Annotated in this window: 108 protein-coding genes, 2 other RNA genes and 1 pseudogene (2 of these 111 cut by a window edge); 46 read left to right on the top strand and 65 right to left on the bottom strand. The window is 56.7% G+C overall.

The window, feature by feature from the left end; translation table 11 throughout:
- Positions 1-547 carry the end of an SUMF1/EgtB/PvdO family nonheme iron enzyme gene (locus C7H09_RS09015; RefSeq protein ID WP_106762245.1) on the top strand. It extends 788 nt beyond the left edge of the window, so the window shows 547 of its 1,335 coding nt (coding positions 789-1,335); its start codon lies beyond the left edge, outside the window; the stop codon is at positions 545-547.
- Here the strand turns inward: C7H09_RS09015 and C7H09_RS09010 are convergent.
- The 12 genes from C7H09_RS09010 to C7H09_RS08955 form a co-directional block, all read right to left on the bottom strand.
- Positions 517-2,094 (bottom strand): cation:proton antiporter family protein, encoded by a 1,578-nt coding sequence (locus tag C7H09_RS09010; RefSeq protein WP_106762221.1) that lies wholly within the window; start codon positions 2,092-2,094, stop codon positions 517-519. The two genes, C7H09_RS09015 and C7H09_RS09010, sit on opposite strands and share 31 nt — an antisense overlap.
- 82 nt (positions 2,095-2,176) lie before the next feature.
- A complete protein-coding gene (locus tag C7H09_RS09005; RefSeq protein WP_106762220.1) occupies positions 2,177-3,106 on the bottom strand; it encodes an alpha/beta fold hydrolase in 930 nt (309 codons plus the stop codon).
- Positions 3,107-3,209: 103 nt separating this feature from the next.
- Positions 3,210-4,499 carry a phosphoribosylamine--glycine ligase gene (gene purD, locus C7H09_RS09000; protein ID WP_106762219.1) on the bottom strand — a complete coding sequence of 430 codons (1,290 nt, stop codon included), beginning with the start codon at positions 4,497-4,499 and terminating at the stop codon, positions 3,210-3,212.
- A 23-nt stretch (positions 4,500-4,522) separates the two neighbouring features.
- On the bottom strand, positions 4,523-6,103 hold the full coding sequence (gene purH, locus C7H09_RS08995; RefSeq protein ID WP_106762218.1) for a bifunctional phosphoribosylaminoimidazolecarboxamide formyltransferase/IMP cyclohydrolase: 1,581 nt from the start codon (positions 6,101-6,103) through the stop codon (positions 4,523-4,525).
- A 100-nt stretch (positions 6,104-6,203) separates the two neighbouring features.
- Positions 6,204-6,521 (bottom strand): DNA-binding transcriptional regulator Fis, encoded by a 318-nt coding sequence (fis, locus tag C7H09_RS08990; RefSeq protein WP_106762217.1) that lies wholly within the window; start codon positions 6,519-6,521, stop codon positions 6,204-6,206.
- Positions 6,518-7,516: a tRNA dihydrouridine synthase DusB gene (dusB, locus tag C7H09_RS08985; RefSeq protein ID WP_106762216.1), complete on the bottom strand. Its 999-nt coding sequence runs from the start codon at positions 7,514-7,516 to the stop codon at positions 6,518-6,520. Before dusB ends, fis begins: the two co-directional genes overlap by 4 nt.
- A gap of 193 nt (positions 7,517-7,709) precedes the next feature.
- Positions 7,710-8,927 (bottom strand): DUF3426 domain-containing protein, encoded by a 1,218-nt coding sequence (locus C7H09_RS08980; RefSeq protein ID WP_106762215.1) that lies wholly within the window; start codon positions 8,925-8,927, stop codon positions 7,710-7,712.
- Positions 8,928-8,999: 72 nt separating this feature from the next.
- A complete protein-coding gene (gene prmA, locus C7H09_RS08975) occupies positions 9,000-9,896 on the bottom strand; it encodes a 50S ribosomal protein L11 methyltransferase (protein ID WP_106762214.1) in 897 nt (298 codons plus the stop codon).
- A 2-nt stretch (positions 9,897-9,898) separates the two neighbouring features.
- Positions 9,899-11,245 (bottom strand): acetyl-CoA carboxylase biotin carboxylase subunit, encoded by a 1,347-nt coding sequence (accC, locus tag C7H09_RS08970; protein WP_106762213.1) that lies wholly within the window; start codon positions 11,243-11,245, stop codon positions 9,899-9,901.
- An 18-nt stretch (positions 11,246-11,263) separates the two neighbouring features.
- Positions 11,264-11,728 (bottom strand): acetyl-CoA carboxylase biotin carboxyl carrier protein, encoded by a 465-nt coding sequence (gene accB / locus C7H09_RS08965; RefSeq protein WP_106762212.1) that lies wholly within the window; start codon positions 11,726-11,728, stop codon positions 11,264-11,266.
- 29 nt (positions 11,729-11,757) lie between these two features.
- Positions 11,758-12,195 (bottom strand): type II 3-dehydroquinate dehydratase, encoded by a 438-nt coding sequence (gene aroQ / locus C7H09_RS08960; RefSeq protein WP_106762211.1) that lies wholly within the window; start codon positions 12,193-12,195, stop codon positions 11,758-11,760.
- A 275-nt stretch (positions 12,196-12,470) separates the two neighbouring features.
- Positions 12,471-14,075, bottom strand: a complete 1,605-nt coding sequence (locus tag C7H09_RS08955) for a diguanylate cyclase (RefSeq protein ID WP_106762210.1) — start codon at positions 14,073-14,075, stop codon at positions 12,471-12,473.
- A 171-nt stretch (positions 14,076-14,246) separates the two neighbouring features.
- Between C7H09_RS08955 and C7H09_RS08950 the strand changes: the two genes are divergently transcribed.
- Both C7H09_RS08950 and C7H09_RS08945 read left to right on the top strand, forming a co-directional pair.
- Positions 14,247-16,220, top strand: coding sequence for a bifunctional diguanylate cyclase/phosphodiesterase (locus tag C7H09_RS08950; RefSeq protein WP_106762209.1), 1,974 nt, complete (start codon positions 14,247-14,249; stop codon positions 16,218-16,220).
- A 22-nt stretch (positions 16,221-16,242) separates the two neighbouring features.
- Entirely contained in the window at positions 16,243-17,295 is a 1,053-nt protein-coding gene (locus tag C7H09_RS08945; RefSeq protein ID WP_106762208.1) for a DUF2333 family protein, read from the top strand.
- 80 nt (positions 17,296-17,375) lie between these two features.
- Here C7H09_RS08945 and ppa read toward each other — a convergent pair whose 3' ends face one another.
- Positions 17,376-17,903, bottom strand: a complete 528-nt coding sequence (gene ppa, locus C7H09_RS08940) for an inorganic diphosphatase (protein ID WP_106762207.1) — start codon at positions 17,901-17,903, stop codon at positions 17,376-17,378.
- A 133-nt stretch (positions 17,904-18,036) separates the two neighbouring features.
- Positions 18,037-18,717, bottom strand: a complete 681-nt coding sequence (gene rpiA / locus C7H09_RS08935) for a ribose-5-phosphate isomerase RpiA (protein ID WP_106762206.1) — start codon at positions 18,715-18,717, stop codon at positions 18,037-18,039.
- 136 nt (positions 18,718-18,853) lie between these two features.
- Between rpiA and ilvA the strand changes: the two genes are divergently transcribed.
- Together ilvA and C7H09_RS19875 are read left to right on the top strand one after the other, a co-directional pair.
- Positions 18,854-20,389, top strand: a complete 1,536-nt coding sequence (gene ilvA, locus C7H09_RS08930; RefSeq protein WP_106762205.1) for a threonine ammonia-lyase, biosynthetic — start codon at positions 18,854-18,856, stop codon at positions 20,387-20,389.
- 209 nt (positions 20,390-20,598) lie between these two features.
- Positions 20,599-20,763 carry a hypothetical protein gene (locus C7H09_RS19875; RefSeq protein WP_165794808.1) on the top strand — a complete coding sequence of 55 codons (165 nt, stop codon included), beginning with the start codon at positions 20,599-20,601 and terminating at the stop codon, positions 20,761-20,763.
- Here C7H09_RS19875 and C7H09_RS08925 read toward each other — a convergent pair.
- Positions 20,733-21,380, bottom strand: coding sequence for a 5-formyltetrahydrofolate cyclo-ligase (locus C7H09_RS08925; RefSeq protein ID WP_106762204.1), 648 nt, complete (start codon positions 21,378-21,380; stop codon positions 20,733-20,735). The genes C7H09_RS19875 and C7H09_RS08925 overlap by 31 nt on opposite strands.
- 279 nt (positions 21,381-21,659) lie before the next feature.
- On the opposite strand from C7H09_RS08925, the gene C7H09_RS08920 reads away from it, so the two are divergent.
- Both C7H09_RS08920 and C7H09_RS08915 read left to right on the top strand, forming a co-directional pair.
- Complete coding sequence (locus tag C7H09_RS08920) at positions 21,660-22,094, top strand: hypothetical protein (RefSeq protein ID WP_106762203.1); 435 nt, start codon at positions 21,660-21,662, stop codon at positions 22,092-22,094.
- A 19-nt stretch (positions 22,095-22,113) separates the two neighbouring features.
- Complete coding sequence (locus tag C7H09_RS08915) at positions 22,114-22,488, top strand: hypothetical protein (protein WP_133166216.1); 375 nt, start codon at positions 22,114-22,116, stop codon at positions 22,486-22,488.
- Positions 22,489-22,708: 220 nt separating this feature from the next.
- On the opposite strand, the gene ssrS is transcribed toward C7H09_RS08915, so the two are convergent.
- The 5 genes from ssrS to C7H09_RS08890 form a co-directional block, all read right to left on the bottom strand.
- Positions 22,709-22,889: non-coding RNA, 6S RNA (gene ssrS, locus C7H09_RS08910), on the bottom strand.
- Between the two features lie 60 nt (positions 22,890-22,949).
- Positions 22,950-23,246: a cell division protein ZapA gene (locus tag C7H09_RS08905; RefSeq protein WP_106762201.1), complete on the bottom strand. Its 297-nt coding sequence runs from the start codon at positions 23,244-23,246 to the stop codon at positions 22,950-22,952.
- Complete coding sequence (locus C7H09_RS08900; protein ID WP_106762200.1) at positions 23,246-23,452, bottom strand: TIGR02449 family protein; 207 nt, start codon at positions 23,450-23,452, stop codon at positions 23,246-23,248. The genes C7H09_RS08905 and C7H09_RS08900 overlap by 1 nt, the downstream gene beginning before the upstream one ends.
- Before the next feature lie 121 nt (positions 23,453-23,573).
- The gene (locus C7H09_RS08895) at positions 23,574-24,848 is read right to left on the bottom strand and encodes an ABC transporter permease (RefSeq protein WP_106762199.1); all 1,275 of its coding nucleotides are present in this window, start codon (positions 24,846-24,848) and stop codon (positions 23,574-23,576) included.
- On the bottom strand, positions 24,845-25,558 hold the full coding sequence (locus tag C7H09_RS08890) for an ABC transporter ATP-binding protein (RefSeq protein WP_106762198.1): 714 nt from the start codon (positions 25,556-25,558) through the stop codon (positions 24,845-24,847). The genes C7H09_RS08895 and C7H09_RS08890 overlap by 4 nt, the downstream gene beginning before the upstream one ends.
- Before the next feature lie 68 nt (positions 25,559-25,626).
- Between C7H09_RS08890 and C7H09_RS08885 the strand changes: the two genes are divergently transcribed.
- Positions 25,627-26,148, top strand: a complete 522-nt coding sequence (locus tag C7H09_RS08885; RefSeq protein ID WP_106762197.1) for a DUF3299 domain-containing protein — start codon at positions 25,627-25,629, stop codon at positions 26,146-26,148.
- A gap of 81 nt (positions 26,149-26,229) precedes the next feature.
- Here C7H09_RS08885 and C7H09_RS08880 read toward each other — a convergent pair whose 3' ends face one another.
- Positions 26,230-26,784 carry a ZrgA family zinc uptake protein gene (locus tag C7H09_RS08880; RefSeq protein ID WP_106762196.1) on the bottom strand — a complete coding sequence of 185 codons (555 nt, stop codon included), beginning with the start codon at positions 26,782-26,784 and terminating at the stop codon, positions 26,230-26,232.
- Between the two features lie 164 nt (positions 26,785-26,948).
- Here C7H09_RS08880 and C7H09_RS08875 point away from each other — a divergent pair, with 164 nt between their 5' ends.
- The 5 genes from C7H09_RS08875 to C7H09_RS08855 all read left to right on the top strand — a co-directional run bounded on the left by C7H09_RS08875 (position 26,949) and on the right by C7H09_RS08855 (position 32,391).
- A complete protein-coding gene (locus C7H09_RS08875) occupies positions 26,949-27,545 on the top strand; it encodes a UPF0149 family protein (RefSeq protein WP_106762195.1) in 597 nt (198 codons plus the stop codon).
- A 12-nt stretch (positions 27,546-27,557) separates the two neighbouring features.
- Positions 27,558-28,877 carry a Xaa-Pro aminopeptidase gene (pepP, locus tag C7H09_RS08870; RefSeq protein ID WP_106762194.1) on the top strand — a complete coding sequence of 440 codons (1,320 nt, stop codon included), beginning with the start codon at positions 27,558-27,560 and terminating at the stop codon, positions 28,875-28,877.
- A gap of 4 nt (positions 28,878-28,881) precedes the next feature.
- On the top strand, positions 28,882-30,153 hold the full coding sequence (gene ubiH / locus C7H09_RS08865; protein ID WP_106762193.1) for a 2-octaprenyl-6-methoxyphenyl hydroxylase: 1,272 nt from the start codon (positions 28,882-28,884) through the stop codon (positions 30,151-30,153).
- A 13-nt stretch (positions 30,154-30,166) separates the two neighbouring features.
- Positions 30,167-31,393: an FAD-dependent monooxygenase gene (locus C7H09_RS08860; protein WP_106762192.1), complete on the top strand. Its 1,227-nt coding sequence runs from the start codon at positions 30,167-30,169 to the stop codon at positions 31,391-31,393.
- 83 nt (positions 31,394-31,476) lie between these two features.
- Entirely contained in the window at positions 31,477-32,391 is a 915-nt protein-coding gene (locus tag C7H09_RS08855) for a DUF808 domain-containing protein (protein ID WP_106762191.1), read from the top strand.
- A 55-nt stretch (positions 32,392-32,446) separates the two neighbouring features.
- On the opposite strand, the gene C7H09_RS08850 is transcribed toward C7H09_RS08855, so the two are convergent.
- The 18 genes from C7H09_RS08850 to ubiE all read right to left on the bottom strand — a co-directional run bounded on the left by C7H09_RS08850 (position 32,447) and on the right by ubiE (position 50,943).
- A complete protein-coding gene (locus tag C7H09_RS08850) occupies positions 32,447-34,087 on the bottom strand; it encodes an RNA-binding domain-containing protein (protein WP_106762190.1) in 1,641 nt (546 codons plus the stop codon).
- Positions 34,087-36,117, bottom strand: a complete 2,031-nt coding sequence (locus C7H09_RS08845; RefSeq protein ID WP_106762189.1) for a DUF3732 domain-containing protein — start codon at positions 36,115-36,117, stop codon at positions 34,087-34,089. Before C7H09_RS08845 ends, C7H09_RS08850 begins: the two co-directional genes overlap by 1 nt.
- Positions 36,114-36,566 carry a three component ABC system middle component gene (locus C7H09_RS08840; protein ID WP_106762188.1) on the bottom strand — a complete coding sequence of 151 codons (453 nt, stop codon included), beginning with the start codon at positions 36,564-36,566 and terminating at the stop codon, positions 36,114-36,116. Before C7H09_RS08840 ends, C7H09_RS08845 begins: the two co-directional genes overlap by 4 nt.
- Positions 36,563-37,690, bottom strand: a complete 1,128-nt coding sequence (locus C7H09_RS08835; RefSeq protein ID WP_106762187.1) for a hypothetical protein — start codon at positions 37,688-37,690, stop codon at positions 36,563-36,565. The genes C7H09_RS08840 and C7H09_RS08835 overlap by 4 nt, the downstream gene beginning before the upstream one ends.
- Before the next feature lie 9 nt (positions 37,691-37,699).
- Positions 37,700-38,941: a restriction endonuclease subunit S gene (locus tag C7H09_RS08830; RefSeq protein WP_106762186.1), complete on the bottom strand. Its 1,242-nt coding sequence runs from the start codon at positions 38,939-38,941 to the stop codon at positions 37,700-37,702.
- 2 nt (positions 38,942-38,943) lie between these two features.
- Entirely contained in the window at positions 38,944-40,422 is a 1,479-nt protein-coding gene (locus C7H09_RS08825) for a class I SAM-dependent DNA methyltransferase (RefSeq protein WP_106762185.1), read from the bottom strand.
- Between the two features lie 2 nt (positions 40,423-40,424).
- The gene (locus C7H09_RS08820) at positions 40,425-42,188 is read right to left on the bottom strand and encodes an AAA family ATPase (protein WP_106762184.1); all 1,764 of its coding nucleotides are present in this window, start codon (positions 42,186-42,188) and stop codon (positions 40,425-40,427) included.
- Positions 42,189-42,191: 3 nt separating this feature from the next.
- Positions 42,192-44,507 carry an EcoAI/FtnUII family type I restriction enzme subunit R gene (hsdR, locus tag C7H09_RS08815; protein ID WP_106762183.1) on the bottom strand — a complete coding sequence of 772 codons (2,316 nt, stop codon included), beginning with the start codon at positions 44,505-44,507 and terminating at the stop codon, positions 42,192-42,194.
- Positions 44,507-44,731, bottom strand: coding sequence for a helix-turn-helix domain-containing protein (locus C7H09_RS08810; protein ID WP_106762182.1), 225 nt, complete (start codon positions 44,729-44,731; stop codon positions 44,507-44,509). The genes hsdR and C7H09_RS08810 overlap by 1 nt, the downstream gene beginning before the upstream one ends.
- Before the next feature lie 140 nt (positions 44,732-44,871).
- A complete protein-coding gene (locus C7H09_RS08805; protein WP_106762181.1) occupies positions 44,872-45,591 on the bottom strand; it encodes a 16S rRNA (uracil(1498)-N(3))-methyltransferase in 720 nt (239 codons plus the stop codon).
- Complete coding sequence (gene tatC / locus C7H09_RS08800; protein WP_106762180.1) at positions 45,588-46,367, bottom strand: twin-arginine translocase subunit TatC; 780 nt, start codon at positions 46,365-46,367, stop codon at positions 45,588-45,590. The genes C7H09_RS08805 and tatC overlap by 4 nt, the downstream gene beginning before the upstream one ends.
- A complete protein-coding gene (tatB, locus tag C7H09_RS08795) occupies positions 46,364-46,786 on the bottom strand; it encodes a Sec-independent protein translocase protein TatB (protein ID WP_106762179.1) in 423 nt (140 codons plus the stop codon). Before tatB ends, tatC begins: the two co-directional genes overlap by 4 nt.
- A gap of 9 nt (positions 46,787-46,795) precedes the next feature.
- Positions 46,796-47,026, bottom strand: coding sequence for a Sec-independent protein translocase subunit TatA (tatA, locus tag C7H09_RS08790; RefSeq protein ID WP_106762178.1), 231 nt, complete (start codon positions 47,024-47,026; stop codon positions 46,796-46,798).
- A gap of 86 nt (positions 47,027-47,112) precedes the next feature.
- Positions 47,113-47,442: a phosphoribosyl-ATP diphosphatase gene (locus C7H09_RS08785; protein ID WP_106762177.1), complete on the bottom strand. Its 330-nt coding sequence runs from the start codon at positions 47,440-47,442 to the stop codon at positions 47,113-47,115.
- A gap of 12 nt (positions 47,443-47,454) precedes the next feature.
- Entirely contained in the window at positions 47,455-47,865 is a 411-nt protein-coding gene (gene hisI / locus C7H09_RS08780) for a phosphoribosyl-AMP cyclohydrolase (RefSeq protein WP_106762176.1), read from the bottom strand.
- A gap of 26 nt (positions 47,866-47,891) precedes the next feature.
- Positions 47,892-49,535, bottom strand: coding sequence for a ubiquinone biosynthesis regulatory protein kinase UbiB (ubiB, locus tag C7H09_RS08775; RefSeq protein WP_106762175.1), 1,644 nt, complete (start codon positions 49,533-49,535; stop codon positions 47,892-47,894).
- A complete protein-coding gene (locus C7H09_RS08770; RefSeq protein ID WP_106762174.1) occupies positions 49,532-50,170 on the bottom strand; it encodes a ubiquinone biosynthesis accessory factor UbiJ in 639 nt (212 codons plus the stop codon). The genes ubiB and C7H09_RS08770 overlap by 4 nt, the downstream gene beginning before the upstream one ends.
- Complete coding sequence (ubiE, locus tag C7H09_RS08765) at positions 50,170-50,943, bottom strand: bifunctional demethylmenaquinone methyltransferase/2-methoxy-6-polyprenyl-1,4-benzoquinol methylase UbiE (RefSeq protein ID WP_106762173.1); 774 nt, start codon at positions 50,941-50,943, stop codon at positions 50,170-50,172. Before ubiE ends, C7H09_RS08770 begins: the two co-directional genes overlap by 1 nt.
- Before the next feature lie 116 nt (positions 50,944-51,059).
- Here ubiE and C7H09_RS08760 point away from each other — a divergent pair, with 116 nt between their 5' ends.
- A complete protein-coding gene (locus C7H09_RS08760; RefSeq protein ID WP_106762172.1) occupies positions 51,060-51,338 on the top strand; it encodes a polyhydroxyalkanoic acid system family protein in 279 nt (92 codons plus the stop codon).
- A gap of 3 nt (positions 51,339-51,341) precedes the next feature.
- On the opposite strand, the gene C7H09_RS08755 is transcribed toward C7H09_RS08760, so the two are convergent.
- Together C7H09_RS08755 and C7H09_RS08750 are read right to left on the bottom strand one after the other, a co-directional pair.
- Positions 51,342-52,091, bottom strand: a complete 750-nt coding sequence (locus C7H09_RS08755; RefSeq protein WP_106762171.1) for a DUF8198 family protein — start codon at positions 52,089-52,091, stop codon at positions 51,342-51,344.
- A gap of 82 nt (positions 52,092-52,173) precedes the next feature.
- Positions 52,174-53,097 carry an alpha/beta hydrolase gene (locus C7H09_RS08750; protein WP_106762170.1) on the bottom strand — a complete coding sequence of 308 codons (924 nt, stop codon included), beginning with the start codon at positions 53,095-53,097 and terminating at the stop codon, positions 52,174-52,176.
- 341 nt (positions 53,098-53,438) lie between these two features.
- Between C7H09_RS08750 and C7H09_RS08745 the strand changes: the two genes are divergently transcribed.
- From C7H09_RS08745 to C7H09_RS08730, 4 genes are all read left to right on the top strand, one after another.
- On the top strand, positions 53,439-54,791 hold the full coding sequence (locus tag C7H09_RS08745; protein ID WP_106762169.1) for a WS/DGAT domain-containing protein: 1,353 nt from the start codon (positions 53,439-53,441) through the stop codon (positions 54,789-54,791).
- Between the two features lie 174 nt (positions 54,792-54,965).
- Positions 54,966-56,066 carry a porin gene (locus tag C7H09_RS08740; RefSeq protein ID WP_106762168.1) on the top strand — a complete coding sequence of 367 codons (1,101 nt, stop codon included), beginning with the start codon at positions 54,966-54,968 and terminating at the stop codon, positions 56,064-56,066.
- Between the two features lie 253 nt (positions 56,067-56,319).
- Positions 56,320-57,480 carry a nitric oxide-sensing protein NosP gene (gene nosP / locus C7H09_RS08735; protein WP_106762167.1) on the top strand — a complete coding sequence of 387 codons (1,161 nt, stop codon included), beginning with the start codon at positions 56,320-56,322 and terminating at the stop codon, positions 57,478-57,480.
- Positions 57,455-59,728: a hybrid sensor histidine kinase/response regulator gene (locus C7H09_RS08730; RefSeq protein ID WP_420844186.1), complete on the top strand. Its 2,274-nt coding sequence runs from the start codon at positions 57,455-57,457 to the stop codon at positions 59,726-59,728. Before nosP ends, C7H09_RS08730 begins: the two co-directional genes overlap by 26 nt.
- Before the next feature lie 16 nt (positions 59,729-59,744).
- Here the strand turns inward: C7H09_RS08730 and C7H09_RS08725 are convergent, their stop codons facing one another.
- Entirely contained in the window at positions 59,745-60,422 is a 678-nt protein-coding gene (locus C7H09_RS08725; RefSeq protein ID WP_240616545.1) for a response regulator, read from the bottom strand.
- Positions 60,423-60,648: 226 nt separating this feature from the next.
- A pseudogene (locus tag C7H09_RS08720) lies at positions 60,649-60,957 on the bottom strand (GTP-binding protein); the annotation flags it as partial.
- Between the two features lie 133 nt (positions 60,958-61,090).
- Between C7H09_RS08720 and C7H09_RS08715 the strand changes: the two are divergent.
- The 5 genes from C7H09_RS08715 (at position 61,091) to C7H09_RS08695 (ending at position 65,718) form a co-directional block, all read left to right on the top strand.
- Positions 61,091-61,474 carry a DUF1826 domain-containing protein gene (locus C7H09_RS08715; protein WP_240616541.1) on the top strand — a complete coding sequence of 128 codons (384 nt, stop codon included), beginning with the start codon at positions 61,091-61,093 and terminating at the stop codon, positions 61,472-61,474.
- Between the two features lie 41 nt (positions 61,475-61,515).
- Positions 61,516-62,841, top strand: a complete 1,326-nt coding sequence (locus C7H09_RS19870; RefSeq protein WP_240616540.1) for a hypothetical protein — start codon at positions 61,516-61,518, stop codon at positions 62,839-62,841.
- An 85-nt stretch (positions 62,842-62,926) separates the two neighbouring features.
- A complete protein-coding gene (locus C7H09_RS08705) occupies positions 62,927-64,048 on the top strand; it encodes an urease accessory protein UreE (RefSeq protein WP_106762165.1) in 1,122 nt (373 codons plus the stop codon).
- A gap of 1 nt (position 64,049) precedes the next feature.
- A complete protein-coding gene (locus C7H09_RS08700) occupies positions 64,050-64,970 on the top strand; it encodes a metal ABC transporter solute-binding protein, Zn/Mn family (protein ID WP_106762164.1) in 921 nt (306 codons plus the stop codon).
- Positions 64,957-65,718, top strand: coding sequence for an ABC transporter permease family protein (locus C7H09_RS08695; protein ID WP_106762163.1), 762 nt, complete (start codon positions 64,957-64,959; stop codon positions 65,716-65,718). Before C7H09_RS08700 ends, C7H09_RS08695 begins: the two co-directional genes overlap by 14 nt.
- Positions 65,719-65,973: 255 nt before the next feature.
- Here C7H09_RS08695 and C7H09_RS08690 read toward each other — a convergent pair whose 3' ends face one another.
- The gene (locus C7H09_RS08690) at positions 65,974-66,777 is read right to left on the bottom strand and encodes an ABC transporter permease (RefSeq protein ID WP_106762162.1); all 804 of its coding nucleotides are present in this window, start codon (positions 66,775-66,777) and stop codon (positions 65,974-65,976) included.
- Positions 66,774-67,502: an ABC transporter ATP-binding protein gene (locus tag C7H09_RS08685; RefSeq protein ID WP_106762161.1), complete on the bottom strand. Its 729-nt coding sequence runs from the start codon at positions 67,500-67,502 to the stop codon at positions 66,774-66,776. The genes C7H09_RS08690 and C7H09_RS08685 overlap by 4 nt, the downstream gene beginning before the upstream one ends.
- Before the next feature lie 173 nt (positions 67,503-67,675).
- Here C7H09_RS08685 and C7H09_RS08680 point away from each other — a divergent pair, with 173 nt between their 5' ends.
- Entirely contained in the window at positions 67,676-68,341 is a 666-nt protein-coding gene (locus tag C7H09_RS08680; protein WP_106762160.1) for a response regulator transcription factor, read from the top strand.
- A gap of 1 nt (position 68,342) precedes the next feature.
- Here C7H09_RS08680 and C7H09_RS08675 read toward each other — a convergent pair whose 3' ends face one another.
- Together C7H09_RS08675 and C7H09_RS08670 are read right to left on the bottom strand one after the other, a co-directional pair.
- Positions 68,343-68,993 (bottom strand): pentapeptide repeat-containing protein, encoded by a 651-nt coding sequence (locus tag C7H09_RS08675; RefSeq protein ID WP_106762159.1) that lies wholly within the window; start codon positions 68,991-68,993, stop codon positions 68,343-68,345.
- 60 nt (positions 68,994-69,053) lie between these two features.
- Positions 69,054-70,910 (bottom strand): methanol/ethanol family PQQ-dependent dehydrogenase, encoded by a 1,857-nt coding sequence (locus C7H09_RS08670; RefSeq protein ID WP_106762158.1) that lies wholly within the window; start codon positions 70,908-70,910, stop codon positions 69,054-69,056.
- Between the two features lie 356 nt (positions 70,911-71,266).
- Here C7H09_RS08670 and pedF point away from each other — a divergent pair, with 356 nt between their 5' ends.
- The 4 genes from pedF (at position 71,267) to acuI (ending at position 75,252) form a co-directional block, all read left to right on the top strand.
- Positions 71,267-71,692: a cytochrome c-550 PedF gene (gene pedF / locus C7H09_RS08665; protein WP_106762157.1), complete on the top strand. Its 426-nt coding sequence runs from the start codon at positions 71,267-71,269 to the stop codon at positions 71,690-71,692.
- A 158-nt stretch (positions 71,693-71,850) separates the two neighbouring features.
- On the top strand, positions 71,851-73,371 hold the full coding sequence (gene exaC / locus C7H09_RS08660; protein WP_106762156.1) for an acetaldehyde dehydrogenase ExaC: 1,521 nt from the start codon (positions 71,851-71,853) through the stop codon (positions 73,369-73,371).
- A 222-nt stretch (positions 73,372-73,593) separates the two neighbouring features.
- Positions 73,594-74,229, top strand: a complete 636-nt coding sequence (gene acuR, locus C7H09_RS08655; protein WP_106762155.1) for an acrylate utilization transcriptional regulator AcuR — start codon at positions 73,594-73,596, stop codon at positions 74,227-74,229.
- A 39-nt stretch (positions 74,230-74,268) separates the two neighbouring features.
- Positions 74,269-75,252 (top strand): acrylyl-CoA reductase (NADPH), encoded by a 984-nt coding sequence (acuI, locus tag C7H09_RS08650; protein WP_106762154.1) that lies wholly within the window; start codon positions 74,269-74,271, stop codon positions 75,250-75,252.
- On the opposite strand, the gene C7H09_RS08645 is transcribed toward acuI, so the two are convergent.
- Complete coding sequence (locus C7H09_RS08645) at positions 75,253-77,358, bottom strand: NosR/NirI family protein (protein ID WP_106762153.1); 2,106 nt, start codon at positions 77,356-77,358, stop codon at positions 75,253-75,255. It lies immediately after the preceding gene.
- A 232-nt stretch (positions 77,359-77,590) separates the two neighbouring features.
- Here C7H09_RS08645 and pqqA point away from each other — a divergent pair, with 232 nt between their 5' ends.
- The 10 genes from pqqA (at position 77,591) to C7H09_RS08595 (ending at position 87,685) form a co-directional block, all read left to right on the top strand.
- Positions 77,591-77,662 (top strand): pyrroloquinoline quinone precursor peptide PqqA, encoded by a 72-nt coding sequence (gene pqqA / locus C7H09_RS08640; RefSeq protein ID WP_106762242.1) that lies wholly within the window; start codon positions 77,591-77,593, stop codon positions 77,660-77,662.
- 56 nt (positions 77,663-77,718) lie between these two features.
- Complete coding sequence (pqqB, locus tag C7H09_RS08635; protein ID WP_106762152.1) at positions 77,719-78,636, top strand: pyrroloquinoline quinone biosynthesis protein PqqB; 918 nt, start codon at positions 77,719-77,721, stop codon at positions 78,634-78,636.
- Positions 78,637-78,643: 7 nt separating this feature from the next.
- Entirely contained in the window at positions 78,644-79,399 is a 756-nt protein-coding gene (pqqC, locus tag C7H09_RS08630) for a pyrroloquinoline-quinone synthase PqqC (protein ID WP_106762151.1), read from the top strand.
- A 12-nt stretch (positions 79,400-79,411) separates the two neighbouring features.
- Positions 79,412-79,675 (top strand): pyrroloquinoline quinone biosynthesis peptide chaperone PqqD, encoded by a 264-nt coding sequence (gene pqqD / locus C7H09_RS08625; RefSeq protein WP_106762150.1) that lies wholly within the window; start codon positions 79,412-79,414, stop codon positions 79,673-79,675.
- Complete coding sequence (gene pqqE, locus C7H09_RS08620) at positions 79,672-80,805, top strand: pyrroloquinoline quinone biosynthesis protein PqqE (protein WP_106762149.1); 1,134 nt, start codon at positions 79,672-79,674, stop codon at positions 80,803-80,805. The genes pqqD and pqqE overlap by 4 nt, the downstream gene beginning before the upstream one ends.
- The gene (locus tag C7H09_RS08615) at positions 80,786-82,609 is read left to right on the top strand and encodes a S9 family peptidase (protein WP_106762148.1); all 1,824 of its coding nucleotides are present in this window, start codon (positions 80,786-80,788) and stop codon (positions 82,607-82,609) included. Before pqqE ends, C7H09_RS08615 begins: the two co-directional genes overlap by 20 nt.
- Before the next feature lie 78 nt (positions 82,610-82,687).
- Positions 82,688-83,851: an alcohol dehydrogenase-like regulatory protein ErcA gene (gene ercA / locus C7H09_RS08610; protein ID WP_106762147.1), complete on the top strand. Its 1,164-nt coding sequence runs from the start codon at positions 82,688-82,690 to the stop codon at positions 83,849-83,851.
- Positions 83,835-85,589 (top strand): PAS domain-containing hybrid sensor histidine kinase/response regulator, encoded by a 1,755-nt coding sequence (locus tag C7H09_RS08605; RefSeq protein WP_106762146.1) that lies wholly within the window; start codon positions 83,835-83,837, stop codon positions 85,587-85,589. Before ercA ends, C7H09_RS08605 begins: the two co-directional genes overlap by 17 nt.
- Before the next feature lie 206 nt (positions 85,590-85,795).
- On the top strand, positions 85,796-87,172 hold the full coding sequence (locus C7H09_RS08600; protein ID WP_106762145.1) for a class II fumarate hydratase: 1,377 nt from the start codon (positions 85,796-85,798) through the stop codon (positions 87,170-87,172).
- Between the two features lie 30 nt (positions 87,173-87,202).
- Complete coding sequence (locus C7H09_RS08595; RefSeq protein WP_106762144.1) at positions 87,203-87,685, top strand: CDP-archaeol synthase; 483 nt, start codon at positions 87,203-87,205, stop codon at positions 87,683-87,685.
- On the opposite strand, the gene C7H09_RS08590 is transcribed toward C7H09_RS08595, so the two are convergent.
- Positions 87,679-88,665 (bottom strand): metallophosphoesterase, encoded by a 987-nt coding sequence (locus C7H09_RS08590; RefSeq protein ID WP_106762143.1) that lies wholly within the window; start codon positions 88,663-88,665, stop codon positions 87,679-87,681. The two genes, C7H09_RS08595 and C7H09_RS08590, sit on opposite strands and share 7 nt — an antisense overlap.
- A gap of 172 nt (positions 88,666-88,837) precedes the next feature.
- Between C7H09_RS08590 and msrA the strand changes: the two genes are divergently transcribed.
- Both msrA and msrB read left to right on the top strand, forming a co-directional pair.
- On the top strand, positions 88,838-89,488 hold the full coding sequence (gene msrA / locus C7H09_RS08585; protein WP_106762142.1) for a peptide-methionine (S)-S-oxide reductase MsrA: 651 nt from the start codon (positions 88,838-88,840) through the stop codon (positions 89,486-89,488).
- Positions 89,489-89,499: 11 nt separating this feature from the next.
- Complete coding sequence (gene msrB / locus C7H09_RS08580) at positions 89,500-89,925, top strand: peptide-methionine (R)-S-oxide reductase MsrB (RefSeq protein ID WP_106762141.1); 426 nt, start codon at positions 89,500-89,502, stop codon at positions 89,923-89,925.
- Here the strand turns inward: msrB and C7H09_RS08575 are convergent.
- On the bottom strand, positions 89,922-90,410 hold the full coding sequence (locus C7H09_RS08575) for a molybdopterin-dependent oxidoreductase (RefSeq protein ID WP_276309313.1): 489 nt from the start codon (positions 90,408-90,410) through the stop codon (positions 89,922-89,924). The genes msrB and C7H09_RS08575 overlap by 4 nt on opposite strands.
- A 274-nt stretch (positions 90,411-90,684) precedes the next feature.
- Here C7H09_RS08575 and C7H09_RS08570 point away from each other — a divergent pair, with 274 nt between their 5' ends.
- Positions 90,685-91,449, top strand: a complete 765-nt coding sequence (locus C7H09_RS08570) for a lysophospholipid acyltransferase family protein (RefSeq protein WP_106762140.1) — start codon at positions 90,685-90,687, stop codon at positions 91,447-91,449.
- Positions 91,450-91,458: 9 nt separating this feature from the next.
- On the opposite strand, the gene C7H09_RS08565 is transcribed toward C7H09_RS08570, so the two are convergent.
- Entirely contained in the window at positions 91,459-92,436 is a 978-nt protein-coding gene (locus C7H09_RS08565) for a calcium/sodium antiporter (protein WP_206074297.1), read from the bottom strand.
- 455 nt (positions 92,437-92,891) lie between these two features.
- Here C7H09_RS08565 and mqo point away from each other — a divergent pair, with 455 nt between their 5' ends.
- Complete coding sequence (mqo, locus tag C7H09_RS08560; protein ID WP_106762139.1) at positions 92,892-94,376, top strand: malate dehydrogenase (quinone); 1,485 nt, start codon at positions 92,892-92,894, stop codon at positions 94,374-94,376.
- Between the two features lie 62 nt (positions 94,377-94,438).
- Here mqo and C7H09_RS08555 read toward each other — a convergent pair whose 3' ends face one another.
- From C7H09_RS08555 to smpB, 13 genes are all read right to left on the bottom strand, one after another.
- Positions 94,439-95,329: a chemotaxis protein gene (locus C7H09_RS08555; protein WP_106762138.1), complete on the bottom strand. Its 891-nt coding sequence runs from the start codon at positions 95,327-95,329 to the stop codon at positions 94,439-94,441.
- A gap of 571 nt (positions 95,330-95,900) precedes the next feature.
- A complete protein-coding gene (locus C7H09_RS08545) occupies positions 95,901-96,287 on the bottom strand; it encodes a T6SS effector amidase Tae4 family protein (protein WP_106762136.1) in 387 nt (128 codons plus the stop codon).
- A gap of 3 nt (positions 96,288-96,290) precedes the next feature.
- Positions 96,291-99,446, bottom strand: a complete 3,156-nt coding sequence (locus tag C7H09_RS08540) for a type I restriction endonuclease subunit R (protein WP_106762135.1) — start codon at positions 99,444-99,446, stop codon at positions 96,291-96,293.
- A 22-nt stretch (positions 99,447-99,468) separates the two neighbouring features.
- A complete protein-coding gene (locus C7H09_RS08535) occupies positions 99,469-100,920 on the bottom strand; it encodes a putative DNA binding domain-containing protein (protein WP_133166215.1) in 1,452 nt (483 codons plus the stop codon).
- Positions 100,880-101,623: a virulence RhuM family protein gene (locus C7H09_RS08530; RefSeq protein WP_240616539.1), complete on the bottom strand. Its 744-nt coding sequence runs from the start codon at positions 101,621-101,623 to the stop codon at positions 100,880-100,882. Before C7H09_RS08530 ends, C7H09_RS08535 begins: the two co-directional genes overlap by 41 nt.
- A 47-nt stretch (positions 101,624-101,670) precedes the next feature.
- On the bottom strand, positions 101,671-102,858 hold the full coding sequence (locus tag C7H09_RS08525; protein ID WP_106762133.1) for a DUF4268 domain-containing protein: 1,188 nt from the start codon (positions 102,856-102,858) through the stop codon (positions 101,671-101,673).
- Positions 102,851-104,296, bottom strand: a complete 1,446-nt coding sequence (locus tag C7H09_RS08520; protein ID WP_106762132.1) for a restriction endonuclease subunit S — start codon at positions 104,294-104,296, stop codon at positions 102,851-102,853. Before C7H09_RS08520 ends, C7H09_RS08525 begins: the two co-directional genes overlap by 8 nt.
- Positions 104,286-104,675 carry a hypothetical protein gene (locus C7H09_RS19865; protein WP_165794807.1) on the bottom strand — a complete coding sequence of 130 codons (390 nt, stop codon included), beginning with the start codon at positions 104,673-104,675 and terminating at the stop codon, positions 104,286-104,288. Before C7H09_RS19865 ends, C7H09_RS08520 begins: the two co-directional genes overlap by 11 nt.
- A complete protein-coding gene (locus C7H09_RS08510) occupies positions 104,672-105,286 on the bottom strand; it encodes a Fic/DOC family protein (RefSeq protein ID WP_106762130.1) in 615 nt (204 codons plus the stop codon). Before C7H09_RS08510 ends, C7H09_RS19865 begins: the two co-directional genes overlap by 4 nt.
- A 27-nt stretch (positions 105,287-105,313) precedes the next feature.
- Entirely contained in the window at positions 105,314-107,062 is a 1,749-nt protein-coding gene (locus C7H09_RS08505) for a class I SAM-dependent DNA methyltransferase (protein ID WP_106762129.1), read from the bottom strand.
- A gap of 130 nt (positions 107,063-107,192) precedes the next feature.
- Positions 107,193-107,557, bottom strand: a transfer-messenger RNA (tmRNA) gene (gene ssrA, locus C7H09_RS08500).
- A 93-nt stretch (positions 107,558-107,650) separates the two neighbouring features.
- Positions 107,651-109,063, bottom strand: a complete 1,413-nt coding sequence (locus C7H09_RS08495) for a WS/DGAT/MGAT family O-acyltransferase (RefSeq protein ID WP_106762128.1) — start codon at positions 109,061-109,063, stop codon at positions 107,651-107,653.
- 136 nt (positions 109,064-109,199) lie between these two features.
- Positions 109,200-109,682 carry an SsrA-binding protein SmpB gene (gene smpB, locus C7H09_RS08490; RefSeq protein WP_106762127.1) on the bottom strand — a complete coding sequence of 161 codons (483 nt, stop codon included), beginning with the start codon at positions 109,680-109,682 and terminating at the stop codon, positions 109,200-109,202.
- A gap of 179 nt (positions 109,683-109,861) precedes the next feature.
- Between smpB and C7H09_RS08480 the strand changes: the two genes are divergently transcribed.
- From C7H09_RS08480 to C7H09_RS08470, 3 genes are read left to right on the top strand one after another with little or no spacing between them, the layout of a single operon-like run.
- Entirely contained in the window at positions 109,862-111,436 is a 1,575-nt protein-coding gene (locus C7H09_RS08480) for a sodium-dependent transporter (RefSeq protein WP_106762125.1), read from the top strand.
- A gap of 50 nt (positions 111,437-111,486) precedes the next feature.
- Entirely contained in the window at positions 111,487-111,942 is a 456-nt protein-coding gene (locus C7H09_RS08475) for a type II toxin-antitoxin system RatA family toxin (RefSeq protein ID WP_106762124.1), read from the top strand.
- On the top strand, positions 111,932-112,210 hold the full coding sequence (locus tag C7H09_RS08470; RefSeq protein WP_106762123.1) for an RnfH family protein: 279 nt from the start codon (positions 111,932-111,934) through the stop codon (positions 112,208-112,210). The genes C7H09_RS08475 and C7H09_RS08470 overlap by 11 nt, the downstream gene beginning before the upstream one ends.
- Positions 112,211-112,213: 3 nt before the next feature.
- Here the strand turns inward: C7H09_RS08470 and C7H09_RS08465 are convergent, their stop codons facing one another.
- Positions 112,214-112,546, bottom strand: coding sequence for an outer membrane protein assembly factor BamE (locus C7H09_RS08465; protein ID WP_106762122.1), 333 nt, complete (start codon positions 112,544-112,546; stop codon positions 112,214-112,216).
- A gap of 122 nt (positions 112,547-112,668) precedes the next feature.
- Between C7H09_RS08465 and fur the strand changes: the two genes are divergently transcribed.
- On the top strand, positions 112,669-112,943 hold the 5' portion of the coding sequence (fur, locus tag C7H09_RS08460) for a ferric iron uptake transcriptional regulator (RefSeq protein WP_106762121.1). Its footprint extends 142 nt past the window's final position; the window shows 275 of its 417 coding nt (coding positions 1-275); its start codon is at positions 112,669-112,671; the stop codon falls past the right edge of the window.

Genomic DNA, 112,943 nt, shown 5'->3' with positions numbered 1-112,943 from the left:
CCCTTTGTACTGGCGCTGGCATGAAGGCCGGTGGCAGGAGCGGGTGTTTGACCGCTGGCTGGCGCTGGTGCCGGAGGCGCCGGTTGCCCACGTTAGTTACTGGGAGGCTGAAGCTTACTGCACCTGGGCCGGGCGACGGCTACCGACCGAGTATGAATGGGAGGCGGCGGCATTGGGAAATCGGCCCGGTGAATCCTTCCGGCGTTACCCCTGGGGCAATGAGAGGCCTGATCGGGCGCTGGCGGATCTGGATGCCGGTGCTATGGCTAGAAACCCGGTGTGGGACTATTCCGCCGGTGAGAGCCCTTTCGGTTGTCGACAGATGATTGGCTCGGTGTGGGAGTGGACGAGTAATGAATTTCTGCCCTACGACGGTTTCAAGGTGGATATGTACCCGTTCATGTCCACCTTGCAGTTTGCCACCCACAAGGTAACGAAAGGGGGCAGTTGCGCCACCTCGTCGAATGTTATCCGGGGCACCTATCGTCAGGCGTACCTGCCGTTTCGCAACGATGTTTATACCGGGTTTCGCACCTGCGCCATTTGATGGTGTGCCTCTGAACGATCCATCAGGTGGCTGGCCAAGGCCACGCCGGTTTCGTTCATGGTGAGGTGGGCGTCGTTGGCGCCGGCTTCGCGGATCTTTACCGCTTCGTCGGCGTACATGGTGTGCGCTACGATGTAGCCCCGGAATCCGAGTTTGCGCAGCATCCGTGCGGCAATCAGTTTGCCTTCGATGTCGCTCATGGCCAGGATCACTGAATTCAGTTCCGGCATGTGCAGGCCTTCCCAGAAGGTGGTGTCTTCGGCATCAGCGAACACCACATTGCGGCCCTGCTCCCGGTGCTTTTCGGCTTTCGCCGGGTCTGAGTCCAGGCCCATTACCCGGGGTTCATTGGGCACCAGCCAGTCGTAGGCGGCGGTGCCGGTACGGCCCATGCCCATGACCAGTATCCGGGTGTCGCCGAGGGAAATTGGTTGCTCGTCCGGATGGCGTTTGTCGCTTTCAAAGCGGCTGATCTTCTTTGCCACCCGTTCGAAGATGGCGTGGGAGAAACGGTTGGCCGGTGCCGAAAACACAAACGACAGGGAAACGGTGATGGCCAGGGGAATCAGCCATTCCGGCAGGGCAACGCTGGCGACGATCAGGCCGAATTCGCTGTAATTCGCCAGTGACAGCGACGTCAGGAAGCTGCTGCGGGCCCGCAAACGGAAGGCCAGTAACAGGAAGTAAAACAGAAGGCCCTTGAGGGGCAGCACCAGGGCCGCGACAACGGCAAAAACAATGGCTTCCTGGTTGGGCATGCCACCCAGACCGATTTGTAGGAAGAAACCCACCAGAAAGACTTCTTTTACACTCCAGAGCGATTTTGACAACTCCTGGGAGCGCGGGTGGTTGGCCAGGATGGCGCCAAAGACCAGGGCACCGAGTTCAGAACTCAGGCCCAGGGATTCAAAGCCGAGACCGCCCAGCACCAGCGCCAGCAAAAGCCCCAGCAGGGTCAGCAGCTCATCGTGGCCACTGGCGTCCAGCAGTTTGTAAAGCAGAGGTCTTAGCAGCGGTAACCCGAACACAATCAGCGCCCATTCAGACGGTGTTTTCCCCGCCGCCAGGCTCATCACCACCAGTGCAATCAGATCCTGCATCACCAGAATGCCGATGGCGACCCGGCCATGGAAGGCCCGGAGCTCCCGCTTGCCTTCGAGCACTTTGGCGGCCAGTACGGTACTGGAAAAAGACAGGGCAACCGCCAGCATGAAGGCGTCAAGCCAGTCCACCTCGAGCAGCCAGAAAAGAGGCGGTGTGAAGACAACGCAGGTGATCCCGAAATGCAGCAGACTGCCGCCAATGACTTCCGGGCTGATGATGGAGCGGAGCTTCAGTTTAAGGCCAACGGTAAACAGCAGCAGGAGTACGCCCAGGTGGGCAATGTGGGCCAGTACCGCGGTCGGCTCGGCAGTGATGTCGGAGACAGACGACAGCCCGGTGAGTACGAAGCCCGCGGCCAGGTAGCCAACCAGAGGGGGCAGGCCAATGCCTTTGACCAGCAAGCCAAGAACAAAGGCAAAGGATATCCAGATTGCTTCAGGCATGATTGCGTTTCAAAGATAGACGGTAAAAGAAGCAAGCCTACCCTTTTTTATGCCCGGGATGTAGTCGCTCTTGGTCGCGCCGTCAGTTTTGTTGCAAAAAATGACGGAACAGATCGGCTGAGCGTTCCGGGGTTTCGATCATGGGGGCATGGCCAATATCCTCCAGAATCACCTTGCGGGCATTCGGGATCAGATCGACAAACAGATCGGCATTGCGATAGTTGATCACCCGGTCCTGTTTGCCCCAGATCACCAGAACCGGCGCCTGGATGCCGGTGATCGCCTGTCGGAATTCGGGCTGGAATCCGGAATCCTGGATGTCGGCAAAGATCACTTGATTGATCGCGTTGTTGGCGATGCTCTGTGCTTCCATAACATCCATGATGGGCCAGGGCACAAAGGGTTTTTGCTCCAGAGCAAAATCCATCAACCGACGGAAATCGCCTTCTTTTTCGGGAATCAGCGGGTTATCCCCGTCCATCACCAGATCCACCAGTTCACTTTCATGTTCCAGAATACCCGCCGGGTCGAACAACACGGCCGACTCGACCTGCTTCGGGTGTGCTGCTGCATAGAGCGCAGTAATGGCGCCGCCCATGGAGTTGCCCATCAGGTGAAACCGGTCCAGTTCCAGTGCCTGGAAAATGCTGTGCAGATAGCCCACCTGATCTTCCAGACGGTAGCCGATGTCCAGGGGCTTGCTGCTGTCGCCGTGACCGGGCAGGTCGATGGCGTAGACGTTGTATTCGCCCTTGAATTCCCGGGCCAGTCGCGTCCAGTTGTCTTTGTTGGCGCCGAAGCCGTGAATCATCACCAGTGTATCGGCCTTGATGGGGTGCTCTGTGTGCAGGTAGGCAATCTCGAAGTCGCCGACCGACACCTGGGCCGGGGCCAGCCCTGCACGGCTGCGTTCCCAGCCAATGGCGCTGTCGTAAAGGCCCTGTTTGGAACAGGCGGTCAGTACCAGGGCGACGGTAACAAGCAGGGTCAGGTTCAGGCTGGTGCGTAGCACAGGAAACTCCCGGGTGGATGATGGCTTGATGTCTGGTAAAGGTTACGCCATAAAAAAGCCCGGTCATTGACCGGGCTGACAGGTATTTGCGGTTGCCAGGATCTCAGTCCTGCTCGCGGGCAATGGCCCGATAGGCAATGTCATTACGGTGGAACATGCCGTCCCAGCGGATCTGTTTTGCCAGCGCATAGGCCCGTTGCTGGGCTTCGGTAACGGTGTTGCCCAATGCTGTGGCGCACAGTACCCGGCCGCCGGCGGTCACCACCTGGTTGTCGGCATCCAGCCTGGTGCCTGCATGAAACACTTTCTCGCCTTCGGTTTCGCTTTCAGGCAGGCCGGAGATCACGTCGCCCTTGCGGTAGTCAGCGGGATAGCCGCCAGCCGCTAGCACGATACCGACCGAGGCGCGCTCATCCCACTCGGAGTCGCAGCGGTCCAGGTTGCCCTCAATGCCTGCTTCGCACAGCGCAACCAGATCGGACTTCATGCGCAGCAGAATGGGTTGGGTTTCCGGGTCGCCGAAACGGCAGTTGAACTCGATCACTTTGGGGGCGCCCTGGGTGTCGATCATCAAGCCTGCGTACAGGAATCCTTTATAGGAATGGCCTTCTGCGGCCATACCGTTCACCGTGGGGTAGATGACTTCGTCCATGATGCGCTGATGCACATCGGGGGTGACCACCGGCGCCGGAGAGTAGGCGCCCATGCCGCCGGTGTTGGGCCCGGTGTCGCCGTCGCCCACCCGCTTGTGATCCTGGGAGGTGGCCATGGCCAGGACGTTCTTGCCGTCGACCATGACGATAAAGGACGCTTCTTCACCTTCCAGGAATTCTTCGACAACCACACGGCTGCCAGCATCACCGAAGGCATTGCCCGCGAGCATGTCGCGGATGGCGTCTTCGGCTTCGGGCAGGGTCATGGCAACGATCACGCCTTTGCCAGCGGCCAGGCCATCGGCCTTGATCACGATCGGCGCGCCTTTTTCCCGGACATAGGCCAGGGCTTCATCAACGTCTGTGAAGTTGGCGTAGTCGGCGGTGGGGATCTTCTGGCGGGCCAGGAAGTCTTTAGTAAAGGCTTTGGAGCCTTCCAGTTGGGCCGCGCCAGCGCTGGGGCCAAACGCTTTCAGGCCGCGGGCTTCGAACTTGTCCACCACGCCAGCCACCAGCGGCGCTTCCGGGCCGACGATGGTCAGCCCGACGTTGTTCTGTTCGGCAAAGTCCGCCAGGCCATCCAGATCCATTACGTCCAGATCGACGTTTTCCAGGCCAGGCTCGCGGGCGGTACCGGCGTTGCCGGGGGCCACGAAGACCTTGTCGGCCCGGGGGGACTGCGCGGCTTTCCAGGCCAGGGCGTGTTCCCGCCCGCCACTACCAATAACCAGAATATTCATGTTCTGCTCCAGACTCGTGTCGATCAGTGACGGAAATGGCGCATGCCGGTAAAGACCATGGCGATGCCGTGTTCGTTGGCGGCGTCGATCACTTCCTGGTCGCGCATGGAACCACCGGGCTGAATCACCGCGGTGATGCCCGCTTCGGCCGCTGCATCGATGCCGTCACGGAATGGGAAGAAGGCGTCGGAAGCCATCACTGAACCGGGCACTTCCAGGCCCTCGTCGGCGGCTTTGATGCCAGCGATCTTGGCGCTGTAAACCCGGCTCATCTGGCCTGCGCCCACGCCGATGGTACGCCCGGCTTTGGCGTAGACGATGGCGTTGGACTTGACGTATTTGGCCACTTCCCAGGCGAACAGCAAGTCGTTCAGTTCCTGCTCTGAGGGCTGGCGCTCGGTGACCACTTTAACATCGTCCATGGATACCATGCCCAGGTCACGATCCTGTACCAGCAGCCCTCCGGTCACCCGCTTGTAGTCCATGGTCTGGGCCCGTTCGCCATCAAATTCGCCACACGCCAGCAGGCGCACGTTCTTTTTCGCGGCGACAATCTCTACGGCGTCCGGGGCTACGCTCGGCGCGATGATGACTTCCACAAACTGGCGGTCAACGATGGCCTTGGCGGTGGCTGCATCCAACTCCCGGTTGAAGGCAATGATACCGCCAAACGCCGAGGTCGGGTCGGTGGCAAAGGCCAGGTCGTAGGCTTGCAGTATGTCGGCGCCAATGGCCACGCCACAGGGGTTGGCGTGCTTGACGATAACGCAGGCCGGGTCGGCGAAGGGCTTAACGCATTCCAGCGCGGCGTCGGTGTCGGCCACGTTGTTGTAGCTGAGTGCTTTGCCTTGCAGCTGGGTTGCGGTGGCCACGCAGGCTTCTTTCGGATGGCGCTCGGCATAGAAGGCGGCCCGCTGGTGCGGGTTCTCACCGTAGCGCATGTCCTGAACCTTCACGAACTGGGCGTTGAAAGTGCGCGGGAAGTCGGCGTTGTCGTTGTCCGGGGTGCGTCCGCCCAGGTAGTTGGCGATGGCACCGTCGTAACCGGCGGTGTGTTCGAAGGCTTTCACAGCGAGGTCAAAGCGCGTGTTGTAAGTCAGCTCGCCATCATTGTCCGCCAGCTCTTTCAGAACGCGGCTGTAGTCGGAAGCGTTCACCACAATGGCGACATCGTTATGGTTTTTTGCTGCCGCACGCACCATGGTCGGGCCGCCAATGTCGATGTTCTCGATGGCGGTGGCCAGGTTGCAGTCCGGTTTGGCCACGGTATCTTCGAACGGATACAGGTTAACCACCACCATATCGATCGGATCAATGCCGTGCTCAGCCATGATGGCATCGTCGGTGCCACGGCGGCCAAGGATGCCCCCGTGAATTTTCGGGTGCAGGGTTTTTACCCGGCCATCCATCATTTCCGGAAAACCGGTGTAGTCGGACACTTCGGTGACCGCTACCTTGTTTTCTTTGAGCAGGCGGAAAGTGCCGCCGGTAGACAGTAGCTCAACGCCACGTTCGCTGAGCGCGCGGCCAAATTCAACAATGCCGGTTTTATCACTCACGCTGATCAGAGCGCGACGGACGGGGGTGTTTGCCTGGTTTGCCATGAGTCACTTTCTTCGCTGGTCAGATGGGCCGGGATGGCCAGTAATACAAAGAACAAGGGCCTCGCGAAGGTTATCCGGAGGCCCTGATTGGGTCAGTCGATTATAGCAGACCGTACTGCTTGAGTTTTTTACGCAGGGTGCCGCGGTTCAGGCCTAGCATGGTGGAAGCCTTGGTCTGGTTGTTGCGGGTGTACTTCATTACCTGTTCCAGCAGCGGGGCTTCCACTTCCGACAGTACCAGTTGGTACACGTCGGACACCGGGGCGCCGTCGAGCTGTTCGAAGTAATTGGTCAGCGCTACTTCCACGCTGTCACGCAAGGTGACGCTGCCACCGTTGTTACCGATGGTGTGCAATTGATGCAAATCGTCGTTTGCCGGGGTGTTCAGCGGTTGGTTTGTCAAAGTCTCAGCGCTCATGCTGCGAATACCTCTCCATTTCGTAAGCCTGCAAAATACTGTGCGATGCTGTCTTTCTGCTCCAGCGCGTTGTCGATGGCGTTGAAGCGTTGGCGGAACTGTCTGCTGTCATCCTGGGGCTGCAGATACCAGCCCACATGTTTTCTGGCGATACGTACACCCATGGTTTCACCGTAGAAACTGTGCAACTCGGTCAGGTGACCGGTCAGAATCTCTTCCACTTCCTCCAGAGGAGGGGCGGACAGGTGTTCGCCGGTTTCCAGATAGTGCAGGATTTCCCGGAAAATCCACGGGCGCCCCTGAGCGCCCCGGCCAATCAGCAGGCCATCGGCGCCGGTGTGGGTGAGTACCTGCCGGGCTTTCTCCGGTGTGGTGATGTCGCCATTGGCAAACACCGGAATGCCGACGCTGGCTTTCACTTCGGCAATGGTGTCGTATTCCGCGTCGCCGTTGTATTTGTCTGCGCGGGTACGGCCGTGCACGGCCAGGGCTTGAATGCCCGCCTCTTCGGCCATCCTGGCGATCACAGGCGCGTTGCGGTTATCCCTGTCCCACCCGGTACGCATTTTCAGGGTGACCGGAATGTCCACGGCGTTCACCACGGCTTCCAGGATCTCCCTGACCAGGCGCTCATCTTTCATCAGGGCGGATCCGGCGGCCTTGTTACACACTTTTTTGGCCGGGCACCCCATGTTGATGTCGATGATCTGCGCGCCGAATTCGGCGTTTTGTCGGGCGGCATCCGCCAGCATGTCGGGATCACCGCCGGCGATCTGGACAGACCGGGGCTCGGGTTCTCCGTCATGATTCAGGCGGGTGCGGGATTTGCGCGTATGCCAGAGTTTGCTGTCTGCTATGACCATTTCCGACACCGCCAGCCCGGCCCCCATCTTTCGGCAAAGCAGTCGAAAGGGGCGATCGGTTACACCGGCCATGGGTGCAACAATTAACGGGTTGGGCAGAGTGTACGGCCCGATTTTTGCCGTCGGCAACATGATCTGAGTCCGTGTCACAGCAGGTTAAGCAAGGTTCGGGCAGAGCGGTTGTGCAATTAATGACCGCTCCGGTCTCCGAAGGGCGGTAATGATACCGCCGGGGGCAAGCTGATTGAAGAGGCGAAAGGGCGAAAAAGTTGACTATTTTTCGCTCTGTCTGGTTGACTTTTGCGCGGTCAACTGCCCGGCTGGGTTATTGTCTTTGCCAGGGGCGGAAGCTCAGGTTGTAGTTCACCGCATCGCGGCCGGGGTCGCGAATCCTGATGGCAATCCGCACCGGTGTTTCTACCGGCATACTGTTCAGATTGGCGCCGTCGCCAGCCAGGTATTCCTGAGGGGTAAAGGTGCTCTGGGCGACCACATCGCCGTTCAGGTTGGAGAACGTCAGGGCAATGGCGGGGAAGGGCTGTTCAAAGGCCGCCCGGTTCAGAATAACCGCATCGACAATCAGTTGGTTGCGGTTTTCCGGATCGGTACGCACCACCAGTTTGCGGCTCTCAATGGCCTCCAGGTTAATCAGGGGTTTGAGTTCGCAGCCTAGCAGTTCGCAGCCTTGCTCGTAGAATGGTCGTAACTGGGGAATAGCAGACAGCCGGTCAACCTGAAACCAGGTGACCTGGGCCACCACGACGGCCAGAAGGGCAAGGACAATCAGGCTCCAGATGAATGTCCGGAAGCGGCCATTACCGGCCCTGGCCGCAATCGGATCCCGCCTGAGGTCGTGATAGAGATTGTCGCTGACAGGGGGCCTCGAAGATTCTTTGCCGGACCCTACCGGAGGATTGCCAACCCGATCCTGCTCTATGTCGAGACTGAAGTGCTCGGGCTGCCCACGCTCTACCGCAAGGGCTGCAGGTTCAGGAGCTTTCTCTGATGTTGCCGGAGGTTCCGCCGTCGTTGCTGGTGTCGGCTCCGGTTGCCGGGGCTCTTTCGTTTCCGGCACATCTTGCGCCGTCCGAGCCCCGGAGGCCGGGGCAGGGTCGTCATCCCGAAGCATGGCCTCTGCCCAGCTTTCGTCAACGCCTTGTTTCTCCGGTTTCAGGGCCTCTTCCTGGTCGCTGTCGCCTTCGGTTTCGTCGATGCCACGAAAGCTGTCGCTGAGCTCGTCATCAGAGAATGTCAGCTTGTTACCGGCATAGCGGCCTTCGGAGGCATCTTCTTCCGGGTTATCGGCGAATATCAGCTCTTCGTCGTCATCGAACTGGCCAGCATTGGTACTGTCGTCGGGCCGGGGATGATTCGCCGGGCTGTCAGCGGGCTTTGCCGAAGCAACCTCGTGGTCAACGGCATTGAAGATCTTCATGCAGTTGCCACAGCGAACCTTGCCCTTGGCGATACTGAGCTGTTCTTCAGTGACCCTGAAGCGGGTTTCGCAACTGGGGCATTGGGTTTGCAGGCTGCTTCTGGTCATGCTTCGTTCCTGAAAGCTTGAGCTGGGTCGGTCATTGTGCAGGAGGCAGTTTAGACATAAACGATTGCCCCGTCATCTGTCCCGGCGCCGCCCTGTGAGCCGTATCCAGTCTTCTTTCTGTTCTGGCTCATCCATCACAAACCAGGGTTCGTAGGCTTCCATCACCTCTCTTGCCTGGTTGAACAGGATGCCGGAAAGCACCAGATCGCCGCCGGGGCGGGTGAGATCCGCCAGGCGTGATGCCAGCCCGATCAGAGGCTGGGCCAGAATGTTGGCCAGCATGATGTCGGCTTTGGTATCCGGATCCAGGCCTGGCAGGTACAGATCCAGGCGCGGGTCGTCAACGCCGTTACGCCGGGCGTTATCCCGGCTGGCTTCCAGTGCCTGGGGATCGGTGTCTACGCCAATCACGTGATCGGCACCCAGCAGCAGAGCAGCCAGGCCGAGAATGCCGGAGCCACAGCCATAATCGATGACCTGTTTGCCTTCGCATTCCTGGCCGTCAAGCCATTCCAGGCACAGTGCGGTGGTTGGGTGAGTGCCGGTACCGAACGCCAGGCCCGGATCCAGCATCAGGTTGGCGGCGTCCGGGTCGGGCGGTTGGTGCCAGCTGGGCACAATCCACAGGCGCTGACCAAACTGCAGAGGATGGAAGTCGTCCATCCAGGCCCGCTCCCAGTCCTTGTCTTCCACCAGGGTAACAAGAATGTCTTGCAGTTCCTGCTGGGTTTGCTGGTGCCAGGCGTCGCGGATATCGGCACAGAGTTGTTCGGTATTGCGGTCAGACTGGAATAGGCCGGTAACGGTGGTCTGGCTCCAGAGCGGAGTGGTGCCCGGGTCGGGCTCGTACAGGGGCTGGTCGGCAGCGTCTTCCATGGAAACGGCATCGGCGCCCATTTCCATAAGCAGATCCTCCAGCTGATCCGCAGTATCCGGATCAGCTGGAATCTGGAGTTGTATCCAGGGCATGGTTAATCCCGCATCAGTTTCTCAAGGTAGTGGATGGTGAAGTCTACCTGTTTAAAGCCACCATCGCGTACCAGTTTTCTGTGCAGGGGTTGGTTTGTCTTGATGCCCTCGACCAGCATTTCGTCCAGTGCGATCTTCATACGCCGGCGTGCCGTGTTCCGGTCGGCGCCCCAGGTGATCAGTTTGGCCACCAGGGAATCGTAGTAGGGCGGAACCGAATAGCCACTGTACAGGTGCGAATCGACCCGCACACCGTTGCCGCCCGGTGCGTGGAAGTGCTTGACCTTGCCGGGGCTCGGAATGAAGGTTTGCGGATCTTCAGCGTTGATCCGACACTCCATGGCATGGCCGGAGATACGGATGTCGTCCTGGGTATAGCTCAGTGGCAGGCCGCTGGCGATGCGCAGCTGTTCACGCACAATGTCCACGCCAGTCACCATTTCCGACACCGGATGCTCCACCTGAACCCGGGTGTTCATTTCGATGAAATAAAACTCGTCGTCCTGGTACAGAAATTCGAAGGTGCCAGCACCCACGTAGCCGATTTCCTTGCAGGCATCCACGCAGGCCTTGAGGGTGCGCTCCCGGGACTCCGGGTTGATGTTCGGGGCCGGGGCTTCCTCGATCACTTTCTGGTTGCGGCGCTGCAACGAGCAGTCCCGGTCGCCCAGATGGATCACATTGCCGTGCATGTCGGCCAAAACCTGGACTTCAACATGGCGTGGGGTTTCGAGGAATTTTTCCAGGTATACCGTCGGGTCGCCAAACGCATTGTTGGCTTCGGTCTGGGTAATCTGGATGGCTTTCAGCAGGGCCGCTTCCGAATGCACCACCTGCATTCCCCGGCCGCCACCGCCGGAGGCCGCCTTGATCATGACCGGATATCCGATCTTGCGGGCGATCTTCAGGGTGCGTTCGTCATCATCGGTCAGCGGGCCGTCGGAGCCTGGCACTGTGGGTACGCCAGCTTTTTTCATGGCCTCGATGGCAGAGACTTTGTTGCCCATCAGGCGAATGGTCTCGGCGCGGGGGCCAATGAAGCGGAAGCCGCTTTTCTCGACCTGTTCGGCAAAATCGGCGTTTTCCGCCAGAAAGCCGTAACCCGGGTGGATGCCTACCGAGTCGGTGACTTCCGCCGCACTGATGATGGTGGGAATGTTCAGGTAGCTCTCGGTCGGGCTGTTGGGGCCGATGCACACGGTTTCGTCGGCAAGACGAACGTGCATCAGATCCCGGTCAACCTGAGAGTGAACCGCCACCGTTTTGATGCCTAGCTCTTTGCAGGCGCGCAAGATCCGCAAGGCGATTTCGCCACGGTTTGCGATCAGAACTTTTTCTAACATGGCCATGATAAGCAATCACCGCGTTCAGGAAATGGCAACCAGAGGCTGGTCGAACTCCACCGGCTGGCCGTTTTCGACCAGAATTTCGGTGACGGTTCCGGCCTTGTCGGCCTCGATCTGGTTCATCATCTTCATGGCTTCAACAATGCAGATGACGTCGCCCACGTTGACTTTCTGGCCAACTTCCACGAACGGTGTCGCGGTCGGGGAGGGGGCGCGGTAGAAGGTGCCTACCATCGGTGATTTTACCGAGTGGCCCGCCGGAACGGCCGGTGCCGGAGCTGCCGGAGCGGCTTCTGCTGCCGGAGCCGGAGCAGGTGCGGCGGCCTGGGGAGCAGGCGCAGCGTAGTGGCTGACGTAGTGGCCTCCGGCGGCCGGTTCACGGCGGCGGGAGATGCGCACCGAATCGTCGCCCTCCTGAATTTCCAGCTCTTCGACGTCGGATTCCTCGAGCAGCTCAATCAGTTTCTTGATTTTGCGAATATCCATAACTGTTCCAGTCCCGTTTTTATGTTCGGTCATTGAATTCGTTGAAAGGCAGCTTCCAGGGCAAGATCATAGCCCTGGCTGCCCAGCCCGCAGATAACACCTTCGGCTATATCTGAAAAATACGAGTGATGACGAAAAGCCTCGCGCGCGTGAACATTGGAGAGGTGCACTTCAATAAAGGGTATCTCCGACGCCAGCATGGCATCCCGAAGGGCAACGCTGGTGTGGGTGAACGCGGCGGGATTGAACAGGATGTAATCCACGCCTTCGGCCCTGGCTTCATGAATCCGCTCAATCAGCTCGTATTCGGCATTCGACTGCAGGTGCAGCAAATGATGGCCTTGATCTGCGGCCTTGCTGCGCAAGCGGTCGTCGATATCGGCCAGTGTTTCGTGGCCGTAGACCCCGGGTTCCCGGGTTCCGAGCATATTGAGGTTAGGGCCATGAAGCACAAGAATGGTCGACACGGTTTCGCTCTGCCTTATTGAAGATTGAACAGGATCGCCGAAGATGGCGCACGTTCCTCCAATGGTGCGTGCTTGTCTTTTCCGGATCAATACTTTTTGACAATCAAGCCGTTTATGTTTGTTTCCGAAAGATTACACGCCAACCTGCATTCGTGCGATGACATTTCGTTGATGGCACTTGTGAATCATTGTCAGGCAGTATTCTGCCTGCGGCTATTCGACATTGGTTTCATGGGAGGTGTGTTGGCGACCGCAGCGTGGCCGCCCGAAGACACTCAGGCGGATGCCAGAGTGATGCAGTTCCGGCCCTGTTCCTTGGAGGTATAGAGTGCCCTGTCGGCCCTCTCGCACAAGGCCTGTGCGCTATCGCCCTGCCAGGCAGCAATGCCGCAACTGAAGGTAACGTTAAACTCGCGATCGCCCGCCTGCTGGGCAAGCTCTGCAAAGCGGCCGCGAATTTCGTTGAGCACGTTGCGGGCATCGCCGGGGCGGGTGTTCGGCAAAATGACAGCAAACTCTTCCCCGCCATACCGGCCAATATGGTCGGTTTTGCGCAGGCGCTGTTTCAGGAACATGGACAGACTGCGCAGAATCCGGTCGCCGATGGGGTGGCCGAAGGTGTCGTTCACCTTTTTGAAATAGTCGATGTCGATCATGGCGAAGCACATCGGCTGGTCTTTCTGTCGTGCCCGTACAATTTCCTGCTCCAGCAGGTGCAGAGTGTGGGTGTGATTAAACAGGCCGGTGAGGCTGTCCCGGATCATCAGTGCCAGCAAGGAACGGGCACGCCGGCCTCGGTTGTGCAGGGTGGCGATCAGGTGTTTGGGGTCGATCGGTTTGGTAAGGAAGTCGTCGCCGCCCAGGCTCATGGCATGGAGTTGTTTGCTGACGTCTTCCTCGGCTGACAAGTAAATAATGGGGACGCTGTGAAAGCGGTCTTGCTGGCGGATCACCCGGGCAATCTCCATGCCGGTGCAGCCGGGCATGTACATGTCGAGAATGATGATCTCGGGTGAGAATTCTTCCAGCGCATTAATGATCTGCATCGGGTCGGTGATGATGTGGGCGGTCATTCCCGCTTTTTTCAGCACGGTTTCCATGTACTTGGCCTGTGCCCGGGAATCATCCAGTACCAGCACCTTGTAGGGTTCTACCGTATTGCTGTGGGTATAGGTTTCAATTTTTTCAATCAATTGCCCGGGATCGACAGCGGGATAGAAGAACTCTTCTCCACCGCAGCGGGATGCACGTAACCGGGTTTCAATAGTGCCATCGTCTTCGCTGACAAAAATAATCGGAATGGGGGTTTCGTGCTGCACCTGCAACTGTTCAATGGCGGCGATACCGCCGTTGTCCTGCCCGGAGAAAGTTACATCAATCAGTATGGTTTCAGGCTTGTTCAGTGAGCAGGCTTCAATCAGTTCGGCGGGCGTATTGAATGCCGATGCACGAAAGCCAAAAAATTCGAGCTGCCGTATCAGCCGCGTGGCCAGCTCCTCGTTTGGCAGAGCAATGTAAATCGGGGTCCGGCGATATTGTTGCGGCGCGTCCGAGGCACCTTCATCGGTTCGGCGCTGAGTGGATAGCCGCAAATCTTCCAGCGCATCTTCCAGAGCCCGGAGTTGGTCTTCCGCAGATCCGGTGTTGCCCTTTAGCAGGGCCAGTAAATGCTCGCCGGCTTCGGTGTGCCGGGTCATTTCAAAGCGCCGCGCGTAGCGCACCAATTTGTCGGTTGCGCTTGTCAGCTCGCCAGCGTGTGCCGGGAATTGTTCCGGGTGTTCGCGGAGTTTCTGACCGAGGTCAAGAACCACCCGGGCCTGTGTGGTGACGCGCCGGGCAAAATGCTGCCTGAGTTTTTCCTTCTGGCTGTCGTCGCTCATGTTCCTGCCGCCTGTCTGAAATAGAATCGCACCGGCTCGATGCGAAAGTTTGCCATAAGTGAGTTATACAGAGGCATCATGCTTCTTGGGTAGAGTCTATAGTGTTTAATGTTGTGGGCGTAGGTTGCACTATGTAAATGTTTGTCAACTCTGAGGTGTTGGTCACAGGTGATGGGTATTCAAGGTCATCGGATGCGGGGTGAAGTCAGCCTGCAAACCGTTCTGCTGCTGTTTTCCGGTGGTCTGCTGGTGATCTCCCTGTTGGCCGCGCTTGCTGCCAGTTACGGGCACTTTCGCGATTATGTGTCCGACCAGCTGGCCGCCCATGCCAGGGATGGGGCAACGGCGGCGGGGCTTTCCCTTTCCAACGCCATTGACGGCTCAGACCCGGTAGCTTCGGCGTCGCTGGTGGACGCGGTATATGACAGCGGTAATTATCTGTCTGTTGAGTATCTGGGCCACGACGGCGAGCCTGTTGCTGTGCGCAGTGAACCACTCCGGCCCAGCCGCGCTCCGGAGTGGTTTGTGGCCCTGGCCGAACTGCCGCTGCCGGTAGCAGAGGCGGAAGTGGTTCGTGGTTGGAGCCGTTTGGGAAAAGTCAGGGTTGTTGGCCACCCCGGGCGTGCCTATGACGATCTCTGGCAGATCACACTGGGATTGCTGGCTGCTTCGCTGGCCACCGGCGGGGCGGGCCTGACGATTCTGTATTTGTTGCTTACCCGGGCACTCAGACCATTGCGGGAGGTAGAAGCCCAGGCCCGTGCAATTGGCCAGCGGGATTTCCGTACCCGTGTGCAGACGCGGTCGACCCGGGAACTGAACCGGGTGTCTGAAGCGATGAATCAGATGGCAGATGATCTTGGTCAGTTGTTTGAGGGACAGGGTAAGCTGATCCAGCACCTGCGGAAAGTGAACAATGAAGATCCGGTGACCGGCCTGGCAAGCCGGGCTGCGTTTGATCAGCGGGTCAAGGTGGAAGTGGAGTCGGAAGAAAAGTCCGCGGCTGGCGTATTGATTCTTGTCCAGCTGGCCAACTTTGCCAGCTTCAATGCGGAACGCAGTCGTGAAGAGGGTGACCAGTTGCTTCGGCTAATGGCGGGCCAGATTCAGCAATTTGTTACCCGGCACCCCGAGTCAATTGCCGGCCGCCGTACCGGTGCAGAATTTGCCATCTTTGTGCCGGGAGCGTCCGGTGCCGATGTCGGAATCTGGGCGGATGAGCTGGTGCAGACGCTGCACGGGCTCTACGCGGAAGTCGCGTCGCCGCTAGAGACCCGGGTGCATGCGGGCCTTGCTGTCGCTTTGCCGGGAACGGGGATCCGGGATGTGCTGGCAGCAGCGGATGAGGCCTTGCGCCAGGCGCAGCAGAAGGAGCACTCCTGTAGCCTGATGCCCGAGCAAACGCCTGGCAATCATCATAATGTTGAGGTCTGGCGCACCATCATCAGCCAAGCGATTCGTGAAGACAATTTGTCGCTCTGGGTACAGCCGATGGTGCAGGGGGAAGGCAAAGGCCTGCTGCACTATCAGGTTTTCTCCCGAATCAATACGGACGAGGGCGCTCTGAAAGCCGGGCTGTTCGTGCCTATGGCAGAGCGCCTGGGGATGATGCCCGATATTGATCGTATGCTGGTTGAGCGGGTGCTGGTACACCTTGGCGAAAACCCAGCCGAGAGCCTGGCGATTTCACTCAGTGGTGCATCTATTGCCGATGATGAGTTCCGTGGCCGGTTGCTGGGTATGCTGGCGGGTGCCGGACGGGATGTGGAACGGCTTTGGGTGGGCATCCCCGAGATTGCCATTCATCATCACCGGAAAGAAGTGGGGGGGCTGATCCGGGAGTTGTTCCGCCGCAATGTGCCGGTTGTTGTGGATCGTTTCGGTGTGGGGGGCGTAGCTTTCAGTTACCTGCGGCGATTACCCCTGAGTGCAGTGCGCATTGATCACAGCTTTGTTCGCGATGTTGACAGTCATGAAGAAAACCGGTTCTGGCTTGAGTCGGTGGTTGGCATCGCCCACAGCCGGGGCGTGAAGGTTTATGCAACGGGTGTCGAAACCGCCGCCGAATATTCGGTACTCTGCAAGTTGGGTATTGATGGCGCCATGGGATACCATCTGGGCAGGCCATTTGCCGCAGACCAGTAAATAACAGGAGATCGGGAGTCTTATGTCGGGCAGGATCAGGCAGTTTTTCAGGGACAAAAAGGACGATATACAGGATTACACCGGTGGCAGTGGTGTGATTGGTAAATTCATTCTCGGCTTGCTGTTGGTCTATCTGCTGGTGGCGATGGTTCTGGGGATTTACTGGAGCAGCGAGCCGGACACTTTTTCGGTGAGGGATCATACCCGCACCCTGGCCAGCACGATGAACCGTGAACCGGTCACCGGCTTTGCCACCACCGCGACCATGATCCGGATTGCTGAAACCCTGCTGGACAAGCCCGGCGGGTATATTTCCAACGATCTGTTACTGCCGGGCCTGTGGCTGGATAACATGCCGAACTGGGAATACGGCGCTCTGGTGCAGTTACGGGATCTCTCCCGTGCCATGCGTAAAGACATCAGTCGCTCCCAGAGCCAGTCTGCCGAAGATCGCGACCTGACCATTGCCGAGCCGCAGTTTCATTTCGACAGTGGCAGCTGGGCGATACCTTCTACGGAGAACGAATACCGGCGTGGTATCAATGCCTTGAAGCGATACCTCAACCGCTTGTCGGATCCGGCCCAGGCCGACGCCCAGTTTTTCGCCCGTGCCGATAATCTGAATAACTGGCTGGCCGATCTCGAGACCCGGTTAGGCAGTTTGTCTCGCACTCTCAGTGAAAGCGTGGGCAAGGCCTCGGTTTCTGACGCGGTGGCGAACCTCGATCCGGACGATCCACTGGCGGAAGATACCGAGGGCGAAGATGTAAAAACTCCCTGGACCAAGATCGATGATGTGTTCTACGAGGCCCGCGGCAGTGCCTGGGCGTTGTTGCACATTTTCCGGGCGGTGGAAGTGGACTTCCGCAAGGTGCTGCAGGACAAAAACGCCATGGCCAGTGTGAAGCAGATTATTATCGAACTGGAGGGTACCCAGGCGTCCATGTGGAGCCCGGTGATTCTCAATGGCAGCGGCTTTGGTGTGCTGGCCAACCACTCCCTGACCATGGCCGCTTATCTGTCCCGGGCCAATGCCGCGATCAGTGACATGCGGGATCTACTATCCCGTGGGTAACTCTTGAATGGGGGGTGCGGTTAAGCTGAATACAAAAAAGCCGGGCGATGTTGCCCGGCTTTTTGCTGTTCGAGATGAGATCAGCCCTGGTAGGCTTTGATAGAGTCTACGATGGCTTTCTTGGCAGCCGCAGCGTTGTCCCAGCCTTGAACTTTTACCCACTTGCCCGGCTCGAGGGTTTTGTAGTTCTCGAAGAAGTGCTGGATCTGGTTGCGCAGCAGTTCTGGCAGATCGCTGATTTCCTTTACATTTTGGTAGGTGGTGGTCAGCTTGTCGTGGGGCACGGCAACCAGCTTGGCGTCACCACCGGCTTCGTCTTCCATGTTTAGAACACCCACCGGGCGGCAGCGAATCACCGAGCCTGCCTGAATCGGGTAGGGGGTTACCACCAGTACGTCCAGCGGGTCGCCATCGTCGGCCAGGGTATGGGGGATGAACCCGTAGTTCGCCGGGTAGAACATCGGGGTCGCCATAAAGCGATCGACCAACAGAGCGCCCATGTCTTTATCCAGTTCGTACTTTACCGGTGAGCTGTTGGCCGGGATTTCGATGGCAACGTAAATGTCCTCTGGTGGGTTCTTGCCCGCCGGGATGTTGTCGAATTGCATGTGAGTTCCTTCCTGATACCAAGGGTTCGTTTGACTGCGGTGAAAAAGTGAGCGCAATTATACGGAAGTCTGGGCCCGATCGAAACTAAACCTTGGTCGGCTGCTTTGGATCGGGCGCCAGGCGCCCGGGTTATCAGACACCCGGGCGGGCAATGCTCTGAACACCCTCGGCGGTTCCCAGAAACAACAGGTCGGCGGGGCGGTGCGCGAACAGGCCGTTGGTGACCACGCCCACGATGTTGTTCAGCTTTTCTTCCACCAGGATCGGGCGAGAGATGTCCATATTGTGGATGTCGATGATGATATTGCCGTTGTCGGTAACAAAACCGTCCCGGTACACAGGGTCTCCACCGAGTTTGACGATTTCACGGCCAACGTGGCTGCGAGCCATGGGGATTACTTCCACAGGCAGCGGGAAGTCGCCGAGGATCTCGACCTTTTTCGAGCCATCGGCAATGCAGAGAAAGGTTTTGGCCACAGCCGCGACGATTTTTTCACGGGTCAGTGCGCCGCCGCCGCCCTTGATCAGTTCCAAGCGTTCGTTGGTCTCATCGGCGCCATCCACATAGAACTCGATTTCGTTCACCGCGTTGAGGTCGTAAACCGTAATGCCATGCTTTTTCAGTCGCTCCGCAGTGGCTTCGGAGCTGGCCACGGCGCCATCGAAGTCGTTGCGGTGTTGCGCCAGGTAATCGATAAAGAAATTGGCGGTGCTGCCGGTGCCCACGCCGACAATGCTGTCGCGATCAAGGTGCGGGGCAATGTGGTCGACGGCGGCTTTGGCAACGGCTTGTTTGAGTTCGTCCTGGGTCATGGCGGTGGCTCCAGCTCTGAAAATGGGAATTTGCCCGCTATTATACGCCTGCAGCAAGTCTGCTTATAGACGACACGCGGCCAAACTTCCTAAACTGTCGGTTTTCCCCGATCATTGACCTGTAACCGGAACCATCATGCCGCAACGCTATATCAAGAAGATACTCGATGCGCGCGTCTACGACGTGGCCCTCGAAACACCCCTGACTGAAGCCCGTAGTCTCTCCAAGCGCTTTGACAACCATATTATGCTCAAGCGCGAAGACCTTCAGCCGGTGTTTTCCTTCAAGATTCGCGGCGCCTACAACCGGCTGGCCCAGTTGTCGGAAGAGCAGAAGGCCAAAGGCGTGATCTGTGCCTCGGCGGGTAATCACGCTCAGGGTGTGGCCATGTCGGCGAAAAAACTGGGGATCAAGGCGGTGATTGTGATGCCTCAGACCACGCCGGACATTAAAGTGAAATCCGTCCGTGACCGGGGTGCCAAAGTGGTGCTGAAGGGCGATGCCTTCGACGAAGCTGCGGCCCACGCTCAGGAGCTGATCAAGAAACACGGCTACACCTACATCCCGCCTTACGACGATCCGGATGTGATTGCCGGCCAGGGCACCGTCGCCATGGAGCTGATGTGGCAGTTTTCCCAGCCTCTGCACGCAGTGTTTATCCCGGTGGGCGGCGGCGGGCTGATTGCCGGTATGGCAGCCTACATCAAGTACCTGCGCCCGGAGATCAAAGTGATTGGTGTGGAGCCTGCGGACTCCAACTGTCTGCAGGCCGCGTTAGCGGCCGGTGAACGGGTGGTGCTGGATGAAGTGGGCATTTTTGCGGACGGCGTAGCGGTTCGTCAGATTGGCGAGGAGCCCTGGGAGATCTGCAAGGATAATGTGGATGAGGTGATCACGGTCTCCACCGATGAAATCTGTGCCGCGATCAAGGATGTTTTCGAGGATACCCGTTCGATTGCCGAACCGGCAGGCGCCCTGTCGGTGGCCGGTATGAAAAAGTACATCCAGCGTGAGCAGATTGAGGGCGAGAACCTGGCGGGCGTGCTCAGTGGTGCCAATATGAACTTTGATCGGCTCAGGTACATTTCCGAGCGCACCGAAATCGGGGAGCGCCGGGAGGCCATTCTGGCGGTGACCATTCCGGAGAAGCCCGGGGCGTTCAAGAGCTTTATCAATGCTCTGCATAAACGCAGCATCACCGAATTCAACTACCGCTACGCGGACGAGCGCGAGGCGGTGATTTTTGTTGGTATCCAGATTCAGGCGGGTGGCCATGGCCGTGATGAGCTGGTTCAGGAACTGAGGGAGTCCGGGTATTCGGTGATCGATCTCACCGACAGCGACCTGGCCAAGCAGCATATCCGGCATATGGTGGGTGGGCACGCGCCTTCGGTGAGCAATGAGGTGATCTATCAGTTTGAGTTTCCGGAGCGCCCGGGGGCCTTGCTGAAGTTCTTGATGTCCCTGGGCACTCGCTGGAATATTTCTCTGTTCCATTATCGCAACCACGGTGCCGCTTATAGCCGGGTGCTGCTCGGCGCTCAGGTGGAGCCAGAGGAAACCGCCGATTTCGAGAAGATGCTCGACAAGGTGGGTTTTCGGTACGACAACATGACCGACAACGAGGCCTATCGCCTGTTCTTGGGGGCCGGAAACGGCTGTTCGAAGTAAGTTTCTGTGTTGTGCTCCGGCGGTGCTCTGCCGCCCGGGGCGCGAATTTCCTGTCAGACTCCTGCCCGCGTGAAAATCTTACGCAACGGTAACCTGTCAAAAATTGTAAAATTGAAGTTACGTGTTAGTCTTTCGTCTAATTCTTGGAGTCAAGAATAGCCGTCTGATTTTCCAGCCAAATCGTCCCGAGAAATTTAGGAATTCGCAACATGGGCAGCAAGCCTGACATTATCCGTGCCATCGTACTGATTTTTGCGGTGGGCCTGGTTATTACCGGTTTTACCTCTGCTCAGGCACCGGAAGACAAGCGAGCCAGTTTGCAGGCGCCTGCCGTGGGTTTTGTTCAGACCGCCGATCGCGGTCCGAACCGGTAGCATTGCTGGTCTGTCACCACGCCATGCAAGGGCACATCCCAGGGCTCAATGGGAAGCTTTTCGACCTTCTGTAATTGGTGCGCCAGCCCGATCAATTTTGGCGACAGCCCCGGGCGCAGCCGGCTGAAGGCAAAGGTCCGGTCGTAAAACCCTCCCCCCATTCCGAGCCTTCCCCCGGAATCATCAAAGCCGACCAATGGAAAGAGCACGGCATCCAAGGCCCAGGCGGGCCTTTGTCGCGACTTTGGGAACGACGGTTCGGGAATGCCGAACCGGTTTGCGGTCAGTTCAACCCCCTCGTAATAGGGGCTGAAAACCAGCTTGCCCGGATAGATCGGGTGCAGAATCGGTAGGTAAAAATGCAGGCCCTTACGCCGCCCCAGATCAATGTAGAGTGCCGGGTCGATTTCGCCATCGTTGGCCAGATAGATGCCGATGTGGCGGGCCCGGTGCAGACCGGGATGTTTCAGCAGATTCCGGGCAAGATTCTCTGCAGCCTGCTGCTGTTGCTCGAATGACAGCGAACGACGCTGTTGACGCAGGTGTCGCCGGAGTTTGCTGCGAGAGAGACTGTTCGGGTGTGGATCAAACGGTTTCGGTGACTGAAACTGAGTCAAAATAAAGCTTCCCGGGCTGCCGTTATTGGATGTAGCCCTTGAACCCAGAAGTTCAAGAGATTTTAGGTCTGATAATTAAAAACAGAAAGTTATTCGGGTTTCGATTATTAGCACGTTTTCATGAAGTTGTGCAGTTCAATAGCAGGGGTAAATGGTGGCTTTCACTCAGATTACCATAACCTTGATGGTGTTCGCTTATTGGCGTTCGTTATAATTCCTGATTCTTGACAACCGGAATCATTCGAGTAAGACTCCGGCAAGGATGAAAAGGAGAGATTCATGGAAGCAATCATCAAACTCGATGGATTGGGTGTCGGTATTCCCAGAACCGGCTTTGGCATCAACGCAATTTCCGCATCGTACATACAGATCAATTCTGCCCCAGGTAAGCCGCTGCGAACGTATGGTATTGCAGAATATCTTTCTGTTGGCGGAGATAACTCCACGATTGTTTATGGATCCATCAAGACGCCACCGATAAAGCTTTCACCAGAAGAGTTTCAGTCGTTTTCGTTAACCAACATGTCTGGAAAAACAATAGATATTGAGGTTAGTGGTACTTTTCTGGGTTCCGGAAAGGCGGACGTAACCATTTTACTCATTGATGGAGATGGAAGATCCCAAGAGGTTCTAAACCGGAAGGGTATCAGAATGACAGGAGGGCAACTGGCCGAAACACGGGCTCGTGGTCGTGCCAGATTGATAAGTCAATGATGGCGGAGCCTGGTGCTATATGAACGGTGCTTTTCCTCTAACCCGCCTTATTGGGCGGGTTTTACTTTTCTTGTCACGTTGCGCTGCTGCGGTTCTTTCTTTTGCATTGTTAACAGTACCGTTTGGGCGTGGTGGCTTTCAGGAAATGAGTGATGGAATATATGGTTCCGAGGCTCCGCTTATGGGGTCGAATCTCCTCGACTTTCTGGTACAACCCTGGATTTCCGTTCTATTCGCGTTTTTTATGCTGGCCTATGTTTATATCCGGTTTCGCTATATGCCGATCGCTCGACGGCGACTTGGTGATCTGTCCTATCTTGCTGTTGTTAGCGCGCTTATGATGGGCTTTCAGCTCGCTTTTTACCTTCCGGTAGTGAAGGCTCCCGCAGTCTGAAACTGATAGGCGAGATGTCATATAACGGAAATCAGGAGAGCTAAAGGTGTTCTCCTCGCACTAGGGTTGTGCCGGGGTACTCGTCCAGCCTAACTAACCGGGCTATCCTGTGCGAGCGCCTGAGGTTGCGTGTCAGACGAATGTTGAAGGGAAAACGGGTGGTGTGCGGAATGCTCGACTGTAAGTGTAAAAAGCCTCTTAGGATAGAGCGTCTGAGATAAAGCTTCCCGGGCTGCCGTTATCGGATGTAGCCCTTGAACCCAGAAGTTCAAGGTCGGTGGCCGCTGTGACATATTAGGCTTTCCCCCTTGGGGGACATGCTCACAATGCCCTGGAGTAGCCACCTGGGTATTGCGTATCGGCTCGAGGACGTACCCGACCAGCGAACAGCCCAGGAAGTTGAGCCCATTATAGGCCCATGGGCGGGGCCGATTGCAAGTGCTTCGGCCAAAGATTCCGGTTTAGTTGCCTGAGGGCTCGCCCAGTGCCTTGTCAAGCCGGTTGTCCATGGCTTTCAGGAGACTGCTGGTGGCGTCCGACATGGTGTCCCGCTCGAGTAATTCATGAGTGATGTTCAGGGCGGCCATCACCGCAATGCGCTCGGTGCCGAATACTTTGCCGGTAGAGCGGATTTCCCGCATTTTGGTATCCAGGTGCCGGGCGGCCTTGAGCAGGGCTTCCTGTTCTTCCTGCGGGCAGGCAACCAGATATTCCTTGTCGAGAATTCGGACTTCGACCGTGGTGGATGACTGTGACATCAATGGTGCTCCAGTGCCCGTAGGCGCCCGATCATGGCTTCAATCTTGTTTTTGGCAAGATCGTTCTTGTGCATCAGCTGGGCCCGTTCCCGGTTCCAGTCGTCCTGCAAATCCCTCAGCAGGGCGTTGTCTTTCTCCAGCTTTTCGCAGCGCTCAATCAGCTTGTCCAGCTTGTCCGCTAATGCCTGTACTTCGGACTGTTCCATGGCCTGCCCAACGTCAATGATTTTGTTGGGAGTTACTATAAGTGCGCGCGCCAGACCGGTCAATTTAACCCGATGTCATGGCGCGTCAGTCGTGAGGTGTGTCACCGTTTACGGCAGACCATCACAGGCCCGGTTTTTGGAAGCTTTGTTGCTTTCCGGTTCGCCAGGTGGCGAACGCCGGTAACAGCGATACTGCGAGGGCCGCCAGAGGCACTGCCCCCAGCAGCGCCCATTCATCCACGCGGAGTGGCCGGAGCCGGATTTTCAGGCTGTAATGCTCCAGAAGCCAGGGGCCGAGCGCCAGAATACCGAGCATACCCAGCAGCAAGGCCAGCAGACAGCTGGCGAGGGACAGGCCAACGCATTCCAGGCTATACAGCGAGGCGATCAGGCCAGGCGAGGCGCCGGTGGCCCGCAGTACCGCAATTTCCTGCTGGCGTTGCGCCTGCAGGGTCAGGAACACGGCGATCAGGCCAATCAGGCTGATTGCCACCACAAACGCGCTGATGCCGAGCAGCGCTTGTTCGAACTGCCCCATCATGCGCCATAACTCGCTGAGGGCAACCCCCGGCAGAATGGCAGACAGTGGTTCTTGAGTGCTTTGGTTCAGTTCCCGCTGCACGGCAAAGGTCTGTATCGGCTGGTTCAGACCAAGGAACACCGCGGTGATGGCAGTGGGTGTGTAGTCCCGGGCGCGGGCTTGTGTTGGCGAGAGCACCCGCCCGGGCAGGGCGATGCCGGATTCCCAGCCTACATGCATGGCTTCCATGGCATCCAGGCTGATGTACACCGCCTGATCGACCGGGGTGCCGGTGGGTTTGAGGATACCGGATACCCGGAACGGCAAATCCTTATGGTTGGCAAAACTGGTGCGTCCGCCGCCGTGGGACAGCACGATCTGTTCATCCAGTTGATGGCCCAGTCGGCGTGCCACATCGGCCCCCAGTACCACGTCGAACAGATCATTGAACCAGGCACCTTGGGTAAGGCTCAGGGGCTGATCGTTACCATAGCGAAAGCGCGCCAGAAACTGATCGTTGGTGCTGACTACACGGAATCCCCGATAGCTGTCGCCGAGTGAAATGGGGATCAGCCAGTCGATGCGGGCATCGTTTTGCAGCGCCTGGTAGGTCGACCAGCGGATGTTGTTGGTGGCATCGCCAATGTGGAACACCGTATACAGCAGCAGATTCAGTTGCCCACTGCGGGCGCCGACGATCAGGTCGGTACCGCTGATGGTGCTGGTGAACGATTGTCGCACCTCGGTGCGCAGATACTGGATACCCAGCATCAGGGTGATGCTCAGGGTCAGTGTCAGGCCAATCAGGGACAGCGCCCTGCGGCGATACCAAAGGCTGGCTGCGGTGAGTGACAACGCCAGTCGCAAAGTGTTCATGGTCTCGCCTCCAGGTTCAGGCGCTGGTCAAAATGCCGGGCCAGAGCCTGGTCGTGGCTGACGAACACCACGGAGCTGTTTCGTTCTCGGGCCAGATCAAGCAGTAAATCCAGAAATCGATCCCGGTTGTCGGTATCCAGGGCAGAGGTAGGCTCGTCGGCCAGGATAAGCTCTGGTGCGCCGATCAGGGCTCGGGCGGCGGCTACCCGTTGTTGCTGGCCGATGGACAGCTGGCCGACATACCGGTACCAGTGATCCCGGGTAATCCCCAGGTGGGTCAGCAGGGTTTCGGCAGCTTGTTCTGGTGCGGTGGTCGAGCGTTCCTTGCGCAGGCGGGAGAGCCGGCAGGGCAGCAGGGTGTTGGCCATGGCGCTCAGGTAGGGCACCAGATTGAATTGCTGAAAGATTACCCCGGCGTGGTCTGCCCGAAACCGATCCCGGGCGCTTGCGGAGAGCGTGTCGAGATGGCAGCCCAGTAGCTTGATGCTGCCTGAAATCGGGCGTTGCATGCCTGCCAGCAGCCCCAGCAAACTGCTCTTGCCACTGCCGCTGGGGCCATGAAGGAACAGGTGTTGGCCCTGAGGCAGTGCGATGTCTGGAAAGTGCAGAACAGCGGTCTGCCCCGGCCAGCGAAAGGCCAGGTTGCAGGTCTGGATGGCCAGTGGCTGGTCTAGCCTGGGCATTTTCAGGGCTTCTTGCTCAGTGTTCATATATCGCTTGGCTCAGTCGCGCTATGATGCCGCGGGTTATGGGTGTGATTGCGAGAGAATGATTGCCGATGTTGATCAACGTTCAAAGTTACCGGTTGTTTGCGCGTCTGGCGCTGGTAGGTCTTCTGTTGGCCTGTCAGGGGCTTGCTGCTGATGCTCGTGAGATCGACTGGCTGGAACTGATGCCTGCCGAGGATCTGGCGCTGCTGGAGAATCTGCCGGAAATTGAGCATGACGGGGACGGCCCTGCGCTATTGCCGGATGAAATCATGACTGGCCGTGTGGTGCCAGAAATGGCCAATGTTGAAGGGCGCATTCCCGGTTTTGTGGTGCCGCTGAAAACCACCAATGATATGCGCATTCTTGAGTTCTTCCTGGTGCCCTATTACGGCGCCTGTATTCACGTACCGCCCCCGCCTCCAAATCAGATTATCCATGTGAAGTATAGAGAAGGCTTCACCCTGGAAGCGCTGTACGATCCGGTCTGGATCGAGGGCGAATTGTTGATTGAGCGCACCGAGCATGAAGTCGGGAACTCTTCCTACTCCATGGTGGCAGAGTCTGTGGCGCCTTATACCGAGACCCAGTAAGTCTGGGGGCGCTTTTTTACCACGCCAAACTCTTCGAATTCTCGGAAGCTCAGTAAGTTCGCGAATTCACCGGATGGAACACTAGTGCTCTATCCGGAAGCTTGAGGCCGGGTGTTCCAGGCGAGTTCCTCCCTGGCCTTGCGGGCTTACCCACTGCACATCCAATTGTTCAATATCCGGAAATTCAGCCATCAGTGGTGTTGACCACTGATCTGAATTGCCAAGTCCCTGGCAGTCCAGCGTCTGCGATATTTCTATGTCGCCGTGGCTGTTTTCTTCATGGTCTTGATGGTGGTCGTGGTGGCCTCCCTGCGGCCAAGAAGTGTGCAGTTGGCTATCGGTGACCAGGCATCGTTGCTCCGGGGTGTTGATCAGCGGCGTGTCGCTTGCCCATCGAACCAGGTCGCTCAGTTGTTGTTTTTCAGCGTCGGTATGGGGTTGATGTTCGAAGCCTATCAGATTGGCCGCTGGGGACATGAGCATCAGTGAGATACTGTGTCCCTCGATTGCCATCTGGAGGTTGGCGTGGCCGTGTTGATGAGCTCCCGGATTGCTATTGGCGGTCGCTGTGCCGGAGGCGGCGATAATAAGCCCCGCCAGTAACGCGGTTCGGTGAACAAGTGGGTGGCATCCCATGGCAATCTCCTGGCTTTTGATATGTTATAACATTTTCTATTTGTGGCGTGAAAATGCAAGTCCGTTCTGGTGGTTCGTGTCAGGATATCTGTGGAATGGTAGGATGTGGCACTGACAACGACGCCAGTGCCAACTGGCTTTTACCACCAAGGATATTCTGCTTCATGTCTGAAACCGATAGCGCTGCGGCCCGGGCCGCCGAATTCGAACGTTGGGCCAACCTGTTTACTGCCCACCGTGCGTTCAGCCACCCCTCGGAGTTACACGGTGCGCTGTGTGGTCGGCTGGCAACCGGTGCCCGTATGGAAGACGAAGCCTGGTTGGCTACGGTGCGTGAACACATGGGATTGGCGGAAGAGACCGCCGAAGAATCGGATGAGCTGGCGCCCTTCATGGCCAATGCCTATGCAGGGACGCTGGCTCAGCTGCAAGCTACGGACATGAGTTTTCAACCTTTGCTGCCAGACGACGATTACGCCATTGAGCAGCGGCTGGAGGCTTTGATTGCCTGGGTGCGGGGCTTTCTGGAGGGCATGGCCGTAACCGCCGGAGCGTCGCTGGGCGAAGCTCCGGAGGAGATTCGGGAGCTGATCGAGGATATGGTGGCGATCAGCCAACTGTCGGAAGACGAGGAATCTGACGACGAGAGTGAGCAGCAGTTGCTGGAGATTACCGAATACGTGCGCCTGGGCGCTCTGGCGGTCTTTACCGAATTTAACGAGCCGGAGAAACCGAAAGGCCAGGCGCCCACGTTGCACTGATCAGGAGATATCATGCCTCACCGTATTCCAATGAAAGAGTTTGCCGAGCGCCGCCGTAAACTGATGGATCGTATGGCGCCGGACAGCATCGCCATTCTGCCCGCGGCTCCGGAACGGGTGCGCAACCGGGATGTATTGCATCCGTTTCGTCAGGACAGCGACTTTCATTATCTGACCGGCTTTGGTGAGCCGGAAGCTGTGCTGGTACTGATCCCCGGGCGCGAACACGGTGAAACCGTGTTGTTCTGCAAAGAGCGTAACCCGGAAAAAGAACTCTGGGACGGCTTTCTGGTGGGGCCGGAGGGGGCTATTGAGCACTACGGGGTTGATGATGCCTTCCCAATTGCCGATATCGACGACATTCTGCCCGGTATGCTGGAAGGTCGCAGCCGGGTGTATTACCCGCTGGGCAAAGATCCGGCGTTCGACAGCCGGGTTATGGATTGGCTGAAAGTGCTGCGTAGCAAGGTACGTACCGGCGCTCATCCGCCGGGTGAACTGGTGGCTCTGGAACACTTGCTGCACGACATGCGCCTGTTCAAGAGCCCCGCGGAGATCCGGGTGATGGCCAAGGCTGGCCAGATCAGTGCGGAGGCTCATTGCCGGGCGATGAAACGGGCCCGCCAGGGCGGCTTCGAGTACCATCTGGAAGCTGAACTCATCCATACGTTTATGGAGCATGGCGCCCGCTCCACCGCCTATCCGTCCATCGTTGGCGGTGGTAATAACAGTTGTATTTTGCACTACATCGAGAACCGCGCACCGCTGAATGATGGCGATCTGGTACTGATTGATGCTGGCTGTGAACTCGAGTGTTACGCCTCTGACATCACTCGCACCTTCCCGGTCAGTGGCCGGTTCAGCCCGGAACAGAAGGCGGTGTACGACGTGGTACTGGCGGCCCAGTACGCGGCCATCGAGGCGGTAAAGCCGGGTAATCACTGGAACCAGCCCCATGAGGCGGCTCTGGAAGTCCTGACCCAGGGCCTGATTGAACTGGGTATTCTCTCCGGCACTCTGGAAGAGGCGTTGGCCAGCGAAGCCTACAAACCCTTCTTCATGCACCGTACCGGGCATTGGCTGGGCCTGGATGTGCATGACGTGGGTGATTACCGGGTGGGTGATGCCTGGCGTCTGCTGGAGCCGGGTATGGTGTTGACCATAGAGCCAGGCCTGTACATCAGCCCCACCAATACCGATGTGGAAGAAAAGTGGCGGGGCATTGGCATTCGTATAGAAGATGATGTGGTGGTCACCAAAGAGGGCTGTCGCAATCTGACCGAAGGCGTCCCCAAAACAACGGACGAGATAGAAGCACTGATGGCGGATTAGGGCTGTGGCTAACAACCGGTGGGATAGCGATGTAGTGATTGCCGGCGGCGGGCTTGCCGGTGCAACTCTGGCGTTGGCGCTGGCGCGCATGGTGCCCGCCTTGCGAGTGACGGTAGTGGAAGCCTTTCCGCTGTCACCCGATGCGCTGCCAGAGGACTATCAGCCCAGTTATGATGCTCGTTCAACGGCTCTGGCATGGGGCTCACGGCTGATTTTCGAGGAGCTGGGCCTGTGGCCGCAACTGGCGGCACACGCCACCCCCATCCGCCATATTCATGTGTCTGACCGTGGCCGATTTGGGGCCACCCGGCTGCATGCCGAGGAGCATCAGCAGGATGCGCTGGGCTATGTGGCGGATAACCGCTGGATGGGGCTCTGCCTGATGCGGGCTTTGTCCAATACCGCAGTGAGCTGGCGGGCACCGGCGGCCGTTGTCCATATGGAGCCGCTGGTGAATGGCGTGCGGGTGGATCTGGAACACAACGGCGAGCCCCAGAGCCTGACGGCCCGTTGCCTGGTGGTGGCCGATGGTGGGCGATCGGGCCTGCGGGAAAAGTTGGGCTTTGTTGCCCGCACCCGGGACTATGGCCAGAACGCCTTGATTGCCAACGTCACCACCAGTGACAGCCATCAGTTTACCGCCTATGAGCGCTTTACCGATGCCGGGCCGATGGCATTGCTGCCCCACGGCTCACCCGAAAAACCCGGGCATCAGTCTGCTCTGGTGTGGACGCTGGATGACCGGGAGCTTGAACGGATGCTTGGCCTGACCGAGCAGCAGCAATGCCAGGCTTTGCAGCAGCGCTTTGGCTGGCGGCTGGGCCGCTTTACCCGGATGGGGCAATGTCATCACTACCCGCTGAAACTGACCACCATCGACCAGCCGGTTCGTTCTGGTGTGGCGCTGGTGGGTAACGCCGCTCACGCTTTGCATCCGGTGGCGGGGCAGGGGTTCAATCTGGCGCTCAGGGGGCTGATGACGCTGATGGAGCAGTTCCGCCTGGCCAGTTTGCAGCATCAGTCGCCGGGGGATATGCGGGTGCTGGCAGCGTATCATCGCCATCACCAACAGGATTGGCAGCAAACCGTACGCTTTTCCGATTCCCTGATCCGCATTTTCGGAGCGGCACCGGCACCGCTGGCGGTGGCCCGGGATGCCGGTTTGCTGGGGCTCGACCTGGTGCCGGGCGCCAAACGCTGGTTTGCCCGCAACGCCATGGGCGTGGGCGGCCGACGGCCGGTGGTGGCCGATCACAGTTCGTCCGAGAGCAGATAAGAGGCACGCAGGAATGACAGCAGAGGCCGGTGAAATGCCTGCATTTGATGTGGTGGTGGTTGGTGGCGGTATGATCGGTTCGGCTCTGGCGCTGGGCCTGGCCCGGCAGGGCTGGCACACCGCACTGGTGGAGGGCGCAGGCCGGGATGCCTTGATTGAACCGGCGGCATCGGTGCAGGGCGTGGAGGACTTCGAACCCCGGGTCAGCGCGATTTCCCTGGCCAGTCAGCAATTGCTGGCGCAGCTGGATGCCTGGCGCCATGTGCTGGCGGGCCGGCACTGCAGCTACCGGAGTATGACAGTCTGGGACGCCGAAGGTACCGGCCGCATCCAGTTTGATGCGGCCGAACTGCATGCCAAGTCTCTGGGAACGATTGTTGAGAACCGGGCGCTGGTGCGTGCCTTGATGACCGAGCTGCTGGCCAGTGATGTCACTTTGCTGGATGGCGTCCGGGTGAAGTCCTGGCAGCCCGGTTCCCCGCTGCAGCTGGAGGATGGCCGGGTGCTCGAGGCCGGGCTGGTGATTGGCGCCGATGGTGGTCAATCCCGTTTGCGCCAGTGGGCCGGGCTGGCTACCCGCGAGTGGGATTACGATCAGCAGGCCATTGTCTGCACCGTCCGCACCGCCCAACCCCATCAGTTTACCGCCTGGCAATCCTTCTCTCGCACAGGCCCACTGGCGTTTCTGCCCCTGGGAAGCGAATCTGGTGACGAGCATTACTGCTCCATTGTCTGGTCTCAGGATACCGCCGAGGCCCGGCGCCTGATGGCGCTGGATAACGACGCCTTCCGCCAGTCGCTGGAAACGGCCATTGAGCAGCAGTTGGGGGCTGTACAGCAGGTTTCCCGGCGTTTCTGTTTTCCTCTGCGCCAGCGCCACGCCAAGGATTACGTCGCCCCGGGGCTGGCCCTGGTGGGCGACGCCGCCCACACCATCCACCCCCTGGCAGGACAGGGGGCCAACCTCGGCTATGGCGATGTGATTGCTCTGCTGGATGAACTCGCCCGGGCCAGAGCGCTCGGGCTATCGCCTGCCGAGCCCAGTGTGCTTGGTCGCTATCAGCGCCGCCGCAAGGGCGAGAATCTGACTATGATGGCGGCCATGGAAGGCTTCAAGCAGCTGTTTGCCCGGGATGAGCTGCCGGTGCGCTGGCTGCGCAACACCGGCATGCGCTGGCTGAACCAGTTGTCGCCGTTAAAAAACCGGATTGCGGCTGAGGCGATGGGCATCATTCGCTGAGTTTCTGAGCACTGGAAACTGTTCTCCGGCAGCCGCTTTCCGTAAACTTTCGGCCTGTTTTCATTCGAACTAAGGAAGAGTTTATGGCCGGTTCCAGCCTGCTTGTATTGCTTGACGACATTGCTGCTGTCCTGGACGACGTGGCAGTGATGACCAAGGCTGCCACCAAAAAGACGGCCGGTGTTCTTGGGGACGATCTGGCGCTGAATGCCCAGCAAGTGACCGGTGTGCGCGCCGCCCGGGAAATTCCGGTGGTCTGGGCGGTGGCCAAGGGCTCCTTCATCAACAAGGCCATTCTGGTACCGGCGGCACTGGCCATCAGCGTCTTTGCGCCCTGGCTGATCACTCCGTTGCTGATGCTCGGCGGCGGCTTTCTGTGTTACGAGGGGTTTGAAAAGCTGGTGCACAAATTCCTGCATCGGGCCGAGGCGCAGGCGCACCGCCAGGAGCTGTGGGAAGCCCTGAAGAGCCCGGATGTCGATCTGAAGGCCATGGAAAAAGACAAGATCCGGGGCGCCATACGCACGGACTTTATCCTGTCGGCGGAGATTATTGCGATTTCACTGGGCACCGTGGCCCAGAGCGACTTCAAGGTTCAGGTCGGGGTGCTGACGGTGGTAGCGTTGATGGTGACTGTGGGCGTGTATGGCCTGGTGGCCGGGATCGTCAAACTGGACGACGCAGGCCTGTATTTGGCCAAAAAGACCAGTGCGCTGGCGCAAAACACCGGCCAGGCGCTGCTCTGGCTGGCTCCGCGAATGATGAAAACCCTCGCCATCGTTGGCACCATCGCTATGTTTCTGGTGGGCGGCGGCATCCTTACCCACGGTATCCCCGCGGTTTATCAGGCCATTCATCAGCTGGCGGATACCCTGTCTGGTGTACCTGCGGTGATCGTAACCACCCTCGGCGACGGCGTGTTCGGTTTGCTGGCGGGCGCGGTGTTGGTGGCGGTGATTACGCCGATCGTCAAGCTTTGGGAAAAGCGCGCTAGTTAATGCTGAGAGCATGTTCTCTGAATCGGGGCTCATAAAATGTCTAGAAATGTCTAATCTAGACGTCTTTAGACATTTGCCATAGTTTGCCCTTTGTCTGGATCAAACCCTCGTGCTTCAAGGCTTGTAGCAGGTTTTTGATCTTGTGTTCCTTTTGGCTGGGGCTCAAAACACCGGGAAGTTTGTCTAATAGAAGCGTGTTAATGTCTACCCGTTTGGCCGTGCCAAACTTGTCCAGATACTCGAGAATGAGTTGTTTGTGGTGTTGGTCGTCAAAGGCTTTATTGCGAATGTACTGAGCGCGCTCGCCACTATGGTCGGCCAGTTGGGCTGAAATATGGAAGTTTGGCTTGCGCCCCTCGATGAGTCTTAATGATTTTAGATGCTTGGCCTGGTCATCGGTCAGTGGCTTTCGTTTTTGTACCCGGTCAAGCAGCATGATGTCCTCAAGGGTAAGATCTGGATACTCAGCCAGTTTTCTGGCGTAGGCCATGTCCACCACTCGCCCGGTAATCGTTACCTCTACCCGGTTATTCTTCAATTGATACTCGGGTAAAGGGAAAAAACGGTTTTTCTGGATAACAAACATCTTTCGAATCCCGCTACCAATGGTATCGATCATGTTCAGGTTAACCATGGCATCGGTGAGGAATCGATTACGATAGCGACTTTCTGGCGCGTCTGATTGAATGACGGACTCTACAGACCCGGGAATAAACTGCCCCAAGTTACTGAAGCATAACCGGCCATCTTCGAATTCGATCAATGTAACTTTACCGCCCATTTCATAGTCCTGATGAGCGATGGCATTATTAAGAGCCTCACGAATTATGTACGGGTCGTATTGATCTACTTCCTCGGGAAACAGAGTGCCCTCTCTCATGTAGCGATACTTGAGGTTACGTATCTTGTGAAAGACTTCGTCGACACTCAATAACAGTGGACAACCAAAGTGCTGGTAGTCGCGCTCAATGCCGTCTCTGTCTTTGAGAATCCAGGTTATTGTGGTCGATGCTGGATTCAGGAAATGGGAGGCTTCGGCCTTGCCCAACAATAGGATGGCCGTGCGAGTAATTTGACCATTGATAGTTAGCTTTGATTTGTTCAAAAACGTTGCAGTATCCCAATGTTTGGCTTCATCCGTTAATCTGGGATTTTTCTGCGTGAAGTTTTGCCGGGCGAGCGCAATGGCTTGCGAATCAAGGTCATCTATCGACGCCGATGGTAGCGTCATCGCACTCCAGTCGCTTGCGCGATTCTGAGCTCTTATTCGTTCAATTTCTTCCAAATTCAGCGGCCCAAGGGATTCACCATCTCTACCGTAATAATGGCCATCCCAGGCGATGGGCAAGCCTTGTGGTGCGGCGGGGACCTCGAACAGCAATACCCGGCCATTGGGGTGATCGACCTCGTGAATATCCACAAAAGTCAGGCGGTTGGTGGTTTTGTCGGCGATTTCCTTTTTGAGCGACTGTAAATCCTTGACGCTGGTTCGAAACTGGCTACCAACAACCGTCTGATTATCTTTAACACCGAAAACCAGCCATGCGCGTTTCAGGTGCTTTAAATTAGCCTCATTGCACAGGGCCGAAAAGTATTTGCCGATTTTATCGAAGGCGTAGGATCTCTTTGCTTCTTTGAATTCTACGACTTCGTTTTCACCATCATGAGATAGAAGGATTTTCAAGCGATTTAGCATTATGCACCCTCTATCTTTTCAGGCACAGGATCAATAAGGCCTCGTGTTCGCCATCTATTTCCATTCACCAATGATTCAAACTCCACCCCATTTGCCAAAGTTAGATTATCAGCATGGTCGGTAACAATGATTTGCGGGCTAAAACCATTTTTCGTCTTAAGTTCATTGCAATAAATCGAGAGCTGGCTGAATAGATTTTCAACAGCCTTGATGTCTTCATCGACAGGTCGTTCTTTTTCCGTTCTTTGTGCCGCTTCTTGATCTTTTTGTTCTTCGAAGGTTGCAGAGTTATCACGGTTAAAATTAGGGAAATATACCTGTGTTGGTTGGTCTAAGAAAAGCACTGAAGGTATGGCACACTTTTCACCTAATTCAACGAAATACTTATGCAAAGCCAAAAATAACGTTATATGACAATAAAGCCAGTTTGCACCGCTACCCATTGAACGAAGGTAGATTTTTTCGTTTTCGGGCGTTAAATGATAAAGGTCGAATGTCTCAAATGAGAAATGGAGGTTAATTGGTTTATAGCTTGCCTCAAATTCAAAATGGCTACCTATGCTGGCCATATATTCGTTTACCTTAAGCGATGCAGCTGCCAAACCTTTTTGCACATCGTATTCTTTTAGTGCATCAGTAATCTTCTTGAGCTTCCTCTTTAACTCTTTGATTTCTCCATCAAGTTCAGCATCATCAGCCATATTTAAGGTATCAAGAAGTGCAAGCAGCTTGGCTTTTTGCATTATAATGCTTTCATACAAGCTCTTCTGTTCGGCTAACTGCTGATTTACTTTCTCAATTTCAGCTATTTGTTGATTGAGATCGGTTAGCAACTTACTAACAATCTCTATATCACGCTGTACTTCAATTAAAGATGATTGAAACTTTGCTTTCATAGGACGAGCTTGAGCAAGATTCCCCGATACTTTCGTAATAGCCTGCTGAAGCTTCTCTGCACTTTGCCGCAAGTTGTCTTTTTCGGTATGGCAGAATGGGCAAACCGAGGCGGAAATATGAACATGCTGAGGTGATTTAAAGCGTTTTACATTATCAACAAATCGCTCTTCTTCCTGGATGTGTTTATTAATAGATGCAGCTTGACGCTGCAATTTTCGTAACTCAGAAGTTTTTTGATTGCGCGCCAGTTTCAACTGCTCATACCGTTGTGTCATAGCATCGGAACTGTGAACGATTTTCTCGGCAATTATGATGCTATCTAGCTGATCCTTTGCATCTTGAGGATGCTGGAGCACCTTTGTCAGAGATATAGGCTCATCTTTAAAACCCATTAAAGCGTAAAGCTGACTTAATACAGGGGCAACTTTTTGTTTGTAGCTTTCTGATGTGCGTTTATTGGTTTCTTTTTGCCGTTCTAAACGTTTTACATCCGTGCTTAACCGCTCTTTTTCTTGTGATAAGTGAAAGAACTTTTGATCGACAAGTCCTAAAAATATCTTTGTATGTTCAATTGCCTGATCGCGCTTTTCCTTTTCATCGAATCGATAAAATAACGCATGCTTATTGGCAACCAAGTTTTGATGCTGAAGCATAAAAGATGTAAAACTACGCACCGATGGTGTAGGTGCTTTTTGATTAAATCTCCTGTTAGCTCTCGCGGCTAAAGATTCATCAACATCATCAATATCTAGGAAAAAGTCTCTCAAATGCTTCTTAAACTCGTTTAACGGACGAAAATAGCTAGAACTAAAATATTCGCGATCAATCTCTTCCGAATCGAATGCGTCAACACGACGGAAAAATGCTTTTGTTGCAAGATTGGGGTCTCTGGCAATCACCATATCTTGTTCATTAACAGCAAGCGCAACATAGTAAATTGCAGCACTGTTTGTAATCACACCTTTTGGAATGGTGTTCTCATCGCTGCCAAAGCAATAATCAAAAATTTCAATTAAGGCACTTTTACCGGTTGATGATTTACCGGTAACCACATTGAGCCCAGCTTGAAAATTAACAGGGTGTTTAAGACCTTGCTTGTCAATCACGCCTATTTCATGAATAAGTGTTTTCATCGCGGTTTCACTCCTAAAAACGCATAAATCTCGACCACTGAGTGACCACTAAATAACTGGCCTAACCTTTCTGCACTCTTTTTAGTGATAAAGCCGGAGACAGCCTCATCACATTTAGTTAGGGATAACCGCTGCTCATTAACGAATAACCAATCGTTGACTAAACAATATTGAATACACTGCTCTGTAAGGGTTTGAAACCCTTCAATCCGCTCTTGTAGATCATAGAGTTTTGCTCTGTCGTCAAATACAGACCAGATAGAGCTTCGCTTGTTCGAGTTTAACAACTTATGGCTGTATATCGGATGGCTACAAAGCGGTATGACCAACTGGGCAAGCAACAAATTGTTCTCGGATTCCTCTAGGGCCGTATAAAAAGAGGCCAAGTATGGCCCATACTCAAACGGGTTGTACTTTAATTCGTATAGGGCATCAACGATACTGCTCATGGCTCAACCCTCCATTTTAAATCTCGCTCCTCATCGTCCATGGCGTCATGGATCAGGCCATTTTTATATTCAATTGGCGGAATATCATTACCCATGTTGAGTGGATGTTCTTGCATGGTCTTGTTGTAAAGTAACTTTGAGCTTTTAATTGCATCAACCGACTCAAGTTGAGCACTTGAATACGCAAGCTTGTATTTTTTTACCAATTGATTTTGATAAGTTACCGTTTTATCTTTATACAAGGGGTATTCATCAAGCTGTTCTAAAAATGAGTTTTGCAACTCTAGCCAATTACCTATGGCATCGGGGATCATTGCGTGATGCTCTATCTCAGCTATTTTTTGAACAAAAAGTTTATCTTGATGTAGTTCCACCTCAAGATCTGATGCTTCATAGCCTGAGAATACTGGGAAAGTAAATTCCCTTTTACATAAAAGAGCTGTTAACTCTTCACACTTAGCCCTAAAAGCCAGCTGGCTAATACTCCATGAATGCTGCGTTGCCTGCGCATACACAAAACCAACTAGCCCCTGGAGGTAACTGCTTAAATTATTTTTTGGAATGCCTACAGGTTTAGCCAAAATACATTGTTCTAAATTCTGTGCGTTATCGGCTTCGGTAAACAAGGTCACTTTACCAAGTACACTTTTTAGCAGAGCTTCACTACAAGCCATCACGGTTTTTTGTAGTTTGATAATGTCTGAAGGCTTCTCAGAATTAAGCTGTTCATTAGTGCGTTCTGCATAAATATCTTTCAATACTTGTAAACGTTGATCAGCAGTTTGAGTGTTCCAATCCTTCAACTGGGTTGTTGAACCAAAAGCCTGTGTGGTATGCAGTACCAAAACACCATATTGGGTGTGATCGAACTCGGTAGCTAGCCAGTTCTTAAGTGTTTTCCAGAAGTTTTCATGGTGGTCAGTAAGTGCTGCCGAATAGTCTTTCACTTCCGTTTGAGATGAAGTTAAAGTATTAGGGGAAATAAGGCTCACATCACCGTCTTTTTCAAACCAAATAGATTGACCTTCTTCCAATGCAAAGCACTTTTCCAAGCCAATCAGCACTTGGTAATGAAAGGCCAGGGCGGTTGTTAACGCGGCATTTTTAGTCTGACCACCTCTCATACTCCCTCCTTAGAGCTCGCCTTTAAAAGCGGAATTGAGAATTGATGATTTTGCGGACTCTATAAAATAAACCTTGTCTCTAAGTTCTTTCTTTAATTCAGTTACACGAGCAGAAAGACTCGACATTTCATCAACAATACGTTTTTGTATTTCCATACTTGGTGTGGGGACTTTGAACTCACCCAATTTGGTACCATTTATGTTTGGCTGGGCTGCCCCGGCAGCATTTGCTTTCACAATATCCCAGTAAGCAGGAGATTTAAAAAACAATTCTAAATACTCAGGCTGGATTGTTTCTTTATCTGGAACAATTCTTATTAGATATGAGGCAAATATTGCATTTCGGGGCGGTTCCTTTATGAGGATGGACTTTCCTGCTGTTGCACCAGAACGAGCGAAAACAAGGTCATTATCTTTAAGAGCATACTTTTCGATTTCTTTCTCCTTGAGATCAACAAAAGGAACTCCTAGCCAATCAATATTATTGTCTTGGATATCTGTGATACGAAGAAATTGTGCATTGCCTTTATCTGCCGCTTTAGCAGTATGCCCATATTGAATTTTTGTACTTAAATCATTGACAGTTCGCCAATCCCAACCTTCAGGTAAGCCATAGCAACTATCAAAATTGACTTTAGTTCCTGAAGGATTGAAGACTCTATTAAGTGCTGAGCTAAACAGCGCATCAGCCAATCTGATGCTTTCCTGTAAATTCTCAATAGCTGTGTCGATGCGGGTGAGCAGTGCATCGAGTTTTTCGACTATGCGTTTTTGTTCCGTCAGTGGTGGTGTAGGAATGTCGATTTCACGGACATAAGCTTGACTAATATTTGGCTGCGCTCCACCAAAGCTATCTTCGATGATCTTTTTTCTTTGAGATAGCAAATAGTAACGTAAGAAATCTCTTGCCAATAACTGGTCATCTTGATTTATGCAGCAAACCGCTTGATTAGTCGCGGCATCATAAGTTAAAACCCCAAGCTTACCCGCTGTTGCTCCATATAAGGCAAGCAACAAGCTTTCCTTTGGAAAAAGTTTTGCTGAGGAATTTTTTAACCCTAGTTCGGTAATAAATTCTTCATTTTTTTCAACTCTGCTATCACCTAACTCTCCAGATTTTACCCAGGGAATTGAGCCTCCCCAATAATGCTTATTTGAGCGTGATGGAGTGCCCCCGCTGGTTGTCTTAGCTAATTCACTTAGCTTTCTCCAGCTCCACCCATCCGGTAATTTATACAAAACCTGCTGCATGATTACTTCTCCGTCAACAGATCTTCAATTTCATCCAACAGCCCAGACACCAGCTTTTCTTTTGTGCGGATCTGCTTAAGGATGTCTCTGGGTGCTAAATGCTCGGCATCTTTCTGTTTGGCTGGATTTTTGGCGGATAGGTCATAGTCTTCAGCAAGTTTACTGGCTGAAACAGTCCAGGAACGACCGGAGGTTTCTCTGCTGTTATACAGCTCAACAAACTCTTTTAAGTGGTCATCGGTAATAGGTTTATTTTTGGTGAGCTTTTGCTCAGGCTCACATTCGTAGTACCAGACATCGCTGGTACCGCCGCTGCGCTCAAAAAACAGAACGTTAGTTTTAACCCCTGAATACGGCAAAAATACGCCAGCGGGCAAGCTTAAAATGGTGTGCAGATTAAAGTTTTCGAGCAGCTCTTGTTTGACTTGTTTAAACGCACTATTGGTTTGGAACAGTACGCCTTCTGGCACCACAATCGCGGCCTTTCCACCACTTTTTAGGGTTTTCATAAAGTGCTGTAAAAACAACAACTCAGTGGCATTACTTTGGATGGGGAAGTTTTGCTGAATTTGCGATTTCTCTTTACCGCCAAAGGGCGGGTTAGCCAGGATAATGTTGTAACGGTCTTTTTCCTGAATATCGCGAATATTCTGGGTTAGTGTATTACCACGGAACAAGTTGGGTGACTCGATGCCATGCAAAATCATGTTCATCATGCCCATCACGTAAGCCAGCGATGTTTTCTCAAACCCGAAGAAGGTGTCGCGCTGAATAAAATTCCACTGCTCGGTGGAGAGTTGGCTCTTTTTAGTTTTCAGGTGCTCAAAGGCTTCAACCAAAAATCCGCAGGAACCGGCTGCCGCGTCGTAAATCGTCTCGCCGGGTTTCGGGTCAATGGCTTGCACCATCGCGCGCACCACAGGGCGCGGGGTATAAAACTCACCGGCGTAACCACCGGCATCGCCCATGTTTTGCAATAAACCTTCATACACTAATGAAAGTTCAAACAGATCAGACTCGGATTGGAAGTTCAGACTATCCACAATATCCAGCACTTCACGCAGGGTATGGCCAGAAGCGACTTTGTTGTCCAGGTATTGAAAGATAGCGCCAATTTTGTAGGTGAAAGATTTTGGATCTGCGCCCGTTGCGGTGGCATTGGCAAAGCTTTTCAGGTAGGGGAATAGCTGCTTATTGACATAATCGGTGAGGTCATCCCCGGTCTTTGCCCGTGCAAGGTCCAGTTTGCCATCAGCCGCCTTAGGGCAGGCCCAGCTTGCCCAGCGATGCTCGTCATCCAATACCGGTTGATAGTCTTTGCCGGACAATACCGCTTCGTCTTCTTTTTCAGATTCGTAATCATCGAGAAACTTCAGGAACAAGACCCAAGAGGTCTGCTCCGTGTAATGCATGGCACCACTGATGCCATCGTCGCGGCGTAGGATGTCGGTAATACGGTCAATTTTTTGTTGTAGTGACATGCTTAGAGTTTTCCGATAATGAAATTGTACATATTGGTGATGTCTTCGCTGATTTCAGCGGGCGGAATCAGGTCGATATAAGTTTGGAGTTTTACAGGGTCTAACCCCTCTCCATCGGTATTAATCAGCGGGTTGATAACATCTTTGACGTTTAACCTGCGAATATCGTCGTTATCGCCAGGGTTATTGGGCTGTAGGTGATTGCGCTGCGCAATATCACCATTGTTTATTTGGCCAAGCAGATGGTGGTGCGCCAATGCGGAGTACGAGAGCAAATAGTTTTTGATTTCGCGGCGTCTCCACGCGAGCAAATAGGGTGTCACCCTCATGCCTTGCGGCCAGCGAATGGCGTTCAGCAAGTCGCGGTACACTTGGCCGTTCACTTGAACGCCATTGGCGGCATTCCAATCGAGGGCGGCCTCATCCCGATCACAAATCATAAAAATTTGGGTTGTGACCAAGGGGGATTCGATCTTGCTTAGGCCGTGGAGCCAATCAATCTTGCCCTTGCCAAAAGTTTCGTTAGCAGTAGCGTAGCTGGATGACTTTTTCATGGCATGCACAGCGGCTAGACGGTTTATATCTAGCCCTGCACGTGCCGCAAGTTTGGTAAAAATAATCCAATCGTTGTAATCATCTAGTAAGGCGATGTTCGGTAGCTTGCCACAGACCTCAAATTCCACCGATTTGGCGCGGGACAGTACACTCAGGCGATTGATCAATTGCTTGATTTTGTTGTCCTCACTGATCCTGCCTTTTTCAACCACTTTAAGGTGTTCAATACGATTCTCTTTGGCTGAAATGGAATCGAGTAAGTGTGTAGTGGTAATGGCGTGACCTTGGATGCTGTGGAGAAGCGCCCATAGCTTTTCGACGTTTTTATAGTGAAGGTGTGAGTCTGCTTCATCGAAGAGGAACAGGGTATTCTCAGTGTCGAACAGATCGATTAGCGCATACAAGAATAGGAGCTGGTATTCTCCATCGCTGAGATCGTCCAGCTCTAATCCGTTCTCAAATCGGAGTTGAAAACTCCACTTATTTATAAAGCCCGCATTAACTGCTTGGGCGAAGAAACTAATGGACGGGTCATCTCCAAAATCTTGCTCATTAACATCAGCCTCTGGGTCTACCTTTGCAAATTTCACCGCTAATAAATCGGAAGCTGTTAGCTCGATCAGTATGGCATCTAGCTTACTTTCAAAATTAAAATTGGGGTCTACAATTTTCTCAATAAAACTTTCCAGGGACCGATGAAATGGCCCCTGCCTTAAAGTTCCTTTTTCACCAATTTCCTCTTTCTTTAAGGCACCCTGTACCCGCAGCGTATATCGATTGTCGATTTTAAACTTGAAAGAAAGCTTAGTTGATATATCGTCTCGATTAATGTCGTTACTTTCAGCTGCATAGCCTTTGTCTTTAAGAAATATGCGAGTTTTTCCATCTCTGACTAAAGCTGTAGCTAGAAAAATGACGAGCTTTGACCATGACTTGTCAAAGTAGAATGAAGCCAAACTCATGGTTCGGCCTTGCCTTCTAGTTTTCTTCACATACTTGTTAAAGCCTTTTGAAAAAGATTCGTTTTGTCCAGATGAAAAGCAAATGGTTCGAAATGGCCGTGCATGATTTTCCTTTAGACCCTCAGCAAATATCGATTGAAGTACGCTAGATTTACCAGATCCGTTTTCACCAATGAGAGTTGCCACCTTGTCTATTCTCAGTGATTGTTCATCTGTAAATGAATGCGATAGTGAGAAAGTTAGTTCCATTGGTTAGCTCACGTGGTACAGCTGGTGTTGTAGTTGTTTGAAGGCAGCGAGTAATTGAGCAGGTTTGCCACCAAAGGCCATGGAGGCATCTTTAGTGGTGCCGAGGCCGGATAGCTCAATCAGAGCTGGCAGGCGCTCACGCGCCAGTTCTGTAACGCCCGTTTGCTCGTAGCGGTTCAGAACAAAATGCAGGAATTGCTTGGCCTTTTCCTGTTGGTACTGGTCAAAGAAGGCGTTATTCGCTCGCACTGCTTCCGCTCGTGATTTACGGGTAGCCATGGGTTGTTCAAAGGCTAAAAACGCCAGTAGATCGAACATGTCGCAGTCGTCGGCTTCGAACATCCGGCGCAGGGTCGAGAGCTGTTCTTTATCAAAGCCAGCCTGTAGCAGGTTGGCCAAGAGTTGTTCGCGAAGGTCTGGGTCTGACCAGATATCCCGAAGCTCATCAATGCTTGTGAATAGGCCCGGCAGTTGTTGAATTAACCGTTCAACAAACTCCTGAATAGTCAGAGGCTTGCCATTTTCGTCGATATAACGGGTTTCAATATCGATGACCTTGAGCTCGCGGTGCTTGCCAAGTTTTACCTTTAACCTTGGGCACGGCTCACCTGGCTCTGGTTCCGGCCCGTCGCCGCCTTCGGGCGGCTCTGGCGTGTAGGGTGGCGGTGTCGGTTCTCGGGTTCCGCCTGGCTCCGGAGCTTCGGGCTCGCCATCCCATTCCTCATCATAAAAGTTATTGGTCGCACCCCGAAAATCCACGATGGTGAAGTAGTCCTTACCATCAAAAACTCGGGTACCTCGCCCCACAATCTGTTTGAACTCCACCATGGAGCCGATGGTTCGATCCAGCACCACATTGCGGACATTGCGGGCATCGACACCGGTAGTGAGCATTTGTGATGAGGTAATAATGGTTGGGATGTCTTTGTCGTTGTCCTGGAATTTTTCCAGCAGTTCGCGGCCGACCTTGCCTTCGTCGCTGGTGACTCGTACACAGTAATGCGGGTCTTTTACGGCTTTGTATTTATTAATCATGTCGCGCATGGTCAGCGCGTGGTTTTGGTTCTCACAAAAGACGATGGTTTTTTCCAGCGGGTTGATGTTTTGTAAGATGGCTTTGGCGACCAGTTCGGTGCGCTCATCAACAATAATTTTGCGGTCGTAGTCTTCGACCTGATACAAATCCTGGCCAGATTCACCTTCGACGATCACGTCATCTTTGGTGAGCACCAATTCATCCAGATTGGTTCTCACGCGCTTAACCCGGTAGGGAGTCAAGAAGCCATCATTGATACCGTCTTTTAGTGAATAGACATAAGCAGGCTGACCAAAGTATTCATAGGTGTCCACGTTGTCTGTGCGTTTTGGGGTAGCTGTTAACCCCAGATGCACGGCGCTACTGAAGTGATCGAGAATGGCTCGCCAGGAGCCCGCTTCATTGGCAGCACCACGGTGACATTCATCAATCAACACCAGATCAAAGAAATCCTTGGGGTAGGCTTTGTAATAGCCATCGATGTTTTCCCTTTCCGCAATCGCCTGATAGATCGCGAAAAATATGTGGGCATTGGTTGGCACCACACCGTTGCGTTTACGCACTTCTTCCCCGTTGATTTTGATCAGGTCTTTTTCATAGGGGTTGAAGGTGTTAATGGCTTGGTCAGCCAAGATATTACGATCAGCCAGAAACAATACCCGTGGCCTGCGTGAGCCAGGTTGGTCACGGTTCCAGCGAGCCTGAAAAACTTTGTGAACGATTTGAAAGGCGATAAAGGTTTTACCTGTACCGGTGGCCAGTGTGAGCAGAATGCGGGATTTGCCTTGACCGATGGCATCGGTAGCGGCATGAACAGCCAGCTCTTGGTAATAACGTGGCTGCATGGCCCCTTCTAAATGGAAAGGGACGTTTCTTAACTCCTGACTTAAATCTGTTGTTTCTCCGGCATAACGCCTTTCCAACTCAGCAGGCGTTGGGTAAAACTCAATGTAGTCTCCTTTGCCTGTTTCCAGATCGAGTTCGTAGGTTTGTTTGCCGTTACTGGAATAGACGAAACGAACGCGAAGTTTGTTCGCATAGTCAATGGCTTGTTGTAGGCCTTTGGTTGGATGCTCGGATTCTTTTTTGGCCTCTACAACAGCTAGATAGCGGTTGTCTTTGTGAAGCAGGTAATCCACGAAGCAACGTCGCCCACGTACACCTCCGGCCATCTTTCTACCGTCAGTGAAGTAATGTTCCCGAATGATATTGCTAGGTTGCCAGTGTGCTGCCCGTAATGCAGGATCAATATAATTTGCTCGGGTATCTGCTTCAGATGCCATCAGGCCACTCCTTGGTCATTTGAGATTGGCACCAACTCCAGCAGGTCGCCAACACCACAATTGAACAACGTGCAGATTTGTTCTAAGGCGTATAGGTCAACTTTTTGTGCCGTCTCCCTGTAGAGTAGGGTTACTGTCGCGCGGCTCAGGCCAGTTTCTCTGGCAACGTCGGCGATACGCATTTTTTGCTCGCCCATCATGCGAGCAAGATGACAGCGGATCATGGCTCAGCCTTTTAGGTTTTCAGGTTGATCTTGAGCATATCATGGCGTCAAATTCATGTTGAATTTTTGAAGTTCAACGTGCATTTTGTGGCGTAAATTTGGAGCAAGCGGAGTCTATCTCAACCGTGATAGCATTCGGCTCACACGCAGGCGTCAAACAGGCGGCTCACCAGCACCGGCACTGCGGTTTCCACCCGCAGGATTCGCGGGCCCAGGTGTACGCCCTGGCAGCCAGCTTCGGCCAGCTTGCCGACTTCGTAGGGGGTGAAGCCGCCTTCCGGGCCGATGCACAGCAGGGCGGGCTGGTTGAGGTGGGTGGGGCAGGGGCGGTCGGTGCCGGGGTGGGCGACCAGCGCCTGTTTGCCCGCAATCAGGGCCGGTAATTCGTCTTCCACGAAGGGCTTGAACAGTTTGCGGATGTGCACCGTCGGCATCAGGGTATCTTTTGCCTGTTCCAGACCAAGGGTCAGGTTTTCCTGCAGGTTCTCATCCGAAAGCCAGGGTGTTTGCCAGAAGCTCTTTTCCACCTTGTAGCTGTTGATCAGCCACAGATCCTTCACCCCCAGTGCGGCACAGGTTTGCAGTACCCGGCGGAACATTTTTGGCCGCGGCATGGCCAGCACCAGGGTCAACGGCAACGGCGGCGGGGCTGGCTGGTCGAGGGTTACGGCCAATTCGGCTTCGGATTCGGTTAGGCTCAGTATCTGGCCATGGCCCATCAGGCCATTCACCCGGCCCACTGGAATCCGGTCGCCGGTGGTGGCGCGAAGTACCGTTTTCAGATGCTCAAGGCGCCGCCCGGTCAGTCGAACCCGCTCAGGGCTGAGAAAGTCATCATCGCCGATCAGGGCCAGATTCATTGGCTATCGGGCTCGGCTCGGGCCTCGCGATCCCGGTTAACCAGCCGCCCGAACAGTATGCCGAACTCGAACAGTATCCACATGGGCACCGCCAGCAGGGTTTGCGAGATGATGTCTGGCGGAGTCAGCAGCATACCGATGATAAAGCAGGCCACCACCACGTAAGGGCGCTTGGCGGCCAGATCGTTAGGTGTGGTGGCGCCGGTCATGATCAGCAGCACCGTGGCAATCGGTATCTCGAAGGCGATACCGAACGCGAAAAACATTTTCAGCACGAAGTTGAGGTAACTGCTGATGTCGGGCAGCTCGACAATGCCCTCGGGGCCGATGGCGGTGAAAAAGCCGAACACCAGTGGAAACACCACAAAGTAGGCAAAGGCAGCACCGGCGTAGAACAGCAGTACCGAGGTGAACAACAGCGGGAACGCCAGCCGTTTTTCGTGGGCGTAAAGCCCCGGCGCTATAAAACTCCAGAGTTGATAGAGAATGATCGGAATGGCCGCGAACACCGATAACACCAGCGCCAGCTTCAGCGGTGCAAAGAAGGGCGAGGTGATGTCGGTGGCAATCATGGTCTGGCCGACTGGCAGTAAGTCCCGCAGGGGCTGGGACAACAGCAGGTACAGATCGTTGGCAAAGGGGTAGATGACGGCGAAGCAGATCACCACCGCCAGCACCATTTTCAGCAGCCGGTTACGCAGCTCAAGGAGATGCTCGATCAGCGGCATTTCTGGTTGTTCGGCGGAGGTGTGATTGCCGTTCGGTGTGGCGCTCATGAACGATTATCCGGTGTACTGTCCTGGGAGGTGCCAGCGGCAGGTTCCGCCGGTGCGGCCGACTCGTTGCTGGCAGACGGTGATTCCTGGGTTGCCGATGGTGACGCTTTATTGCCAGACCGGCGGCCGTGATAGTCCGGCACGATCATGTTTTCGTACTTTTTGGCTTCGTCCAGAGCCCCCTTGACCGTTTTCTCAACGTCGTCCAGGCCAATGTCGCCAGCTTTGCGGAGCTCTTCTTTCAGCTCCTCGGCCTTCAGTTGCCGGTCAAGTTCACTGGTGAACTGGCCGACCAGGCGCCGGGCCGCGCCCATCCAGCGGCCCGCAGCGCGGGCAGCTGTGGGCAGCCGCTCAGGGCCGAGTACCAGCAATGCGATAACGCCGCAGATAAGCAGTTCAAGAAAGCCGATGTCGAACATTCAATAGGCTCAGCTTTGTTTTTCCCGGGGCTTCTCTTCCGCTTGGGCCTGCTGTTGTTCGGCGTTTTGCTTTTCCAGCGGTTGCTGGTCGTCGGTTTTGTCTTCCTCGTCACTCATGGATTTTTTGAACCCTCGAATGGCGCCACCGAGATCCGTGCCGATGTTGCGCAGTTTCTTGGTTCCGAACAGCAGGATAACAATGCCGAGTACGATAAGGAGTTGCCAGATACTGATGCCCATGAGGGACCCTCATTCAAGTGTTGCTGATAGACTCTATTGTACGCCAACCGTGACCCCGGGCGGAAATCCACCTTGGGGGTACTCCCTTACGGCTGGCGGGATGCTTTTTCTTCCAGGCCGGACAGGTCAAACCGGCTGGCCAGTTCGTCGATAATATCTTGTGGCCCCAGCTCCAGCCGGGACAGCATCACCATGCTGTGGAACCACAGGTCGGCGGTTTCATAAACCACCGCCCGGGTGTCACCGGAGTGCTCGGCATCCTTGGCCGCCAGCAGGGTTTCGGTGCATTCCTCGCCCACCTTCTCCAGAATCTTGTTCAGGCCCTTGGCGTGCAGACTGGCTACATAGGAGGTGTCCGGATTGGCCTCCTTGCGGGCTTCCAGTACCTGGGCCAGGCGTTCGAGTACATCACTCACAGGAAAATCTCCTCACTTGCTGCCGTATAGGGTGTCCGGATCCTGCAGAACCGGATCTGTGGTTGTCCATTGGCCGTCTTGCAGGTTGCGATAAAAGCAGCTGCGCCTTCCGGTATGGCAGGCAATACCGCCTTTTTGTTCCACTTTCAGCAAAATAACATCGGCGTCGCAATCCAGCCGGATGTCTTTCAGCACTTGCTGATTGCCGGAGCTTTCGCCCTTGCGCCACAGTTTGCCGCGGGATCGTGACCAGTAAACCGCCCGGCCTTCTTCCACCGTTAACTGCAGGGATTCCCGGTTCATCCAGGCCATCATCAGAATGTCGCCGTTGTTGGCGTCCTGGGCGATGGCGGGTACCAGGCCATCGGCCGTCCAGGCTATTTCATCCAGCCACCCGGGGCTGGCGTTGGTGCTCTCTTGCATGTTTTTCGATCCAGAAATTCGATTGTTCAGCGGCTGCCCCGCAGCATTAGCACCGTGGCGCCCGCCAGCAATGCCCAGCTCCACGGGGGGAGTGCCTCGAGCCAGTCCCGGGCTTCCGGCTGGCCGCCCGCCAGTGCCGCAGCGGCCAGAATCAGGGCGATGAAGCCCCGTCGCCAGCGCCGCTCTCTGCGCTGCTGTTGCTCTTGTATCAGCGCCAGCGTAGCACGATTCTGCTCATCCGTAGGCCCGCCGGAGCGCAGTTGCAGCAGCGCATCGTGGATCAATTGTGGCATTTCCGGCGACTGTTCCAGCCAGGAGGGCAGGTGACTTTGCAGCGCTTTTACCAGCCCGGAGGGGCCGATGCGCTTGCGCATCCAGTCTTCCAGGAACGGCTGGGCGGTGCTCCACAAATCCAGATCCGGATACAGTTGGCGGCCCAGGCCTTCCACATTCAGCAGGGTTTTCTGCAGCAACACCAGTTGCGGTTGCACCTCCATGTTGAACCGCCGTGCGGTCTGGAACAGGCGCAACAGGAAGTGGCCGAAGGAAATGTCTTTCAGTGGCCGTTCAAAAATCGGCTCGCAGACCGTGCGGATCGCGGCTTCGAATTCATTCACCCGGGTGTCCGGCGGTACCCAGCCCGACTGGATATGCAGTTGGGCCACCTGTCGGTAATCCCGGCGGAAAAACGCCAGCAGGTTGCGGGCCAGATAGCTCTGGTCGTCAGGCGCCAGGGTGCCAACAATGCCAAAGTCGATGGCGATGTACTTGGGGTCGGCGGGGTTGGAAACATCCACGAAAATGTTGCCCGGATGCATGTCGGCGTGGAAAAAGCTGTCCCGGAACACCTGGGTGAAGAAGATTTCCACGCCTTTTTCGGCCAGCACTTTCATATTGACGCCCGCCTTTTTGAGCGCGGGCACATCGGCAATGGGGATGCCGTGGATACGCTCCATCACCAGCACTGATTTGCGGGTGTAGTCCCAGTCGATAAAGGGGATGTAAATTAGCGGTGAATTCTCGAAGTTGCGGCGCAACTGGCTGGCATTGGCGGCTTCCCGCTGCAGATCCAGCTCGTCGTGAATGGTGGAATCGTAGTCTGCCACCACATCGACCGGGTGCAGGCGTTTGCCTTCCGACCAGTACTTCTCCAACAACCCCGCCATCAGATACATCAGGGCCAGATCCTGGCGGATAACCCGCTCGATGCCGGGCCTGAGTACCTTCACCACCACCTTCTGGCCGGTGGGCAGGGTGGCGGCGTGAACCTGGGCCACCGACGCCGACGCCATCGGGGCCGGGCTGAATTCTGCAAACAGTTCCGAGACCGGTGCCCCCAGGGATTTTTCGATGATGCCACGCGCCTGATCATCAGGAAATGGCGGCACCCGATCCTGCAATTGTTTCAGAGCTTCAGCCATGTCGTCGGGCAGCAGGTCCCGGCGGGTGGACAGGATCTGGCCGAACTTGACGAATACCGGCCCCAGTTCTTCCAGGGCCATGCGCAGGCGATCGCCGCGGCTGGCTTTGGGGTGTGGAAACAGGTGCCAGGGTGCCAGCAGGAAGAAAACCTTGAGCGGTGTTGGCAGTTCCGACAGCGGCAGAAAGGTATCCAGCCGATAACGGCAAAATACCCAGGCTATCCGGAACAGGCGTTGCAAGCGGGTCACATGAGCTCCGTATCGTGTGGGGGGCGGGTGGCAAGCTGGTCGAGCCGTGCCTGCAACCGTTCGGTGCGCAGATGGAGTTCGTCGATTTCGCCGAAGGTGGCCTCGAGTTCCCGGCGACCGGGCAGGGCGCGGCTTTCTTCGTGCACGTATTCTTCCACGTTGGCGCTCATGGTGTTCAGCGCCTGACGGCTCCATTTCACCGCCGAGCGGATCTGTCGGCCCAGAAAGTGAGCGGGTACATCGCCCAGATGCACGGCCATGGCGGCTTCCCAGTCGGGTTGCAGCTGATTCAGGGCACGCTGCAGCTGGTGGGCCAGGGCGGTGTCGCCGTCAACGGCCAGGCGGTCATCGGCAAATACCCGGTCGTCACCCAGCGCCAGCGCCGCAAAAGCGACCGGGCGCCCGCGCAGAATCAGGCGGGCCTGTTCCGAAGGCTGGCTGCGCACTTGCACCTGCTCGCCTACCCGCAGCAGAGTCCAGTGGCTCGCCAGCGGTGCGGTCACGGTCATCTGAACATCGCCGGTGAGGGCGTCAAGCAGCGCTTTGCGACCCGCCGGGTCCAGTTCCAGAGCGCGATTCAGGGCGCTTTCGACGATGGCGGTGGCAGCCGATGCCAGGGTGGGCCCGAAGATCATCAGGGCTTGATTCCCACATGCAGAGCGACAATGCCGCCGGTCATGTTGTAGTACTTGCAGTTCACCAGCCCGGCGTCTTCCATCATGCCCTTCAGGGTTTCCTGATCCGGGTGCATACGAATAGACTCGGCCAGGTACTTGTAGCTTTCACCATCGCCGGCAAACAGCTGGCCCATGATCGGCAGGGCGTTGAACGAGTACATGTCGTAGGCTTTGCTCAGCAGTGGGTTGGTGGGTTTGGAGAATTCCAGCACCATCAGTTTGCCGCCGGGCTTGAGTACCCGGGCCATGTCGCGCAGGGCCTGATCCTTGTCGGTGACGTTGCGCAGGCCGAAGGCGATGGATACCGCCTGGAAGTTGTTGTCTGGAAATGGCAGGTGCTCGGCGTCGGCCTGCACATATTCGATATTGCCGGCATAACCCCGATCGGTGAGCCGGCTGCGGCCGACCTTGAGCATGGAGGCATTGATGTCGGCCAGCACCACCTTGCCGGCGGGGCCCACCAGGTCAGAAAACTTCATGGTTAGATCGCCGGTGCCACCGGCAATGTCCAGCACCTGGTGGCCCGGGCGTACCCCGCTCAGTTCAATGGTAAAGCGCTTCCACAGCCGGTGAATGCCCATGGACATCAGGTCGTTCATGAGGTCGTATTTGCCCGCCACACTGTGGAATACCTCGGCCACTTGCCCGGCCTTCTGGCTCTTGGGTACATTGCGGAAACCGAAGTGGGTGACGTCGTCCTGGTTGGTGCCAGGTGCTTGTTGCTCGCTCATGAGAGTTGGTCCTGTCAGAATCTGAACCCCGTATTCTATCCACTCGGGGGTTGGCTACAAGTTTATTGCCAGCTTACACTGTAAAAGACTTTCCAAATCATCGAGAAAACTGATTCATGTCTGCTATTGATATCCATCGTGCCCATTCCCTGGACAAAGAACACGCCCGCGACGCCGCGGAAACCCTGGCCAAAGATCTGTCGCAACAGTTCGACGTGAATTACCAGTGGGACGGCGATCTGCTCCGGTTCAAGCGCAGTGGAGTGAAAGGCCAGCTGGATATTTCTGAAAATGATCTGCACATTCATCTGGAGCTGGGCCTGATGCTGCGCCCCTTCAAGGCCCGGATCGAACAGGAAATCCACTCCCAGCTGGATCAGATCATCAAGGCCTGACGCTTACAGATCATCGGGCAGCACAAACGGCTGTGGCTGCCCCGCCAGGATATTTTCCATGACTTGTTGCTCCCGGCTGATCAGACGTTGAATCAGCACATCTACCCGGTTCATCTTGCGGAAGGCGCTGTAGCCCCGGTGCAGAAAGCTGTGCAAGTCGCTCAGGTCGGCCATATCTGCCGGGCCGCGCGTCATCGATAGCAGCCACCCCAGTGTCCGGTTGCGCACGTAGCGATCCAGTTGCTGGCCGGTTTCGGCTACCAGGGCCAGTTGCCGCTGGCGAACGGGCAGCTGGGTACTGGCACGGTAGGCCTGGCAGTAGCTGTCGGTGTCCAGGTTTTGGCTGCCCACGCCCTGTTGCGCCAGCCACTCGACCAGGTTCAGATCCAGGCTTTGAGTGATCAGGTTCAGCTCCACCAGCCCGGCAAAGGTGCCAATCAGTTGTTCGGGTAGCCATTTCACGATTTTCGGGAATACCCGGTCTATGTTGTCGTCCCGGCGGGTCATGCCTGCTGGAGCGTAGAGGTCGGTCAGCAGGAACTCCAGGCCGGAATGGTAGCCGGGGTGCCGGTAGAGATCCTGATGGGTTGTTTTCAGCCGTTCCGCCTGCCAGTCGGCGATCTGATGGGCCTGTTCCCGCAGCGGATGCCCGGTCTTGAGCTGGCGAAAATCGTGATATTCCAGCAACAGGCGCTTCAGCCGCCGGGCATTCTCGGAAGACACGGCGGTAGCCACCAGTCGGTCACGATACATTCAGGGGTTCCATCCTGTGGTGCGAAAAATCGCCAGTTTAGCGAAGCTCGCCTGCCGCTGCACCCGGGATTGCCGATGCAGGTCAACTCTGGGCGGCACCGCCCAGGCTTTCAAGCCCGGGAATCCATTCCTTGCTGTCCAGGGTAATAAAGTGGCTGGGTGCCTGGGTTTCAATAATGCGCATGGTGGTGGGGCTGGTACGGGCGCTGGCCAGCATGGCGCTGCGGTCGAGAATGCGGTCGGTACCGGGAATCAGAAAGGTGCCGTGGCGGACATGACGATACACCGAGGTATCGGTGCGAGCCATCCAGTCCAGAATGTTTTCGATGTTGCGGACGATGGTCAGGTGATCCCGGGTAGCGTAGAAGAGTTTGCTCAGCAGTTGCTTCTTGCGCGGATTCATCTTGCCGAAAAAGGTCTGGCCATAAGCCGACTGGGGGGCGCTGTTGATCAGCCGGATAATCCAGGGCCACATGCCATGACTGACCGGCTCCAGCAGGGTGGTCACTAGCGGGTGTAGCTTGCCCTGGGGCAACACCGGGGCCTCGAGAATGACTTCAATGCCGTCGTACAACTCGGGCTGCCGCGCAATGGCTTCCAGAATGACCGCGCCACCGCGGGAGTGACCGTGTACCCGGATGTTATCCGTGCTGGGCAGATTTTGCAGAGCCTGATTAAGAAGGCTGGCGTCGTATTCGATGGTGCCCTCGAGTTGTTCATTGGGTTGGTACCAGTCGGGCACTTCCGGCGTTACCCCGTTCACCGGAATATGGTAGTTGCTGCAAGTCAGCAAAATCAGTTCGGTGGAAGGGGCATCGTAGGCCTGGGTGAAATAGCAGTGGTTCTCCAGAAACCCGTGCACACCGATGACGGTATGCTCGGCGCTGCCACTGTGATTGCGCACCGACACCGCACCCTGGCCAAGCCGGTAAACCCGGCCGGAGAACATTTCCGAGTAGCCGCTGTCGATGGGCTTGATCAGTTTGCGAATGTGACTGGCTTTCATCTTGTACCTCCCCGGCCCCGACGGATGTTGTTATTCGCTGGCATTGCCGGTAGAGCCTTTGTACCTCGAAACTATGTCGGGGTTAGTGGCATTGCTGCCAGGTTATACGAACAACCGGAGCCAATCGCTCTGCGCCGGGTTCAGGTTATAACCAGGGCACCAGAGTATATAACCAGTATAGAAGCGAACATTTCGTCACGTGTAACTTTTTGTAGTTGTGTGCGCTGTGTCCGGGATGGAGCCGGTGTTGGGTCTCTGGCACAATGCCGGGTCGGAGTTTCGCCAGCAGGAGTGTCAGTGACAGGAGATCGTCGGGTTTGAGCCAGGAGCAATCGCATCTCATGCTGCCGTCCGATTCGGCTTGGCTGGCGCTGGAGCGGCCGGAGAACCCGATGACCATCACCATCATGTTGCGGGTGGACGGCCTGACCCCCCGGCGGTTCCGGGAATTCATGGAGGTGTACTGGCTGGCGTGGGAGCGTTTTCGTTTTCGCCCGGTCTGGCGGGCACCGGCCTGGTACTGGGAAAAAGACCTTGGTTTTTCAGCGCCCCAGCATCTGGATGTGGCGCTCGACCGGTTCGATCAGGAACAACTTCAGGCCTGGGTTTCTGAGCGGCTGAACGACCCTCTGCCACGATACCGCCCCGGCTGGAAATTCTGGCTGGCCCCGAACGCTGTTGGAGGCGCGGCACTGATCCTGCGCCTGCACCATTGTTACGCCGATGGGTTGTCCCTGTTGGGTATATTTGATCACCTGTGCCCGGCATCGCCGCGGCAGTACCCCGCGGTATACGGGCATCCGGAGACGCCCCGGGTGGAGCGCTGGCTGGGGGCAGGGCAGCAATGGCTGCAGAGCCAGCTGGGCGACCTGATGCCCGCGGAGGAACCACCGGCCTCTGGTGCCTGCAGTCCGTCGCCCGGTGGTGTTGCCGAATCAGCCCGCCGCCTGATTCAGGAACTGAGCGGTTTCATCGCGCTGCCGCCGGATTCGCCATCACAGTTGAAGCGGCCGCTGTCTGGCCAACGCCGTTGCCGCTGGTCGGCGCCGGTGCCTTTGGCCCGGTTTCGCAGCATCGCCAAAACCACCCACACCACCATCAACGACGTGCTGTTAAGCTGTGTCGCGGCGGCGGTGCGCCCCCGGCTGGGGCTGACCGGAACGCAGCTCGATGACGCTGTTATGCATGCCGCTGTGCCAGTGGACATACGTTCGACCTTACCGGTGGGTGCCCGGCCGGAGCCGGGGGAGCCTGGCAACTGCTTTGGCACGGTGTTCGTGCCCTTGCCGGTTGATGGTGAGAGCGCGTTAGAGCGACTGTTCCGCATCAAGCACGAAACCCGGAAGCTGAAAAAGAGCTGGCAGCCGGGCCTGGCCTGGGGGCTTACCAGTTGCGCCGCGCTGATTCCCGAGCCTGGCCGCAGACCACTGTCTGATCTGTTTTTCCGCAAGGCGTCGGCGGTGGTCTCGAACGTACCGGGCACGCCGGAGATTCGTTACCTGTCTGGCTGCGCCATTACCGAGCAGATGTTCTGGGTGCCTCAGGCTGGCGATATCGGGCTGGGGATCAGCATTGTCAGCTACGCCGGGCAAGTACAGTTCGGTGTGGTGGCAGACACCGCCGTGATGGACGATCCCGAGGCGTTTTTGCAGGATTGCCTGGATGAACTGGCGCAGTTTCCCGGCGAGTCGTAAGCCCAAAGTTTCATATCCGTAGCCTCCCAAATAAGCAGTTAATCTGCTCTCACGAACAATACTCCCCATCAATTCATTACCCGACCATGGCCCTAGGTGCCTGAAGGCGCCTGGGGTTCCCGGCCTGGCCTGTAGCCCCTGATCCCAGATTTCAAACAATAACCCGGGGGAACTATGAGTAAACAACTGAGAAAAACCGGCATGGGACTGGCCGTTGCCGCAGCGATTGGCGTATGTACGGGCACCCAGGCAGCGGTGACAATCTACGATCAGGATGACACGGAGTTTTCCGTGGATGGCTATTTCAACGCGTTTTATGTGAATCGCGATGACAAAGTCGCCGATGTTCGTAATTCCGATGTGAAAATGGGGTTTCTGCCCAATACCATCGGGTTTAACTTCAGCAAGGAGATGGGAGGGCTGACGCTGGGGGGCCGCTCATCGTTCTGGAGTACCATCAATGACAGCCTGCAGTCGCCCACAGATACCAGTATCGATGTACGGCAACTCTACGCCACGGTTGATGGCGGTTTTGGCCAGGTTCTGATCGGTAAGGACTTCGGCCTGTATGCCCGTTCCAATATCTTTCTTGATGAGTTATTGATGGGGTTCGGCTCTCCCGGGGCGGCGACCGGCGTTTCATTTGGCAACATCCGGGCGGGCTACCCCTATCCGAATCCATCGGCCCAGATGACTTATCGTACACCTGATATCGGTGGCTTCCAGTTCGCGGGAGGCATTCTGGAACCGGCCGACACCACCCCGGGGGCCAGCTCCGAGCAGTCTATGCCAAGATTTGAAGCGGAGCTGACCTACAGTGCGGATCTGAATGGCCTGATGGTGACAGGGTGGCTCAACGGGCGCTATCAAAGCTCCGAGAATGCCACCACAGAAATCGACAGCCAGGGCATTGGCTATGGCCTGAAAGCGGCCCTTGCAGGACTGTCGGTAACCGCCTCCGGGTTCAGCTCCAAAGGCGATGTGCCCGTGCTGATTTCGGATGCAGCGCTGGCATCGGAGGAAGATGCCAGCGGCTATCTGGTGCAGGCCTCTTACACATTGGGTGCTAACCGGCTGGTGTTGTCCTATGGCGAAACTGACTCTGATCAGGGAGATTTCGAATCGGAAAACACCTCGGTGGCGGTATTCCACGACATCAACAGCCATCTCAAATTGGTGGCGGAATACAACCTGTTTGAGCAGGTGGTGAAATCGACCAGCATGACCGCGGTCGATGCCAACACACTGGCACTCGGGGCCATCGTAACCTTCTGAGGCAGGGTCTTGAGGCAGGGGGCTGACACTCGCTGTCAGACCCCACAACGCCGCCAGCAAAGTCAGTCTCCGACTAAAGTGCCGTTTTCCCAGCAGGTTTCTCACCCGGTCTGGCCGAAGCTTAAAAAAAGGACTTAAATTCAATGGATTACAAGAATTTTGTGCCCCGATAAAGAGCACGGAAGTCGAATTCCCCTGGTCAGCGTTCGGCGTAAAATCAGTGGCATCATTCTGTTTATCGAGACCCACGGCCATGGCATCAGAGCTTCGTGAATCACCGGTGCGAGTGGCCAGTGTGAATGCCGAAGCGCCAGATCAGGCTGCCGCTGATTTGGCCCGGCAACTGAGGCACGAGCACCTGGGCTGTGTGCTCTTTTTCTGCTCGGTGGAATACGACCTGGTGAAACTCGGCCCTGCTATTCAGGCGGCGTTTAGCGGCGTAAGGGTGTACGGGTGTACGTCGGCCGGAGAAATTACCGAGCACGGCTACGGTCGTGGGTGTATCAGCGCCATTGGGTTCGACTCACGCTATTTCGCCATTGACTGTGCGTTGGTGAGTGAGCTCGACCGTTTTTCCCTGCAGCATGCCCAGCAGATCATAGACCAGCTTCTGGCGACCTGTCGGGATGCTGGGCTGGCCCCGGTCAAGGGCAATACCTTTGCCATGACCATGCTCGATGGTTTGTCGAGTCGCGAGGAACTGGTGCTGGCAACATTAAATGCCGCTCTGGGCAGTATTCCCCAGTTTGGTGGCTCGGCAGGCGATGACGAGCGCCTGGCGGACACCCATGTCTATTTCGACGGACGATTTCACAACAGCGCAGCCACGGTGATGCTGGTAAATACCCCGCTGGATTTCCGCGTGTTTTCAACTCACCACATGCAGCAGCAGACGGAAAAACTGGTGGTGACCCGTGCTTGCCCGGAAACCCGCACCGTATTCGAATTGAACGCCGAACCGGCCGCCGAGGTTTATGCCCGCACCATGGGGGTGCTGCCGGATCAGCTTGGTAGACAGGTGTTTGCGCTTAGACCTCTTGGGGTTCGGGTGGGCGGCCACTATTTTGTGCGCTCCATTCAGCGGGTGAATCCCGATGGCAGCCTGACCTTCTACTGTGCGGTAGAGACCGGCATCGTAATGACGGCTATGGCACCCGGGTCTTTGCTGGACAGTGTCCGGGCGCAGATACAGGCATCCGAAGAGGTTGTCGGTCAACCGCTGGTAACCCTGGCCTGCGACTGCTTTTTGCGACGCCTGGAAGCTGAGCTGACCGGCCAGGCAGACGCCGTATCGGAATTTCTCAGGCAACATCGCGTGATGGGCTTCAATACGTACGGTGAACAGTTCAACGGCATGCACATTAACCAGACCTTTACGGGGGTGGTCATTGGTCAACCTGAAGTCCCTGCCTGATATCGAGGCGGCCAGCCTGTCTGATGAGAAAGACCGGAAGATCGCCGCCCTGGAGGTGGAAAATCAGCGTTTGCGCAAAGTGCGGGACGCACTGATTGAGCGGGTGGAGTCTGGTGCTGGCCACAAACCAGCGCCCTACGCGGCATTCGAGCATTCGGTGGTGCTGGCGGAGCAGGTGCGGGAGCGCACGGAGGCGCTGAACCTTGCCATGGAAGAGCTGAAAGCAAGCAATAAAGCCCTGAGCCGGGCTCGGGAAGAGGCAGAGACATCCCGGCAGCGATTGAGTGATGCCATCGAAAGCATCGCCGATGGCTTTGTGCTGTTTGATCGTGAGCAAAGGCTGATTCAAACCAATAGCCGTTTTCGCAGCTACTGGCGGCATGCTGGCCTGGCGGCACCGGTGCCGGGTGCGGATATCGATACGGTTAAAGCCCTGGCTCTGAGTTCCGGATTGATTGTGGAAGAGCACAGTTATGAAGACGCAGAGGGTGCGGTGTTCCTGCTGGCTAACGGGCGCTGGGTGCAGATGACCGAGCGCCGTACCCGTGAGGGTGGGCTGGTGGTGCTGTACTCCGACATAACCGAGGTAAAAAACAGTGCCATGGCCCGGCAAATGAAGGCACTGGAAGAAAGCGAACGCTGGATCCGGGTAGTAACAGATCATGTTCCGGCACTGATTGCCTATGTGGGTGCGGACCTTTCGGTACAGTTCTGCAACCGGGTTTATGAGCAATGGTACGGCCGCGATGGCATCTCGCCGCTGGGCAGGCGGCTGGCGCAGGTTCATTCAGATGATTTTTACCAGCGCCTGCTGCCGCAAATTCTGGAAGTGCTGGATGGTCATCCGGTGACCTTCGAGTTCGAGGAAACCGGGGAGTATGGCGAACAGAGTTATATGTTGCGTTCCTATGTGCCCAATCGGGACGAAAGCGGCCAGGTTACCGGATTCTTTGTGTTGATCCGTGACATTACCGATCGCCGGAAAACCGCCATGGCACTGGAGCAAGCTTATGACGATCTGGATCGCCGGGTACGTGAGCGCACGGCGGCTTTGACCGACCTGAACCAGCAGTTACGCCAGGAAATAGCCGAGCGGGCTACCGTTGAGGCCCGGCTTCGGGATGCCAAGCAGGAAGCAGACCGGGCCAACTTGTCGAAAACCAAGTTTCTGGCAGCGGTCAGCCACGATCTTCTGCAGCCGCTCAATGCGGCACGGCTGTTTACCAGTGCCTTGCAGGAGCAGAGCTTTGGCCCCCGGGCAGAAGGGCTGGTGCGTTCGGTGAGCACGTCTCTGGATGACGTGGAAAACCTGCTGGGAACACTGGTGGATATTTCCAAGCTCGATGCGGGGGTGATCACGCCAGATCTGACTGCATTTGATCTGCGGGATCTGCTGAACAACCTGGCCCGGGAGTTTCGCCAGATGGCACTGGCAGAGGGTATTCAGTTGAGCTTTGTGCCCTGTTCTGCGGTCGTGCATTCCGACTCCCAACTGCTGGCCAGAATCCTCCGTAATTTTCTGACCAACGCCATCCGCTACACCGACAGTGGCCGGATCCTGCTTGGCTGTCGGCGTGAGCCTGGCCATGTCGTTCTGCAGGTTTGGGATACCGGGTCGGGCATACCGCAGGACAAACTGACCGAAATCTTTCAGGAATTCAAACGGATCAGGCCCAGGCGCGGGCAGGCCGATAAGGGTTTGGGGCTCGGGTTGGCGATTGTCGATAAGATTGCAGGCATGTTGGGGCATGAGGTGTCGGTATCGTCTGTGGAAGGCAAGGGTTCAGTGTTTAGTGTGCGGGTACCACTGGGCGTATTGCCGTCAGTCCGGCCTGTGCGCAGGGCGGCAAGTAAGCCGCAGCTTGGTGAGGGTTTGTCCGGGGCTCGTGTATGGGTGATTGATAACGATCTGGCCATCTGCCGGGGTATGGAAACTCTGCTGGAGGGTTGGCAGTGTCGGGTAGTCACCGCCGTGTCTGCCGAAGATCTGGCGGCGAAGACCGACGTGGCCGGGGCTCCGGTGGATCTGATCCTGGCGGACTACCACCTGGACAATGATGAAAACGGCGTGGATGCGGTGGCCTGCATCAATGGCCAGCGCGCACAGCCTGCACCGGTGCTGATGATTACCGCCAACTACAGCAATGAGTTGAAGCAGCATATCCGGGAGTTAGGCTACTTGCTGATGAACAAGCCGGTTAAGCCTTTGAAGTTGCGCAGTGTTCTTCATCATGTGATGCAGCGCTGATGGCTGCTGGCCGCCATCAGCGCTTGAGGTATTGACTGAAATCGACGTCGCCTGCCGCCAGTATGGCCTGTACCCGGTTGTGTACACCAAGTTTGCGAAGAATCGCAGAGACATGGGCTTTGACGGTGGTCTCGGCAATGTTCAGGTTGTAGGCAATCTGCTTGTTGGACTCGCCCTTGGCCATGCGCTCCAGAACCAGCAACTGGCGACGGGTGAGGGAGTTGAGTAATTCCGGAGAGATGAGATTTTCATCGTTTCGGGTTCGGCGATGGCTGCTTTCTTTGCCGGTACGAATGATATCGGACGGCAGATACACGTTGCCGTTGAGAATTTGTTGTATGGCCTCGGTCATCTGTGCCCGAGGCGAAGATTTGGTGATAAAGCCGACGGCGCCGTAGGTAATCGCCTGTAACACAATCTGCTTGTCTTCCTCGGCCGACACGATCACCACCGGAATGGTCGGGGCTTCGTTGCGAAGGGAAATCAGCCCGTTCAGACCGTGCATGCCCGGCATGTTGAGGTCGAGCAAAATCAGATCCAGATCATCGTTTTCCCGGGTGATTTCAAGGGCGCTGTCCAAATCTTCGGTTTCTATGATTTCGGTGCCTTCAAAGCCGCTGGCGATCACGTTGCTGATAGCCTCGCGAAATAACGGGTGATCATCAGCGATCAGAATTTTGTAGGCGGGCTCCATGGTTGTTTCTGCCTGTTCGTTGTCGTTTGGGTATGCAGCGTTGGTCGCATCATAGCGCCTTTCGGCAGCGGCATTAAGCGGGTTGAGCATGGAGGCCTCCTGGGCAGAGAGTCATTGGCGTGGATGTGTAGACTTTCTGGTTATTATTGTGATGGCTTCATTACACGCGATGTTGGTCTTGGGTTGAATGAGACCATCGCACCAAAAAACAGGCACCAAAGTAGTATTCCGGGTTCTCTGGCCAGTTGGTTTCCGGCACGGCTTTCCAGAACATGCCGGCAAAGCCATAACGCGCAATACCGCCTGCCTGACTCCAGCTGCCTGCGAATTCGGGGCGGGTTGCGAGCCAGAAATAACCCTTGGAGCGGATCAGTTTGCCTTTCGAGGTTCCCTCGTGCAGGAAGTCGTAGAACTTGGCGGGATGGAAAGGCCGGTGTGCGCGATACACGAAGCTTGAAATACCATACTCTTCGGTTTCAGGAATGTGCTCACCGCGCATTTCCTTAAGCCATCCGGGCGCCTGCTGAGCACGTTGCTCCTACCTTTTTCGCTATTTGCCGCATGCACGGCGCTTTACTTTAGATATGTTATAACATAACGTTTTCGACCTCGAAACGTTACCTGTGTTTAATTTCATTCCTGCATGCGGCAGGCGCGGGAGGTTGTCCATGACAGTAGAGTCCAATTCGGTTGCCAGCCCTGAGACTGTCCACGGTGGCAAACCTGAATGTCTGACAGAGATATTCCGGGATGAGGTCAATCTGGCGGTCTGGCGGCGGGAGCCGCGTACTGAATGTCTCGATTTTGCACGCCATTTCGAGGCAAAGATTTCCAGCTTCGAGCGTTTTGTGGTGCAGGAGAAAGACGAGCCCGTTGATGAGGTTCTCCCCCGTTGGGCGCTGGAATTGCCCGGCGCTCGGGCGTGGCTGGCGGATGTCAGGGAACTGATCGCCATGTATCGATGCCTGTTCGAGCCTGCCGCCGTGGGGACTCGGGTTCATGTGTTGGCTGACACCCCAAGGCTGGTTCTGGGGCTGGACTGGCTTTCCTGAAGCGCAAAAGCGCAACGTTATAACATTAAAAGGAGTTCTTGATGTCTGATCAATTCCAACCCTTCCCTTTACGAGTTCGTCCGTTGGCTGCATCGCTGATGATAGCCTCGGCAACTCTGCTGGTCGCTTGCGGCGGTAGCAGCAGCTCTGATGATGAGCATGAGCATACCGATATCGACACGGCGGGTCGTCTGGCCCTGTTCGATACCGACGCTTCGCAGCTCAAGGTGCTGAACCTCGACAACAGCGAAGTGCTTGCCTCCATGGCCATGAATGGTGAAGCGCCGAGCCTCTATGCCTCACCCGGCAACCGGTATGCCGTCGCTATCCAGCGGGGCGACGATCTGGTGTCGTTTGTTGACGGTGGGCTGTATACCGAGGACCACGGCGATCACATGCATGATTACGCAGAGACGCCGAGCATGCTGACCCTCACCCTGAACGATCACAAACCGACGCACTATTCTTCGGGTGAATCGGAAGGTGTCATTTTCTTCGACGGTGGTGAAGCCGCAAGCTCCAAAGTGACCGTGTTTTCAGATGCGACGTTGGGAAGCGGCGCCACCGTGGCGAGCCTGCAGCTGGATAACAACATGCACGGCGTTGCCAAGATGATCGATGGCCACCTGTTCGTGACCTATCGGGACAGCTCGATTGCGGACACTACTCTGCCAGCGGCCGTTGAGCGTTACCACCTGGCCGGTTCCGACTTCGAATTTGAAGAACGCTACAGCCAGGCTTGCCCGAGGCTTCATGGCGCTGCCGCCAACGCCCACAGTCTTGGCTTCGGCTGCAGTGATGGCGTTCTGGTAATTGATCTGCACGAAGCTGGTTTCCCAGCTACCAAACTGGACAACCCCGAAGGTCTGGCGGAGGGCTCCCGCATTGGAACCGTGGTTGCCAATCACGATGTTGAGGAGTTGGTCGGCATTGCCGGTGACCGCCTGTTCGTGATCCATCCGGAATCAACCACCGAGGTCTACCACGAACTGGAACTTGGCGAGGGCGTGGGCCGCCTGACCCAGGGCTTTACCACCCATGGTGAGGTCTTCTATGTGCTCGGCGATGACGGCGGCCTGCGGCTGTTTGATCCGGCCCACGACTGGGAACGGATTACTACGGCTGAGCTGATGGACGCGCCGGGTGAAGGTGACACTCTTGCTGTCGCCGTATCTGCCGCTCAGGAACGCCTGTTCGTGCTGCACAACCAGTCTGTGTATGAGGTGGATGCCACCGATGGTGATGTGATCCGAACCATCGATCTTGGCTTCAATGCTTCTGACCTTGTTTGGCTGGGCCTTGCTGAAGAGGGGCATGACCACGATCACGATGACGATCATGAAAACCACGACCACGATCAAGGATAACCACAATCTCACCAACCTGTTCTGAATCCAGCAGGGCGCGCCGACACCCGTTGGCGCGCCGTGTCGGTTTATCTCCGGAGTCACTATGTTTAAACGTTTTGCACCTTTTGCCATTCTTCCTCTGGCCATGGCTGCAGGCGGGGCAACCGCCAATGAACTCAACCCGGACGTCAGTGTGACGCTGGATGGATACTACAAACAGAATGAAACGGCCCTTTCCCACCGGGATCAGGGCTTTGGCCTCGGCCACACAGAACTGTCCCTTTCTTCCCCGATTGATGACCTGTTCTCCGGTCGACTCACCGCCGTGTTTGAAGAGCATGACGGTGAGAGTGAGGTGCTGATTGAAGAGGCGTATCTGCAGACGAATGGCTTGCCTTACGCACTGAACGTGCGGGCTGGTCGTTTCCTGTCGCAGGTTGGCTACCTGAACGGTCGTCACATGCATGAAGATGACTTTGTCGAGCGTCCTGCGGCTTATCGCGCGATGCTCGGTAGTCACTATTACGATACGGGTGCGCGCCTGAATGTGCTGTTGCCGGCGCCCTTTTTCTGGCAGGTCGGCGCAGAAGCCTTTGCTGGCGACCAGCTGACCGAGGGCGAGGAAGATATTGGCGTTTACACCGTCAATACCCGTCTCGGTGGTGACATCAGTCTGTCCCAAAGCTGGCAGCTGGGACTGTCCTGGCTTCGGAACCGCCATGCCAAATCGACGGCTACCGGGGACGGTGGTCACGACCATGATCACGAGGAAGGGCACGACCACGGCCACAGTCATGGCTCCGGCTACACCAGCGAAAACCTTTACATTGCCGATCTGGTCTGGAAGTGGTCACCCAACGGCAATACCCGTGAGCAACAACTGACGCTCAGCGGCGAATACCTCTACGGGGACGAGCTGAACCAGTTTGCGGAGTCTGACGATACCAACGAAGGCTGGTACGTGTCCGGTGTCTACCAGTTCGCCCCACAGTGGTCGGCGGGTGTTCGTTACGGTGAGGTGGATCTTCAGGAAGCCCACGGCGATCACTTTCATAGCCAGACCCTGGAAGAGACCGACGTGATGCTGTCCTGGTTCCGCTCACATTTCTCCACTGTGAGGTTGCAGTACACCCACCAGGAAGCAACCGGTTTCAGCAACGCTGACAACACCGTGATGCTGCAGTATGTGATGTCCCTTGGCGCCCACGGCGCTCATGGTTTCTGACATGGTGTGTCGAAACCTGCTCATTGCACTGGTGTTGTTGGTGTCTGCGTGGCCGGTGCAGGCACAGCTGCGGATCTTTGCCTGCGAGCCGGAATGGGCCGCTCTGGTGCGGGAGTTGGTACCGAATGCCCGGATTACCACGGCCACTTCCTATCTGCAGGATCCTCATTATATTGAGGCGCGGCCAAGCCTGATTGCGGCGGTGCGGGCAGCGGATCTTGCCGTTTGTACGGGCGCGTCGCTGGAGGCTGGCTGGTTACCGGTGTTGTTGCAGCGAGCCTCTAACCCGGCGATACAGGCGGGCCGTCCGGGTCTGTTTTTTGCGGCAGATCATGCCCGGCTGCATGCTTCCCATGAGCACGTAGATCGCAGCATGGGCGACGTTCACCCCGAGGGAAACCCTCATGTGCACCTGGCTCCGGACGAAGTGCCTGAAATCGTGCAAGCTCTGGCGCAGCGACTTGCGGGTATCGCACCGGAAGCTGCGCCAGGGGTTCACGGTCGTTATCTCCGCTGGCGAGCGGGGTGGAACCGGTTACGAACCGAATGGCGAGCTCGGGCACAGGCGCTGGAAGGCGCGTCGGTGGTGGTGCAGCACACCGGGTTCAGTTATCTGTTGGAGTGGCTGGGCGTGCGAGTGATTGCGGATCTCGAACCGAAGCCCGGCTTGCCGCCGAGTGCCAGCCACCTGAGCGAACTGCTGGCCGTTCCGGAGCTTGCCGGTGCAAATGCCATTCTGATTGCCAGCCACCAGAACCCCAGGCCAGCGTACTGGCTGGCGGAGCAGACCGGGCTGGCCGTAATCACGGTGCCCGGTACGGTGACCGATAACCCGGAAACCGCCAGCCTTGAAGGGCTAATCAGTGCGATCATCAGTCGAATCGAGTTGACGGTAGCCGGAGCCGCCCATGGCAGCCTGTGAATGGTTGCTGCTGCCGGTAGCCGGTAGCGTAATGCTGTGTCTGCTGTTGGTACCGCTGGGTTACCAGGTGATTGCCCGGGGCGTAATTTTTGCGGATCTGGCTATTGCCCAGTGGGCGGCTCTTGGAACTCTGGCGGGTGTCCACTTGCTGGGGGGGCAGATGCTGGCTGGCGCATCGGTCAGCAGCCTGCTGTTCGCTCTATTGGCGGCTTTGGCTGTACACCTGATTTTCCAGCGGGTGAGTAGAGGCAGGGAGGCCTGGATCGGGGTTCTTTACGTACTTGGGGCAAACCTGGCCGTGTTACTGGTTAGCGGTGACCCTCATGGTGCGCAGGCACTTCAGAGTTCCGCCTCCGGCGATTTGTTGTGGGCCGCACCCCCTCTGGTATGGGCAACGTCAGTGCTTGTGCTGTGCGTCTGGGTGATGGGATTCTGTTACCCGGAATGGATGGTCGGGCGGGCGTTTCTGCCCGTGTTTGCTGTCGCGGTCACCTACACTGTGGCGCTTGCGGGCATCTATGTGGTGTTCGCAACGCTGATCATAACTCCACTGTTTCTTCGCCGGATGCCTCCTTTTCATGCCGCGTTTGTGGCTATCTCAGGGCATCTGGCGGGCCTGGTCTGTTCGGTCACGTTTGATTTACCGGTGGGGCCCGCTGTTGTGGTCGCCATGCTTGGCGTGACGCTGATGGTGTACGGCGCTCTGCCTCTGTTGCCATTGCGGCCTGGGCAACCGGCGCAGGTATGACATGGAACTGGCAGAATGGTTATAAGCTCTTTGCGGCTGACGTCTTACCGTTAGGCGGTATTGCCTGCTCTTCGTACAGCACCTATTCCAGTTCACGCTGGAAGATCCACCTGGGTAGCAACGGTTGTGAAGTGTCGGCGTCAGAGCTGGAGCCGCTCACTGAGGACACCTTTTTTCGCCTCGCCGTCATTCGTCCACTATGGGCAGCAAACGCCCGGGCACCAACATTAACGGTGCGGCGCCGGGTAACCGTGCTCAGGAGGGCACTCTTCCGAGCACGCGTGTGCGTTGCGGCCGAAAGCCGGTTGTCGCCGACAGAGCCAGAACGCAGGTAGTGACGACGGTTACTCCCAGAGCCAATGGATTCCATTGCAAATAGAGTGCGTGGCGAATGGCTTCTACCGCATGGGTAAACGGATTTACCTGGCAAAGCCAGTACAGCCAGGGGTTGGATTCAGCCATCGAAGACAGCGGGTAGAGTGCGGAAGACAGGAAAAACAGCGGGAAAATGACAAAGTTCATCAGTCCTGCGAAGTTCTCCAGTTGCTTTATCCAGGTTGCGATCAGCAAGCCCGTAGCGCCCAGCATCAGGCTGGTGGCCACCAGCAACGGCAGGGCCGCCAGGTAGCCGGCCGGTGGAATGCTGCTATCCGCCAGCCGTGCCAGGGCCAGAAAGCCGAGGCTCTGGGCCACGGATACGGTGCCCATGGCCAGCAGTTTGGCGATCAGCAGAAACGGGCGGGGCAGGGGGCTGACCAACAGTATGCGCATACTGCCCAGCTCCCGGTCGTAGACCATGGAAAGCGCACACTGCATGCTGTTGAACAGTATGACCATGCCGCAGAGCCCCGGCACCATGTAGGCCTGGTAACCGGAAGAGCCGGGCAGTGCCGCGGGTATGGAAAATCCGGTGCTCAGGCCAAACCCTGCGGCAAACACAAACAACCAGAGCAGGGGGCGTACCAGGGCCGTGGCAAATCTTGCCCGCTGCAGCCAGAAGCGCTGCCATTCCCGCCGTTGAATACCGAGGAAACCATACCAGTAGCGGCTCAGGCTCATGGCGAGTCTCCCTGCGTCAGCGCTTCGAAAGCCGATTGCAGGTTGTCAGACTGCTGTTCCCGTATCAATTCTGCGGCCGCCTGGTTTGCCAGTAACCGGCCCTGGTGCAGCACAAGCGCCTGGTCGCTGGCCTGTAATTCGTCAAACAGATGGGTTGCCCAGAGTACGGTTAGGCCCTGTTTCCGGCACAGTTGGTGAACGTGCTCGACCAGAAAGCTCCGGCTGGCCACATCAAGGCCGGTGGTGGGTTCGTCCAGTAATAGAACCTCCGGCTGATGCAGCATTGCCCGGGCCAGCTCTACCCGCCGTCGGTGCCCGCCATTGAGCATGCGAACCGGGCGATTGTGATGGTCGGTCAGCTCAAACCGAGCCAGCTCCTGACAAATACGTGCCCGGGCCATGGATGGCCGCAAACCCTGCAGTGAGGCGTGGTAGGCCAGGTTCTGTTGCACCGTCAGATCCAGATCCAGCGTGCTCTGTTGAAAGACCACGCCCAGTCCCCGCAAGGCCGCCATCGTTGGCCGGGCAAGACTGTGCCCCTGCAGGTAAATACTGCCCCGTTGAATGGCCAGCAGCCGGGTTGCCAGGCCAAAGAGCGTGGTTTTGCCTGCCCCGTTCAACCCCAGCAAACCGTTGAATTGCCCGGGGGCAAGACGAAAGCTGACATCGGCCAGTGCTGTCTTGCCGGGGTACCGGTGGCTCAGGTTTTCGATGACGAGGGGCATGATTTCCGGCTCGAACGGTGATGAATGACTCAGAGAGTAGGCCACCGGGCAGCCGACGGAAATATTCGAAAAGTAGTAAATGGCCGGTACTAAAGAACCATGGTCTGGCGGCAGGCGATGATTAGGATAACCCTGAGGATCCGTGTCCGGATCGCAGCCGAACAGGTGATGCTATGAAAGTACTGGTGGTTGAGCCCCAGAGTCTGATGCGTGAAGGCACGCTTTGCCTGCTCAGAAGCCTGATGCCGGGCATCATCGCAACCGGTGCCGGCGACGGTGGGCAAGCGTTCACTGACACCACGGGCCCGGGCCCTGACCTGTTGCTGACGGAGTTGTTGTTGCCGGATTACTCGGGTCTGGAGTTGTGTCGCCGGGTTCAGCAGCGTTGGCGTAACACCGCCATCGTCTTTCTGACCAGCTCGGATGACAGCGCGATGGTGCGCCAGGCAATGGCAGCGGGAGCCCGGGGCTTCCTCAACAAACAGTGCACGCCGTCGGAGCTGGTGGCTGCAGTGCGAACGGTTAGTGCCGGTGATACGTACCTGCAACATAGCCTGGCCACACGGCTGGCCCTGGGCGGGGAGCAAAAAACAGATCACCGAGTGGCGGACATCACCCAGCGGGAACTGGAAATTCTGATTCTGGTCGCCCGTGGTTATAACAATCCGGGCATTGCCCGCCAACTCAGTATCAGCACTAAAACGGTTGCCAACCATTTGTCGCTGTTGAAAAACAAGCTCCAGGCGTCGTCCTCGCTGGAGCTTCTCCACATTGCCGTGGATGCGGGGCTGGTACAGTACGGGCGACCGGTGCCTTGTGTGCCCGCAGGGGTCGGGTGATCTACCAGTCGAAGGGACAGCCCTGACAGCCTTCCATGTAGGTACCTTCAAAGGTTGCATAATGTATGCGAGTGGCGCGAAGGTCGGCTCCGGCCAGGTTTGCATGGCCGAATTTTGCTTCCTGCAGATTGGCGCCGAACAGATTGGCGGCATTCAGGTCGGCTTTTGGCAGCCAGGCAATTTCAAAGCTGGCGAAAGCCAGGTTGCTCTGTTGCAGTGTGGCGCCGGAAAAGCGGGAAAAACTGAAATTGGCGCCGGTCATGTCGGTCCCGGAAAAATCTGCGCCCTGGGCAAATAAATACTCCCCCTGAGCACCCTGCAACCGGGCATGGCGTACTTTCGCGCCGCGAATGCTGGCCCGGTACAGATTGACCCGGTGTGCAGTTACTTTATCGAGGGTGGCGCCACCGAGGTCAGCCCCCCGAAGGTTGGTATGGTTAAGGGTCGCCCCGGTGAAATCGGCGCCTTTGAAGTCGGCGAGCTGCAGGTCGAGGTTGGATAAATCCGCGCCTCGCAGATCAGCGCCGGGGCACACGGTTTTGGCTTCCAGTTTACAGCCGTTGAATTCAGGTACCTGGTAGTCCGCCAGGTAGTCTCCGGCCAGGGCAGGTGACATGGCCGCCACCAGGCAGATACTGGCAAAGTGTTTCATAACATCCTCCGGACAGTGTGTGACCGCCGGCAGTTGCCGACGGTCGTGCAGATTGACCGCTTACTTCGCCGCAGTCGCCCAGGAAGGTACCTTGAAGACCCAGAACGATCCGCCCTGGGAAATCGGCTTGGTCAGCTCCGCCATGTCGCCACCCCACAATGGCACCGCGCCACCGTAGCCAGATGCCACACCGACGTATTGCTCACCGTCCATTTCCCAGGTGACTGGCGAGGAAATGATTCCGGAGCCGGTCTGGAACTTCCAGAGTTCTTCGCCGGTGTCTGCGTCAAACGCCTTGAAGTAGCCGTTGCCGGTGCCGGTGAAGACCAGCCCGCCCTTGGTGGTCAACACACCTGCCCAGAGCGGCATGGGCTCTTTGTGCTCCCACTTGAACTCGCCGGTCATCGGATCCATGGCCCGCAGGATACCCACGTGATCGTCGAACATGCGCTTGATCCGGAAACCCTGGCCCAAATAGGCCGCACCTTTCTTGTAGCTGACTTCTTCAGTCCAGTAGTCTTCTTTCCAATGGTTGGCCGGAATGTAGAACAGGCCGGTGTCCTTGTTATAGGCCATAGGGTTCCAGTTCTTGCCCCCAAGGAACGGTGGCGAAACCTCAATGGACTCGCCACGGGTCTTGCCTTCAGGCACGGGTGGCGGACGCTGGCCTTCCACTTCCACCGGTCGGCCGGTATCCAGGTCTATGTGTGAGGCCCAGGTAATGTTGTCTACGAAGGGGTAAGCCTTCTGCAGTTCGCCATTGGTGCGGTCAACTACATAGAAAAAGCCGTTACGGTCAGCATGGGCTGTGGCTTTTACTTCCTCGCCATCTTCGCTGTATTCGAACAGCACCAGTTCGTTATTGCCGGAGAAGTCCCAGGCGTCGTTCGGGGTATGCTGGTAGAACCATTTCACTTCGCCGGTGCTCGGGTCTACGCCCACCTGGCCGGAGGTGTACAGGTTGTTGTAGTCTTTGGGGTCGCCACCGGGGGAGGTGCGAGCCCAGGTGTTCCAGGGGGCGGGGTTGCCAGCACCGATAATGATGGTGTTGGTTTCTGCGTCGAAGCTCGCGCTTTGCCAGGGGGCACCGCCACCGTGGCTCCAGGCCTCCACTTTGCCGGTGTCGCGGCTGGGGTCGTCTGGCCAGCTGGGTGCCCGGGGGTCACCGGTGGGAGTGCTCTTCTTGCCGTTCAGCCTGCCATAGTGCCCTTCAACAAACGGCCGCATCCAGATTTCCTTGCCGGTGTCCGGATCCCGGGCGAACAACTTGCCAACCACGCCGAATTCGTCTCCGGAGGAGCCGTGGATCAGCAGCACCTTGCCGGATTTCTGGTCTTTGACCAGGGTCGGTGCGCCAGTCATGGTGTAGCCTTCTTCGTGGTCTGCAAACTTTTCGCGCCAAACCACCTTACCGGTATCTTTATTCAGAGCCACGATGCCGGCATCCAGTGTTCCGAAGAACACCTTGTCGCCGAAAATGGCGGCACCCCGGTTGACCACATCACAGCAAGGGCGAATACCTTCCGGTAGGCGGTGGTTGTATTCCCAGAGTTTCTCGCCGGAACGGGCATCCAGGGCAAACAAGCGGGAGTAGGAGCCTGTCACATAGATAACGCCATCGTGTACCAGCGCCTGGGATTCCTGTCCGCGCTGTTTCTCGTCGCCAAAGGAGAAGGACCAGGCGGGCACCATACGCTCAACGTTGTCTTTGTTGATCATCTGCATCGGGCTGTAGCGCTGGGCCTTGGGGCCAATGCCGTAGCCCAGGACGTCCTGGGTGGTTTCGGCGTCGTTGGCAATGTCATCCCAGCCCACGTCCTTGGCCATTGCCTGACTGGCAACTCCGGCTGCACACCCCAGCGACAAAGCCAGGCTGATACTGCGCAGCAGGGGGCGTTGGGTAAATGTTGTTTTCATGATCTTCCCCTCAGTTGTTGTTGTGACGAACGCAATGGATGTGCGCTGACGATGAAAGTTTTAGCGGTTGCAGGGCGGGTCGGCGACGGAGGAACTCCCGGGCCAATCGGGACAAGGTGCCGGGTTACCCGGGAAAAGATCCCGGGCGGACAAGTAAGTGGCTGAAATCAGGCGGTTCCCATTCAGACTAACCTGGTCATCATGCTTTCGCTCTCGGTCCTGCGGGCTAGTACCAAGGGAGTAAGGGCGATCCGCGAAAGTGGCATTCAGTTACCGGTTGCCCGTTTTTACAGTAATGCCATAGCCGGAGCCGGGAGGTTCGGCGAACAGAACAATGACATCAGAGGTATTGCATCATGAGCCTTTCACACACCCTGAAAACCCTGGTCTGCGCCGGAGGTATTGCCTGGGCTGCTGCGGCCTCAGGCCATGGCAACGTAACGCCACAGCCGGTCGATACCGGGGATTTGCCCGATCTGGGCCGCGAAGCACTGAATGAAAACCCGTTCCGGAGCGGCAACGAATATGGGCACCTGAACACCGAGGCTGCAGAGATTGGCAAGAGCGCTTACGCAGGGAACTGCGCAGGCTGCCACGGTATTGAGGCCCAGTCCGGCGGCTTGACACCGGATTTGCGGGAGCTGACCGAGTGGGATGATGAATATTTCATCGGTCGGGTCATGAACGGCACTGCGCGGGGCATGCCGTCGTTCAAGAATAATCTGGAGCAAACTGCGATCTGGTCGATCCGCACCTACGTGGAATCGGTATCCGGCCAGTAAGTCACGGGGGGCAAGGCGTGCCGGCGACTCTAATACCAAGGTACCAGTCGTTCCCCCCAAACGAATCATTCACCTATTGCGGTATGCAGTCTACATTGAACCTGTAAACGCGAAAGGCTGCGTTGCCAAGCGACAAACACAACAAAGAGGTCGATGACATGATCTACGCACAACCCGGAAAAGAAGGCTCCGTTGTCTCATTCAAATCCCGCTACGAAAACTTCATCGGCGGCGAGTGGGTGGCTCCGGTAAAAGGCCAGTATTTCGAGAACATTACACCGGTGACCGGTGGTGTGATTTGTGAAGTGCCCCGTTCAACCGCCGAAGACATCGATCTGGCCCTGGATGCGGCGCACAAGGCAGCACCTGCCTGGGGCAAGACCTCACCCACCGAGCGCTCCAACATTCTGCTAAAAATTGCCGACCGCATCGAAGCCAATCTGGAAAAGCTCGCGGTTGCCGAAACCTGGGACAACGGCAAGGCGGTGCGGGAAACCCTGAATGCGGACATTCCTCTGGCTGCGGACCACTTCCGTTATTTCGCCGGTTGTATCCGTGCCCAGGAAGGCCACATGGGTGAGATCGACCATAACACCGTGGCTTATCACTTCCACGAACCGCTGGGCGTGGTGGGTCAGATTATCCCCTGGAACTTCCCGCTGCTGATGGCGGCCTGGAAACTTGGCCCCTGTCTGGCTGCCGGTAACTGCACGGTGTTGAAGCCGGCAGAACAGACCCCGGCCAGTATTCTGGTGCTGATGGAGATCATTGGTGATCTGTTGCCACCGGGCGTGATCAACATCGTTAATGGTTACGGCATTGAGGCAGGCCAGGCTCTGGCTACCAGCAAGCGCATTGCCAAGATTGCCTTTACCGGCTCGACCCCGGTGGGTTCGCATATCCTCAAGTGCGCTGCGGAAAACATCATTCCGTCTACCGTGGAGCTGGGTGGCAAATCCCCGAACATTTACTTCTCGGATGTCATGGATGCCGAACCGGAATTCCTCGACAAATGCGTGGAAGGCCTGGTGCTGGCGTTCTTTAACCAGGGTGAGGTTTGTACCTGTCCGTCCCGTGCGCTGGTACAGGAGGATATGTTCGAGGCCTTCATGCAGAAGGTGGTTGAGCGCACCAAAGCCATCAAGCGCGGTAACCCGCTGGATACCGACGTTCAGGTGGGTGCCCAGGCATCGCAGGAGCAGTTCGACAAGATCATGTCGTACCTGGCCATCGGCAAGCAGGAAGGTGCTGTGGTGCTGACAGGCGGTGACCGTGAGCATCTGGAAAACGAGTTCAGTAACGGCTTCTACATTCAGCCCACCCTGTTCAAGGGCGACAACAAGATGCGGGTTTTCCAGGAGGAGATCTTCGGCCCGGTGGTTGGTGTGACCACCTTCAAGACCGAAGAGGAAGCCCTGGCAATCGCCAACGATACCGAGTTTGGCCTGGGCGCAGGCGTCTGGACCCGGGATACCAACCGGGCTTACCGGATGGGCCGTGCCATTCAGGCCGGGCGGGTCTGGATGAACTGCTACCACGCGTACCCGGCGCATGCGGCCTTCGGCGGCTACAAGCGCTCCGGTGTGGGCCGTGAAACCCACAAGATGGCGCTCGACCACTACCAGCAAACCAAGAACCTGCTGGTCAGCTACGACACCAATCCGCTCGGGTTCTTCTGATCCGGCGGTGCCTTCGGGGCTGCCCCGGCAGCCCCATTCGTGTGACCGCACAGGGATGGTGCACTCTGCCTTGCCCCGGATCTCCGGGATGCCCTTCGGGGCTCGGGATTATTTCGACACTCTCTTCAGGCTCTTCCCGGAGCCTTTTTTTGTTTTTGTAGACAGACAGTCCAATTTTGATGCACTATTTAATAGACAGTTGGTCTATTTAAAGAGGCACCGATGGTTCAGCCGGTAAAACGCAAACGGGGCAGGCCGCCCAAATCAGAAAGCGCGGATTATCACGATACCCGTCAGTTGCTGGTGCGCACCGGGCTTGCCGCGCTGACAGAGAAGGGCTACTGCTACACCGGTCTGGATGAAATACTGCGCCAGGCGGGCGTACCCAAAGGCTCCTTCTATCACTATTTCGCCAGCAAAGAGGCCTTTGGGCAGGTATTAATCGAAGCTTACGGGCAGTATTTCGCCGCCAAACTGGAGCGCTGGTTTTCCGATACCTCCCAGGCGCCACTGCAACGGATTCTGGCGTTTGTTGAGGATGCCAAATCGGGCATGGCGCGTTATGACTATCGGCGTGGTTGTCTGATTGGCAATCTTGGCCAGGAAATGGCGGCCCTGCCGGAGAGCTTCCGGGGGTTGTTGACGCAGGTATTGCGCCACTGGGAGGCGCGCCTGGGCAGCGTGTTGTATGAAGCCCGACAGGCGGGTGATATTCCCGGCGATATTCGCTGTGAGCGCATGGCACAGTTTTTCTGGACGGGCTGGGAAGGCGCGGTGTTGCGGGCAAAGCTGGAACAGTCCCCGGAACCGCTGGATCAGTTCGCTGAAGGGTTCATGATGTTGATACGTGGTCGGTGAGCCTGCATCACCGCCCGATAAACAATAACAGGAGGCACTATGTTCAAAGGTATTCTGATTGAGGGCGACCGCAAGAATCAGACGGTTTCACTGGCGTCGCTCGATGAGGCGGCGTTGCCCGAAGGCGATGTCACCGTGGAGGTTGAGTACAGCACCCTGAACTACAAGGATGCGCTGGCCATCACCGGCCGCTCGCCCATCGTCAAAAGCTACCCCATGGTGCCGGGGATTGACCTGGCCGGCGTGGTGACCGAGTCATCAAGCCCGGAATTCAAAGCCGGGGACAAGGTGGTGTTGAACGGTTGGGGCGTGGGTGAGAAGCATTGGGGCGGGCTGGCTGGCAAGGCGCGACTGTCCGCAGACTGGCTGATCAAGTTGCCGGAGGCTTTCAGTGCCCGCCAGGCCATGGCCATTGGCACCGCCGGGTACACCGCCATGCTGTGTGTTCAGGCACTGGAAAGCCATGGTGTTACTCCGGATTCCGGCGAGGTGCTGGTCACCGGGGCGACCGGTGGGGTAGGCAGTGTGGCCGTGGCCCTACTGGCGAAACTGGGTTATTCGGTGACGGCAGTGACCGGCCGGCCCGAGGAGGAAGCCTACCTGAAATCCCTGGGGGCCAGCCAGCTTCTGGATCGGTCAGAACTCAGCGAGCCGGGTAAACCGCTGGCCCGGGAGACCTGGGCCGGGGCTATCGATGTGGCGGGCGGCCAGGTGCTGGCCAGCGTGTGTGCGGGTATGAAGTACCGGGGTGTGGTTGCGGCCTGCGGGTTGGCGGCGGGTATGGATTTTCCGGCCACGGTGGCGCCGTTCATCCTTCGGGGCGTTACCCTGTGTGGTATCGACAGTGTGATGGCGCCCAAAGCCGATCGGCTGGCGGCCTGGCAGCGGCTGGCAGAGGATCTCTCGCCGGAGTTGCTCGACAGCATGATGACTGAAGTGTGGTTTGACGATGTGATAGATGCCGCTGGTCGTTTGCTCGATGGCAAGATTCGCGGGCGCATTGTTGTTCCCGTCGCTGGCTAATCAGGTGGTTGCGGCATCCGTGGCCAGAATCCGTGCCTGCTTTTGCTGTTGTTTGTTACGAACAATGGCATCCACGCACTGGGTCTGGTCGCGGAGAATCACCACGCATTCCAGGCACTGAATGCACTCGTCGTAGTCAATCCGGCCATCCTTGCGAATGGCGTTGATGCCGCACTCGTTCTTGCAGTGCTGGCAGGGCTGACCACACCGCTTTACTCTTTCTAGCCAGCTGAAGATCCGGAAGCGGCCGAGCACCGCCAGGCCCGCGCCAAGAGGGCACAGATAGCGGCAGTAAAATTTATGGATAAACAACCCGGCGGCCAGCAATGCCAGTGCGTAGGCGACAAAAGGCCAGTAACGGGTGAAGTACAGGGTGATGCTGGTCTTGAAAGGCTCCACTTCCGCCAGCTGCTCGGCCAGTGTCAGCGAATAGAACGCGGTACCGACCAACCCCAGCAGAATCGGATATTTCAGCAGTATGAGCTGGCGATGCCAGTGCTCCGGTACCCGGATCTGACGCAATCCCAGTTTCTGTCCCAGCCAGGATACCATCTCCTGCAAGGCCCCAAATGGGCAGAGCCAGCCGCAGAACACGCCCCGCCCCCAGATAAACAGGGTCACAAAGGTGTAGCTCCAGAGGATGAAGATGATCGGGTCGAGCAGGAACACGTCCAGCGAGAAGCCGTCCCAGAGGGCAAGAAACAGCGTGTAAATGTTGACCACCGACAGTTGTCCCTGGGCGTAAAAACCAAGGAAGAACAGGGTGAACGCCAGAAAGCCCCAGCGAAAGCGGCGAATCAGCGCAGGGTGCCGGGTCAGGGATTTCTGGCGCGCAAAGAAGACGGTGAGCAGGGTAAGCGCCATCACGGTCAGTGAAATCTGCCACCAGCGTTCTTGCCACAACCCCACCCACACCGGAGCCCGGGCGGGCTGGCCATTGTCTGCTTCGACCGTCTCAAACAGATCCTCCGGAAAGTGAACCGGAATCTCGAAGCGGGCATTGTCGACCACCAGATGATTTCTTGGCAGGCTTACATCCAGGTGAAATGCGATTTCGGCACCCGGGTTATAACCGGCGTTGCCGCCCATCCGGAACAGGTTCATGGTGGCCATGGCGGGGGCTCCGTCTGCAATCGGCGTAGTCATGCCTTGCAGCCAGTGCAGATCACGCAGTTCCACCGCCAACTGGCCTTGCCGGGCGCCGAGGCGCAGCGGGCTGCTGCCAGGCACGAAATCCGGTGCCACGGCCGTATATCGGCCCCGGGACATCACCAGCATCACTTTGTCGTTTTCTCCGAACCTGGCCTGCAGAGCCCGGTAGCCGTCGTCACCCAACAGATTACGCCCCACCATGGGTGAGTTCAGATAGGCAAAATAGAGTTGACTGAAGGGGGCGCCAGCTTCCGGTTCCATATCCTCTGGATAGAGCGCCAGTGGGCGGCCTATCTGGCTTTCCACATCCGCCGGGCTGATGCTGGCCTGCTGCACGTATCCCTGCTCCAGCATCTGTGGCCAGGTTAGCGGGCGATACATATCCTGACGTGCCCGGGTGGGGGCGGCCTGGGTAAAACCGTCCAGCTTGTTGCGGGCAACCTTCAGTGCTGATGACAGTACCGTGTCGTTGATAATTAGTACCGACACCGTGGCCTTGCTCACGCCATCGAAGTACACCTGATCGCCCTGGCGATTGCGGCCGGAGCCGCCGGAGGCCTGGACGATGATCTGATCGGTCAGAGCGTTGCCCTGGTACTGGTTAACGAATTCGGTCAGCGGTTCTTCGCCCAGACCATGCAGAAACACGGGCTCGTGGTGGTGCAGTACCTTCACTCCGGTAAAGCGTCCCCGGGTATCCAGACCGATCATCATGGTAATGGGTTTGCCAGCAAACCCCTGAATTCGGGTGAAGTCGGTTGAGACATAGGCGTACCCCAGCAACTGCTGTAGCTGGTAAACCGGGTACACCGGAAAGTCCGGCAGCTTGTCTTCGATTACCGTGGCGGCAGGAAATAATTCCTGAATCACTGCCCGGGTGGTCTCCGGCAGATCTGCCCAGGCTCTGGCCATAGGCAAGGACAGCAGAATGACAAGCAACAGGCGGCCGAACATGGCACCTCCCCGGATCTTCTTGTTATTGGAAGGCTCCATGTTAGAAAGCGCGGCCCTTGCCCCTCAATGCCACCTCGGGGCCATTGGCCTGCTACTTTCAGGCGGCAAAAAACGGTTCGAAAGTACCATATGGAGCAACCGGCCCCGTGATTAGAGTGAAGGTGTGCTGCTGGCCTTACCGGCAGTACCCATACATGCAACGCACTAACAATCACGACAAGAGGTGAGCATCATGTGGACCAAACCGGCTTTTGAAGACCTGCGCATCGGTTTCGAAGTAACTATGTACTTCGCCAACCGCTAAGCGAACAGTGGCCAGCCTCCGGGCTGGCCGTTTGTTTGCGCGGCAGGAGGACAGCCATGCAGATTCGAATTCTTGGCTCAGCAGCCGGTGGCGGCTTTCCCCAGTGGAACTGCAATTGCAGGAACTGCTCCGGATTTCGCAACGGTACCCTGAATGCCCGGGCCCGAACCCAGTCTTCCATTGCCATCAGCGAAGATGGCAAGCGCTGGATACTGTTCAATGCCTCCCCGGATATCCGTGCCCAGCTGGCTGGTTTTCCCGCTATGCAGCCAGGCCGGGCCTTGCGAGACACCGGCATTGCCGCCATCGTGCTGATGGACAGTCAGGTGGATCACACCACAGGGCTTCTGTCGCTGCGGGAAGGCCTGCCGCTGGATGTCTGGTGTACCGAGCAGGTGCGCGACGATCTCAGCAACGGGTTTCCGTTGTTTGACATGCTCCGGCACTGGAATGGCGGGCTGAACTGGTGCCCGATGCCGACTACGGAGCAGCAGCCGTTTCGCATTCCCTGCGCACCCTCACTCGAGTTGACGGCCATTCCTTTGCTGAGCAACGCGCCACCGTATTCGCCACGGCGTGACAACCCCCATCCTGGTGATAACGTAGGGCTGTTTATCCGGGATACCACTCGCGACACCGCGTTGCTGTATGCACCGGGGCTGGGACAACCGGACGAGCAGATAAAAGCCTGGATGAAGCGGGCCGACGTTCTGCTGGTTGACGGCACGGTCTGGCACGACGATGAAATGATTCGCCAGGAAGTTGGCACCAAAACCGGGCAGCAGATGGGGCATCTGGCCCAGGCCGGTGAGGGCGGCATGATCGAATTACTGGATTCGTTGCCAGCCAGCCGCAAGATTCTTATCCATATCAATAACACCAATCCCATCCTCGACGAAGACTCACCGGAGCGAGCCAAGCTGGCAGAGCACGGCATCGAAGTTTCCTGGGATGGCATGGACATCGAATTGTGAGGTTGCCATGAATGCCAAAGCCAACACACCGTTGTCCCGCGCCGATTTCGAAAAGGCGCTCCGGGCGAAAGGGGCGTACTACCACATCCACCACCCCTTTCATCGTGCAATGTATGGTGGTGAGTGCACGCCGGAACAGATTCGTGGCTGGGTGGCTAATCGCTATTATTATCAGATCAAGATTCCCCAGAAAGACGCCGCGATTATGGCCAACTGCCCGGATGCCGCGGTTCGGCGGCTCTGGTTGCAGCGCATTCTCGATCACGATGGCCACAGTGACGATGCCGGTGGCATTGAAGCCTGGTTATTGCTGGCCGAATCGGTCGGCCTGAGCCGGGAAGAAGTGATCGATCAGCGACATGTGTTGCCGGGGGTGCGTTTCGCGGTAGATGCCTATCTCAACTTTGCCCGCCGGGCCAGCTGGCAGGAGGCGGCCTGTTCGTCACTGACCGAGCTGTTTGCACCAGAGATCCACCAGTCCCGGCTGGACAGCTGGCCAGACCATTACCCCTGGATTGAGCCGGACGGCTACCGCTACTTCCGCAAACGCTTGTCGGAGGCACGGCGGGATGTAGAGCACGGGCTGGGAATTACCCTTGATCACTTCCAGAGCCCGGCCCAGCAGCAGCGCGCGTTCGAGATTCTGCAGTTTAAACTGGACATTCTGTGGACCATGCTGGATGCCATGTCCATGGCTTATGTGCATAAAACACCGCCCTATCATACGGTTACCGATGCCAAGGTGTGGCATCGTGGCCTGTAAAGGAGACGCCCGATGGATAAAATTCCGCGTTTGCGCCGGGGCTTCCGGTTCCAGTGGGAACCCGCCCAGCAGGCCCATGTTCTGCTGTATCCGGAGGGCATGGTGAAACTCAATGGTAGTGCCGGTGCCATTCTGGCCGAGGTGGATGGCGAACACAGTTGCCATCAGATTGTGACAATACTGGAGCAACGCTTCCCGGAGGCTGGCCCGCTGGCTGAGGATGTCAGTGCTTTTCTGGCAGAGGCTGCCCGTCAACACTGGATTGAATGGCTATGAACACACCCACTGATCATGTCGGGCCGCCGCTCTGGTTGCTGGCGGAACTCACCTACCGTTGCCCCCTGCAGTGCCCCTATTGTTCCAATCCTTTGGATTTCGCCCATCATGATCAGGAGCTGAGCACCGAACAATGGCTGGATGTGCTCAGCCAGGGACGTGCCATGGGAGCGGCTCAGCTGGGCTTCTCCGGCGGTGAACCGCTGGTGCGTCAGGACTTGCCGGAACTGATTGCCGGTGCCCGGGAGCTGGGATACTACAGCAACCTGATTACCTCGGGGCTTGGGCTGACGGAGGCCAAAGTACAGGACTTTGCCCGGGCCGGGCTGGATCATATCCAGGTTAGCTTTCAGGCATCAGACCCGGAGCTTAACAACGCGGTGGCGGGTTCCCGCAAGGCGTTCGACCAGAAGCTGGCCATGGCCAGGGCTGTAAAGGATGCCGGATACCCGATGGTGCTCAATTTTGTGGTTCACCGGCACAATATTCACCAGATGGCCGATATTCTGGCGCTGTGTGAAAACCTGGGGGCAGACTATGTCGAGCTGGCGACCTGCCAGTACTACGGCTGGGCCTTTGCCAACCGGGAGGGTCTGATGCCGTCCCGGGCCCAACTGGTGACAGCCGAAGCAACGGTAAACCGGTTTCGCAACCAGCTGGCGGAACGGGATCACCCGATGAAAGTGATCTTCGTAACGCCGGATTATTACGAAGAGCGCCCCAAGGCTTGCATGAACGGCTGGGGCAGTCTGTTTTTGACCGTCGCACCAGACGGTACCGCCTTGCCGTGCCACAGTGCGCGCCTGCTGCCCATCGACTTCCCGAATGTGACGGCTTCCCCATTGGAAGACATCTGGTATCGGAGTCCGGGTTTTAATCACTACCGCGGCGACAGCTGGATGCCGGAACCCTGTCGCTCCTGTGATGAAAAAGACAAGGATTTCGGGGGCTGCCGCTGCCAGGCTTATCTGCTGACCGGCAACGCAGACAACGCCGACCCGGTTTGCTCCAAGTCTGCTCACCACGATCGCATTCTGGCCGCCCGCACCGCTGCTGACCATGCCACCGCCGGGCTGGAAGATCTGATCTATCGGAACGCCGATAACTCCAATGTCTTCTGCCGCGGTTGAGCCGGTTTCTGCCCGGCAGGCCTGCCAGGGGTTTCGCCAGTGTGCCGAGCTCCGGCTTTGCGGGGGTGCACTGTTCTGGCTGGCCAGTGATCCGGGCCGGGGCACAACGAGTCTCTGGCAATCGGATGCCGATGGCGTCCGCCGACTGAACACGGGTAGCAGTGTTCGCAGTGGTATTAACGGCTACGGTGGTGGTGCCTTTGCGGTGTTGCCAGGCTGGATTTGCTGGGTGTCTGATGACCAGCGTTTGTGGTCTCTTGAATTGGCGACTGGCGCCCAGCGATTGCTGGTAGACGCGCCTGGGCTTGCCTGGGGTGGCCTGGTGCCGGATGTCCACCGTCAGCGCTGGTTGGCAGTGTGCGAAGACGCCGGTCGCCAGACCTTGATGGCCATAGACCGGGCCGGGCGCACCCGGGTTCTGCACACCGGACTGGATTTTTACAGTGCCCCGGCAATCAGTGCTGATGGGAGTCAGATAGCCTGGGTGAGCTGGCAGTTGCCCGATATGCCCTGGGCGCGCTCCCGGCTCTGGAGGGCCGCCGTGGACGTTGATGGGGCGTTGGCGGGGGTAGAGAGCCCTGCGGCACCGGCACCCGGCTCGGTGCAGCAGCCGCAGTTTGTGCGGAGCCAGTTGTATGTGCTGTCGGATCATCGGGGCTGGTGGCAGCCTTGGCAGATTGTACGCGGCCAGGGTGGCTGGCGGTGGCAGGCTATGGGAGCTGCTGCGGCCGATCATGCCAACGCACCCTGGCAACTGGCGGAATGCCACCGTTGCCCGTTGCCTGGCGGTGGCTGGGCAAGTGTCTGTTACCGGCAGGGCATAGGCGAGCTTTGGTTGGAGCGCAAGGGCGAGGCTATCCGCCTGGCATCCGATTGCACCGATTTTCGATCCCTGGTGGCTGATAATCATGCCTTGTATTGCATTGCCCGGCGGCCTGATCGGCTGGATGCCATTCTGCGAATTCGACCGTCGTCAGATGACATCACTACGGTCTTTGGCGGGGAGCCCGCGCTCGGCAGCAGTCCGGTGGTTCTGCCCGAGAGCATCGTTGTGCCGCCCGGCCCGGGTGAGCACTGGCCTTTGCAGGGGTTTCTGTACCCGGCCATCAACGGGGGAGATCGCCCCCCTCTGATACTGGTTGCTCATGGCGGCCCTACCTCGGCGGCCTACGCCAGTTTTAATCCGCACTGTCAGTTCTGGTGCCAGCGGGGGTTCTCGGTGGTTGAGGTGAATTACACCGGCAGCACCGGCTTCGGGCGGGCCTTCCGGCAGGCGTTGAGCGGGCAGTGGGGGCAGGCGGATGTGCAAGATATGATGCGGATGGCGGATTATCTGGGGCAACAGGGCCGGATTGATCGCGGGCGCGTATTCATTCAGGGCCGAAGCTCCGGCGGTTACACTGCGCTGATGGCAGCCATGCAGCCGAGGGCAAGGCTACGGGGGTTGGCTAGCCTGTTCGGAGTGACCGATCCCTGGCGATTAAGCATGGCGACCCACCGGTTTGAATCCGGTTATCTGGACTGGTTGCTGGGCCCGGGTGGCGAAAACGGCGAGGCCTGGCAGAACCGCACTCCGGCACTCCGGGCCGAACGCATCGGCTGCCCGGCGTTGTTTTTCCAGGGCGGGCAGGACAGGGTGGTGGTGCCGGAACAGACCCGGAGCATGGTAAGCGGGATCCGCCAGGCAGGCGGCCAGGCAGATTTAGTCTGGTTCGCGAACGAGGGCCACGGCTTTCGGGCGCTGGAATCCCAGGTTCGGGTGCTGGAAACACTTGAGCATTTCTACGGTTCACTGATCGACTAAATGGTCGATGAAGCATCGGGAAAGTTGGGATAGACTGGTGCTATTCCTATAACAACAAGTTGGTTGCAACAGACCGCCATGAGCTACGATATTTCTTCGCTGCGCAAGTTTGTCTCGCCGGAAATTGTTTTTGGTGCCGGTTCCCGCCGTTCGGTGGCTAATTTTGCCGGTAACCTGGGCGCCCGCCAGGTGCTGGTGGTGTCAGACCCCGGCGTGGAAGCCGCAGGCTGGGTGGCGGAAATCGTTACCCTGCTGACCGAAGCCGGTTTTGGTTGCACCACCTTTACCGGGGTCTCACCCAACCCCAGAGTGGACGAGGTGATGACTGGGGCAGAGCTGTATCGCGCCCATGAATGTGATGTGATTGTCGCTATCGGCGGGGGCAGCCCGATGGATTGCGCCAAGGGCATCGGCATTGTGGCCACCCATGGCCGCCACATTCTCGAGTTTGAAGGTGTGGATACCATCACCAATCCACCGCCGCCGCTGATCCTGATTCCGACCACGGCGGGTACTTCGGCGGACGTGTCCCAGTTCGCCATCATTTCCGACCCGAACCGGCGCTTCAAATTTTCGATCATCAGCAAGGCCGTGGTGCCAGACGTTTCGCTGATCGATCCGGAAGTCACCGAAACCATGAGTGCCTATCTGACCGCCTGCACCGGGGTGGACGCCCTGGTGCACGCCATCGAAGCATTCGTCTCCACCGGTAGCGGACCGCTCACCGACAGTCATGCCCTGGAGGCAATTCGGCTGATTAACCGGAATCTGGCGCCGCTGGTGCAGAATACCTCAGACCCGGCGCTACGAGAGCAGATCATGCTGGCCTCGATGCAGGCGGGTCTGGCATTTTCCAACGCCATTCTTGGCGCGGTTCACGCGATGTCTCACAGTCTGGGTGGTTTTCTGGATCTGCCCCATGGCTTGTGCAACGCCCTGTTGCTGGAACACGTGGTGGCCTACAACTTCACGTCTGCCGAAGAGCGCTTTCGACGGGTGGCCGAAGCCATGGATATTGATACCCGGGGCATGACCAATGCCCGGGTAAAGCAGCGGTTGATGGAACGGATTGTCGACCTGAAAAGGGCGGTAGGCCTGGAAGCCAGGTTACAGGAGCTTGGTGTCACCACTTCTGATATCCCCTATCTGTCGGGCTATGCCCTGCAGGATCCGTGCATACTGACCAATCCGCGAAAGTCTTCGCTGCGCGACGTTCAGGTTGTCTATGAAGAAGCCCTCTGAGCCCGTGGGCAGTGGCTACGGCATCGGCGATCTGCTGGGCCTGGGCAGTCAGTCGGTTCGCAAGAATTACTACCCGGCGCTGCAGGATCGTATTGAAGAACTTGAGCAGGAGCGCAACCGCTATAAATGGCTGTTTGAAAATGCCCTGCACGGTATTTTTCAGGCCAATCTGAGGGGCGGTTTTCTGGCCTGTAACCCGGCCATGGCGCGGATTTGTGGTTACGATAGCCCGGAGCAGCTGAAAACAACCCTGATCCGACTGCGAGAGCAGCTGTTCTGCAGTTCGGCAGAATTCGATGTGATTCGCCAGGAACTGCTCGACTACGGCAGCCTGAGCGCCCGGGAAACCCGGTTTATGCGGGCGGATCAGACCCCGGTAAACGTTGCGGTTACCTTGCTCCGGCGTCCGGATCTGGGCCCGGAAGTGGTGGAAGCATTCGTAGCCGATATTTCCGAGCGGGTGCAGGCCCGGCAGAAGCTGGAACAGATGAATGCGCAACTGGAGCAGCGGGTGGCCGAGCGTACCGAGGCCTTGCAGAGCGCCAACGCCGACCTGCACCACCAGATTGACGAACGCAAGAAGGTAGAGCAGGAGTTGGTGGTGGCGGTGGCCGCCGCCGAGGACGCCAATCGCAGCAAGGACAAGTATCTGGCCGCTGCCAGCCACGATCTGCTGCAACCGCTGAATGCCGCCCGTTTGATGATCTCTGCTCTGCAGGAAAGTGCCTTGCCGGAGCAGGAAAGCCGTATGGTGCGCCAGGCTCACCGAGCGCTTGAGGGGGCTGAAGATCTGCTGGCGGACTTGCTGGATATTTCCAAGTTAGACCAGCAGGCCATGAAGCCGGATCTGGTATACACCGATCTGCAGGAGCTAACTCGCTGCCTGGGTGCTGAATTTGAGGCAGTGGCCGCCAACGCTGGCCTGGCACTGCGGGTACGCACCGGGCCGGTGATGGTGCAAACCGATCAGCGAATGCTGACCCGGATTCTGCGCAATCTGTTGAGCAATGCCTTTCGATATACGCGGTGTGGTGGCGTTTTGTTGGCCATGCGCAATCGTGGCGACGAGGTGAGGGTGGAGGTCTGGGACACGGGGGTGGGTATTGCCACCGACAAGCAGAAGGAAATCTTTGCGGAATTCAGCCAGATTCTGCCAGCGGGTTCGGGTGGGCGCCAAGGGGTGGGGCTCGGCCTGGCGATCGTCGAACGTATGGTACGGGTTCTGGGGTACCGCATTGAGGTCAGCTCGCGCCCGGGGCTTGGCTCCCGGTTTACCCTGATCCTGCCGAAAGCCACGGTGCCGACGCTGCAGGCCTATGCCCGCCCACAGCTGCCTTCGGCGCTCGCCAACGGGTTTGATGGCGCCAGGGTAATGGTGATCGAAAATGAACCGGCTGTGCAGGAGAGCATGGCCATGTTACTGCAGCGCTGGCATTGCCACGTGTTGGTTGCGGGTAGTCGTGGCGAGGCCCTGGCGTTGATCCGGGAAACCGGGTTCTCACCGGCCGTGATACTGGCGGACTATCACCTCGACCACGACCTCACCGGTTTCGAAGCGATATACGCTGTGCGCCGGTTGCTGGAGCGTGATATTCCAGCGGCCATCATCACCGCAGATCGCAGCGACGATACCCGCGCGCTGTTGCGGGCCCAGTATTTGCCGGTGCTGGACAAGCCGGTTAAACCCAACCGTTTGCGGGCGTTGCTCAGCAGCCTTTTGGCTACGGCCATGGCGTAAACCCCCCGCCGCGCACCCTTCCTGAAAGCGGCTACACTTAGGGCAGGCCAGCCAACAGGGGCGGTCAGCCATGCGTGTTCCCATACCCTGATACTTAACTTTGAGCAGGTTACCGGGATTTGCGACCATGTCCGCCTGAGATCGCAGGGCAACAGCCTGTAGCGGGTGTTGCCGGGTTAATGAATGGATCAAGCGAGGTAAGCAGGGTGGCAGAGTTCAGAACGGAAAAAGACAGTCTGGGAGAGGTTCAGGTTCCGGCGGATGTGTTGTGGGGTGCTCAGACCCAGCGGGCGGTGAATAACTTTACGGTCAGTGGCCAGCCCATGCCGCCGCCATTTATTCAGGCAGTGGTTCAGGTCAAGCGCGCTGCCGCCCAGGCAAACACCTCACTGGGCCTGTTGGCGCCAGAGCTTCGGGATGCTATCTGCGAGGCCTGTGAGCACCTGCTGAAAGGCGAGTTTGCCGATCAGTTTCCGGTGGATCGCTACCAGACCGGCTCCGGAACCAGCACCAATATGAACGTGAACGAGGTTATTGCCGCCATCGCCCGCCAACAGGGTGTAGAGGTGCACCCTAACGACCACGTGAACATGAGCCAGAGCTCTAATGATGTGATCCCCACCGCCATTCACCTGAGTTCGGTGCTGGCGTTGAAGGACCGGCTTTTGCCTGCCCTGTCGCGTCTGCGGGGCATGATCTATGGTCGTGAGGCTGAGCTTAACAGCCAGGTAAAGACCGGGCGTACCCATCTGATGGATGCCATGCCCATCACCCTTGGCCAGGAATTGCGAACCTGGCGTGAGCAGATCGCTGCTGCGGAAAACCGGCTGGAAAAAGCAATGGAAGAACTGGCGGCTCTGCCTCAGGGCGGTACCGCTGTGGGCACCGGTGTGAATGCCGCATCTGAGTTTTCGGGCCAGTTTGTCAAGTTCCTGAAGCAGAACACCGGCTTTGCGTTTCGATCCCTGGAACACAAGTTTGTTGGCCAGAGTGCGGTAGACGGCCCGGTAGCCGTGTCCGCCCAGTTGCGGGGCGTTGCCGTGGTTCTGGCGAAAATAGCGAATGATTTACGCTGGATGAACAGCGGCCCGATTCACGGCCTGGCAGAAATCAGTCTGCCTGCGTTGCAACCGGGCAGCAGCATTATGCCCGGCAAGGTGAATCCGGTTATTCCGGAGGCCGTGGCCATGGTAAGCACCCAGGTGATGGGGCTGGATGCCGCCGTGGCCATGGCCGGTCAGTCCGGGAACTTTCAGCTCAATGTCATGTTGCCTCTGGTGGGTGCCAACCTGCTGGACATGACCACACTGCTGGCGAATGCATCGTCGCTGCTGGCGGAAAAATGCATTAGCGGGTTTACCGTCAATGCCGATAATCTGGCGGCTGGTGTAGGCCGTAATCCTGTATTAGTAACTGCGCTGAATCCGGAAATCGGTTACGCGCTGGCCTCGGAGATCGCTAAAGAGGCCTACCGTTCCGGGCGGCCGGTTATTGATGTGGCGGAGGAGCGCAGCGGCCTGAGCCGAGAGCGACTTGAACAACTGATGGATCCATTGAAGCTGACCCGGGGTGGCCTGAGCTGACAGGGTACCCGCCGGTAACGAGGGGTAACCATGCTGCTGTCGCTGGAACTCTTTGTGATGCTCGTGATGGCCAACGGCTCGCCGGTGGTGGTTGCCCGCCTGTTGCATCAGCGGGGCAACTGGCCTGTTGACGGGGGGCGGCGCTGGCGCGATGGCCGCCCGATATTCGGCGCCAGCAAAACCTGGCGCGGGCTGATTGCCGGTACTGCTTGCTGTTCGTTGTTCGCTGGCTTGTTGGGAGTGGGCTGGTTATTCGGTGCCCTGTTTGGTCTTCTGGCGCTGGTGGGCGATTTGCTCAGCAGTTTCACCAAACGCCGGGTGGGCATGCCCGCAAGTGCCCGGGCGGCCTGGCTGGATCAACTCCCGGAAGCTGTGCTGCCCATGACACTGGCCTGGTGGTGGCTAAACTTGCCAGCCTGGGAGGCGGGCGCCGTGTCGGTGTTGTTTGCCTTATCGAATATGCTGGTGTCACCGCTGCTTTACCGGCTGGGGATTCGCAAACAGCCTCATTGAGTTTTTCCGTCAGGTCCCCGGGTGAGGGTATGAACAGTTACTTCTGGCGGGCAATTCAGGCGCACGTTCAGGACCGAGGTGCCCGCACCCGGCGAGGTATAACCCTGCATGCCATTGGCCTGCCAGGGCCCCCGGCCAAGGCGGCGCGGACAATCCGAGTCGAGGGTGAGGGGAATGCCGCCGGGCAGGCAGATCTGGCCTCCGTGGGTGTGGCCACACAGAAAAAGGTCGTAACCCGCAAAGGCAGCTTCCCGCCATATTTCGGGGGTGTGGCTCAACAGCAGGCTCAGGCCGCCGGGGGGTATCTTGTCACCCGCCTGATGCAGGTTGTGCGCTTTGTAGTAATGGGCATCGTCAACACCGGCCAGATAAAGCCGGGCCTTGTCTTTTACCACGGGCACCATCTCGTTCATCAACAGGCGATAGCCCATATCTTCCAGGGGGGGAACCATCCGGATGCTGTCGTGATTACCGAGCACAGCATAGGCCTCGCCCCGGATGGCTTTGCGTAACCGAGCCATGCCGTCCAATGCCTTGTCGACCGGGCCCCAGGTCTGCTGGCGGTAGTCGCCGGTCAGCACACACAGGTCGTAATCCAGCGGCCGTATTTCCCGAATAACAGCTTGCAGGTTCTGCTCGTCCATATCGACGTGCAGATCGGTCAGGTGCAGAATCCGGTAGCCTTCGAAACTCTTTGGCAACGCCGGCAAGATAAACCGGTTGTGCAGGGTTCTGAGTTTCAGGCTGTTGGCCCGGGCACGGCCCAGCAGGCCCACGGCTTGCAGGCAGAAGCGTATGAAATTGGGTGCATTGGTGAGGTTTTCCAGATGAAAGGAACACTTGTCGCGGCCAAACACCCGGGCCTCGGCGTCTTCTTCGATGGCCAGGCGCTGCCGTGCATGCACCGGCCCCAGCCTGAGGCTAAGGCGATACTGCAGCAGTTCGTCCTGGTTTTCCGATGATGGAACCCTGACGGTCATGATGCATGTCCTTTATGCCGAGCAGGGCCTTATGTTTGGCCCTTAAACTTATTATGGTAGCTGTCGGTGGTTGTGCAACCGCCTCTGCCAATTTGGCTTTTCCCCGGTGAAGCGTCAGAATCAGAAAGACGCGCTCACCTTTCCGATAATGTTATTCAGAACGGAGCAACCGATGACTGACGCATGCAATCTGCCAGGCTTGAGTGTACCCAGAAGCCGCTTTCCCGATCCGGCCGAAGATCTGGCGGAAGCCGGTGCGCAGTCTCGGCTAGTGCTGGCCGGAGGCTGTTTCTGGTGTGTGGAGGCCGTTTTTCTGGCGGTGGACGGCGTGGAAGCGGTAGCGCCGGGATATGCGGGTGGTGAGGCTCGAACGGCGAACTATGAAGCCGTCTGTTCCGGCACCACAGGCCACGCTGAAGTGATAGACATTACCTACAGCCCGGCCAAAGTAAGCTTTGGCCAGTTACTGAAGCTGTTTTTCTCGGTGGCTCACGATCCCACCCAGCTGAACCGGCAGGGCAATGATATCGGAACCCAGTATCGCTCTGCAGTCTTCTATGAAACTCCGGAACAGCGGCAGGTGGCAGAAGCCTACATCAGCCAGCTGGACGAAGCCGGAGTGTACCCGGATCCAATTGTGACAACGCTGGAGCCTCTGGAGGCGTTTTATCCGGCGGAGACCTATCATCAGAATTTTGCGGCACGGAACCCGCGCCAGCCCTACATTATGGCAGTGGCGGCACCCAAGGTTGAGAAGCTGACGCGGGCCTGGCCGGATCAGCTGAAACCAGAATACCGTGACGACGACCCTGACCAAGCCTGAGGAGCAATCGAATGGCCCAGTCTGCCGCAGGTTATAACCTGACCCCGCTGACCCCTGAACAAATCAACGAGCTGGCGGCGAATCTGACCGCTGAAGAGCGCCGCGTATTGCTGGATCACGGCACGGAGCGGCCGTTTTGCGGCACCTTGCTGGATAACAAGAAGCGTGGGGTGTATCACTGCCGGCTGTGTGAACTGCCGCTGTTCAGCTCCGACTCGAAATTCGATTCCGGCACGGGCTGGCCCAGTTTCTTTCAGCCGTTCGATCCGGAGCACATCCGGTATCTGGAAGACAGCAGTCTGGGGATGACCCGCACCGAGGTACGTTGCCCCCGGTGCGACAGTCATCTGGGCCATGTGTTTCCCGACGGCCCACCACCTACCGGCCAGCGCTATTGCCTGAACTCCATCGCTCTGGTGTTTGAAGAATCCGATTAGGTGGTGCCGCCAAACGCCACGCCATAAATCATATTTCGGCCTTTGTGGCCCATGTCCAGGGGCGCGGTGATCCAGGATTTGACGTTCATTTCCCAGGCGAGCAAAGCCGATTCCAGCGCCCGGGTGGGCACCGAACGCTCCACCGCGATGGTTTTCGGATCCAGGCCTGCGGGTAGTTCTTCGCCGCCGGTACTGGTGACATAACGGGCATCGTCGACCGGACCTCCGAGTGCATCGATAACGTCTTTCAGTGGCACACCGGTCCACATCACGCAGCCCGCGGCACCCACTGACCATTGGGTACCGCCAGCACCGTGGGGAAAGAAGGCGCGGCCATTACCGGAGCATTGCAGCACCGAGGCCACGGTCGTCACGCCCATGGTCTTAAGCTCGGCTACGGTGAAACTGCGAGGGCTCTTTACGCCCTCGATGCGTACTTCCCAGGCATCGGGATTTTCGGTGACAGCAGCGGGCGGCGCTGCCAATCAGAATGGCACGGCGTGAGGGTGAGGCAAGGCTGGGATCGTCCTGACCCCGCTGAACTCCTGCTTTGGTGTTCATGATCATCCGTCTCCGTAAATTGTTGTTGATGACGGTAAGCTGCGGGGAATGTACCTGAGTACATCTCCCTACAAGGTATAGGGTGTGGTTAAGAAATGATCAAGGCCTGCTGGTTATTCAGTTGTTTGCTGAGCCGGTATAATTGCGCGCTGACACTCCGGCCAGCCAGCGCGGATTGCACCATTGAGGAATTGAGAAATGATCAGACTGAATTTAAGTCCATTAACGGAGTCCGCCACCCTTTTGCGCCGGGCTGGTGTGGTTCTTGGTTCGGTTGGTCTGACTGCAATCTACTCGCTGCTGGTTCTGTTGCGGGCGCTGTTCGGCCGGTTGAATCGCCCGATTGTCGACAAGTATTGCCGGGAGTGGTCTGCCGCCCTCTTGAGGCTTGTTCGTGTAAGCCTGACAGTGCGCGGCGAAGTGCCGGACTTCAGCGATGGCCGCCGGTATATCATTATGAGCACCCATGCCAGCCACTATGATATTCCGGTGAGTTTTGTGTCTCTTCCGGGGACTATCCGGATGCTGGCTAAAAAGGAACTGTTCAGCATTCCGTTGCTGGGCCAGGCCATGCGCGCCGGAGAGTTTCCGTCGATCGACCGTAGCCGCCGAAACCGCGCGGTTCAGGATCTGGAAAAGGCCCGGCAGATGATGGAAAGCGGTGTCGTTCTCTGGGCGGCGCCGGAGGGCACACGCTCACCAGATGGTCGCTTACTGCCGTTCAAGAAGGGCTGCTTTCATCTGGCGCTGGATACCCAGGCGGTGATTGTGCCCGTGGCCATCCGGGGTATTCACCGGGTGTTACCCGCCCGTAGCTGGCACATCAATCTGGGGCAGCCAGTGGATGTGAGAGTTGGCAGGCCGATTGATACCGCTGGTAAAAGCAAGCAGGACATTGCCCGGCTCATGGACGATGTCCGCCAGGAAATCGAAGCCCTGCTCGGAAACGGTGAAGCGGAGTAGCCCGGCGCCTCAGGCGGCAGCGGAGACAACCGTTGAGAGCAGGTAGCCGGTGTAAGCCAGGTAGGCTGTAAGCAGCAGAGCGCCGTCGAACCGGGACACCAGTTTGCGCCACCCGGTCAGGCCGAAACCCATGACCAGCAATGCCAGTGTCAGGCCCAGCATCAGCGTCCAGTCTCGGTACAAGACTTCCGGATCGACCGACAGCGGTTTGATGACCGCTGCCAGACCCACCACCGCCAGGGTATTGAAGATACCAGACCCCAGAATATTACCCAATATCAGGTCGTGCTGGTTCTTCTTAACCGCCGCAATAGCAGCGGCCAGTTCGGGCAGAGAGGTGCCAATGGCAACGATGGTCAGGCCGATGACCAGATCGCTGACGCCAAGCGTTTGGGCAATCGAGACCGCCCCCCACACAAGCAGCCGGGAACTGACAACCAGCAGAACGAGCCCGATCGCCAGCCAGCCGATGGCCGACTTCAACGGCATTTCAACAACGACTTCTTCGCTGGTGTCGCTGCCAAGCGGATCGCCCTTGCCCTTGATGCCCTGGTAAATAGACCAGCCCATCACAGCGGCAAACACGCCCAGCAATACCCAGCCATCAAGACGGGTCAGCTCGCCGTCGATGAGCTGGGCGCCCGCGATAAGGGTAAGTACTACCAGCAGAGGCAGCTCCTTCCGGATGACCTGGGAGTGCACAGCAATGGGCGAAATAAGCGCAGTAAGCCCGACAATCAATGCAATGTTGGTGATGTTGGAACCATAGCCATTGCCCAGTGCCAGGCCGGGGTTGCCATCGGCAGCTGCCATGGCAGAGACCGCCAGTTCCGGCGCAGAAGTACCAAAACCGATGATGACCATGCCGATAAGTAACGGGGGCATGCCCAGATGTTTAGCGGTGGCCGCGGCACCCTCAACAAATTTGTCTGCGCTCCAGACCAGAAGAATCAAACCGGCGATAACGGCCCCGATAGCCATCAGCATAGAAAAACCTCAGTAAAAGAACCTGATCACAGCCCCGATAACCCGAAGGGTGTGTTGGGCGCACAAGATACCGTAAACAGGGCGGCAGGTCAGTAATCCTGTGTTTTGATTACCAGATCGCAACTGGTCCAGACAACTTGCCAGGCAGTATCAGACTAAAGTTGCGCTGATGTTTGGGATAAAACACGCAACAATTGGCGAAAAAAATGACACGTAAGCGGCACCCGACTGACAGGCTTGCCCTGAAAAAAGACACTGGTCTACGTCGCTCTGTTGGCACACACCAATTGCTAAACGCAATTTATTCTCAGATCAAAAAACGGGATAATTGCGCCCAATTTCAGACCGGAAGCTCTCGGCAGCGCCGTCTACCTCGCGCCTGGCCGGATTCCGACAGTCACTTTGCTGATCGTGAAGTGGCGCCATGCTTCAACACAAAGCTAGGGTGAAAACCAATGGCCGTTAGACAGGCAGACGTAGTGCTGGTCGGAGGAGGCGTCATGAGCGCCACCCTCGGCATGATGCTCAGGCAGCTGGATCCTTCTCTGGATATTGTCATGGTGGAACGACTTGATCACGTTGCCCATGAAAGCACCGATGGATGGAACAACGCGGGTACCGGCCATGCCGGTTATTGTGAGCTCAACTACACACCCGAAACCGGCGATGGGGATGTCGAGATTGCGCGGGCGCTACAGATCAACGCCCAGTTTGAAGTGTCACTGCAGTTCTGGTCTTACCTGGTGGAGCAGGGCATCCTGCCGGAACCCTCCAGCTTTATTAACCGCACACCGCACCAGAGTTTTGTCTGGGGCGAGAAAGATGTGGCCTTCCTTAAACGTCGGCATGAACGTTTGAGTGCCCACCACCTGTTCCGTGAAATGGAATACACCGAACGCCCGGAAGAGCTCGAAGAATGGATGCCGCTGGTGGTTCGTCATCGGGATCCGATGGAACGTGTGGCGGCCACCCGGATCAAGCACGGCTCTGATGTGGATTTCGGTTCCCTGACCCGAAGCATGGTGAAGTGGCTGGAAACCCAGCCTAACTTTGAGCTGATGCTCAGCAGCCCGGTGCATTACATCGACCAGCGCGATAACGGCCGCTGGAAATTGCGGGTGAAAAACCAGAAGACCGGCGAACTGACCAAGCTGGAAACCGGTTTCGTGTTCCTGGGTGCCGGCGGTGGTGCCTTGCCGTTGCTGCAAAAATCCGGTGTGGATGAGGCCCGTGGTTACGGCGGCTTCCCGGTGAGCGGGCAGTGGCTGGTGTGCCAGAAGCCGGAAATCGTTCAGGAACACCACGCCAAGGTATACGGTAAGGCGCCGATTGGTGCCCCCCCCATGTCGGTTCCGCATCTGGACACCCGTATTATCAATGGCGAACCGGCCTTGCTGTTTGGCCCCTTTGCCGGATTCACCACCCGCTTCCTGAAAAAAGGTTCCATGTTCGATCTGTTCGGTTCGGTGCGCGCCACCAACCTGCGGCCCATGCTGTCGGTAAGCAAGAGCAACATGGATCTGACCCGCTACCTGATTGGTGAAGTGTTCCAGTCCCACGGTGATCGGGTTGCTGCCCTGCGCAACTTCTTCCCGGATGCCCGCGAAGAAGACTGGCGCCTGCAAATGGCCGGGCAGCGAGTGCAGATTATCAAGCAGACCGCCGAAGGCGGTGGCAAGCTGGAATTTGGCACCGAAATCGTGGCGGCCAAAGACGGTACCCTGGCAGCGCTGCTGGGGGCATCGCCGGGCGCCTCTACGGCTGCCAATGCCATGCTGAATGTGCTGGAGCGTTGCTTCCCGGAGAAGCTGCAGACTGAAGAGTGGCAATCACGCATGCGCGATCTGATCCCGTCTTACGGCCAGTCGCTGGTGGACAACGAAGAACTGTTGAATACTGTGCGCGAGCGCACGCTGGCTGCGCTTAAGCTGGGTGAGTAATACGCTGCTCCTGTGGCCATCACAGGAGCGGTTTCAGAAAATGGAACCGATAGCCAGCCGGATCAGGGTGTCTGGTTGGCGCCTCGCAACATGGCCTGCAAAAGCTCGTCGGCATCAAACTTGGTGAGCGCTTCATTGGCGCCCACCTGATTGGCGTAGCTCAGGCTCATCTCGCTGTTCAGCGACGTATGCAGAATGATGTAGGGCTGCTTCAGCGAGGCGTTGTCCCGAACGTCGAACGCCAGCTCGTAGCCATCCAGCCCTGGCATCTCGATGTCGCTCACCAGAATCTCGATGGGATGCCCCAGTTCGTCCTCTCGCAACAGCACCTGCAGGGCTTCGTTGCCGTTGGTGGTTACGTGATAGTGAATGCCTTTGCTGTCCAGCACATCGCTCAGTTGCTTACGGGCAACCTGCGAGTCATCCACCAGTAGAATATTCAGGGATTTCAGAGTCTCGCTCTGCACATCGGACAAGCTGACGTCCTGGAAATCCAGAGATTCCGGGTACACTCGTGCCAGCAACAGTTCCACATCTAACAACTGGATAATGTCGCCATCTACATCCAGCAGGCCGGTGATAAACGCATTAGTGCCCAGCGCCTTGGGTGGCGGCATCACACTGCGCCAGTCGGTCTCGATAATCTGCTGGACATTGCGCACCAGAAAGCCGATTTCCTTGCGCTGGATATCGGTGATGATAATGGAGCCTTTTTCCCGTTCCTCACGGGACAGCGGGGGATAGCCCACCGCCGCCGACATATCGATCACCGGCACCGCCGAGCCCCGGAACGTGGCGGTGCCAATCACCGCATGATGGCTGTGCGGCAGCTTGGTCAGCCGCTGAAACGGCAGAATCTCCCGGATTTTCAGGGTGCCAATACCAAACAACCGCGAGCCCAGCAGGCGGAACAGCAGGAGTTTCTGGGATTGTGAGGTTTTGTTGGCAGACATAATTAACCCTGTTCAAAAAAGACCTGCCCTGGTGCAAGGCAGTGTTGAGCTCAACGGCCGCGAGCAAGAACACTTTAGGGCCGATAGATGCCGTATCTGTAGTAATAATAGCAGTTCCGAAGACGGGTAATCGTCAGGTGGTTTGTTTCAATTGGTTGCGGGTTGAGTGGGCTGGGTGTCCGGGTCTGTGTGTTCTAAGTGACAAAAGTGACTTTGAAGGGTCAACCGATGCCCGTAGCCAGTAGGGTTAATTCTGGAGCCTGCCTGTTGATCCGATATAAGGAGTTTTTTGAGGTTTCAGGAAATAGTTGCTGTCGTATTTTTTTAATTACCTGATAACGCTTTTCGGAATCGCACTGAAATGTTCATCGGCGGCTTCGTCCCAGCATAAAGCCAGTTAAGCCGCCTGCAATAATGCTGCCCGCGCTTGCTAACAGGAAGATTCGGATATTCCTGGAGGCGTCATCTTCACCCTGATGGAATGGGCCTCCGATGGTGCCGATGATGTAGAAAACGCCGTAACACAAGATCAGCCCAACCGCTGCGAAAACGATGCTGAAAACTACCGCTCTCATGACTGGGCCCGCCAGAACAGAATCTCTTTAGACTTCCCGAAGTCACTCCAATAGCCTTCCAGTGACAGCCCCATGCTTATTCTCAGCCACGATGTCCAATCCGTGAGGCGTGATCCGTTCCATAGATCAATGTGATCGCCGGTAGTATTGTTTTGTGGATCGCTCGTTCTTATCCAGTAGTCTTTGAAGAAATTAATTCCCTTCTCAGAGAAGGCAACCCAGGCGGCTAACGCCCCTCGCCAAAGTGCAGCACCTTCAACGCCTGATCGGGCAGTTTTTTCGACGCTTGGTTGCCACTTGATAGACAAGGCGTGGCCACCTACAGGGGCAGCACCCTGGCTCGCGTTTAGCTGGCCGTCGAAGGCCTCGGTATAGTAATTCATTACTCACCTTGTCCAGTGGTTAGATAAGGCTTCCGCCTGTTCCATAATCAACTCAATCGCCGCTGGCGCCTTATCCGGCGGGTACTTGTACCGCTGCAACGTCCGCCGCACCAGAATCCGCAGCTTGGCCCGCACACTCTCCCGCACCTGCCAGTCCACGGTGGTGGATTTGCGCAGCTTATCGGTAATCTCCACAGCGATCTTCTTCAGGGTTTCGTCGCCCAGCTCCCGCACGGCGCTTTCATTGCTGGCCAGGGCATCGTAGAAGGCCACTTCGTCCGGGTTCAGGCCGAGGGCGGCATCCCGCTCCATTTCAGCCTGGAACTGCTTGGCCATGGCGATCAGCTCTTCTATGACTTGAGCTGTCTCAATCCCACGGTTGTTGTACTTGCGCAGCGTCTCTTGCAGGCGGTCGGCGTACTTCTTTTCCTGAACTACGTTATTGCGTGTCTTGGCCTTGATGTCGTCTTTGAGCAGCTTTTCCAGCAGCTCCACCGCGAAGTTCTTGTAGGGCATTTGCCGAACGTCTTCCAGGAACTCGTCAGAGAGCAGGCCGATGTTGGGCTTGTCCAGGCCGCACAGGGCGAAGACATCGGTAACCCCTTCGGCGATGAGAGCGTTGTTCAGGATCTGCCGCAGCGCCGTGTTCTTCTCTTCCTCAGTCAGCTTCTTGTCCACGCTGGTGAACTTGGTGATGGCAGTTTTCACCTGTGACAGGAACGCGACTTCTTTCTGCAGCGCCTGGGCCTCGTCCAGGGTGGCGCACAGGGAGAAGGCCTTGTTCATCGCCAGCACCGTATCCAGGAAGCGCTTCTTGCCGTCTTCCAGGCTGAGCACGTAGTTGGCGGTCGGCACCAGGAACTTGTGGGGCTCGGTTTCAAAACCGCTATAGCTGAAGCCCTTGCCTTTAGGGCCGGGGGCAAACATGCCGTGGATGATGTCCAGCTTCTCGAGCAGGATGGCGTAGGCTTCTTCGGCACTGTGGGTGGGAGTGCCTTTGCCCTTGGCGTCGGTGTAGGTTTTCAGGGCCTGCTTGAGCTCGTTGGCGATGCCGATGTAATCCACCACCAGCCCGCCGGGCTTGTCCTTGAACACGCGGTTCACCCGGGCAATGGCCTGCATCAGGTTGTGGCCCTTCATGGGCTTGTCCACGTACATGGTGTGACAGCAAGGCGCATCGAAACCGGTCAGCCACATATCCCGCACGATCACCAGCCTGAGCGAGTCGTTGATGTCCTTGAAGCGCTTCTCGAACCGCTTCTTGGTCTGTTTGTTGTGGATGTGCGGCTGCAGCAGGGGGCGGTCAGAGGCGGAGCCGGTCATCACAATCTTGATGGCGCCTTTCTCCGGATCGTCGTCGTGCCACTCCGGGCGCAGGGTGACAATCTCGTTATAGAGGTGAACCGCAATCTCCCGGCTCATGGCCACGATCATGGCCTTGCCATCGATGGTGTTGGAGCGGGTTTCAAAGTGGTTCACCAGGTCTTCCGCCACCTGCTTCAGGCGCGGGCCGGCACCGACCAGCTTTTCCAGCCGGCTCCACTCGCCCTTCGTTTTCTCGCGGCTGCCAACGTCTTCGTCGTCTTCAACCACTTCCTCCACCTGCTCAGACAGCTCTTCGATCTGCTCGCGGTTGATGTCCAGCTTGGCCAGGCGGGATTCGTAGAAGATAGGCACCGTCGCACCATCGTCCACGGCATCCTGGATGTCGTAGATGGACACGTAATCGCCGAACACGGCCCGGGTGTCTTTGTCTTCGCTCTCGATGGGGGTGCCGGTAAAGCCGATGAACGAGGCATTAGGCAGGGCATCGCGCATGTGGCGGGCGTAGCCAAACTTGTAGGTGCCGTCTTTCTTGAGGGTGGCTTTCAGGCCGTACTGGCTGCGGTGGGCTTCGTCTGAGATCACCACGATGTTGTGGCGGTCGTTCAGAACCGGGTGGCCAGATTCGTCGTTTAGCAGGGCGAACTTCTGTACCGTGGTGAAGATAATGCCGCCGGATTCCCGCTCAGACAGCAGGCGGCGAAGGGTATCCCGGTCGTCGGCCTGCACCGGTTCCTGCTTCAACAATTCCCGGGCGGCGCTGAAGGTGGCGAACAACTGGCCGTCCAGGTCGTTGCGGTCGGTGACCACAATCAGGGTGGGGTTGTTCATCTCCGGCTGTTGAAGCAGCTTGCCGGCGTAACAGCACATGGAAATGCTCTTCCCGGAACCCTGGGTGTGCCACACCACGCCGGCTTTCTTGCTGCCGGGCAAAACCTCATCGCCGTAGGTAGCGCGTTTCTCGCCGATCCCATGCTGGCTCATATCCTGTGCAGCAATCACCGTCGCCTTCACCGCCTCACGCACCGCATGGAACTGGTGGTATCCGGCAATCTTCTTGATCAGCTTGTCGGAATCCGTCTCGAAGATCACAAAGTATCGGATGTAATCCAGGAACAGCTCCCGGTCGAAAAAGCCTCTCACCATGGTTTCCAGCTGCCATTCCAGCAGCGGCTTGTCGTCTTCGTGCTTGAGGGTGCGCCAGGGCATGTAACGCTCCTGGGTGGCGGTGAGGGAGCCTACCCGAGCCAGATACCCGTCGCTGATGATGGCGGCTTCGTTGTAGGCAAAAAGATCGGAGCATTCGTCTTTATAGGTCTGGATCTGGTTGTAGGCGTCCCAGATGTTCACATTCTCGGCGCCGGGGCTCTTCAGCTCCAGCACCGCCAGCGGTAGCCCGTTGATAAAGCAGATCACGTCCGGCCGGCGGAGCTGTTTAGAGCCCTCAATGGTGAACTGGTTGATGGCCCGGAAACGGTTGGCAGACAGGTCGCCAAAATCCACCAGAAAGGCCTGGTCGTGAACAACCTTGTCGTCGCGCTTGTACTCAACCGGCACACCGTCCAGCAGCAGGCGGTGAAAGGCCCGGTTGCTGATCACCACATCCAGGCTTTCGGGTTTGCGCACAACGGCCACAGCCTGTTCAACGGCGCTTTGGGGCAGGTGAGGGTTGATGCGCTGTATCGCAGCCTCAAGATCCGCCAGCAACAATACCTGCCGGTAGTCGGCCCGCTCCGGGGCTTCACCATCCGGCGCCAGGTCTGGCCCATGGGCGATTTCCCAGCCGCCTTCGGCGAACCATTGCAGGCATTGTTGTTCCAGCTGATCTTCAGTCATCCCGTACTACCTTTTCGGTTTCTTATCCTTGGAGTTCCTGCAAGGAGCTCGTTGTAATATAGGCTTGGCGTTTATCATTGGGTGATTGGGGGAACGCCAATGTCAGTGATTTATCTTCAACCATCACACTCAAATACTGGTGCCTGAGTGTGTCTGCTGTTCGGTGCAGTAACTCTGCCAGGCAGGAGCGGGTGACGTACTGCCCATTGCAAAGCCTAAGAATAATGGCTTTCATCGTCTCCGGGGCCAGTCGTTTGCTTGTTGCAGAAGGTTCTGCAATAGCGCTAAGTTTCTGGTAGAACTCCGGTGTTAGATTCTCCAAATGGTGAATGGCAGGAGCCTTGAGGGCCGGTGAAATCAAACGGCCAAACGCATCCCTGCGATCAACGGTCGAATCGCTATCGCCGGAGTAAGGTGCCTTCCCGATGGACTGGGGCGCCTTATCACCGGAGTAGACCTCCGTATCACCGGAGTAGTTTGCGCTATCACCAGAGTAATTACTTTTGTCACCGGAGTAAGTTTTTTGGCCTGAAACTCTATCCTCTGAGGATGGCTGATCTACGCCAATCGATACGCCGAATACCTGCTCCGGAGTTGGCATGCCCGCCCCCGGAAGGTGATATACCGCGCCCCGACCATGGCCGTTTGCTTCAAGCATTCCGTTTTTTACCAGGGATTGCAGGGCAACCGTAATATCATGGGAGTGGTCTGTAGTGATCTCGGAGATACGGCCATGAGAAACCACCTGTTCAGTTGCGGCGGTCGCCAGTATCAAGCGTCCAAGACGAGGCAGAACGCTATAAGCCTCGCCAAAACGTTCCTCCAATTGCTGCTGAACCTCCTCAGGCATTAACTCGAGCATGCGAAGTTCGAGCAGCGTTTGCGGTGGCTCGTCGATTTCGTAAAGTGCGGGTCGCCGCCAGTGGCGCCAGTTCCACCCACTGTAGATCTTCGGTATGCCGGAGCCCGCTCTTTCGCCCAGACCTATCATCAGAAACATCTGGTGCATGATCCGGTTACGGCAGTCAGACTCTCCCCCCTGTACGGCCCTGTCGACGGGAATTCTCATATCACCGGGGTTCCGGAAACCAAACATGTCCGGTCGCTTCACCACCAGGACGGAAATCCTCCCAGAAAAGTCGGCATGCACCAGAGTGTTTACCAATGCTTCACGAATGGCTTCATGCACCGGAGTGTCGTCCCGACGCTGACCGGCGCTTAATCGAAAAGGAACCTTGAGCGTGTCTGGGTTGGTGAGCTTACGGTACACAATTCGGTAAAAGTCGAACAGATTGCCCGACCAGGTGCCGTCTGGTACCAGACGGTCTACCCAGCGTAATTCTGTCTTGGCCTCTGGGCGCTCTTGATAATCCACGAAGTTCAGCCCGAATAGCCATTCTGTTGTTTTCTCTGTTTCAAGCTGGCGTATCAATTCAAGTAACCCTCTGATTGAGCCAAACAGTTTCTTGGCCAATCGCCACTTCCAGCTGCGCCTGGCCATCTCCGCGCAACTGGCCGAACAGCTCGGTGGCTTCGCCCTTGGCGATAAGCGTTTGTTTGAGTTCGCCAATGGCTTTCAGGGCTTCGTCTAACTCCAGTGGCTGCATATCCGGCTGCTTGATGCCCACCTCGGCCAGCTGCTGCTCGTCGTAGCCTTGGAGCAGGCTCCAGGAGCGGGCGTAGTCGCTGATCACCCGGGCGACGGCTTCGCCTTCACTGGAGACCAAGTCCTGATTGGTGAGGGTACGGCTGAGCAGATCAACGGCCTGCTCAAACTCGATGCCGCGCCCGGCCAAACGGCGTTGGTTGAGGGTGTAGCCCTGAACCAAGTGGTCTTTGAGAACCTGGGTTGCCCATTTACGAAATTGCACGCCACGCTGGGATTTCACCCGGTAGCCAACGGAGATGATCATGTCCAGATTGTAGTGATCAATGTCCCGCTGAACCTGACGCTTGCCCTCCTGGCGAACTATCCGGAATTTCCGGATAGTTGGTTCTTTCTCTAGTTCCCCCTCCTGAAACACATTGGCCACGTGCTCGTTGACGGTGCGCACGTCTTTGCCAAACAGCTCCGCCATCTGGACTTGACTGAGCCAGACGGTTTCCTGCTCCAGTGCCACTTCCAGCTGCGCCTGGCCGTCACTTGAGGTGAAGATTCTTACTTGTTGTTCAGCCATGACAGTTCCTTGTCGTTGTTTACAAGCCGCTCAGTATAGTCAATGGCTTATGCATCGTGCTCTGTGCCCGGCTCTTTACTGAAGTTTGTTGTTTTCAGCTCCTGCCGCACTTTGTCCAGCGGCCCGCTCAGCGCTTTTTCCAGCCGGGTCATGTGCTCCACCAACCATTCGATCATCTCGGGCCAGTTGGCCTTGTTGTAGCCATCGACAGGCTTTTCATACTGGATACGGCACGCAATCTTGTCTGGTAGGGGCAGCCATACCAGTTCGTTACCAAAAGCAGTTTCAATCTGGGATTTCATGGTCTGCAGTCGGTCAAATACAAAGCGGTTTGCCTCGGCACGGCTGCTTTGCATACTTAATCCAACACGCACTTCATTTTTGCCAAAGATTAACTGGTAACCCATGCCACTGATCCCGGAGCCAGCATTTAACCAGTGATCTTTGGCTGGACTGATGTTGTTAAACAGCGAGCAGTTACTACGGCCAAAGGCCTCCAGGGTTTGTTCCCAGAAAGACAGACGCAGCGTATGCCGGCTCTTTTGTTCATTGCTGGCGCTCTTTTCCTCGGCCTCCTTGGCCATCATGCCAATCATAAAGTCCGAGGCTTCCGGCGTGGGGATGATCTGCTCCACGTTCAGGAACAGTTCGGCACCGGCCTGGTAGGGCGTGACCTTGAAGCACTGGCAGTTGACGCCAAACTGGCTCAGCCAGAGCACGGTGTTGGTGACCTCCTTGCGGTAATGGGCGGCCACCAGAATCAGGCGTTGGCTTTTCAGGGTGTTGAGTTGCACAGATTGCAGGTCGTCTGCCTGCAGGAACTCCAGCAACACGCTCTCCGCATCAGCTGGCGCGATGCCTTCGTTCTGGGCCTTCTGGTTCAGGTAGCGCTGGAAGATCTCCACCACCTGCTGCTTCTTCAGGTTGGCGCAGTAGCTGGCGTATTTGAGCGCCTGCCACACCACATCCCGTCCGCTGTCATCGAGCTTGTTTTCGATGATGACCAGATTGCCGTCCTTGTCGATGGCCAGTAAGTCCAGCCGTTCGCGAGTGTCGTCGAAGCCGTCGAACTCCTTTTGAATGATCAGCAGTTCGTCGCCGTCGCCCTGGGTCAGTGCCTGGGGGTAGTTTTCCAGCCATTCCTGCAGGTGTTTGCGTTCAGTGAACCCGAGGTCGCTGAAGCGTTTTACTTCCAGTGGACTGATGCGGTTGGCGGTGGGGTTGATTTTAAACATCTGCTGTCTCAGCTTCGTCCGCTGGATGGTGATCCACTGCAATTACAGAGGCTTCGCCTGAAAGAAGTTTCGGCAGAAGGTAGTCCCTAAGATGTTCAAGGCTCAGATTCTCTCTCTTTATGGCGTTGTATTTTTCGTGAAAAATACGCTCTTTTCGTTCAAATAAGTCTAGAACGGACTTGGAAGGCATAATTACTCTCAGCGCTCTGAGGTTCGTCTTGTTGAACTTCAGTTGAGCGCTACCGGTGACAATAGATTGGATTAAGTTTTGTCCGTGATCAGACCTAAATAGCCAAAAAAGATAGCCATCATAGTCTCCCGAAATAAGGGCCACTGCATTTGACCCTAAGGTCATGTTCTGTCTGAGCCAAGTAGGTGCTCTAAAAACAGTACCAACATCCCCGACGTTAGAGATGATCGTCTCACGTCCAAATAACTTTGATTTCGACAGGAATTCATAAGAGGCCATGTCTGTGTACTTCAGATCGGATGCGAACCCTTTGTTGAAATCGGTAGTCCTGACATAAATCACTTCGTTTTTTTCGTCGTACAGTCTCACATTCTCCTTGAGCGCCTTGAAACTGCCATTCGCTACGTAATCAGTGCTTCTACAAATATCCCCGACGGATTGCACCTCCCACCCCTCCGGAATCTCCCCCAACTCACTATCCTGCATAGCCCACGGAAACAGCTCGGCGGTGGCGCGGAGCTCGGCGTATTGCTCGGGCTGTTCGGCCTGGAGGCGGGTTAGTTCCGCTTCGCCTTTTCCGGAAATGGCCTGCATGGCGGCGAGCAGAGCGTCTTCCTCGCTGCCGCCGGCTTCCAGTGCGGCGATCTTTGCTTTGACCGGCTCGAAATCGACAAACCAGCTTTTGAAGATGGCCTGGGCCATCTGTTCGAGGGTTTGGTTGATTTTATGATTAAGCTGGATTTTGTCATCAAGGTCTTTAACGACCTTGACTATTCTTTCCTGCTCATTTCGATCAGGAATGGTTATCGACAGCTTCTTAGCGGCACCAACATTGAAGTGCTGTTGAACAGCGCCTACCAGTTGTGAATTGATCTGGTGGTTGGCTACGGAGTTAAGGTAATAGCTCAGAAAATAGGCTGACAGCCGTTGCGGGTTAACCCGCATTATGACTAAGTCTGAACAGTTGGCCTCATCTATGTAATCAGGAATCACGCAGGCTGTGCCGGGTTTCCCTGTGCGAACAACAGCAACATCTCCCGGTCGTAACATAGATTTTTTGAGCCTTTCATGGAAGCTCTCGGATATGTATTTAACATCATCCCAATCAATACGATACTCACGAATATTCTTAGATCGAAAAAAGGGAATTCCGCTATCTCGGTACTCATTGGTCATTGAGCCGACGTGGCCGACAGTGATCTCCGAGCAAAGGTCCACTAAAGAATATTCCAGCCAGTTAGCAGGCATACCCGAGCCCCCCAAGATTTTGCTTGATCGCAGTCTCCAGCCGGTCGCTCTCAGCAAACTGTCTCGAAAGGCCCTGAATCATCATTCGCTGGATCATTCGTACTCCCTCAGCGGGCAGTTGGGCAACTCCTGAGGCGACGGTATGCCTGGCAAGTGTTATAATTTCATCAATCATTTGGTTCCGGAGTCGTCCCATGGTTCGTAAAAAAAACTCAGGCAAGGTATCGGTTTCCCGCGCCAGCATTCTGCGAGCTGTTGCCAGCTCAAGCGCCATCGAGACCGGCGAACGAACCGAAGTCATTGAGAAACGTCTGAAGTCTCGCTCGCGCCGCACCAGAAAGTTAGCGTTGGCTTCCTGATTCACGATACCCCGGCTCACTGCTGCGCCTCCAGAACGTCCCGTATCAGGCGTTCAATGTATTGATAATCTCCGTCCCGCCCCGCCTGAATGGCTTTAAAGTAGAACTCCTTGTGTTCATCCCACAGGCTGTAGTCGAGAGGTTCGGCACCGGCCTTGGTGGCCATTACATCCAGTAGTAATCGCGATATCCGCCCGTTGCCCTCACGGAATGGATGAATCAGGATGAACTCCACATGCGCTTCGGCGAGGAAGGCGACGAGTTCGTCGTCACTCATCTCGGGTAGCTCAGCAAAACGCGATAGATATTGCGCTTCGTATTTCTCAGCGAGCTTTGGAATCTGTACTGGTGATGCAAACCGGATGTTCGGCTTTGACATATCAACGGTGCGAGATTGTCCTGCCCAGCTGTATACATTGCCCAGCCAGACACGATGCCACTGGCAGAGCGTCTCGAAGGTGAGCTCTTCCGGGAAATTGTCGAATACCTGGAGGTAGAGTTCTTCAAGCAGGTCGGTCTCTGCTATGTTCATTTCTTCCGGGTCGGTAATGCCGGGAAGATTGCGCAGCACCTTATTATCGGAGCCCGGTTGGTACTCACCTTCGCTACCGGTTATGTCATAACGGCTCATGGTGTTTATCTCACTTGCCGCTGATGCTTAGAGTTCATATCCCAGCCCTGCAAGATTCCGCTTGATCTCAGCCTCTAGTCGGTCACTCTCCGCAAACTGTTCCCGCAGCTGTCCGGTCAACCGCGCCATCTTCTCGGCAAACGGCTCGCCGTCGTCTTCCTGCTCCTGAGCCCCCACATAACGCCCCGGCGTCAGTACAAAGTCATGCTTCTTGATTTCATCCAGGCTGGCGGATTTGCAGAAGCCGGGAATGTCTTGATACTCCCCCTCTCCCCGACCCTCTCCCGCGAGGGGAGAGGGAGAAAATTGCTGCCAAGCGTGGAAGGTGTCAGTGATTTTGGCGATGTCGTCGTTGGTGAAATCCCTCAGCACTCGGTCGCGCATATATCCCAGATTACGAGCATCGATGAACAGGAACTCTTCCCGGCGGTCGCGCTTTTTCTCGTTGCGCACCATGCCGTTGGCTTTGTCCCGGGTCAGGAACCAGATACAGGCCGGGATCTGGGTGTTGGTAAACAGCTGGCCGGGCAGGGCGACCATGCATTCCACCAGGTCTTCTTCCACCAGGCGCTTGCGGATTTCGCCTTCGTTGTTGGTGTTGGAGCTCATGGAGCCGTTGGCTAGCAACAGGGCCATGCTACCTGTCGGTGCCAGATGGTGGATCATGTGCTGCATCCAGCCGAAGTTGGCGTTGCCCTTGGGCGGGGTGCCGTACTTCCAGCGCACGTCGTCGGCCAGGGATTCACTCCACCAGTCTTTGATGTTGAACGGCGGGTTGGCCATTACGAAGTCGGCGCGTAAGTCCGGGTGCTGGTCGTCCAGGAAGGTGTCGGCGTTTTTCTTGCCGAAGTTGAAGTCGATGCCCCGGATGGCCATGTTCATGGCGGCCAGGCGCCAGGTGGTGGGGTTGGACTCCTGGCCGTACACGGAGATGTGCTTTTTCTGCTCGCTCGCGTCGTAGTGCTGTTCGCTGGCGTGTTCTTCGATGAACTTGTCGCTGGAGACAAAGAAGCCGCCGGAGCCCATGGCCGGGTCGTATACGCGGCCGGAGTAGGGCTGCAGCATTTCGACAATCAGGGTGACGATGCTCTTGGGGGTGTAATACTGGCCGCCCTGCTTGCCTTCGGCCAGGGCGAACTGGCCCAGGAAGTATTCGTACACATGGCCGAGGATGTCTTTGCTGTGCAGGCTCAGCTTCTCGCCCTCGAACACCGGCTTGGTGAAGGAGGTGTCGGAGAAGGTGTTGATCAGGCCCAGCAGCTTGTCGTTGTCCAGCTGGTACTGGCTGATGCGGTTGAGGATGCCCTTGAGCTTGGCGTTACTTTTCTCGATTTCTTCCAGGGCGTTGTCGATCAGCCAGGACACGGAGCGCAGCTTAACGTCGTTACCGGCGTCGTCCTGCCAGAGTACGGTGCCCACAGGCAGCACGGCTTTTTCTTTCAGGGTGCTCCAGCGGGCCGGTTTGGGTACCCAGAACACGTTGGCTTCGCGGTAGTAATCCAGTATTTCCAGCTCTTCGAGCAGGGCTTGCTGGTAGTCCTCGTCGCCGTCGTAGTCTTCCGGCGGCAGGTAGTAGATGTCGTCGTTCTCATCCTTGAACCGCTCCAGCAATTCTGCCTGGCGCTCCTCGAAGGCATCGGAGACGTATTTCAGGAAGATCAGGCCCAGCACCACGTGCTTGTAGTTGGCGGCATCCAGGTTGGCGCGGAGCTTGTCGGCGGCTTTCCAGAGCTTGTCGTCCAGGGCTTTGAGGAATTGCTGTTCCGTGTTGTTCATTGGCCGAAGTTCTCTTCTATTGTCGTAGTGACTGGCGTGTATGGTGCCCGGAGCATGCGACAATTCGTGGCGCCAATTAACGCATGACCATAAAAAAAGCCCCTGAAATCAGGGGCTTTTTTCTGCAAGGTGGTGGAGACGGCGGGAATTGAACCCGCGTCCGCCAGCACTAGGCCTTGAGGTCTACATGCTTAGTGTCCTTCTATTAATTTAACCTCAAGCGACCCGAAGGTCAGGGTGCAAGAGGCGAGCTCTTTAATCTTAGCCGAACACCAGTGAGCTCTGATGAACGGAGCATCCTATAAGCGATGACGTCCTGGGATGTTGCTACTGAGTTATAGGCGCCTCAGCCAGGACGACTGAGCGGCTTACGCCGCCAGTGCGTAGTTTTCGTCGTTTGCGACTATTGCGTTGCAGCTTTGGATTTACGAGATTGGCTGCCATCTCGGCATGCACCCAAGGGTTCGTCACCAGCGTCGAAGCCATGTCGTCCCCTTGTTGCTTCAGTATATGTGTCCGGATTGCCGAACTTCAAGGGCTGTTTGCAATTGCGGGCGACTATTTATACCTATCGCCCGGTATTTCCACTCAGGAAGCCTGCCGAACCTGTTCTTCCTGTGCCATGGCGGCCCGGTAGAGCTGTTCGAAACTGTCCCGGAAATAATGCATCACCGCTTCCGGGTCGGCCTGTATGCCTTTGTCCACGGTGATGCCAAATTGCACGGTGCCCGCGTAGCTGAAAATGCTCATGCCTATGCCGATGTTGCCACTCTGGGGCACCCAGAACATGGGTTGCACCAGTTTGCTACCGGCCAGATACACGGGATGACGGGGGCCGGGTACGTTGGTGAGTACGGCGGTAGCCTTGTTGCTTAACAGCTTCAGGGCGCGGCGCTCCAGGATATCCGGGCCGCGGCCGAACAGATCGAGCAGGCTGTAGGTTACCTGGGCCTGGTAAGAGCGCTTCAGGCGATCCATATTTTCCTGAACCTGCCGGAAGCGCATGACCGGGTCGTAGACGTCAATCGGAAGGCCCACCAAAACCAGACCAAACTGGTTGCCCAGGGTTTCGATGGGCTGATTCAGTGGCCGCAGGTTAAAGGGCACGGCCACCCGGATGCCGCATTCCGGGATGTGTTGGCCGTGCTCAACAAAATGTCGGGTCAGGGCGCCTGAGGCGGCGCAGAGCAAAGCGTCGTTGACGGTACCGCCGAGCGCCTTGGCACAGGCTTTTACCTTGTCCAGTTCCAATGGCTCTGCCCAGGCCACCCGTTTGCGGCCCAGCAGTTGGCTTTTCAGGCTGGTTTTTGGTTCAAACGGTGCCAGGCCCAGTTTGGCCAGATCCATGGCAACATCGGCGGCCGTGCCCGCCAGCTTCAGCGGGTAGCTGGGGTCTTTGCGTACTGCCTCCGCCAGCACGCCGGTTTGCTCCCAGGCGGCCTGGGCACTGTCGACTACCCGGTTCAAAAAGGCGCTGTAAAAAGGCACTTTAGGTTTGGCGGGCGCGGGCTTCTGAGCCAGCCGTTCGAGCTTGGGTTCCGGGGTGTTGTCGGTCAGCGAAAGCAGCACCCTGACCAGCGAAATGCCATCGGCAATGCAGTGGTGAATCCGGATCAACAGGGCACAGCCACCCTGGTAATTGTCAATGTAATGCAGTTGCCAGAGTGGTCGGCGAAAATCGAGGGAGGTGCTGTTCAAATCGCTGGTGAGGGCCTGGAGTTCTGTTTTGCCCGCTTTGCCGGGCAGGGCGATGGTGTGCAGATGGTTATCGAGATCAAACAGTGGGTCGTCTTCCCAGTACAGTTTGTCACGCTTCTCGGTAACCCGTTGGCGAAAACGGCGGAATTTGAGAAAGCGTTCTTCCAGAGTGCGCTTGAGGCGTTTGATGGGGATGGGCTGATCGAACGCCAGTACCGCGGAAATCATCATCGGATTTTCCGGGGTGTCCATACGCAACCAGGATCGATCCACCGATGACATTGGGGTTCGTTTGGGTAACATAAGCCCTCCGTTAGCTTTGCACCTGAACCGGGCCACAGGTACTGCTTCAGGGCCGGATGCCGAAAAAGAGCTTTTCAGTATAGGAGGCCTGGTCGCATCCGCAAAGAGGGTGAAGATGCGACACAGAATCGGTGAATCAGGATTGGGCTTCGCGCATGATCCGCTGCTTCTGGCGGTTCCAGTCCCGCTCCTTTTCCGTCGCCCGTTTGTCGAACAGCTTCTTGCCTTTCACCAGGGCGATCTCACATTTCACCCGGTTTTTCTTCCAGTACAGGGCTAATGGAATGCAGGTGTGCCCAGCCTGGTTGACCTGACCGACAATTTTGGCGATTTCCTTGGCGTGCAGCAGCAGCTTGCGGGTGCGGGTAGGGTCGGCAATCACGTGGGTAGATGCGGTGTTCAGCGGTGTGATGTGTGCGCCCAGTAACCAGGCTTCCCCGTCTTTCAGCAGCACGTAGGCGTCTACCAGCTGGGCTTTGCCGGCCCGCAGAGATTTTACTTCCCAGCCCAGCAGCGCCAGGCCCGCCTCGAAGCGCTCTTCAATATGGTATTCGTGTTTTGCCTTCTTGTTCAGGGCGATGGTGTTACTGGTTGGCCCTTTTGCTTTCTTCTTGCTCATGAATCCTGTCCGGAATCGGAAGAATGGTGGTGCCAGCCAAGTGTTCGAGGCCAGCAAAAGGCGCATTGTAGCCCAGGAGCTGGATGGCGGTCACGGATTCATCAGAGAATGGCGTTTTGGCTCGTTCCCGGGGCCGGGGTTCGGCTACAATGCCGGGTTTATACTGGCCAGGGGCAAAAATGCTGCGTAAGTACCAGACTCCAACCGGGTCCTTCACCCGTAAATCGACATTTTTCTGGGCTTCTGTGGGCGCCACGGTTGGCCTGGCGAACCTATGGCAGTTTCCCTACATCGTCAGCACCCATGGTGGTGGTCTGTTTATTCTGATCTATCTGGCGTGCCTGCTGCTGGTGACCTTACCGTTAATGGTGGCCGAGGCAGCACTGGGGCGCCATGCACGGCATGGCATCGTGTTGACGATGGCGGGAATGGTAAAGAACGCCGGTTGCCCGCCATTCTGGCGTGCAGCCGGGCCGCTGAGTGTGCTGGCGGCATTTCTGGTGCTCTCCTTCACGGTGGTGTTCGGCGGTATTGTTCTGGCCTATACCTTTTTTGGTGCTTTCGGGCGCTTCGATGGCCTGTCCATGGTGTCTGCGGCCAACCTGCTAACCGATTTTGTTTCCGATCCAAACCATTATCGACCGTTCATGGCCTGGCATGCCTTGTTCCTGCTGCTGGCGCTGGCTGTGTCGGCCCAGGGTGTGGCTGCCGGCCTTGAGCGTGCGGTTCGGATTATCGTTCCGGCCACGCTGGTGTTGCTGCTGCTTCTTTTCGCGCTGTTCGTGCACTTTGGCAGCCTGGCCCCGGGCATCAGCAAACTGCTGGTAATGCGGCCGGAGCAGGTAAGCCTGGCCAGTGTTAAGGCGGCGTTGTTTCACGCATTTTATACTCTCGGGTTCGGTATGGGAGTCTGGGCGGTTTTCGGCGCCTACTCAACCGGGCATACCCGGCTCAAACGCTCAGTGCTGGCGGTGGTTCTGGTTGACACGCTGGTGGCGATTATTGCGGGGCTTATGCTCTTTTCTGTGGTGAATGGCAGTATCATGGATGGCGAACGGGGCTTCAGCCTGCTGTTTGTCTCTTTGCCGGTGGCGCTGGCGGGAGTGCCGTTCAGCCAGGTGTTTATTGCATTGGCGTTTTTGCTGATCGTCATGATCGTTTGGGCAACTACTCTTTCGTTGCTGGAGCCCGTTGTTGGGTGGTTCCGTGAGTGGACAGGTGCGCCCAGAGGCTGGTCCGTGGTCTTCGTCGGTAGCGCTGTCTGGCTTGCGGGGCTGGCGTCGCTATTTTCATTCAATCTCTGGGCGAACTACCGGCCCGGGGGCGCTACGCTCTTCCGCTGGCTTGAGTTGGTCGCGGGTGGCATTCTGGTGCCCGCCGTTGCTGTGCTTCTGGCAACCTTTTTCGGCTGGTGTCTGACACGGCGCTACGCCACTCTGATTCTGGGCGCCGCGCCTTATTTTTTCAGAAAGCTCTGGTTCTGGGTTATGCGCCTGGTTTTGCCGGTGGTGGCGGCGTGGGTGGGCATGCAGTATACCTTTGTGTCGTTAGCCAACCTTTGCGATAACGCCAGTTCGGCGTTCTGGTGCGTGCCCGAAGAGCAGGCGGTACCGCCGTCGCAGCCCGAAGACCCTGATGCGTCCGCAGCCCGGCCTGTCAGGGTAACGCCTGAGCGGGGTGAACTCGACCAGGGTCAAGAGCCAGCTTCAGAAAGCGCGCCAAAGCAGCCTGATATCCTTTATCATAGTGTCTGACGTCCCGCAGAGCGGGTGATGTACGATGTCATGCAGGAATACCGGTTTACATGCCCCATCAGATTGATAAAACCGCATTGGTAATGCACTCGGCAGAACGAATGTTTCACCTTGTGAACGACATTGCCCGGTACCCCGAATTTTTGCCCTGGTGTTCGGGTGCGGAAATACACCAGCAAAGTGAGGCTGAAATCACGGCTTCGCTGGATATTGCCAAGGGTGGTGTGCGGCATCGTCTGACCACCCAGAATCAGTTGCTGGTGCCGGAGGCGATAGAAATGAAGCTGGTGGACGGGCCCCTGAGAAACCTGTCTGGTCGCTGGCACTTCAGGGCGTTGAACGAACAGGCTTGTAAAGTCATTCTGACCCTGGAGTTTGAGTTCGCCAGCTCGCTTTCCCGAATGACGTTCGGGCCGGTGTTTAATCAGGCTGCCAACACCATGGTTGATGCTTTCTGTCGTCGGGCGGATCAGGTCTATAACGGAGTGCTTGCCAATGGAAGTTGAGGTTGCTTTTGCCCGGCCTGACAAACAGCAAATAGTGCTGGTATCTGTTCCTCCGGGCACTACGGCCATTGAAGCTGTCCGGCTGTCCCGTATCGATCAGCTCTTTCCGGAAATTGATGTTGATAACATCGATATGGGGGTGTTCGGTAAAGTAATAAAAGTGCCTGCGGAGCATGTTCTTCGGGAGGGGGACCGCGTCGAGCTCTATCGCCCGCTGAAGATAGACCCCAAGCAGGCGCGAGCTAACCGGGCCAGGAAGAAAGCCTGACCTTTAATAGGCGGGTGTCTCTTCCAGTAATTGCGCTTCGTAATGGCTAAAGAGATCGTTATCGTAGTAAACGATGATCCGTTGCTCCCGGATTTCCCGCCCCTTACGCTGGAAGGTATACACGTAGTACTCCCGTGACGGATCTACCGGGTTCAGCATCAGAGGTGAGCCCAGCAGCGCATGTACCTGGCGGCGCGGCATGCCTTCGGCGAGTGCCGTCAACTCCTCATCCGTAACGATATTACCCTGTTGAACGTTGATTTTGTAAACGCCCGGAAACGCACAGCCGGACAAGAATATAATGCCAATAAGAACGATAGCGGGGAGCTTTTGCATCGCCGGGGGAAATCCTCTATCTTGAAGTCGCCTGCAAAGCGCAGGATTGAAACGGCTGGCCCGTTATAAAGCGGCTTCATAATACCGGAAGCTGTCAGGCACACCAAAGAGCGAATGGTAACATGTCATCTGAGAACACCGAATTACGAAAAGTCGGTTTGAAGGTTACTCTCCCGCGAGTAAAAATCTTTAACATTCTTGAAAACGCTGAGGAGCATCACCTTAGTGCTGAAGATGTGTACAAAAAGTTGTTGGATCAGGGGGATGACGTTGGGCTGGCAACCGTTTACCGGGTGTTAACCCAGTTTGAGGCGGCTGGCCTTGTGTTGCGCCACAACTTTGAGGGTGGTCATGCGGTGTTTGAGATGGCGGGTGAAGATCACCACGACCATATGGT

Source organism: Marinobacter fuscus (assembly GCF_003007675.1).
GTDB lineage: Bacteria > Pseudomonadota > Gammaproteobacteria > Pseudomonadales > Oleiphilaceae > Marinobacter > Marinobacter fuscus.
The sequence above is the reverse complement of the archived record's forward strand: the minus strand, read 5'-3'. Positions and strand labels throughout refer to the sequence as shown.

What these genes read in the sequence shown, in the direction of transcription:
- C7H09_RS08770 (WP_106762174.1), bottom strand. Translation starts at nt 50,170, where the DNA reads ATGATCTTCGGGCCCACCCTGGCATCGGCTGCCACCGCCATCGTCGAA.
- C7H09_RS08745 (WP_106762169.1), top strand. Translation starts at nt 53,439, where the DNA reads ATGCTGCCGTCCGATTCGGCTTGGCTGGCGCTGGAGCGGCCGGAGAAC.
- tatB (WP_106762179.1), bottom strand. Translation starts at nt 46,786, where the DNA reads ATGTTCGACATCGGCTTTCTTGAACTGCTTATCTGCGGCGTTATCGCA.
- C7H09_RS08725 (WP_240616545.1), bottom strand. Translation starts at nt 60,422, where the DNA reads ATGGAGCCCGCCTACAAAATTCTGATCGCTGATGATCACCCGTTATTT.
- accC (WP_106762213.1), bottom strand. Translation starts at nt 11,245, where the DNA reads ATGGCCATGTTAGAAAAAGTTCTGATCGCAAACCGTGGCGAAATCGCC.
- C7H09_RS08900 (WP_106762200.1), bottom strand. Translation starts at nt 23,452, where the DNA reads ATGGAACAGTCCGAAGTACAGGCATTAGCGGACAAGCTGGACAAGCTG.
- C7H09_RS09010 (WP_106762221.1), bottom strand. Translation starts at nt 2,094, where the DNA reads ATGCCTGAAGCAATCTGGATATCCTTTGCCTTTGTTCTTGGCTTGCTG.
- C7H09_RS19870 (WP_240616540.1), top strand. Translation starts at nt 61,516, where the DNA reads ATGTCTGATCAATTCCAACCCTTCCCTTTACGAGTTCGTCCGTTGGCT.
- C7H09_RS08510 (WP_106762130.1), bottom strand. Translation starts at nt 105,286, where the DNA reads ATGAGCCGTTATGACATAACCGGTAGCGAAGGTGAGTACCAACCGGGC.
- C7H09_RS08840 (WP_106762188.1), bottom strand. Translation starts at nt 36,566, where the DNA reads ATGAGCAGTATCGTTGATGCCCTATACGAATTAAAGTACAACCCGTTT.
- dusB (WP_106762216.1), bottom strand. Translation starts at nt 7,516, where the DNA reads ATGTTGCCGACGGCAAAAATCGGGCCGTACACTCTGCCCAACCCGTTA.
- C7H09_RS08555 (WP_106762138.1), bottom strand. Translation starts at nt 95,329, where the DNA reads ATGTCTGCCAACAAAACCTCACAATCCCAGAAACTCCTGCTGTTCCGC.
- C7H09_RS08685 (WP_106762161.1), bottom strand. Translation starts at nt 67,502, where the DNA reads ATGCCCCTCGTCATCGAAAACCTGAGCCACCGGTACCCCGGCAAGACA.
- C7H09_RS08470 (WP_106762123.1), top strand. Translation starts at nt 111,932, where the DNA reads ATGGAAGTTGAGGTTGCTTTTGCCCGGCCTGACAAACAGCAAATAGTG.
- C7H09_RS08525 (WP_106762133.1), bottom strand. Translation starts at nt 102,858, where the DNA reads ATGTTTAAAATCAACCCCACCGCCAACCGCATCAGTCCACTGGAAGTA.
- C7H09_RS08615 (WP_106762148.1), top strand. Translation starts at nt 80,786, where the DNA reads ATGTCTTCTGCCGCGGTTGAGCCGGTTTCTGCCCGGCAGGCCTGCCAG.
- C7H09_RS08905 (WP_106762201.1), bottom strand. Translation starts at nt 23,246, where the DNA reads ATGTCACAGTCATCCACCACGGTCGAAGTCCGAATTCTCGACAAGGAA.
- C7H09_RS08700 (WP_106762164.1), top strand. Translation starts at nt 64,050, where the DNA reads ATGGTGTGTCGAAACCTGCTCATTGCACTGGTGTTGTTGGTGTCTGCG.
- C7H09_RS08475 (WP_106762124.1), top strand. Translation starts at nt 111,487, where the DNA reads ATGCCCCATCAGATTGATAAAACCGCATTGGTAATGCACTCGGCAGAA.
- C7H09_RS08465 (WP_106762122.1), bottom strand. Translation starts at nt 112,546, where the DNA reads ATGCAAAAGCTCCCCGCTATCGTTCTTATTGGCATTATATTCTTGTCC.
- purH (WP_106762218.1), bottom strand. Translation starts at nt 6,103, where the DNA reads ATGGCAAACCAGGCAAACACCCCCGTCCGTCGCGCTCTGATCAGCGTG.
- C7H09_RS08750 (WP_106762170.1), bottom strand. Translation starts at nt 53,097, where the DNA reads ATGAAAGCCAGTCACATTCGCAAACTGATCAAGCCCATCGACAGCGGC.
- hisI (WP_106762176.1), bottom strand. Translation starts at nt 47,865, where the DNA reads ATGCAAGAGAGCACCAACGCCAGCCCCGGGTGGCTGGATGAAATAGCC.
- C7H09_RS08495 (WP_106762128.1), bottom strand. Translation starts at nt 109,063, where the DNA reads ATGTTACCCAAACGAACCCCAATGTCATCGGTGGATCGATCCTGGTTG.
- C7H09_RS08820 (WP_106762184.1), bottom strand. Translation starts at nt 42,188, where the DNA reads ATGGAACTAACTTTCTCACTATCGCATTCATTTACAGATGAACAATCA.
- fis (WP_106762217.1), bottom strand. Translation starts at nt 6,521, where the DNA reads ATGAGCGCTGAGACTTTGACAAACCAACCGCTGAACACCCCGGCAAAC.
- ilvA (WP_106762205.1), top strand. Translation starts at nt 18,854, where the DNA reads ATGCCGCAACGCTATATCAAGAAGATACTCGATGCGCGCGTCTACGAC.
- C7H09_RS08565 (WP_206074297.1), bottom strand. Translation starts at nt 92,436, where the DNA reads ATGCTGATGGCTATCGGGGCCGTTATCGCCGGTTTGATTCTTCTGGTC.
- ercA (WP_106762147.1), top strand. Translation starts at nt 82,688, where the DNA reads ATGAGCTACGATATTTCTTCGCTGCGCAAGTTTGTCTCGCCGGAAATT.
- C7H09_RS08845 (WP_106762189.1), bottom strand. Translation starts at nt 36,117, where the DNA reads ATGAAAACACTTATTCATGAAATAGGCGTGATTGACAAGCAAGGTCTT.
- C7H09_RS08895 (WP_106762199.1), bottom strand. Translation starts at nt 24,848, where the DNA reads ATGAACACTTTGCGACTGGCGTTGTCACTCACCGCAGCCAGCCTTTGG.
- C7H09_RS08950 (WP_106762209.1), top strand. Translation starts at nt 14,247, where the DNA reads ATGGGTATTCAAGGTCATCGGATGCGGGGTGAAGTCAGCCTGCAAACC.
- C7H09_RS08530 (WP_240616539.1), bottom strand. Translation starts at nt 101,623, where the DNA reads ATGGCTGAACAACAAGTAAGAATCTTCACCTCAAGTGACGGCCAGGCG.
- C7H09_RS08825 (WP_106762185.1), bottom strand. Translation starts at nt 40,422, where the DNA reads ATGTCACTACAACAAAAAATTGACCGTATTACCGACATCCTACGCCGC.
- C7H09_RS08855 (WP_106762191.1), top strand. Translation starts at nt 31,477, where the DNA reads ATGGCCGGTTCCAGCCTGCTTGTATTGCTTGACGACATTGCTGCTGTC.
- mqo (WP_106762139.1), top strand. Translation starts at nt 92,892, where the DNA reads ATGGCCGTTAGACAGGCAGACGTAGTGCTGGTCGGAGGAGGCGTCATG.
- C7H09_RS19875 (WP_165794808.1), top strand. Translation starts at nt 20,599, where the DNA reads ATGGGCAGCAAGCCTGACATTATCCGTGCCATCGTACTGATTTTTGCG.
- C7H09_RS08835 (WP_106762187.1), bottom strand. Translation starts at nt 37,690, where the DNA reads ATGAGAGGTGGTCAGACTAAAAATGCCGCGTTAACAACCGCCCTGGCC.
- pepP (WP_106762194.1), top strand. Translation starts at nt 27,558, where the DNA reads ATGCCTCACCGTATTCCAATGAAAGAGTTTGCCGAGCGCCGCCGTAAA.
- acuI (WP_106762154.1), top strand. Translation starts at nt 74,269, where the DNA reads ATGTTCAAAGGTATTCTGATTGAGGGCGACCGCAAGAATCAGACGGTT.
- C7H09_RS08695 (WP_106762163.1), top strand. Translation starts at nt 64,957, where the DNA reads ATGGCAGCCTGTGAATGGTTGCTGCTGCCGGTAGCCGGTAGCGTAATG.
- rpiA (WP_106762206.1), bottom strand. Translation starts at nt 18,717, where the DNA reads ATGACCCAGGACGAACTCAAACAAGCCGTTGCCAAAGCCGCCGTCGAC.
- hsdR (WP_106762183.1), bottom strand. Translation starts at nt 44,507, where the DNA reads ATGGCATCTGAAGCAGATACCCGAGCAAATTATATTGATCCTGCATTA.
- accB (WP_106762212.1), bottom strand. Translation starts at nt 11,728, where the DNA reads ATGGATATTCGCAAAATCAAGAAACTGATTGAGCTGCTCGAGGAATCC.
- C7H09_RS08675 (WP_106762159.1), bottom strand. Translation starts at nt 68,993, where the DNA reads ATGAAACACTTTGCCAGTATCTGCCTGGTGGCGGCCATGTCACCTGCC.
- C7H09_RS08830 (WP_106762186.1), bottom strand. Translation starts at nt 38,941, where the DNA reads ATGCAGCAGGTTTTGTATAAATTACCGGATGGGTGGAGCTGGAGAAAG.
- C7H09_RS08520 (WP_106762132.1), bottom strand. Translation starts at nt 104,296, where the DNA reads ATGCCTGCTAACTGGCTGGAATATTCTTTAGTGGACCTTTGCTCGGAG.
- C7H09_RS08740 (WP_106762168.1), top strand. Translation starts at nt 54,966, where the DNA reads ATGAGTAAACAACTGAGAAAAACCGGCATGGGACTGGCCGTTGCCGCA.
- C7H09_RS08860 (WP_106762192.1), top strand. Translation starts at nt 30,167, where the DNA reads ATGACAGCAGAGGCCGGTGAAATGCCTGCATTTGATGTGGTGGTGGTT.
- C7H09_RS08945 (WP_106762208.1), top strand. Translation starts at nt 16,243, where the DNA reads ATGTCGGGCAGGATCAGGCAGTTTTTCAGGGACAAAAAGGACGATATA.
- C7H09_RS08480 (WP_106762125.1), top strand. Translation starts at nt 109,862, where the DNA reads ATGCTGCGTAAGTACCAGACTCCAACCGGGTCCTTCACCCGTAAATCG.
- C7H09_RS08680 (WP_106762160.1), top strand. Translation starts at nt 67,676, where the DNA reads ATGAAAGTACTGGTGGTTGAGCCCCAGAGTCTGATGCGTGAAGGCACG.
- C7H09_RS08805 (WP_106762181.1), bottom strand. Translation starts at nt 45,591, where the DNA reads ATGAATCTGGCCCTGATCGGCGATGATGACTTTCTCAGCCCTGAGCGG.
- purD (WP_106762219.1), bottom strand. Translation starts at nt 4,499, where the DNA reads ATGAATATTCTGGTTATTGGTAGTGGCGGGCGGGAACACGCCCTGGCC.
- tatA (WP_106762178.1), bottom strand. Translation starts at nt 47,026, where the DNA reads ATGGGCATCAGTATCTGGCAACTCCTTATCGTACTCGGCATTGTTATC.
- C7H09_RS08605 (WP_106762146.1), top strand. Translation starts at nt 83,835, where the DNA reads ATGAAGAAGCCCTCTGAGCCCGTGGGCAGTGGCTACGGCATCGGCGAT.
- C7H09_RS08505 (WP_106762129.1), bottom strand. Translation starts at nt 107,062, where the DNA reads ATGAACAACACGGAACAGCAATTCCTCAAAGCCCTGGACGACAAGCTC.
- ppa (WP_106762207.1), bottom strand. Translation starts at nt 17,903, where the DNA reads ATGCAATTCGACAACATCCCGGCGGGCAAGAACCCACCAGAGGACATT.
- acuR (WP_106762155.1), top strand. Translation starts at nt 73,594, where the DNA reads ATGGTTCAGCCGGTAAAACGCAAACGGGGCAGGCCGCCCAAATCAGAA.
- pqqE (WP_106762149.1), top strand. Translation starts at nt 79,672, where the DNA reads ATGAACACACCCACTGATCATGTCGGGCCGCCGCTCTGGTTGCTGGCG.
- C7H09_RS08875 (WP_106762195.1), top strand. Translation starts at nt 26,949, where the DNA reads ATGTCTGAAACCGATAGCGCTGCGGCCCGGGCCGCCGAATTCGAACGT.
- pqqB (WP_106762152.1), top strand. Translation starts at nt 77,719, where the DNA reads ATGCAGATTCGAATTCTTGGCTCAGCAGCCGGTGGCGGCTTTCCCCAG.
- C7H09_RS08670 (WP_106762158.1), bottom strand. Translation starts at nt 70,910, where the DNA reads ATGAAAACAACATTTACCCAACGCCCCCTGCTGCGCAGTATCAGCCTG.
- C7H09_RS08955 (WP_106762210.1), bottom strand. Translation starts at nt 14,075, where the DNA reads ATGAGCGACGACAGCCAGAAGGAAAAACTCAGGCAGCATTTTGCCCGG.
- pqqC (WP_106762151.1), top strand. Translation starts at nt 78,644, where the DNA reads ATGAATGCCAAAGCCAACACACCGTTGTCCCGCGCCGATTTCGAAAAG.
- C7H09_RS08850 (WP_106762190.1), bottom strand. Translation starts at nt 34,087, where the DNA reads ATGCTAAATCGCTTGAAAATCCTTCTATCTCATGATGGTGAAAACGAA.
- exaC (WP_106762156.1), top strand. Translation starts at nt 71,851, where the DNA reads ATGATCTACGCACAACCCGGAAAAGAAGGCTCCGTTGTCTCATTCAAA.
- ubiE (WP_106762173.1), bottom strand. Translation starts at nt 50,943, where the DNA reads ATGAGCGAGCAACAAGCACCTGGCACCAACCAGGACGACGTCACCCAC.
- msrA (WP_106762142.1), top strand. Translation starts at nt 88,838, where the DNA reads ATGACTGACGCATGCAATCTGCCAGGCTTGAGTGTACCCAGAAGCCGC.
- pedF (WP_106762157.1), top strand. Translation starts at nt 71,267, where the DNA reads ATGAGCCTTTCACACACCCTGAAAACCCTGGTCTGCGCCGGAGGTATT.
- C7H09_RS08590 (WP_106762143.1), bottom strand. Translation starts at nt 88,665, where the DNA reads ATGACCGTCAGGGTTCCATCATCGGAAAACCAGGACGAACTGCTGCAG.
- C7H09_RS08705 (WP_106762165.1), top strand. Translation starts at nt 62,927, where the DNA reads ATGTTTAAACGTTTTGCACCTTTTGCCATTCTTCCTCTGGCCATGGCT.
- tatC (WP_106762180.1), bottom strand. Translation starts at nt 46,367, where the DNA reads ATGAGCGCCACACCGAACGGCAATCACACCTCCGCCGAACAACCAGAA.
- C7H09_RS08880 (WP_106762196.1), bottom strand. Translation starts at nt 26,784, where the DNA reads ATGGGATGCCACCCACTTGTTCACCGAACCGCGTTACTGGCGGGGCTT.
- smpB (WP_106762127.1), bottom strand. Translation starts at nt 109,682, where the DNA reads ATGAGCAAGAAGAAAGCAAAAGGGCCAACCAGTAACACCATCGCCCTG.
- C7H09_RS08885 (WP_106762197.1), top strand. Translation starts at nt 25,627, where the DNA reads ATGTTGATCAACGTTCAAAGTTACCGGTTGTTTGCGCGTCTGGCGCTG.
- C7H09_RS08920 (WP_106762203.1), top strand. Translation starts at nt 21,660, where the DNA reads ATGGAAGCAATCATCAAACTCGATGGATTGGGTGTCGGTATTCCCAGA.
- nosP (WP_106762167.1), top strand. Translation starts at nt 56,320, where the DNA reads ATGGCATCAGAGCTTCGTGAATCACCGGTGCGAGTGGCCAGTGTGAAT.
- pqqD (WP_106762150.1), top strand. Translation starts at nt 79,412, where the DNA reads ATGGATAAAATTCCGCGTTTGCGCCGGGGCTTCCGGTTCCAGTGGGAA.
- C7H09_RS08545 (WP_106762136.1), bottom strand. Translation starts at nt 96,287, where the DNA reads ATGAATTACTATACCGAGGCCTTCGACGGCCAGCTAAACGCGAGCCAG.
- C7H09_RS08645 (WP_106762153.1), bottom strand. Translation starts at nt 77,358, where the DNA reads ATGTTCGGCCGCCTGTTGCTTGTCATTCTGCTGTCCTTGCCTATGGCC.
- C7H09_RS08570 (WP_106762140.1), top strand. Translation starts at nt 90,685, where the DNA reads ATGATCAGACTGAATTTAAGTCCATTAACGGAGTCCGCCACCCTTTTG.
- C7H09_RS08890 (WP_106762198.1), bottom strand. Translation starts at nt 25,558, where the DNA reads ATGAACACTGAGCAAGAAGCCCTGAAAATGCCCAGGCTAGACCAGCCA.
- C7H09_RS08915 (WP_133166216.1), top strand. Translation starts at nt 22,114, where the DNA reads ATGAACGGTGCTTTTCCTCTAACCCGCCTTATTGGGCGGGTTTTACTT.
- C7H09_RS08690 (WP_106762162.1), bottom strand. Translation starts at nt 66,777, where the DNA reads ATGAGCCTGAGCCGCTACTGGTATGGTTTCCTCGGTATTCAACGGCGG.
- C7H09_RS08810 (WP_106762182.1), bottom strand. Translation starts at nt 44,731, where the DNA reads ATGATCCGCTGTCATCTTGCTCGCATGATGGGCGAGCAAAAAATGCGT.
- C7H09_RS08715 (WP_240616541.1), top strand. Translation starts at nt 61,091, where the DNA reads ATGACAGTAGAGTCCAATTCGGTTGCCAGCCCTGAGACTGTCCACGGT.
- msrB (WP_106762141.1), top strand. Translation starts at nt 89,500, where the DNA reads ATGGCCCAGTCTGCCGCAGGTTATAACCTGACCCCGCTGACCCCTGAA.
- C7H09_RS08755 (WP_106762171.1), bottom strand. Translation starts at nt 52,091, where the DNA reads ATGTATCGTGACCGACTGGTGGCTACCGCCGTGTCTTCCGAGAATGCC.
- prmA (WP_106762214.1), bottom strand. Translation starts at nt 9,896, where the DNA reads ATGCCCTGGATACAACTCCAGATTCCAGCTGATCCGGATACTGCGGAT.
- C7H09_RS08980 (WP_106762215.1), bottom strand. Translation starts at nt 8,927, where the DNA reads ATGACCAGAAGCAGCCTGCAAACCCAATGCCCCAGTTGCGAAACCCGC.
- C7H09_RS08595 (WP_106762144.1), top strand. Translation starts at nt 87,203, where the DNA reads ATGCTGCTGTCGCTGGAACTCTTTGTGATGCTCGTGATGGCCAACGGC.
- C7H09_RS08760 (WP_106762172.1), top strand. Translation starts at nt 51,060, where the DNA reads ATGTCTGCTATTGATATCCATCGTGCCCATTCCCTGGACAAAGAACAC.
- C7H09_RS08540 (WP_106762135.1), bottom strand. Translation starts at nt 99,446, where the DNA reads ATGACTGAAGATCAGCTGGAACAACAATGCCTGCAATGGTTCGCCGAA.